Source organism: Streptomyces sp. NPDC052910, assembly GCF_055585605.1.
The window spans coordinates 54,551-165,723 of record NZ_JBVJJR010000002.1 but is presented as its reverse complement, the minus strand read 5'-3'; the positions used below and the strand labels follow the sequence as shown (position 1 = coordinate 165,723).

The window sequence follows — 111,173 nt, the reverse complement described above, 5'->3', positions numbered from 1 at the left end:
GGCCAGGGCCGCGACCTCGGTGAGGCCGAAGGTCAGACACAGACCGTAGCCGGCGCCGAGGACCGCCGCCGCGACGAGGGACAGGACCGCGTGCCCGGTGGCGGCGGCGGGCACGGAGAGGCCCAGGCCGGCGGCGATCACCGTCAGACCGGCCACGGCGGTGGCCGACCGGTGCCGGGCGCCCAGGTGGCGGGCCAACGGCTGGACCAGGAGCCCGGCCGCGGGGACGACCGCCGTGGCCACCCCGGCGTACACGGTGTGCCAGCCCGGCACCCCGTCCACCAGGCCGGGCAGGGTGATGAAACCGACCGTCGGAGCGGCGAACACCCAGGGCGCGAGCGGCAGGACGACGCGCCGGAAGCGCCGCCGGGCCGGAGCGGCGACCGGGACCGACGGGCCGGCGGCACGCACCCGCCGGGTCTCCGGCGCCCGCCGAGCCAGCAGCCACGCGACCGAGCCGAGCAGCAGGTGCGGCACGTACGCCGTCACCATCGGGTGCGGCGCCCACTGTGCGATCAGCGCGGAGGCCAGGCCACCGGAGGCGAACCCCGCCGAGACGAAGAGCCCCGGCCGGCGGGCCGCGACGCCCGGGCCCGCCTCGGTGGCGAACGGCGGCGCCGACAGCTCCTTCACCCACGCGCTGCCCGCGGCCAGCAGGGCGCCCGCGCCGATGCCCGTGAGCAGCCGCCCGGGCAGCAGCCACCAGGTGGCGGACGCCCCCGCCATCAGCACCCCGGTCGAGAGCAGGTTGACGGCCAGCGCGGTCAGCGCCACCGGCCGGCGGCCCAGCCGGTCGGCCAGCGGGCCGCCCGCCAGCAGCCCGGGCACCAGCCCGAGGACGTAGACGGCGACCAGACCGGTGACGGCGGACTCGGTGAGGCCGAGCTGCGAGCGGTAGGCGCCGAGCAGGGAGGAGAACTGGTTGGCGCTCCAGCCGGAGGCCGTCATCATCCAGGCCGCCCGCAGGCCGTGGCGGGGACGGGACGGCGCGGCGGCCGGGGCGCGGAGGGTCGCGGTGGTGCTCATGGCGGCAGTTGTACGGGCCGTGGGGCGGCCCGTGCCGTACGCGTTCACGATTCGTGAACGCCGGGCCGGGCGCGGTGGCCGGCCGCGTACGCTGGCGGGCATGGATCTCCGTCTGCTGTCGTCCTTCCTGGCCGTGGCGGAGGAAGCGCACTTCGGGCGGGCCGCAGCGCGCCTCTTCCTGTCCCCGCCCGCCGTCACCCAGCACGTCCGGCGGCTGGAGGCCGACCTGGGCACCCGGCTGCTGCACCGCTCCCCGGTCTCCCTCACCCCGGCCGGCGAACGGCTCGCCGCGCACGCCCGGACCCTGCTCGCGCTGGCCGACGCCGCGCTGCGGGACGTGGCGGAGGCCGCCGGACGGCGCCCGTCGGCACGTCCGCTGCGGGTGGGCATCATGGGGCACGGCTCCGCCGAGCTCACCCCGGCCGCGATCAACGCCTACCGGCGGGCCCGCCCGGCGGTCCCCGTCGAGACCCTCCAGCTCGACTACACCGAGCACGTCAGCGCGCTGGTCGGCGGCCGGGTGGACGTGGCGTTCGTCCGCCCGGCCCCGGACGACGAACGGATCGGCAGCGACGTGCTGACCACCGAGCAGCGGATCGTGGCCGTGCCGGAGAACTCCCCGCTGGCCGACGCCCGGGACACCGGCGTGGGCCTGGCCGACGTCGCCGGCCTGCCCTTCCCCCGGCTGCCGGACCACACGCCGCGGGTCTTCGCCGACTACCTCTACTTCGGCGGCGAGGCCCCGCGCCGGGGCGGGATGACGGCGCTGACCCCGCACGACGTGGTCACCGGAGTGGTCACCGGCCGGGCGGCCGGCAGCGGACTGCGTTCCTTCGCCCGGTACTACGCCTGGCCGGGGGCGGTCTACGTACCGGTGCTCGACGCGCCCTGGGAGAGCAGCCACCTCGCCGTCCGCGCCGGCGACCCCGACCCCGAGGTCGCGATCTTCCGCGCCCTGGCCCTGGCCCTCGCCCGCGACCCCGGACCCCTGCTCTCCGACGCCGCCGGCTCCTGACCGGGGGCGCGGTCACAGCACCCGGTACTCCTCGTCCCGGACGTCCGTGACGAGCATGTGCCCGGGCGCGTGGGTGATCGCGAAGGGCGGCGCGGAGGCGGCCAGGGCGGCCTGCGGGGTGACGCCGCAGGCCCAGAAGACAGGGACGTCGCCCTCGTGGAAGGTGCACGGGTCGCCGAAGTCCGGGCGGGCCGGGTCCGCTATCCCGAGCTCCGCCGGGTCGCCCGCGTGCACCGGCGCGCCGTGCACGGCGGGCATCAGCGCCGTCAGCCGGCGCGCCGTGTCGACCAGGCCGGCGGGGATCGGCCGCATGGACACCACGAGCGGCCCGTGGAGCCGACCGGCTGGCCGGCACCGGCGGTTCGTCACGTACATGGCCACGTTGCGGCCCTGCTCGACATGGCGCAGCGGTACGCCCGCCGCGCGCAGGGCGCCCTCGAAGGTGAAGCTGCACCCGATGAGGAACGCGACGAGGTCGTCCCGCCAGACGTCGGTGACGTCGGTGGGTTCGGCCACCGGCCGGCCGTCCCGCCAGACCCGATACCTCGGCAGATCGGTCCGCAGGTCGGCGTCCGGGGCGAGCGGGGTGGTGGCGCGGCCCGGCTCGGTGACGTCCAGGACCGGGCAGGAGCGTGGATTGCGCTGGGCGAAGAGGAGCATGTCGTACGCCCAGTCGGCCGGGACGGCGATCAGGTTGGCCTGGGTGTGGCCGTCCGCCCAGCCCGCGGTGGGCTCGACGCGACCGGAACGGAACGCGGCCCTGGCCGCGGCGGGGGTGGTGGCGTGCGGGGGCGTGCGCATGGGCACCTCGCCGGTGTGAGGAGGCGGTGTGGTGTCCGACGATAGGGATTGTTGAACAACTGGGCAAGGGGCGGCCGGAACAAGGGAGTTGGGGTTCCGGGCCGGCTGCCGTCCGATCGGTCGCGGCGTCCGCCGAGGGGTCGGGGCGGCGGTCCGTCGGTCACGCCGGCGTGGCGGGCGGGGGTGCCGTGGGGTGTCAGGGGTGCCAGGGGCGTCGGGAGGCGAGGAAAGGGGCGGTGATTTACGGCCGTTGTGCACGGGGGCGGGCGCGTGCCCCCGGTCTGTGCCGGTGGCCTTCGCCCGGCCGGGTGACGGCCGTGACCTCCGGGAAGGGTGGGCGGCGGTGCGGTGCGGAGGCGGATGCGCCGGACGGCGGGGCCGCCGGAGGGAACGCCTGGGGGTGACGCGATCCCGTGCGTCCCACGGGAGCCGGTGAGCCTCGTACCTTGTAGGCGGACGGGAGCGGTCCGATACTCGGTCCACGTTTGGCATGGACGCGACGACCGCCCGAAGAGGGCGTTCCACCGTCGCGGCCGGCCTCTCGCCTGCCTCCGGGCCCGCCGTCACGGCGGGCACACCCCCCTCACAGGAGGTCGAGTTGACCACACGACGGACACGCGCGCGTCGCGCCGCCCTCGCCGCGACCGCGGCGGCGGTCATGACGGCGACCGCCCTCGGCACCCAGGGCGCGGGCGCGACACCCGCGCCGGACCCCACGCCGCTGACGGACACCCAAGCGGGCGCGCTCGCCCAGCGGATCGCCCATGACCTCGGCGACCGCACCGCCGGTGCCTACTACGACGCCACGGCCGGGAAACTGGTCGTCAACGTCGTCGACGCCAAGACCGCCGCCGCGGTACGGGCGGCCGGCGCCGAACCACGCACGGTCGCCCGCTCGGGCGAACGGCTCGCCGCGGCCACGAAGACGCTGGACGCCCAGGCCCGTATCCCCGGCACCGCCTGGTCGGTCGACCCGCGCGGCAACCAGGTCGTCGTCAAGGCCGACAGCACCGTGCGCGGCGAACGGCTGACGCGACTGGAGAAGACCGTGGCCTCCCTCGGCGACGCCGCGACCCTCCGCCGGGTCCCCGGCGTCTTCCGGCCGACCCTCGCCGGCGGCGACGCCATCTACGCCGCGCGGGCCCGCTGCTCCCTGGGCTTCAACGTCACCAAGGACGGGCAGCCGCACTTCCTCACCGCCGGGCACTGCGGCAACATCTCGTCCACCTGGTCCGACCGGCAGGGCGGCGCCGCCATCGGCAGGACGGTGACGTCCGTCTTCCCCGGCCGCGACTACGCCCTCGTCAAGTACACCGCGAACATCGCCCACCCCAGCGCCGTCGACCTCTACAACGGCCGGCAGCAGACCATCACCGCCGCCGCCGAGGCCGCCGTGGGCCAGCGGGTGCAGCGCAGCGGCAGCACCACGCGGGTGCACGGCGGCCAGGTCACCGGCCTGAACGCCACCGTGAACTATGCGGAGGGCCAGGTCAACGGCCTGATCGACACCACCGTCTGCGCCGAGCCCGGCGACAGCGGCGGAGCCCTGTTCGCCGGCTCCGCGGCCCTCGGCATCACCTCCGGCGGCAGTGGCAACTGCTCGTCCGGCGGCGAGACCTTCTTCCAGCCCGTCACCTACGCCCTGCGGGCGGTCGGGGCCCAACTGCCCTGACGCGCCGCGTGGGAACGGCCCCCGGGCGCGCCTTCCGGCGCCCGGGGGCCGTTCGCTCCGGTGGCAGATGGGTTCCGTGTCAGATGGTGGCGGTGTCAGATGGTGGCGGTGTCGATGACGAACCGGAAGCGGACGTCACCGGCCAGCACCCGCTCGTACGCCTCGTTGACCCGGGCGGCCTCGATCACCTCGATCTCGGCGGCGATGCCGTGCTCGGCGCAGAAGTCCAGCATCTCCTGCGTCTCGGGGATGCCGCCGATCATCGAGCCGGCGAGCGACTTGCGGTGCGTGATCAGGGCGAACGGCGAGACGGCCAGCGGCTTCTCCGGACCGCCGAGCTGCACCATGGTGCCGCCCGGCCGCAGCAGGCCCAGGTAGGCGTCCAGGTCCAGCTCGGCCGAGACGGTGTTGACGATCAGGTCGAGGGTGCCGGCCAGCTCCTCGAAGGTGGCCGGGTCGGAGGTGGCCCGGTAGTGGTCGGCACCGAGCCGCAGGCCGTCCTCCCGCTTGCGCAGCGACTGGCTGAGGACGGTCACCTCGGCGCCCATCGCATGCGCGATCTTCACGCCGAGGTGGCCCAGACCGCCCAGGCCGACGATCGCGACCTTCTTCCCCGGGCCCGCCTTCCAGTGGGCGAGCGGGGAGTACAGCGTCACGCCCGCGCACAGCAGCGGGGCGGCGGTGTCCAGCGGGATGGCGTCGGGGATGCGCAGGACGTACTCCTCGTCCACCACGACGTGGGTCGAGTAGCCGCCCTGCGTCTGCTCGCCGTCCCGGCCGGTGGCGCCGTAGGTGCCGATCATGCCGGTCTCGCCCGTGCAGTACTGCTGGAGGCCGGCCCGGCAGTTGTCGCAGGTGCGGCAGGAGTCCACGAAGCAGCCGACGCCGACCCGGTCGCCGACGGCGTACCGGGTGACCTCGGAGCCGACCGCGGCGACGACGCCGGCGATCTCGTGGCCGGGGACGATCGGGTAGACGCGGTCACCCCAGTCGCCCTGGACGGTGTGGATGTCGGAGTGGCAGATACCCGCGTACTTGATGTCGATGAGGATGTCGTGCGCCCCCAGGGCGCGGCGGGTGACGGTGGTCTTCCGGAGCGGGGCCTTCGCGGCCGGTGCGGCGTACGCGGCGACAGTCATGCTGGTCATGCCATCGATCATGCGCGGGTGCCCGACGGCCAGCCAGGCCCCCGCCCAACGTAGGCTCACGGTGCCTACCACTGACAGGGCCACCCTGCGCCGGGCAGCCAGGGCCACTACGCCGTGTAAAGCTCCGGCCCCTGGTTAAGGTGGTGACGTGCCGACCAAAGTGACAGAGCTCAGCGAATTCCTCCGCTCCCGCCGGGCCCGGCTGCGGCCGGAGGACGTCGGGCTGAAGCCCTTCGGCGGGCGGCGGCGGGTCCCGGGGCTGCGGCGCGAGGAGCTCGCCCAGGTCGCCGGGGTGAGCGTCGCCTACTACACACGGCTCGAACAGGGCCGGGGGCGGAACGTCTCCACGTCGGTGCTGGACGCCATCGCCGACGCGCTCCGACTGGACGCGGCCGAACGGCACCACCTGCACAAGCTGGCCCGCCCCGACAACCGGCCGCGACGCCCCGCCGACCGGCCGCAGCGCGTCCGGCCCGCCGTGCAGCACCTGCTGGACTCCATGGAGAACGTGCCCGCGCACGTGCTCGGCCGGCGGCTGGACATCCTCGCCTGGAACCGGATGAACACCGCGCTGCTGGGCGACTTCGGCGCCCTGCCCCCGCAGCGGCGCAACATGGCCTGGATGGTCTTCCTCGACCCGGCGACCCGGGAGCTCTACGAGGACTGGGACGGCAAGGCGGCCGACATCGTCGCCCTGCTGCGCACCCACGCCGGTTGCTACCCCGACGACCCGGCCCTGGCCTCGCTGATCGGCGAGCTGTCCATGAAGAGCCCGGAGTTCCGGGGGCTGTGGGCCGCGCACGACGTCCGCGACAAGTGCTTCGGGATCAAGGAACTGCGGCACCCGGTCGTCGGACCGCTGACCCTGGCCTGCGAGACGCTGGTGCTCCCCGTGGACCAGGACCAGCGCCTGGTGACGTACCACGCCGAGCCGGGGTCGGCGTCCGCCGAGTCGTTGCGGCTGCTGGCGAGCTGGAGCCTGGAAGCGGCCGGCGGCACGGCCGCGCCCGCCGGGCGCGACGCCGTGGCCGGCGAGCGCTGACCGGTCAGCCGGCCCACTTGCCGGAGGTGAAGACGAGGGCCAGCACGGTCGCGAGGGGAGCCGCCACCGTCAGGTAGGCGGCGCGGATCCACGGCCGGCGCACGCTCGCCACCGCCAGCGCGGTCCAGAGCGGCCACCACAGCAACGTGGCCCGGGGGACCGACATGTACCAGTACGAGGTGCCGAGCGCCCACAGGCTCAGCCCGACGTACACCGCCTCCGGCCATTGCCGCCGCCGCACCAGCAGGGCCAGCAGCAGTACCCCCACCACCATGGCGAGCAGCTCGGCCTGGAACATCGCGGCGTAGCTCGTGGGATGGGAGCGCGAGAAGGCGGCGTCCCAGGTGTGCAGCCAGGACTCCCACGGGGTGTGGAACTGCCGGTACCAGCCGCGCTCCTGCGCGTGCTTCCAGGCCATCCAGTCACCGGTGCGCGCCTGGAGGTACCAGCCGTACGCCAGGGCGGGCAGGGCGGGGAGCGCCAGCCAGCCGGCCTGGCGCCGGCGCCGGTGTTCCCGCCCGGCGAGCAGGAACCGGACGACGAGCGCCGCCGCCAGGAAGAGGCCGCTGACGCGGACGGTCGTGGCCAGGGCGCCCAGCACGGCGGCGAGCGCCCAGCGGTGCCGTTCGGCGGCCAGCCAGGCCGGCAGGGCGAACGCCAGGAACAGGGCCTCCGTGTAGCCGGCCGCCAGGAACACCGCGCACGGTGACACCAGCAGGAACAGTGCGGCGCTCGGCCCCGCCCGTTCCCCGGTCTCCGCCGGGAGACGCAGCCGCGCGATCCGGCCGAGGGCCACGGAGGCCACCGCACCGGCGACGAGGGAGATCAGCAGCCCGGCCAGCGGCCAACTGGGCACCACGGTGTGCACGGCCCGCAGCACCAGGGGCAGACCGGGGAAGAACGCCTCCCGGTTGTCCGGGTGGGCGGAGCCGGGGCCGCCGTCCGCGGCGAAGTAGCCGTCCTCGGCGATGTGCCGGAAGAAGTCCCAGTCCCAGCGCGCCCACAGCGACAGGAACGAGGGCGCTTCCCGGGCCTCGGGGTCGGAGGCGAACATCCAGGCGGAGCAGTAGCCCGTGATCAGCACGGCGACCCGGGTCAGGGCGTAGAGGCCGAGCACGGTCCGGTCCGCGGCGTCGAGCCGGTCGAGCCACGGGAGCCGGAGGGCGGCGGCCGGGCGGGCGGGACGACGGCCCGGACCGCGCTCCCCGGGGGGCCGGTCCGACGCCGTCTCCGTTGGGCACGGTCTCCCCGACGGTGCCTTGGCTATCGGTATCCGGGCCATGCTGGGGCGCCTCCTGGCGTGCGGGTTCGAGCGACGGGACGCCACAGCACATCACAGACGCCTCACCCCTCCCAATCCGCGCCCCCGGTCCCCTCACTCCGGTCACTCCGGACCGCCCTCCCGCAGCACCCCCAGCCCGTCCAGCAGCCGGCCGAGACCGAACTCGAAGCGGCTGTCCATGTCCGGCCCGGTCAGCTCCCCGGCCAGCGCGACAAGGTGCGGATACCGCTCGGCGGGCAACCCGGCCAACCGCTCCCGCGCCTCCGCCACGGCCTCGGCGGGTGTCGCCCCGCGCTCCTCGGCGGCCGACATGGGCACGGCCTCGTGCAGGACGAAGCCCTGCACCCAGATCATGACCGTGTAGGCGCCGAGGGCCGTGTCCGCGGGTCCGAAGCCGAGCCGGCGCAGCATCCCGAACGTCTCCTCCAGCGGTCCGAGGGCCCGTGCTCCCGGCGCGAAGCGCCCGGCGAGCACCCGCACGGCGGACGCGTGCGCCAGCAGGTGCGCCCGCAGTCGCCGGGCGGCGGTCGCGGCGCAGTCACGCCAGTCCCCGGCCTCGGCGGCGTGGCCGGGCGGGAGCGGGACGTACCCCTCCCACAGCGCGTCCGCGGCGAGGTCGAGCAACTCCTCCTTGTTCCGGACGTGCCAGTAGAGGGAGGCCGCCTGGACGCCCACCTCGGCGGCCACCTTGCGCATGGTCAGCCCCCTGGGGCCTTCCGCCTCCAGCAGCCGCAGCGCGGCATCCGCCAGGTCCTCCCTGGTCAGAGAGGTGTTTCCGGTCGTCCGGCGCCCTGCCATCGTCCTCGTCCTCCCACGGGTCCCGCTCGACGGCTTGCAATCTAACACCGTTAGCCTGACACTAACGCCGTTAGGGATCGTCTAACGTTGTTAGGGGAGTGGTGTGGGTACGGGACCCCAGGGCCGCGCACGGCTCGTGCTGCCGACCCTCTGTGTCGGCCTCTTCATGGCCATGCTCGACAACCTCGTCGTGACCACGGCGCTGCCCGCCATCGGCACGGAACTGCGGACCGGAACGGCCGGACTCCAGTGGGTGGTGGAGGGCTACGCCCTGGTGTACGCGGCCCTGCTGCTCGGCGGCGGCGCGCTGGGCGACCGGTGGGGGAGGCGGCCGGTCTACCTCACCGGCCTCGCCCTCTTCACCGGCGGCTCCGCGCTCTCCGCCGTCGCCGGCGGCCTGCCGGCCCTCGTCGCCGGACGGGCGGTCCAAGGGCTGGGGGCGGCCCTGCTGACCCCGGGCTCGCTCGCCATCCTGCGGCACGTCTTCACCGGCGACGCCGAACGTTCCCGCGCCATAGGCGTCTGGAGCGGGGTCTCCGGCTCGGGGCTGGCCCTCGGTCCCGTCGTCGGCGGGCCCCTGGTCGACCACTTCGGGTGGGCGAGCGTCTTCTGGGTCAACGTCCCGGTCGGGATCCTCGGCCTGGTGCTCGCCTTCCTGGTGCTCCCGGACGTTCCCCGGACCGCCGCCCGTGCCGACCCGGCCGGCCAGATCACCGTCGCGCTCGGGCTCGGCACCCTGGTGTACGCGCTGATCGAGGGGCCCGTCCGCGGGTGGGGTGACACCCGGGTGGCCGGCGCCGGGGCCGTGGCGCTGCTCGCCCTGACCGCCTTCGTCGCCGTCGAACGGCGGACCGCGGCCCCCATGGCGGACCTGCGCCTGCTGACGGACCGGAGTGCCGGCCCGGCCGCCTGGGCGGGGTTCGCCGTCAGCTTCGGCTTCTTCGGCCTGGGGACGTTCCTCACCCTCCACCTCCAGTACGTCCTGGGCCTCTCGCCCACCCAGGCGGGCCGGGCCATGGCACCCTGCACCCTGGCGACCGCCGTGGCCTCGGTCGCCGCCGGGCGGTGGTGCGCCCGATGCGGCCCCCGGCCGCCGCTCGTCACCGGACTCCTGCTCGTCGCCTCGGCCCTCGCCGCGTTCGCCGGCTACGGACCCGAGGCCCGCGTCGCGGACTTCGGGTGGCTCCTGGGCGTCCTCGGCGTCGGCCTCGGCCTTGTGTTCACCCCCGTCTCCGTCGCCGTGCTGGGCGCGGTCCCGCCCGAACGGGCGGGCATGGCCTCGGCCACCGCGAGCATGACCCGCGAGGTGGGCGGAGTGGCCGGAGTGGCCGTCCTGGGCGCGGTGCTGACGACGCGGTTCGAGGCCGTCCTGCGCGACCGGCTGCCGCCGGGAAGCGGGGCCGACGCCGGGCGGTCGGCGCACGCGGTCATGTCCGGCGGAGGGTGGGCGTCCGGGCGGGCCGAAGCGAGCGGACGGGTCGTCAGGCACGCCTTCGTGGCAGGGCTGCACCTCGCCGCGCTCGTTTCCGCGGGTGTGCTCGCCGTGGCGGCGGTGGCCGTTCTGGTGGTGATGCGGCGGCCCCGGGGTGACATCGCGGGCCGAGCGGCCGGGGCGCTGGTGCGCCGGTCCTGACGGCCCGCTAGTGTTCCCCGAACGGAAGCCGGAACCACACGCGTTCACCCCTTCTCGGGGCCGCGGGAGAGAACGAGTGGGTCCGGACGCGGCGGAGGGAACCCCCAGCGGGGGAATTTCCTCTCCCCAACCGGAATCGTGCAGAGGTGGACACAACCCGAATGCGGGGACAGTTGATGACAGAGAGAGTCGCACAGCGGCGGTCGTCGGGCGTGCGGAAGACGGCCGGGAAGGCGGCGGTGGTACTGGCGGCCGGAGTCGTGATCGCGGGCACCGCGTGGCCGGCCGCGGCAGCCCCGGCGGCGCGGACCGCGCCGGCCAAACCCGACTGCGGCGGTTTCCGCGCGTCCGCCGCGCCGGCGGCGCCCGCCGCCGACCGGGCCCAGGCGCCCGAAGTGCCCCCGACCCTGGCGGGCAAGGGCGCGCTCTCCTACTCCGTCGCCTCCGCCCAGGCGCCCATCGGCCTCTGGTCCAAGGCCGGTCTGACCCTGCGCACCCCCGTCGCCAAGGGCACGGCCCGCCTCGACGTCGGCAGCCGCGGGTTCAGCACCGACTCGGTGGCGATCCAGCGCTACGAGCCCGCCAAGCACGCCTGGGTGGACCTCGACACCCGCCCCGGCGGCGGAAGCTGGCCGCACCGCGGCACCTTCACCTTCCCGGTCTCCGCGCCCAAGGCGAGCGCGCGGCACCCGTACGCCGTCGCCCTGCGGTTCCAGGACCTCGACCGGCCCGGCACCCTCACCGTCAACGCGTCCGTCGCCGACGGCCGGGGCCACACCTACCGCGCGCCGGTCCGCACGGTGACCGCCACCCGGCCGCAGGTCTCCGTCACCAACTGGGCGAGCGGCACCACGAAGCTGACGCGCGGCGGCGCGGCGCACCCGTTCACCATCACCGTGCGCAACACCACCAACCGCGCCTACCCGGCGCTGAACGTCAACTACTACGCCTACGGCGCCGGCAAGCGCCACGCCCTGACCCCCAAGGACCTGGTGCTCCAGCAGTACCGGCCGGGCCACGGCTGGGAGAAGGTCGCCCTGACGGCCGGCGGCTGCGACCCGGGCATGGGCGCCACGCTGCGCCCGAACCGGACCGCCCTCGCCCCCGGTGCCACGGCCGTCTACCGGCTGCGGCTGGCCGTCGCCGGCTCCGCGCCCCGGGACGTGGTCTCGGCGGACAGCGGTTTCTCGGTGAGCAACGGCGACCAGGCGTTCTCGTCCAAGCGGCTGCCCTTCGCCATCCGCGCCGGCAAGTAGCGCGGGGCGCGACCGCCTGAAGGACGGCCGAGAGCGACGGCCGAGGAGCCGCCCGGGACCACCCGGGCGGCTCCGTCGGTTTCCGGCGGGTGAAAGGTAGCGTTCGGGGCGTCACGTCCGAAATGTCCGAAACTCGGGAACCGGTCATGCTCAAGGGATTCAAGAACTTCGTCATGCGCGGCGACATCGTCGTCGTCGCCGTGGGTCTGATCATCGCGCTGGCGCTGAGCACCCTCATCAAGGCGTTCACCGACTTCGTGATCAACCCGCTCATCACCAGCCTGCAGGGCGACCACGCGCTGGGCCTCGGCTGGCAGCTCGGCCGGGCCGGGAACCGGTCCACCTACCTCGACCTCGGCTCCTTCATCTCCGCCGCCGTGTACTTCCTCATCTTCATGGCCGTCGTCTACTTCGTCATCGTGGTGCCGTACCGGCACGTCCAGGCCCGGCGCGGTGTCGTCGTCTTCGACGAACCGGGGCCCCTGCGGACCTGCCCGGCCTGCCTCTCCGAGGACCTCCCGGCCGCCGCCGCCCGGTGCCGCCACTGCTGTGCCGACCTCCCCGCCGCGGGCGGACGGGCGCCCGCCTGACCCGGGCCGGGAGGACGTCCTCACGGTGCGGGCGGGCCCCGGCGCGGGGGACCGCCGGAAGCGGAATCCCGCGAATGGCCCTCCGTCCCGGGGGTGGATTCCCCTGGGGCGGAGGGGAATGCGGGAGCCGTCATTCGCGCGTTCCGGAAGCGTTCCCGACCGTGTTCCGGGCGCGTTCGGAAGCGTTCCGACGCGTTCCGGATCCGGGAATTCCGTGGGGAAGTCCGTCATTTCGCACCGGGGATTCCCCGGACCGGGCACCGTACGCCGTCCGGCCCGAAGACCCAGCTCGGAGCCGCGCGGGCGGACCGGGCACCCTGCCCGGCCGGGGAGCGGAATTCCCGGGAAACCGCCGGTCGCCCGTACGGACGCTTAACCGTCGCGACCGGCGGGAACAATCAGTCCGGCCTCGATTCGTGCGAATCGCGAGAACCGCCGAACCGCACCGAGCAACGGGATGAATCCGTATGGACACGAACGCCGCACCGGACGCCCCGGGGCCGCCCCCGGAGGACGCGGCCGACCTGGGGCGGTGGGCGCTGGCCCAGTTCCCCATCGGGATCGCCGTCTACGACCGGGACAACCGGCTGGTGACCGCCAACGACGAGATGATCCGGCTGAGCGGCCTGAACCGCGACCGGCTCACCGGCCGCCGCCTCGACGAACTGCTCCCCGTGCCGCCCTTCGAGGAGTTCGCCCGCCTCGGCGACGAGGTCCTGCGCACCGGCCGGGCGGTCCGCGCCGACAACTACTTCGTCTCCCCGGGCGACGGCCGCGAACGCGCCTGGGCCAGCTTCTTCACCCCGATCAAGGACGCCGACGGCCGCACCCTCGGGCTCTCCCTCGCCGCCCTGGACGTCACCGCCGAATACCGCGCCCGGCAGCGGCTCGCGCTCGTCAACGACGCCGGCGCCCGCATCGGCACCACCCTGGACATGGACCGCACCGCCGCGGAGCTCGCCGAGTCCACCGTCGGCCGGTTCGCCGACTTCGTCGCCGTCGACCTGCTCCCGGACGGGACCGGCGCCGGCGCGGAGGCCGGACGGCCCGGCACCGGCGAGCCCGTCGAGCTGCGCCGCACCGCGCGGCGCTGGGCGGTTCCCGAAGACCCGTCCGCCCTCGCCGCCGAGCACACCGGGTGCTACCGGTGCCCGCCGCACTCACCGCCCGCCCTCGCCCTCGCCACCGGCAAGCCCGCCCGCCTCCGGGGCGACGAACCGGCCGTCCGCTCCTGGGCCGGGAGCAGCCCCGCGCTGCCGCCCGCCGTCCGGGCCCGCGGCGTCGGCTCCCTCCTCGTCGTGCCGCTGGCCGCGCACGACACCGTCTCCGGGCTGGCCCTGTTCGTCCGGCACCCGGACACCGAGCCGTTCGACGACCACGACCTGCTGCTCGCCGAGGAGATCACCGCCCGCGCCGCCGTGTGCGTGGAGAACGCCCGGCGGTACGCCCGCGAACGCGCCGTCGCCCTGACCCTCCAGCGCAGCCTGCTGCCCGCACGCCTGCCGGGCCACACGGCCGTGGAGGTCACCTCCCGCTATCTGCCCGCCACCGCGCAGGCGGGCATCGGCGGCGACTGGTACGACGTGATCCCGCTGTCCGGCGCCCGGGTCGCGCTCGTCGTCGGCGACGTCGTCGGGCACGGGCTCCAGGCGTCCGCCACCATGGGCCGGCTGCGCGCGGCCGTCCGCACGCTGGCCGACATCGACCTGCCCCCCGACGAACTCCTCACCCACCTCGACGACCTCGTCATCCAGCTCGCCCAGGACCGGGCGGCCGAGGCACGGGACGGCGGCACCGGCGACGAGGCGGGGGAGACGGACGCGTCCTGCCTCTACGCGGTGTACGACCCGGTGACCCGTCGCCTCGTCGCCGCGAGCGCCGACCACCCGCCGCCCGTGCTGGTGACCCCCGACGGCACCGCCCGCTTCCTGGAGCTGCCCCGGGGGCCGGCCCTCGGCGTCGGCGGGCTGCCGTTCGAGTCGCTGGAACTGGAGGTGCCGGAGGGCAGCCTGCTCGCGCTCTACACCGACGGACTCGTCGAGGGGCACGGCCCGGGCCCCGGTTCCGGCCCGGGCTCCGGTTCCGGTTCCGGCGAGGAGGGCGGCCGGCTGCTGCGGCAGACCCTGGCCCGGCCCGCCGCCGGGCTGGAGCGCGCCTGCGACGACGTCCTCGCCGCTCTGCTCCCGGAGCGTCCCGCCGACGACGTGGCCCTCCTGCTGGCCCGTACCAGGGCGCTGGACGCCGACCGGGTGGGCACCTGGGAGCTGCCGGACCACCCGGCGTCGGTGGCGGACGCCCGCAAGCGGGTCGCCGCCCAACTGGCCGCGTGGGGGCTGGAAGAGCTCGTCTTCACCACGGAACTCGTGGTCAGCGAGCTGGTCACCAACGCCATCCGGCACGCCGCGCCGCCCATCCGGCTCCGGCTGATCCGGGACGGCGCGTTGATCTGCGAGGTGTCCGACGGCAGCAGCACGTCGCCGCGGATGCGCCGGGCCCGGGCCTTCGACGAGGGCGGCCGAGGGCTGCTGCTGGTCGCCCAGCTCTGCCGGCGGTGGGGGACCCGCTTCACGTCCGCCGGCAAGACCATCTGGGCGGAACAGCCGCTGTCGGCGGCGGCCTGACGGGCCGCCCCGGGCGTACGGCGCCGGACGGGCGCGCGCACCCCGCGGGGCCCACGGCGGCTGATGCCCGGAGGTCGTCCGGCGGATGCCGTCCTCGCCCTCTCGCCGGTCCCGGCCACCCGGTCAGTGCCGGACGACCCGGTAACTGAGCGCGGGGTACGGGAAGTTTCCCCAGTGCAGGCTGCCGAGCCCGTCGTACAGGTCGCTCGGGTGCCCGGGCCGCCCGGTGCGGCAGTCGCGGTCGAAGTAGACCTGGATGTCGGCGACGGTGAGGTTGACCGCCGACAGCGCCGGTTCGGCGAGGTTGTGGCACGTCGTATCCGTGATGTCGACCGGGGCCTGTCTGCCGGTCAGGTCCTTGCCGGAGGCGAAGTACGCCACCGGGGCGTTCGGGAGGTCGACGGCCGCGGCCGGCTGGGCGAGGCCCGCGCCCAGCAGCAGCGCGGCGCCGGAGAGGGCGGCGGCGCCACCGGTCAGCAGCTTCTTCCGGTTCTTCCGGGACAAGGGCATGGGTGCACTCCGTTTCGGGGTCGCGGGCACGTTCACGGCGCCGCCGCGGACCTTCCGCCCGCGGCCGGGCGCCCCTTGGGCATTGCATCTTCAAATGGTTCGCTTCGGGGCGTCAACAGTCATCTGACTGAAGTCCGTTCGCCGCGCGGCAGCCAGCCAGAATGGACCCGCGCGGCCGGCACAGCCGAAGCCGCGCGCGTCCCGCCGACCCGCGGCGGGCGAGGAGGGAGAGCACGTGCCGACGTACGAGACCAGCAGGCAGCGCCCCACGGGCCCCGGCCGGCGCACGGTGGTGGCCGCCGCCCTGTCGGCCGCCGTCGCCGTACCGGCGGCACGGGCCGCCGCGGCGGCCCCCGGCCGGCCCGCGGCGGGCCCAGTGCCGCTCCGGCTGCCGGCGCCCACCGGCCCGTACGCGATCGGCACGGCCGCGCTGCACCTGACCGACGCCGCCCGGCCCGACCCGTGGCGGGGCGACCGGCGGCGCGAGCTGATGGTGACGTTCTGGTACCCGGCCGTCCCCGGGACGGGCGGCGCGGAGCCGGCGCCGCACATGGAGCCCGCGGCGGCGGTCCACTTCGGCGGGGCGGACGGCATGGCCGCCCTCAACTACCAGGTGCCACCGGGGAGTACGGACTGGCGTGAGACGCGGAGCCACGCCCGCCCCGGTGCCCAGGTGCTGCCGGGCGGGCCCCGCCCGGTCGTGCTCTGGTCGTCCGGCACCGGCGACCCGCGGACCTGGGGCACCGGCCTCGTCGAGGAACTGGCCTCGCGGGGCTACGTCGTCGTCACGATCGACCACACCTACGAGGCGTCCGAGGTGCGGTTCCCGGACGGGTCGCTCGAAGTGTCCGTCCTGCCCGCGTACATGAAGGACCACCCGGACCTCGTCTACCTCACCCGTCATTCGATGGAGGCCCGGGTGCGCGACGTGGGGTTCGTCCTCGGCCGGCTGCACGCCCTCCGGCACGGCCGGACGGCGGCGGGCCGGCTGCCGCGCGGGCTGGCGGAGGCACTGGACCTGTCGCGGACCGGCATGGCCGGGCACTCGGCGGGCGGCTTCACGGCGGCCCAGGCGATGTGCGGCGACACGCGGCTCGTCGCGGGGGTGAACCTGGACGGGCAGATGCACTTCCCGAAGACGGCCGACGGGAAGGGGGTCGAGCTGAGCGAGGTGGCGGAGAAGGGGCTCGACCGGCCGTTCCTGCTGGTCGGTTCGGCCGCGGACGCGGACGAGAACCGGCCCTCGTGGGACGCGCTCGTCGGGAACAGCCGGGGCCGCGTCCACCGGCTGATCGTCCGCGACACCGCCCACGGGGCGTTCAACGACGCCGCCGCGCTGCTGCCGCGGCTGGCCGAGCGGGGCACGGTCCCCCGGGAGACGGTGACGACGGTGCTCGGGGCGCTGCCGGGTGACCGGTCGGTCGCGATCACCCGGGCGCTCGTCACGTCCTTCCTCGACCGGCGGCTGCGGGACCGGGACACGCGGCCCGGTGACGTGCCGCCGGCCGGATTCCCGGAGGTGGAGCGGGTCCGGTGAGCGCGACGGGCTCCCGGCCGGACCGGCCGGGAGCCCGTCGCCTCCGTCAGTGCCGGGCGGCGGACGGGGTGTTGGCCTCGGTCACGTTGACCGCGGCCCAGGCGCGGTCGACGGCCTGGTACTCGGCGCTGCCGGCGCCGTGGATGTCCGCGGCGGCCTGGAGGGTGGCCTTGCGGGCGTCGTGGAAGTCGGTCGTCGAGACCATGTACCGGGTCAGCGCCCGGTAGAAGATCTGCTCCGCCTTGTCCCGGCCGATGCCGGTCACCGACCGGCCGTCGTAGGTGGGGGAGTCGTAGGAGAACTTCCCGATCGTCTTCTTGCCGCTGCCCTCGGCGAGCAGGTAGAAGGCGTGCGAGGAGACACCCGAACCGGCGTGCACCTCACGGTCGTAGGAGCCGGCGTCCCAGTAGTCGACCGTGCCCTCCAGCTTGTCCAGCGAGGGCTTGTCGAGGCGGCGCAGGAACTGCTGGTCCAGGCCGAGCTTCTCGCCGAGGAGGTAGTTCGGCGGGTTGCCGGCGTTGTTGGTGCGGAACTCCATGCCGGTGCCGAAGATGTCCGCGAACGACTCGTTGAGCGAACCGGCCTCGCCGAACTGGTTGCCGGAGGAGTCCACCCGGGTCGGCTCGAAACCGGCCGTGGCCGAGATGACGCCGTGGGTGAGCTCGTGCCCGGTGACGTCGAGCGCCACCAGCGGCTGCTTGAACGTTTCGCCGTCTCCGTCGCCGTAGAGCATGCACCAGCAGTCGGGGGACCAGAAGGCGTTGCCCACCTGGTTGCCGAAGTGGACGAGGGCCCGCGGGCCGGCGCCGTCGTTCTTGATGCCGTTCCGGCCGAAGGTGCCCTTGTAGTAGTCGAAGGTGCTGGCCACGCCGAACTGGGCGTCCACGGCGGCGCTGGTGGGGTCGGAGGCGGTGCCGTTGCCCCAGCGGTTGGTGCTGTTGGTGAACGCCTTGCCCCGGGTGAAGACGTCGAGCTCCTGGCCGCCCGCGCTCCGGGTCTCGGCGCTGCCGCGGCTGAGGTCCTTGAGCGTGAACGAGCTGCGCGCGGTCTGGGTGGTGACGAGCGGGACGGTGCCGTCGAAGATCGAGGCGCCGGAGCCGTTCGCCTGCGCGGGGTAGGTGGACGCGGCGTCGGAGCCGGCCGCCCGCGGCGTGGCCGCCGCGCCGAGGCGCGGAGCGGCCGTGCGGCCCTTGGCGCGCAAGGTGTCCTTGAGCTTGGGGGAGATGAACGCGTCGGTGAGCGGGGTGGTGGCGAGGACCTTCCCCGAGACGGCGTCCACGGTCACCGCGCGCAGGGCGCCCTTCTCGGCCGCGCGGCCGCCGGTGACGGTCACCCGGTAGGCGAGGACGGACGTGCCGCCGGTGGCATCCACCACCAGCTCGGTGCGGCCCGCCGTGCCCTTGACCGCCTCGGCGGCCTTGACGGCGGCCTGACGCTCGGTCAGCTTCGGCTTGACGGACCGGACGGCGACCCGGTGCCGCGCGGCACGGGTGACGCCCGTGTAGCCGCCCTTGGCGTCGAGGTGGACGACGAGGTCGCCGCCGACCACCGGAACGCCCTGGTAGGCGCGTCCAAACCGGACGTGGCGCTTGCCCTCCGGGTCGACCAGGGAGTCCTTGACGGTCAGCGTCTCCTGCGGGCCGACGCCGGTGTCCTTGGCGTGGGCGACGGCGGCGGAGCGGGCCGCCCGGACCACGTCGGCGCCTGCCACCTGGGAGGCGGCGGAGCCGGGTCTCGCCGTGGCCACCGTGGCGCTCCGTGCCGCGCTCGTCGCCGGGGCCGGGGCGGCCACGGCGCCACCGGCCATGGCCGCGGAGGCGGCCACCGCGACGGCGACGGTCAGTATTCGGCCGGGGGAAGTGGGGGATGTACGCACTGTTCAGCGCCCTTTGCGTCATGACGGCCCGGCGTGCCGGGTCGCTGGCGGGGGGCGGTGCTGTCACTCGTGCACCGCGGGAACCTGTGGTCCCGCGCAGACTGTGCAGCGCTTGGCATGCACATGGAAAGACTGTTTACACGGTGTTCACAACAGTTGATCAACTCTTGACACGAAATCAACAGAGCGTGAACGGTGGGCGACGGGCCGTCCGTCCGACCGGCAAGACAGGCCAAAAGCGGGTCAGGTTGCACGAGTTCGGGAACCGCTCAGCATGTGGGACGCGCGGTGACGCGGCGCACGTCCGCCGTCACACGCCGCCGCGCGGCCATGTGCCGCCGGGAAGGAGGACGCCCGTCGCGCGCAGCCTGCGGGCGATCGGCTCGGCGGCCAGGTACACCCACGCGCGGACGGCCGCGCCGCGCTCGGTGCGCACCTCGCGCGCCACCCGGTCGTAGAGGTTGCCGGGATCTCCCGGGCGGTAGCCCTCCAGCGCGTCGAGGGCGGCGAGCACGGGCGCGTGACCGGCCGGGTCGAGCGTCATCAGCTCGCCGCGGACCTCACCGGCGGGCGCGGCCACCGCGAACGGGTAGCCGGGGCCCTCATACAGCACCGCTCCCGCCAGTCGGGCCGGGACCTCTTCGGCGGTACGCCCGCGCAGGAACGCGTCGTAATTGCCGCCGCCGCGACGCAGCGTCCCGTAGACGAACACCGGCAGCGGCGTCTCGTCGCCCGCCATCCCCGCCTCCCCCGTCCTCGCGTCGCGCGCGTCAGCCTGTAAGCCCATGGGGCTGGGGGGTCATGGGCCCATGGGGTCCTCCGGCCGCGACGCCGGAGACGCGACGCCGGAGACGCGACGCCTTCCCCTCCGGCCGCGCGCGTCAGCCTATCCGGCGTCGTCCCGCGACCGCCGGGCACGGGCGAGCAGTCCGGCCAGCGCCCCGGCGGCCGCCCCCGCGGTCAGCCCCCACACCGCCCCCCACCCCAGCAGCAACGGCAGCCGGGGCCGGAGCCGGACCTCCCCGCCGAAGGCGTCGAGGTCGCCCACGCCGAACAGCGACAAGCCGTAGCGCGCCGAGATCCGGGTGAGCAGGCCGGCGGCCACCAGGGCCACGGCCAGGGCCGGTGCCAGCCGGACGGCCTGCTGCCACCACGGCGCGGGGAAGCGGCGGGCCGTCAGGAACGCGGCGGCCGCCAGCGCGACCGCCGCCACCAGCGACAGGACCCACGCCCGGTCGTCGTACCGTCCCAGTGAGGCCAGGTCCACCGTCGCCGTGCCGCCGCCCGGCTCCCGCAGGACCGCGGCGAGCGCGTACGGGACCGGCAGACCGATGGCGTCGGGCACGTTCCCCTGCCAGGCGCCGCCGAGGCCCACGCCCAGGGCGAGCCAGCAGAGGTTGGGCAGCCCCAGCAGCAGGACGGCCGCCGTCTCCGCCGGATGACCCCGCGTACACAACGTCACCAGCCCCACCACCAGCCCCAGCAGGACGTATCCCAGCAGCAGCCCCACCACCGCCCGTGCCGGCGGGCGCGCCGCGTCCTGGAAGCGGCGCAGCGGGGAAGGCAGCGGGGTGCGGCGCGCGGTGAGGACAATGATCACGTACAACACCAGCAACCACAGCAGCCCCCGGCCCAGCGTGGCCGCCACATCCGCGCGGAACCCCACCTCGGGCCGGACGTCCAGCGCCTCGCCGATCTCGTCCAGCAGCCCGTCCCCCAACCCGATCCGGAAGGTGTGCCGCGCGGTCAGCGCCGGAACCAGCAGCGCCACCGGCCAGAGGACCGCCACCCGGACGGCACGGCCCGTCAGCTCCCGGCCGTCCGGCGCCGGCCCGCGCCGCAGCGGCCGCAGCACCCCGGCCGCCAGCGCGAGCGCCCCGGCCAGGGACACCGACAGCGGCACCACCGCCAGGGTGGCACCCGTACGGCCGAAGAACCCCGCGCCGCCCGTCAGTTCCACCGGCCCGCCCACGGCCGCCACCACCGTCGCCGCCAGAACCGCCGGGAACGCCCCGGATGGCAAACCGCCCGACCCCGCCGCCCACAGCCCCAGGGCGGCGGTGACGACCATGGCGGCCACGGCGGCGGCCACCGCGCCGAACGCCTCCGACCACGCCCGGACGGCCTCTCCGTACCCGGACCTCGACACCTGACCCACGCGCGCTCCTGCCTCGGTCGGACGGCGGCTGACCTCCCCGTATGGCTCGAACCGTATGCCCCGGAACCGATTGCCACCCCTCTGCCGGGGCACCCGGGGGAAGCGGACGTCCCGTTTGCGGTGAGCGAGGTCCCGGTACACACAATGAAGACCCTGGGGTGGCGCGAAGATGAACGACGGCACTGACAGCAGTTGCCTCGACCACGGGAGGCAGGCCCTGTACGAACCGCCCTCCCCCGGCTCACGGCGGACAGCGCTCGCGACCGCCGTGCCCCGGCACGCCCCGCCGCCCGCCATGCCACGGCGCCGCCACTTCGCGCGTACGGTCGTGGCGCCCGCCCTGCTGCTCACGGCGGCCGTCGTCTACAACGACTGGCTGCTGGAGTTCCCGTTGCCCACCGGGCTCGATCCGCGGCACTCCTACGTCAGCGAGCTCTACGCCGCCGACCAGCGCTTCCACCTCCTGTTCGGGCTGGCGGAGCTCCTCGCCGCCGCCCTGGTGGTGGCCGGCGCGCTGCTGGCCAGGGACCGCCGGTCGGGGCCGGTCGCCGAGGCCGGCTGGTGGTGCCTGGTCGCCTTCGGCATCTGCTCGGTGGCCGACGTGATCGTCCCCATGCGCTGCGCCCCTTCGGTGGAGACCGGCTGCGAGGCCGTCAACCCCTGGCACACCGCCACCAGCGCCCTGGTGCACGCGGCCCTCTTCGGCTCGATGTTCCTCTTCACCGTCGCCGCGGCCCAGGCTCGGTGGCCCGTGCTGTCCCGCTGGACCCCATGGATGCCGGCCGCCGCTCTCGCCTCGGCTGTCGCCACCGTAGGCCCTCTTTTCGGCCATCCCGGCTGGCACGGCGTTCCCCAGCGGGCCCACCTGGTGCTCGTCGGCGTGTGGTTCGTCCTGCTCGCGGCGGAACTGCGCGGGCCGGTGGGGGAGCGGGGCGGAGCGCCGGCCCTGGGGCCCTGAAGCGGAAGGACGCGTTCCGGCCGGTGCGCGAGCGCGGCCGTCCGTCCGGCTCTGGCCCGGCGGGCGGCCGACGGCGTACCGTGCGGCGGGAGGGAGACGGGCACCCCCGTGGTCCGCCTCCTCCCGTACCCGACCGGTACGACGCCGGCCCGCTCACCAGCATGGAGCGGAACGGATCCGCGGTATTGGACGAATGCGCACTCCCGGTGCGTCCGTCGTCCACGAGACCTGGGGGGATGGAGCTGAGCACGAGGCGGTTCGAGCAACCGTGGGGCAGGATTCTGGTGGCCTCGGGGCGGCCTCACCCCGCCCTGTGGGAGACGGTGGTCGAATACCGGGCCTTCGTCATCGACCCCACCCGGGAACTGGCGTGGCTGGAGACGCCCATGGCCCTGCCCGCGCTCTACCTGAGCATGGGGGAGCCCGGCCGGCGGTACGACCCGCCGGGGTACCCGACCGCCGTCTACGCGGCCCGGACCAGCGCCCTCCGGTTCGTCCCGCCCGGCCCGTGGCGGGGCGTCCAGGTGACGCTGACGCTCGACGGGGCCAACCGGCTCCTCGGGCCGCGCCTGTGGGAGTTCGCCGGGGTGCTGCCGGACGCCCGGGACGTGCTCGGCCGGCGCCTGGGCGACGTGCCCGAGCGGCTCGGCGAGGCGCCCACCTGGGAGGCGCGGTTCGCCCTGCTCGACGAGGTGTTCCTGAGCCTCGACGCGACGTACGCGGGCCGGGTGCCGCCCCCGCTGGCCTGGGCCTGGGAGCGGCTGCTGCACGACGGCACCGGCACCCGCATCGCCGACCTCGCGCGGGAGACCGGCTGGAGCCGGCGCCGGCTCCAGCAGGCGTTCCAGCGCCATGTGGGCGTCACGCCCCGGGACGTGGCCTGTATGACACGCTTCCGCCGCACCCTGGAGGCCCTGGTCCGGGCGCCGGCCGACCTGCCGCACGCGGTCCTCGCCGCGCGCTGCGGCTACTACGACCAGTCGCACCTCATCCGGGAGTTCAAGGCCGTCACCGGCCTGACCCCCGGCGCGCTCCGTGACGTGCAGGTCATCGTGCACCCGGCGGTCGGCGGTGCCGTGCACCGGCACGCCTCGATCGTCGTCGGCGGGCCCGGAGCGCCGGGGAGCCCCGCGGGCTCCGCCGCCGGGGCCCCGGACGCTCCCGGGACCCCGGCGGCGGAGCCCGCCGGCCGCCCGTCGCACTAGGCATCGGCGGCCCGGCCCGTCAAGGGACGCCCGGCCGCCGCCCCGCCACCGGCCGGGCGGCGCGCGGGCGGCCCCGGGCGCCCGCGGTCACGCCGTTCGATGAGCGAGAGCAGCGGGCCCGTCATGGCCGTGGTCACCAGGGCCATCACGACCAGCAGGGAGTACAGCGGCCCGTCGAGCAGGCCGAGTTCCCGCCCCACGCCCAGGATGACGAGCTCGGTCAGCCCGCGCGTGTTCATCAGAGCGGCCAGGGTGGCCGACGGGCCGCCGGCCAGACCCTGGGAACGGGCCCCGGCGTAGGTGCCGCAGAACTTGCCCCCTACCGCGACGGCCAGGATGACCACGAACTCGACGAGCCCTTGCGCCCCCACGCCCCGCAGGTCGACCTTCAGGCCGGCCACCACGAAGTAGACGGGCAGCAGCAAGGCGGTCACCTGCCCGGTGCGGCCCGCCAGTTCGGCCCGTACGCGGTCGCTCCCCTCTCTGGGCAGCGCGGCCCCGAACAGGAACGCCCCGAAGATGTAGTGCATGCCCATGGCCTCGGTCGCCGCCGCCGACAGGAGGGCGCCGGTCACCGCCACGCCGAACGCGCGGGAGGTGAGCGCGCCGTCCGGCCCGGCCGGCCCGAGCGCCCGGCGCAGCACCGGTCTCAGCAGCACCAGGGCGGCGGCGAACGGCGGGAGCAGGGCCGCCCGCCAGTGTCCGTGCCCGCCCGGCCCGCCGACGGCCGCCTGCACGGCCGCCAGCGCCGACCAGGCGGCGACGTCCACCACGGCCGCCGTCGCCAGGGCCAGCCCTCCCGTCTCCGTCCGCGCCAGCCCCCGGTCGGTGAGGATCCGCGCCAGAACCGGGAACGCCGTCACCGACACCGCGAGCCCCACGAACACCACGAACGCGGTGCGCTGGTCGGTGGGGTGGCCGCGCAGCAGACAGAAGGCGAGCCCGATGCCCAGGGCGAACGGGACCAGCGTCGAGCCCAGCGCGGCACCGGCGGTGACGCGGGTACGCCCGCGCAGGGCCCGGTGCTCCAGCTCCAGTCCGACCGTGAACATGAACAGCGCGACACCGATGTCGGCGAGCGCCGAGAGGAACGGCCGTACATCCGTGGGGAACAGCCGTCCGGCCGGGCCGTCGCCCAGCAGGCTCGGCCCGAGCAGCACCCCGGCGAGAATCTCGCCGACGACGGGCGGCTGCCCCACCCGGGCCGCGGCGGCGCCCAGGGCGCGGGCCAGGACGAAGACCAAAGCGAGATCGAGGAATAACCATTGGATGTTTCCGCTCGTCATGCACGTTCCCCCGTAGTCATTCCGTGCGATGCGCGACTCGCGGATCAGGCTACCGGCGCCCGGCGGCGCGGAGAATGCCTGCCGCAGGACGCCGGGGAAATACCGGGGTCGAGGTCCGGGGGTAATTGGGGGTGGCGTCAGGGTTTTGGCGAGGCTGCCGCTGGAGGGGGGGCGGTCGAAGAGAGAGGACGGTCGTCGCGGGGGAGGGGGGCGGTCGTGCCGGGCCCGGGAAAGCGAAATGGCGGCGGGAGGGCGAACGGCGATAGGGGCGGATGCGGGCGGCCCCGAAAAAGCCGTACGGGAAAGCGGAATTCGGCGGGCAATACCCGTACGGGGGATCCCGGAGACCGTCGGCCCGGCGTTCGGACGGGCCGCCCGGCCTGGGAGGTCCGGTCTGTCGGGAAAAAAGGGAGGACATGCGTCCACCTTGTTCTCCGGCCGGTAACGGAGGGCCGGGCGGCTTCCCCGTCCGCCGCGCCGGGGCGAAGGCCGGTGCCTAGGCTGGACAGGAGCGGACGGAAAAGTTCCGGGAGGTTTCCCCCGCCCCCGTCCGGACAGGCGTACCGACCCAAGCGATCACTCGACAGGGGAGGCGTGATGACCAAGAACCCCCAGCAGAGTGCCCTGCGACGCAGCGGCAAGGGCGCCACCAGCCAGGATTCCGCCCCGGCCAAGGCGGGCCTGGACCGCAAGGTGGGCCCCGGCGGCCCGGAGCGGGCCCACGGCACCGACAAGGGCGCCAAGGGCGGCGGCCGCGGCGGCGGCGTCCCGCCCGGGCAGCGGCCCGACCACCCCTGACGGTCGCCGGCACCGGAAAACCGCTCCGGTACCGGAGATCCGATCCGGCGCCGGAGCCCCCCACCGGAGGAAGGAACGTCACAGCGATGCAGCGGCAGAGCGACAAGCACAGCCCCAAGAAGGACGATCAGCTCAAGAAGGAACTGCGGGCCCAGACCCGCACGGGCCGCCCGACCCGCTCGGAGGAGTGGCGCGAGCCCGAGGCCGTCACCCGCGACGAGGAGACCCCCGAACGTCCCGGCAGCGGCACCTGACCCCACTCGCCGACCGTGTACGCGGCCGGGCCCGGGCGACCGCCCGGGCCCGGCCGCCGCGTCGTTCCGGCGCACCGGACCGAAAGAAACCCGAGCGCCCGGCCTCCGTTTCCGTGCGTGAGCGCTTCCGGCCGGGGCGTACGCGCCGGCCGGCCGAACGGCGCGGCCAGCCCGCCGTCAAGATGTCCTTGCGCGGAATCACGCCACGTCCGGTGCCGTGACAGCGGCGCCCGCCTCCGCGCGTTCCGCTCAGCCCACGCCGCTCGGCCGGAACTGCACGCTGATGCGGGGCCCGGCCGCCCGGGCCGTCTTCGGTATCGCGTGGTCCCAGGTGCGCTGGCAACTGCCGCCCATCACGAGCAAATCCCCGTGGCCCAGCGGCCGCCGGACGCGGGCCGGGCCGCCGCCGCGCGGCCGGAGGAGCAGCGGCCGCGGCTCGCCGAGGGACAGGATCGCCACCATCGTGTCCTCGGCGGCACCGCGTCCGCGGCGGTCGCCGTGCCAGGCGACGCTGTCCCGCCCGTCGCGGTAGAGGCACAGACCGAGGGTCCGGAACCGCTCGGCCGGCCCGGCCCTCCCGTAGTGCGCGTCCAGGGCGTCCCGGGCCGCCGCCAGCGCGGGGTGCGGCGGCTCGTCGTCCTCGCCGTAGTACGCCAGCAGCCGCGGGACCGCCACCTCGGTGTCGTGGATGCGCATCCGCTCGGCGCGCCACGGCACGCCCGTCAGCAGCGCCTCGAACAGCAGGTCGGAGCCGCACACCCAGCCGGGAAGCACATCGATCCAGGCCCCGGACCCCAGCTCCGTCCGGCGGGCATCGGCGAGCGGGCGCGCGAGCCGGATCTCGTCCGCCACGTCGAAGAGGGAGCCCTGCAGGGGTACGGCCATCCTTCCACCGTACGTCGCGTAACGGACATGTCCGTTTATCGATCCTTTGAGAGGTGTGTGCCCCACCGGCCACGAACATGTGCCCGCTCCTCAAGTGGCTTGAATGCGCCGCCTGATAGGCAATTTCTTTACCTATACTTCACTCGCCCATGATCATTCCGACGTCACCCCCGACGGTGACGGGTTGGCGAGGATGTGCAATGCCGAAGCTCTCACTCCGGATACGTGGCAAGGCCCTCGGGTTCACCGCCGCCCTGGCGGTCGGCGCCGCGACGCTGGCCGGGCCCGCGACCGCCGCGCCCGCCCCGGAGGCCACAGGGCCGCACCAGCGGACGCAGCAGGGCCTGGACGCGCTGAACGCGGCCGGGATGCCCGGTGTCGTCGCCGGGACCCTGGGGTCCGACGGCGAATGGTTCGGCTCCGCCGGTTACGCCGACACCTCCACCCAGCGCAAACGCACCGCCCAGGACCACATCCGCGCCGGCAGCATCACCAAGACCTTCGTCACCACCGTCATCCTGCAACTGGAGGCCGAGGGCAAGCTGCGCCTCGACGACTCCGTGGAGCGCTGGCTCCCGGGGCTGCTGCAGGGCAACGGCTACGACGGCAGCAAGATCACCATCCGGCAGCTCCTCAACCACACCAGCGGCGTCCACGACATGGTGGAGACCCCTGAGTGGCGGGAGTACATGAACGGCCCCGGCTTCCTCAAGCACCGTTTCGAGTACCGCTCGCCCGAGCAGATCGTCGCCATGGGCCTCAAGTACCCGCCCTACTGGGCGCCGGGCGGCGGCTGGCACTACTCCAACACCGGCTTCGTCATCGCCGGCATGATCATCGAAAAGGCCACCGGAAACCCCTGGGCCCGCGAGGCCGAACGACGCATCGTCAAGCCCCTGGGCCTGCGCGAGACGACCTTCCCCGGCACCGACCCGAAGCTGCCCGCCCCGCACGCCGTCGGCTACTCCAAGCTCTACGCCGAGAACCCCGGCCCCGAGATTTACGACGCCACCGAGTACAACCCGGCCTGGTCCGGCGCCACCGGCGAGGTCATCAGCACCACCGGCGACCTCAACCGCTTCTACAGCGCCCTGCTGCGCGGCAGGCTCTTCCCCAAGAAGCAGCTCGACGCCATGCTCACCACCGTCAAGACCGGGCAGCCCTTCGAGTACGGGCTCGGCATGATCGTCCGGTCGCTGTCCTGCGGCGTGAAGGTCTACGGCCACGACGGCATCGTCTGGGGTTCGCTCACCAGCACCGCCGTCACCCGCGACGGCAAGCACGCGCTGACCTTCCAGATGAACGGCGACTGGCTGGAGGACGGCAAGCCGTACGACGACATGTTCCCGGCCGAGTTCTGCGCCAAGAGCTGAGCTCCGCACCGCATGACAGGGGCGGGGGGCGTCGGAGACCGCCACGCGTGCGAACCGGCACTCCGCCCCTCCCGGGCCGCGCCGTCCGGCCCTCGTCCCGCCCCGGCGCGGTGCCTCACACCGTCCGGCCCAGTCGCGCCAGCAGCCGTGTCCAGTCGTCCGCGCCGGGCGGCACCGGGACCGGCGCCGCGAACAAGCCGGTCGGCGACAGATCCTCCCCGTACCCGCCGAACGCCCGTTCCGCCGCCTTGACCAGCGGCTCCGGCGGGCGCTCCGCCGCGCCGACGGCGCGGGACAGATCCCAGGCGTGCACCACCGCGTCGGCCGTCATCTCCGCGCAGTAGCCCTCCGCGCTCGTCTCGCCGTAGGACAGCCGTACCGTGCGCCCGAGGGCGCCCCGCGCCGCGAACGCCGCCACGGCGGCCTCCGCCGCCGCGTCCCAGACGGCCGGCGGATCGTCGCCGAGCACGTCCCCGTCCAGCTCGTCACCGACGTCCTCCACCGACGCGCCGTCCAGCATGCGTGGCACCCACAGTTGTTCGGCCGTGAGGTGGTTCACCAGATCGCGCACCGTCCACTGCGAGCACGGCGTCGGCGCGTCCCACTGGCGCGGCCCCACCGCGTGCACCCGCTCGCCGAACCGTTCCAGCGCCTCCCGGTGCCGGGCCCGCAGCGCGCTCCTCGCGTCGTTCGTCATGCCTCCATGCTCGGCGCGCCCGCCGCTCCGCGCGAGCCCGCCCGGGTCGGCCGAACGGACCAGCCACCGCTCGCGCCCGGTGCCGGGCGGTGCGAGGGTGCTGCGGGGGTGCCCGGAGCGCGGACCGCGCGGTGCGGAGGTGACGGACGGTGGAGCTCCCCCTGGTCGTGGGTGTCGACGGGTCCACGGGCAGCCTGCGGGCCCTGGACTGGGCCGTGGACGAGGCGGCCCGGCACGACGCGCGGCTGCGGGTGCTGTACGCCTCGCTGTGGGAGCGCTACGAAGGACGCCTTCCGCCCCCGGACGGGCCCTCGCCCGAGGCCCGCGCCGAGGAGGCGGTGGCGCCCGCCGCCGCCCGGCACGCCCGGGAGCGCGACCCGTCCGTACGCGTCCACGCCGAAACCGTTCCCGAGGAGGCCGTGAACGCCCTGGTGGAGGCCGGCCGGCAGGCCGCGGCGGTGATCACCGGCCCGTCCGGCCGGGGCACCCTCACCGGGCTGCTGCTCGGTTCGGTCAGCCTCTCGGTGGCGGCCCGCGCCCCCTGCCCGGTGATCGTGGTACGCGGTTCCGAGGACGGCATGCGCGGTGCCCGCGGGCGGGTCCTGGTCGGCGTGGGAGACAGCGAGGAGGCGCCCGCCGCCGTCGGTTTCGCCTTCCGGGAGGCCGCAGCCCGCAACTGCGAGGTGTATGCCGTCCACTCCTGGCGGCACCCGGCACGGCAGTCCGTGGCCCATTACCCGCTGCCCAGCGACGAGCCCCTCGACCACGAGGAGCGGGCCGGCCGCGAGCTGCACGAGGCACTGCGCGCGGCCGGGGCCGCGTACCCGGACGTCACCGTGCGCGCCGTCACCGTGGAGGGAGCCGCCCACCAAACCCTCGTCGCCGCCTCGAACGAGGCCGACCTGCTGGTGGTGGGCGCCGTCCGCCGGCACCACGGGCGCGGCCTCCAGCTCGGGCGGGTCAGCCACACCGTCCTGCACCGGGCGGACTGTCCGGTGGCCGTGGTGCCGGCGGGGGAGGAGTCGGCCGACGGCTCCTGACGCCCGCGGGGCGGGGGCGCGTCAGGGCGCGGACGAGGCAGCGGGACCGGCCCTCAGGCCGGCGTCCGCCAGTCCAGCCGGAGGATCGCCAGGTCGTCGGCGTGCCGCTCGGCGTTGAGCTCCCGGACGGTCGCCACGAGCCGGTCGAGCTGACGGTCCGGCGGCTCCTGCGACGGGACCCGGTTGACCAGGTCGACGAGACCCTCCGCGCCCAGCCGGTGCGAGCCGGGCCCGGCGTGCCCCTCGATCAGCCCGTCGGTGTACAGCGTCAGCGCCCCGGACCGCGGCAGCGTGAGCCGGGTGGCCGGCCAGTGGCAAAGGCCCGGCGCGAGGCCCAGGGCCACCCCGTGCTCCGCCACCACCGGCCGGGTCGTCCCCTCCGCGGTGAGCAGCGGTTCGTGGTGCCCGGCCAGGTGCAGGACGGCGGTGGAGTCCCGCAGGTCCAGGGTGAGCAGGGAGCAGGTGGCGAACATCTCGTGCCGGGTGCGCTCGGCCACCAGCATCCGCTCCAGCAGGTCCAGCAGCCGCTCGCCCCGGTGCCCGGCCAGGGTGAGCGCCCGCCAGGTGATGCGCAGGGCGACGCCGAGCGCGGCCTCGTCCGGGCCGTGCCCGCTGACGTCGCCTATCAGCGCGTGGACGACATGGTCGTCGGTCTGGACGACGTCGAGGAAGTCACCGGCCAGCAGGGCGCTCTCACGTCCCGGCAGGTAGCGCGTCGTGGCCGTCACGGCGGGCGACTCCAGCAGCGGCGTCGGCAGCAGGCCGCGCTCCAGACGGGTGTTCTCCTGCGCACGCAACTGGGTGGCCTGGAGCTCCGCCTTGGCCCGCTCGGCCTGCTTGCGGTGCACCGCGTAGTGCACGGCGCGTTGCAGCAGCTCCGGCTCGACCTGCCCCTTGACCAGGTAGTCCTGGGCGCCCGCGGTGACCGCCCGCACCCCGGCGTGCGATTCGGCGAGTCCGGTGAGCACGATCACCGCCACATGCGGGTCCGCCTGCTGTACCGCGCTGACCGCCGCCGTCCCGGAGGCGTCCGGCAGGTGCAGGTCCAGCAGCACGCAGTCGGCGCCGTCCGCGCGCAGCTCCGCACGGGCCTCGGCCAGTGTCTTGCGCCACACCAGCGTGTGGTCGAGCCCGGTGTCGGCCAGCAGCTCCTCCACCAGGAGGGCGTCCCCCGCGTCGTCCTCGACGAGCAGGACGCGGTAGTGCGGCGGTACGGCGGTCTCCGGACCCGGGAAGACGCCGCCGGTCAGATGCTCCGGGGCGTCGGAGGTCTGGGCGGTCATGAGGCGGACCGCCCGGTTCCGGCGGCGGCGGCGTCGTCCGTGGCGCTCCCCGCGGACTTCTTCGGGGCGTTCTCCACGGTGTCTCGCACGGTGTTCTCAGTGTTCGCGGTGTTCTCGTCGTTCTTGCCGTTGTCCTTCGCGGCCCCGCCGGACGCCGCCGTGCCGTCCGGCCCGGCGCCTTCGGTGCCCTCCACGCCGTCCGCCCCCGCTCCGGCCGGCCCGGTGGCCGGCAGCGTGAAGACGATGCGGGCACCGCCCTCGTGCTCCGGGTCGACGGCGATCGTGCCGCCGTGGAACTCGACGATCTTGCGGCACATCGCCAGGCCGATACCGGTCCCCGGGTACGCCTCACGGGTGTGCAGCCGCTGGAAGAGGGCGAACACCTTCTCCGTGTACTCCGGGCCGATCCCGATGCCGTTGTCGGTGACGGCGAACCGCCAGACGTCGCCGTCCCGGTCGGCCGCCACATGGATGGCCGGACGGCGGTCCGGGGAACGGAACTTGACCGCGTTCGAGATCAGATTCTGCCAGAGCATCCCCAACTGCGTCCGGTCGCCCACCACCGTGGGCAGCGGATCGTGGGTGACGTCCGCCCCCGACTCCTCGACCGGCACGCTCAGCGCGTCCAGCGTGGACTCCAGGACGGCCCCCAGGTCCACCGTGTCGTGGTCCTTGTGCACCCGGCCGACGCGCGAGAAGGCCAGCAGGTCGTTGATGAGCACCTGCATCCGGTTGGCCCCGTCCACCGCGAAGGCGATGTACTGGTGCGCCCGCTCGTCCAGGCCGTCCCCGTACCGGCGTTGCAGCAACTGGCAGAAGCTCGCCACCTTCCGCAGCGGCTCCTGGAGGTCGTGTGAGGCCACGTAGGCGAACTGTTCCAGCTCGGCGTTGGACCGGCGCAGGTCGGCGGCCTGCTCGTCGAGCAGTGTGCGGGCCTTCTCGCTGAACTCCAACTGGCCGACCATGCGCCGGCGCATCGCCTCCACGTCACCGCTCAGCCGGCGCAGGTCGGCGGGGCCGGTCGCCGCGATGGAGTGCCCGAAGTGGCCCTGGGCCACCAGCCGGGCGTCCGCGCTCAGCCGCTCCAGCGGGCCGGTGACGCCCCGCCGCAGCCCCTCGAAGACGAGGATCGCCACCAGGACGATCACCACCGCGATGGCCGCGAAGACCCCGTTGCGGAGCCGGCGGGTGTCGGCGAGGTCGGCGCTGGTCCCGGCCCGGTCCTCGGCCAGATGCCGCTGCTGGTCCCGGAGCGCCGCGCGGACGGCGTCGAAGTCGCCCTTCCCGGCGCCCACCCGCTCGACGATGCGCGCCGCCTCGGGGCCCGGGGCCGCCGCGACCGGCCGCGCGACCCGCGCCTGCCAGGTCTCGGCCCGTTCCCGCACCCGGTCCAGGTCCGCACGGGACGCCGGCTCGTCGCCGACCAGCCCGCGCAACCGTGCGACGGCCTTGCTCTCGTCCGCCAGCCCGTGCGTGTAGGGCTCCAGGAACTCCCGCCGGCCGGTGAGGCCGTACCCCCGCACGCCCGTCTCCTGGTTCACCAGCGCGTTCTCCAACCGGACCGCCTCGACCAGTGCCGGTGACCGCACGTCCACCAGCCGGTCACTGATCGACGCGGTCCGGGCGAGCGCCCAGGCTCCCAGGGCGCCGAGCACCGTGAGGACCACCAGCGTCGTGGTGACGCCGACGCGCAGCCACTGGCGCGTCGTCCAGCCCTGCCGGCCGGACGCGTTCCGTCTCCCGCCGGCCCGTCCCGTCCCGGTGGGGTCCCCGGACGGGGATCTCCTGGAACCGCCCTGTCGAGGAGCAGTCTCGACCACCACGTTGTCCGCCTTCCGTTTTTCCGTCCCCCAAGGTCCCCCCGGGCTGCTTCCCCGGCACCTCGGCAGGCACACCGTACCGGTGCCGTGACAACCGTAGTTGTCGGGAGGGTGGGGGAACACCTAGGGTGGGCGCCATGCCCGGCACCCATTTCTCCCCGCGCCTCGCCGAGGGCGAGATCTCCGCGATGGTGGAGGGAGCGCTCGCCGGCCTGGCCCACCGCCTGGCCCACCGGTCGTTCCGCCTGCTGCCCGCCGCCGGCGGGCCCGCGGACCCGGACGGTGCCCGGGCGGAGGCCCTGGCCTACCTCCACATGCTGATCCACATGCAACGGGCGGTGCAGCGCCTCACGGACGCCGCGGCCGAGGAGGCCGCGCGGACCGGGGCCGGCTACCCCCAGATCGGGCGGGCCTGCGAGATGAGCCGCCAGGGGGCCCGCAACCGCTGGCCCGGCATCGTGCACGGCACCACCCACCATCCCCCGAAGCACACCGAGCGGAGCCGATGATGATGGCCGCCCCCGCGCGCCCCTACGACGTCCTTCTGGTAGAGGACGATCCGGCGGACGCGATGCTCATCAAGGAGGCGCTCCTGGAACACGGAGCCGCCCGCAATCTCACCCAGGTCCAGGACGGCATCGCCGCGCTGGACCACCTGCGCGACCCCGCCCTGCCACGGCCGGACCTGATCGTGCTGGACCTCAACATGCCGCGGATGAACGGGCGGGAGCTGTTGGCGGTCCTCAAGGGGGACGACGAGCTGCGCACCATCCCGGTCGTCGTGCTGACCACGTCCGCCGCCCCGGACGACGTGACCGACGCCTACCGGCGGTACGCGAACGCGTATGTCACGAAGCCCGTCAACCTCGACGACTTCACCCGCGCCGTGCGCAGCATCGACGCCTTCTACCTGGACACGGCCACCAAACTGCCGCGGGGGTAGGCGAGTCCGGGCGGTGGCACCCTCCGGGCTTCCGGAGCGGTTGCCACCGCTCCGTCGTTTCCGGGGCCGGGCGGGGCCGTGAGGCGGTTCACACGGCGTGGGACGCCGGCCGGACCGTCCGCGCGAATCCCGCACAAATATCGTTTTTTCCAGGAACCGCGGCGGTGCCCACGTCATCTCTACAGAGTGGCGGGGGGGTTGTTCGACTTGCTTGGCTTTCTCGGACCGGCAGCGGAGCCGGGCCCGCCGCGGACTCGCTGTCTTTGGAGGTTTTCACGTGCACGTCGGGAAGGGCCGTCGCCCCGTCCTGCTGATATCCGCCCTCATGGGGTCGCTGGTGCTGTCCGCCTGTTCCGGGGGGTCCGACGGGGGGTCCTCGGACGACGCGGGCCCCGCGGCCAAGGTGACCGTGAGCCCGGCGGCCGGCACCAAGGAGGTCAAGCTCGGCTCGCCGATCTCGGTCAAGGCCGACGGCGGCAAGCTGACCTCGGTGGAGGTGAAGGACGACAAGGGGGAGAAGGTCGACGGGAAACTGTCCGGTGACGGTGTCACCTGGCAGTCGGCCGGCAAGGTCAAGCCGAAGACCACCTACACGGTGCAGACCGCGGCCGAGTCGGCCAAGGGCCGGAAGTCCACCGCGACCGCGACCTTCAGCACCCAGCAGGCGCCGAAGGTCAACAAGCTGACGAACACGCCGCAGAACGGGCAGACCGTCGGCACGGGCATGCCCGTCTCGATCCTCTTCGACCACAAGGTGGACAAGGACAAGCGGGCCGAGATAGAGAAGAACTTCAAGGTCACGTCCACCCCGCAGGTGGAGGGCGCCTGGGGCTGGGTGACCGACTACTCCGGCCAGGACCGGCTGGACTGGCGGCCCAAGACGTACTGGCCCAGCGGCACCAAGGTCTCGGTCAAGGGCTCGCTCGCCGGTGTGGACAGCGGCGAGGGCGGCTGGTTCGCCCGGGACTACGAGTACGGGTTCACCATAGGGGCCGACCACAAGGCCGTCATCGACGTCCCCGGTCACACGCTGACCATGTACGAGAACGGCAAGCCGGTCGGCAGCGTCAAGGGTTCCGCCGGCTCCCCGGAGGCGCCGACCCGTGGCGGCATCCACACCGTCCGCAGCAAGAACGCGGACGAGACCATGGACTCGTCCACCATCGGCTACGGCAACCAGTGGATGCTGGACGCCAAGTGGGTCACCCACATGACCGCCTCCGGCACCTTCCTGCACTCCGCGCCCTGGAACAACCAGATCGGCGTGGTCAACAACAGCCACGGCTGCTTCGGCATGACCACCGAGGACGCCAAGCGGGTCTACGACTTCCTGCCCATCGGCTCCACCGTGGAGGTCAAGGGCACCTCCAGCACCGTCAAGACCGACGTCGGCAACGGCCTCGAGGTCTGGCAGGAGAGCTGGGAGCAGTGGCAGAAGCGCAGCGCGCTGAAGAACTGACGCGGCGACGCGAGCGGATACGCGCCTGACGGGGCGGCCGGGAGGGACACCTCCGGGCCGCCCCGTCGGGCGTCCGGGCGCCGGCGCGGGCGGCCGGTGGTGCCGGCCCGTCCCCTCACGGGACTTGCCCGAGGACCCCGCCGTCCCGCAGGGCCCGGACGGCGCGGGGGGACAGCGGACGGAGCGCCTCGCGCAAGGTGTAGCCGTCGCGGTAGCGGTCGATGGCGTCGGCGACCCGCAGGGAGACGTAGGAACAGGCGCCGGTGCGCAGGTTGACGGCCAGCGCCCGGTCGGCGCGGGCGCTCCGCCGGCCGACGACGACGTCCGGGTCGAGGCCGCGTACGGAGTCCGGGTGCGGCCCCGGGGGCGGCAGATAGGCGCCCGCGACCCGGCCGGGCGCGAGCCGGCCGGCCCGCGCCAGCGGGCGGCCGAGCGCCGCGGCGAGGGCGGCCAGTCGCTCGGGGGACGGGGGCGCCGGGGCGAGCACGGGCCGCCGCAGGGCCAGTTCGGGGCCCGCGTCCGCGAGCGTCACCGGGCGGGAGGCCCAGGACGGGTCGGTCCAGCCGGCCGGCCAGTCGAAGCGGCGGAGCCCGATCACCCGGTCCACCACGTCCTCCAGCCTGACGAGTGCTTCCTCGGCCGCCTCGGGCGGGATCCCGGGCGCCCCCAGCCAGAGTTCGGCGACGACGGTGGTGCCCCGGTCGCGTGCCGCGCCGACGGCGGAGGCGAGCCGGTCCCAGGACAGCTCCGTGCCGCCCCGGCCCACCGCCCGGTCGGCGGCGCCGCAGACGCCGAGGACGGCGAGCCGGGGGTGCCGGCCGGGGTGATCGGGGTGGCTGGGGCGATCGGGGCGGCCGGCCCGCGGTGGGCCCGCGCCGGCCGGGCCGGGCGCGGCCGGCGGCTCCGGCTCGCCGTCGTATGCCGGCACCACGCCGCCCACCAGCTCCCGCAGCCCCACCCGGCCCGCCCAGGGGCCGGCCGGGACCGGGTCGGCCGGGCGCTCTCGCCAGCGCAGGCCGTCGTCCGGGGCCGGACCGAACGGGTCCGCGAGCTCCCACGCCATCCCCCGGGGCGCGGGGACCAGACCGACGCCGGCGAACGGCGGCAGGTGGCCCAGCGCCGGGCCGCGGTCGGTCGCCCAACGGCCCGTCAGTTCGAGGCGCCGTACCCGGGGGCGCAGGGCGCGGGCGAGCGCCACGGCCGCCGGCACCTGCTGCTCCCGCTCGACGACCAGCCGCACGGCCGCCCCTCGCGGCACGTCCGCGCAGGCCCCCGCCAGGGCTCCGTCGTACGGCGCCGGAGCCGCGGCGGCGCGCAGGACGTCGGTGGCGGACTCCAGGCTCCCGTCGGCCGGTTCGAGGTCGTCCAGGCGCAGCCGTACGCCGTGCCCCGGCTCGTGGAGCGCGCCCAGCACCGCGCCCAGCCCGCGCAGCCGGTGCAGCCTGGGCCGGGACGCGTCGCCCAGGGCCCGGGTGCCGGCCGTCGCCATGAGCCGGTCGCCGGGGGAGCGCGACCGGGTGCGCAACGCACCGCGCGTGGCCTGGCGGACCAGCTCCGCGACGAAACGTCGGCCGACGTCGACGACCGTGGCGTCGTCGGGTACGGCGGCGAGCCGCAGGGTGGGGTCGGCGCCGGGCGGGACGATGATGATCATGCTGCTCCCGCCGTCGGGCGTCCGCCACCGCTGCCTCGTCGGGTCTTGTCGTCGTACGCGTGGCGCACCGCCATGACCGCCCCCGTGATCCCCCGCGTCGCGTGTCCGCTCCCCGGGCCGACGGCAGCGGGCGGCGGGCCGCCGCGTGCCGTGAACTCTCGTGCCCGAGAACTGAATTGACGCGACTTACACCAGACACCTCCACCATATCAGTGTGAAGTGGGACCTGTCCGGTCTTCGTCGCGACGGCCTGCGTCCCGGCCCTCCAAGGGTGCTCCCCCGGGAACGCGAAAAGTAGGCCCGAAGAGCCGGTAGCCCGGATTCCGGTGCTGCTACTGTCCCCAGCGTTGATCATGGACACCACCAAGGGGGAACCCACCATGCGTCGTCGCGCCGCCCTCATCACGGCAGCCTGCGTAGCCGCCGGCACCACGCTGCTCGCCACTCCCGCCCACGCCTCCGGGAGCGACCGCGTCAAGTGCACCAGCATGAGCAACGGTCAGCTCTGCATCTCGCTGAACACCAGCCCCTCCCGGATCGAGATCATCTACACCAAGAAGGCCGGTTCCACCATCAAGGCCCACCTCGGCTTCCGCTCCAACGGCACCGAGTGGGGCGAGCTGAAGACCATCAGCAAGGGCGAGCGCGCCAACAGCACCTGGAACATGAGCTACCCCTGCGACCGCAGCTACGTCGGCCTGATCAAGGTCGACGGCCAGGGCACCTTCGAGACCCCGTCGGCCACGTGCTGACGATGGTCGCCTGAGGGGCGCGTGGGACGGCCGGCGACGGCCCGGCCCACGCGCCTTCGCGTATACGCGGCGTCGTGCCGGCGAGGTGCCGCCCCTCCGCTGCTCCGCTGGTCCGTCGCTCCGCACAGAGCGCGGCGAGGCGCGGCAGCCGGCGCGCCGTCTCGCGGTCGTCGCCGAAGTCCCAAGCGGAGCCCGGCTCCGGGCGCCGGACGGGCTCCGAGTGCCGGACGGCATGGGGGCGAGCATGCCACCGGGCACTGACATCGCACCGGTGCCGGGCCTTCCGGGCACGGGAGCGGCATCCCGGCGCCGCCGGCAGTGTGCGACGCCGCCGCCGGGGGCGCACCGGCGCTTCCCCCCCCGGCCGCCGGAGTCCCCGTCGCCCTCCTCACGTCACTCGGCCGTCGCGCCGGAAGCGGCGGCGCCTCCGCCCCCCACCCCCGTACCCGCCGGAACGTCCGCGGTCCGAGCGGCGCCGTCGCCGTGGGGGAGGAGCGCCGGTGTCACCAGCAGGACCAGACCGGCCGCCGTGTTGGCGGCGCGGGGGCCGGCAAGGCCGGCCAACAGGCCCCAGAGCGCGGTCACGGCCGCGGTGCCGGCCTTCGCGGTGACCGACCAGGACTCAGTCGCCCAGCGGCAGCAGGTACTCGACGGCCCGCCGGTCCGTCGGGGTGAAGCCGACGGCGGTCAGGGCCGCGCCGAGGGTGTCGTCGTCGGGTGCCGCGTACGCCTCGGCCGCGCGGACGGAGGGGTGGGCCTCGCGCACCCGGCGTACGACGGCCGAGACCAGGGCCGTCAGCTCGTCGGCGGTGTGCTCTTCCTCCCGGTCGTGGACGAGGACGGCGGTGTCGTCCTCGAGCTCGACGTCGAACACCGCGTCCTCCAGGCCGAGCCGGAGGACCGCGCCCTCGCCCGCCGGCCGCTCCTCCACCGGACCGGCTCCGGTGTCCGCGGCGCGGGCGGCGGAGAGGTCCAGGTGCCACCAGCGGTAGACGTCGCCGTCCTCGGCGGCACCGAGCTCCGCCGGGACGGACGGCGGCATCTCGTCGGACTCGGCCACCCACCGAAGAGTGGTGCCGCCCGCCGCGCGGGCCAGGCCGGCCGCCTCGCGCAGCATGGGGACGAGCGCCTCGAAGGCACCCTCGGGCACGGCGGCGAAGCGGAGGGCCGGGTCGTCGGCCCCCAGGTCGAGCACGACGACGGAACCGATGACCGCGCCGTCCTCGCGGGCCAGGACGACCGCGGTGGTGCGCTCGTCCTCCCAGTGACCACTGTCGTCGGTACGGTCGCGACAAACCTCAAGAGAAACAGACATACCCTGATCATCTCCTATTTCGCGTACCGGCGCCGAAGCGGCGGCCCGCGCCCGGTTCCCGGCCACCCGTTACGATCACGGTCTTCGTCGGCACGGGGGCAGGGGGACAGGCCATGGACGGCACGTACCGCATCCGCAACGTCCACAGCGGGCTGTTGCTGCGCGTGGCCGGAGGCAGGACGGGCGGCGGGGCCCCCGTGCTGCAGGGGGCGGGCGACGGCACGCCCGCCGAGCTCTGGCGGGTGTCGCCGGTGCACGAGGGCGGCGGCCTGCACCATGTGGTGAACGCCGGCAGCGGCAAACGGCTGGACGTGGCCAACGCGTCGGTCGAGAACGGTGCCGGCGTCCAGCAGTGGAAGGCCAACGGCTACGGTGCCCAGGAGTGGCTGATCGAGGAGCTGGTCGAGGAACCGGGCACGGTCGTCCTCGTCGCCCATGTCAGCGGCCTTCTGCTGGAGGTCGCCGACGCGTCCGTCCTCGAAGGGGCGCGCGTCCGGCAGTGGGAGGACCGCGACAGCCCCGCCCAGTGGTGGCGCCTGGAGCCCGCCGGCTGAGATCCGGGCCGGGGCGTGGCGCCCCGGCCGGCGGGCGGGGCGCCCTCCCTCATTCCTCGGGCTCGGCCGCCACGATGTCCAGCAGCCCGGGGAACCTCCGTTCGATGTCGTCCCGGCGCAGTCGGGCCATCCTGCTGTTGCCCCGGTTCACCTGCCATACCAGGCCCGCCTCGCGCAGCGCGCGGAAGTGGTGGGTGACGGTCGCCTTGGAGACCGGCAGCGCGAACGAACTGCAGGTCCGCGCCGTCCCCTCGGGCGCGCGCGCCAGCTCGCGCACCACCCGGCGGCGCAACGGGTCGGCCAGCGCGGCGAGCACCGCACCGAGCTCGATCTCCTCGACGGACGGGTGACCTTCGTCGTCGGGCACCGTGCGTCTCCTTCCTGGTCGGGGCGGATAGGTATGGCTTGCATCGTACCCAAGGGGTTGGCTAGCGTGGTGCAGGTACGAGATTCGTCGTACCTTCCGTCGTGTCACCCGAGGAGAGAAACCCGTGACCCAGCCGTTCGCCCTCGTCGGTCTCGCCCGCCCCAAGCCCGAACGAGCCGCCGAGCTCAAGGAGTTGCTGCTGTCCTTCGTCGCCCCCGCCCGGCGGGAGCCGGGGTGCCTGGAGTACCACTTCCACGAGGACCGCGACGAGCCGGGCGTCTTCGTCTTCTACGAGGCGTGGCGCTCCCGGGCCGACCTCGACGCGCACCTGGCCCTGCCGCACATACGGGACTTCCAGGAGCGGCGCATGGAGTACCTGGAATCCGACCTGGAGGTCCGCTTCCTCGCCATGCACAGCCCCTACCGGCCCGACGGCGCCGTCTGACCGCTTCCGTCCGTACGGCCGGACAGTCGGAGACCGTCGCCCCCTTTGTCCCGCATGCCGCGCCTGATGCCGTAACCGACAAGGTGAGTGCAATAGTTGCATGGCTCCGCATGCGCACGACCTTGAAATGAACGGCAGTTGAGGCGTCGGGTGGTCATGTTCATGGTAGACAGCGATGCCGGGGCGACCCTATATTGATCAGCGCCGCCACGAGACCTCGAGCCAACGGGACGTGCCGGTGATTTCACGAGTCGGGGGATGTGTCGTGTCGTGCGTACGCCGTGCCGGCGTCGCGTTTTTTCCTCCGGCTGTCGCGCCCCTGGGTTTCCGACCCATGTCAATGCACGCAAGGGTATTTCATGTTCAAGATCGCTTCTCGTGTCGCCGCCGTTTCCGCCGCGACCGTCGTGCTCGGCCTGATCCCGCTCGCCGGCACCTCCTACGCCGCGGGCTGCTACGGGACCGCCTGTGACAACAAGGGCCCGAAGAGCACCGACTGCGAGGACGGCGCCGTCGGTCACGGCACCGTGAACAACAACGGCCGTGTGGCCGAACTGCGTTGGTCCGACAAGTGTCGCGCCGCCTGGGTCCGGACGACGCAGAAGGCCACCCCGTCCTACTACGACTCCTACGCCACGATCGAGAAGTACGACACGCACGGCAAGCTGGTCCGCTCGCTCAGCGTCGACACCCCGGGCAAGTACGGCGAGTCGGACTGGTCGAACATGCTCGGCGGCAACGACTACTCCTACCGTGCCTGCGTCGGTTTCAAAAAGGACAGCGGCGCCCCTTACGGCGTGCAGTGCACCAACAAGTGGGGATAATGCGCCTGATTGCCGCTCTGAACGGCGGTTGACATCGGGCGGATGGAGAGCGGCCGCGTGGCGTATGGTCGCGGCCGGCCGTTCTCCATTCCCTTGTGAAAAACCCGGCGAAAGAGGTTCGCCGGGCTGTTCGCCGTGCCCTGCTCCGGCGGTCGAATTCCCCCTTGCGCAAGGGCTTTATGCCGGTCTTAGATGAGCGCGATCATTCGGTGGACGCGGCTTCGCGGCCCGTCCGCCGCCGCACCGACGCCAGGGGGAGGCGCGGATACGGTGCATCGCGCATCATTACTCCCTTCCGTCGCGTGTCACCTGCGAAGAAAGACGGAAGAGTTGAGATCCTTCAGACCGGCTCGGGCCGGGATCGCGGGGCTTGCGGCCGCCGCGGTCCTCGCCGGGCTGATACAGAGCAGTGCGGCGCTCGCCGCACCGGACGCCCCGTCGGCCGACGCCAAGCCGACCGGCGCGCCGACGGGTTCGGGGGCGGTCGCCGACCCCGACGAGCACCTCGGGAAGAACTGGCAGACCTCGAAGGACCAGGCCGTCACCGCCGCCGCGGACTCGGCCGGCCTGCGCATCCTCGCCGCCGAGTCGGGCCGGGCCTACGCGTGGCGGACGGCCGCCGTCCTCAACGAGCCGGGTGTACCGGCCGATACGTGGATCGGCAACCAGTGCGTCATGGACGACTCCCATGTCGCCGCCGTGTACGCCCCCCGCGCGTTCACCAACAAGCCCGACCTGATGCAGGGCGGAGCGTTCACGGCGATCGTGAACACCACGACGGGCGCGGTGACGAAGCTGCCGTTCACGGCCACGCTCGCCTACTTCGACCCCACCTGTAACACCACCACCCACACCGCCGCCTTCACCCAGTACCGCGACATGAACGACGCGTCGCGGACGAAGACGCGTGTGATCACCGTGGACACGTCCGGCAAGACGGTCATGAAGACGGGCGAGGTCCGCGGGCAGGTGTCGTCGGCCGCCCCGGTGAAGGACGGCGTCGTCGCCGGCCTCGGCAGCGACCTCGTCCGGATCGACGGCCGGGGGAAGGCGAGCCGGCTCGCCAAGGGCGACAGCATCCCCTTCGACATCCGCCCCCTGGCCGACGGCGGGGTCGGCTTCATGGACCGCAAGGGCACCAAGACCGCGCAGGTGAAGGTGTACGGGGGCCACGGCGCACCGCGCACGGTGGCCACCGGGCCCCTCGGCGACCTCGACCTGGTGCAGGGCGCGCAGGGCCGTGCCTTCCTCACCGGGCGTCCCAAGGACGCGAAGGTGGAGGGGAGCGGGATCACCAGGATCGACGCGCCGGCCGACACCGACGTCTCCTCGCTCGGCCGCCTCGCCGTGGACCCGGTGCTCACCCCGGGCGTCCGCGCCGGACTGACCCGTATCAAGGGCGGCGGGAAGAGCTTCGACAAGGCGGACGAGCCTGAGGCGGGCGTGCGGGCCCGGACCGGCAAGGCTCCCGGGGTGGCGGACGCCGCCACCACGCTGACCGTCACCTCGACCGCCACGCCCACGGGGGACAAGGTCGAGCAGCGGGTGGCGTCGGCGCAGCCGCGGCTCAAGGAGGGCCTGTCGCCCGCGCTGACCGGCGGCACCGAGCCCCGTACGCTGGGCCGGCCGACCGGATCGCTGAAGGCGCCCGTCCCCGCGCCCGTCTCGCACGACCCGACGGACACCGACCGCTGGTGTTCGATCTCCCGCAACGACATGAGCGTCCAGGCGTTGCAGCCGACGCCGAACCAGGTCGAGTGGGCGGCGGACATGGCCGTCCGCGGCGAGCTGCGCGGCAAGTGGATCCGCCAGGGCGGTTACCGTGACCAGGCAGGGCTGGGGACGATCGACCCGCAGGGGCTGTTCCCCCTCCCGTCGCTGAACGGCGGCGGCCGGATCCCGGCCAACGTCCTCCTCGGCATCCTGGCCCAGGAGTCCAACATGTGGCAGGCCGAATCCGGCGCCATCCCCGGTCAGATGGGCAACCCGCTGGCCGCCGTGGACGGTTACTACGGCCACAGCGCCAAGGACACCCTGCTCGGCTACTGGCGCATCAACTGGGACAAGTCCGACTGTGGCTACGGCGTGGGCCAGGTCACGGACGGCATGCGCATGAAGGGGCACGAGAAGACGGACAAGGCCACGGGCCAGAAGACCGAGACGAGTCTCGACCCGAAGCTCCAGAAGATCATCGCGATCGACTACGCGACCAACATCGCCGCCTCGATGAAGATCCTCGCCGACAAGTGGAACGAGGTCCACACCGACGGGCAGAAGATCACCGTCAACAACGACGACCCGTCCCGCGTGGAGAACTGGTTCACCGCCGTCTGGAACTACAACCTCGGCTTCAACCCCAAGTCGGAGGCGGGCAAGAACGGTGGCCGCTGGGGCCTGGGCTGGTACAACAACCCGGCGAACCCCATGTACAAGGAAGGTGCCTGGGACCACCCCTTCATGGACACCTCCCTCAACGCGAAGAACATCGCCGACGCGGCGCACCCGCAGAACTGGCCGTACGAGGAGAAGGTGATGGGCTGGGCCGCCTGGTCCATCGACACCGGCTTCTCCTACGACTCGGACGGGAAGCAGGGCTGGAAGGGCGAGTCCGGCTACGCCACCGCCGGCTTCCAGCCGGCGTGGTGGCTCAGCATCCCGAGCCGTTCCCGCGTCAGCCCCCCGCTGGACACGTTCTGCAACAAGAACAACAACTGCAACCCCGGCAACCCGGTCGACTGCCCGGACGAGGCGTGCTACCGGCAGTTCTGGTGGACCCAGGCGAACGCCACCTGGAAGCCCGACTGCAAGGACTCGTGCGGCAACGAGAAGATCAAGTACGCCACCCTGCGCGACGAGCCCGGCCGCGGGTACCGGCTGAAGAACGGTGACCCGGTGTGCGGCGGAGCCCCGAGCGGCTCCGACGTCGTCGCCTCCATCCCGGCCGGCACGGAGACGTGGTCGGGCTGCGGCAAGGCACAGTCGACGGGCAGCTTCCAGTTCACCTTCCATCCGGACTGGGACAAGCACTACGAGGCCAAGGCCGATCTGCATTCGATCGGCGGAGGCCACGGCGGTCACTTCTGGTACACCCACACCCGTGACGACGACCACCTCGGCGGCGACGGCAACCGGATGACCATCGAGGGCGAGTGGACGGCGGGCAAGACGTACGACATCGCCGCCGTCTACGCGTACGTCCCCGACACCGGGGCCCAGACCGAGCGGGCCACGTACGTCATCAACGGCGCCGTCGGCGGCCCGTACGAGCGGGTAGTGGACCAGAACGCCAACAACGGCAAGTGGGTGCCGCTGGGCGCCTACAAGTTCACCTCCACGCCCAAGGTGAAGCTGACGAACTACGCGAAGGGCGGCAGCGCCGACGAGGACATCGCCTGGAACTCCGTGGCCTTCAAGCCGATCAAGGGCAAGTTCGTCCGCCGCTCCCTGACCGCCGCCGCGGTCTTCGACCCGAACCAGGAGCTCAACTCCAACTGGCCGGTGACCTCGCTCGACACGCCGGTGCGGTCGATGAAGTCGCTGTACGACTGGGGTCTCGGGCTCGCCGAGCGGGGCCCGCTGTGGGACAACAACGGCAACGGGGTCGAGGCCTTCGGACTGACCTACGAGGCGCGGTGCAAGGAAGCGAAGGCCGTGGGCGAGTGCACGGGTCAGAAGACCTATGACGCGGCCGAGCAGTGGGCGAAGGACATCAAGGCGGGCGGCTGGAAGCCGAACGCCGACGGCTCCGTCCCCGCGATGTCGATCCCGGTGTGGATGGCCATGGCGAACCCCCAGCGTCCCGACGCGTCCAAGTCCGCTTCCGAGATGTTCAAGGACCCGAACAGCTACAAGATCAAGTCCGATGTCAGCGTGACCTTCGTGGTCGGCGAGGACGGGAAGATCGTCGACGGCAGCGTGGGGTCGGACTACCGGAACCGCGTCGGCAACGCCCACCTGCCCTACTTCGTCACGAAGATCATGAAGGCGATCGAGGCGGACTACGGCATCCTCGCCCCGGACATCGACTACACCACGCAGGACGCGCTGGAGTACGGCAACGTCCAGACCTCGCACCCCTACGCGGACGGGGACACCCCGGGACAGGCCTACTTCCCGCACTTCCGCGCCGCGCGTCTCGACGACGCCAAGCAGTGCGTGGACTTCCGCGCGGTCGGCGGCGGTGTGCACGGCTACCGCGCGATGATCGGCCACAAGTCGATCAACGACAACGTCAAGAAGTGGGTCGACGAGATCAACGACAACACGGAGACCAACCACGCGGTGCGGCGGTTCGCCGGGGACGTCTACTCGATGTTCTTCAAGAACAGCGGCTCGTGGAACAACAACATGTGGGGCTCCATGATCGGCAACGCACCGCCGATCTGGCAGGACGTCGCGGCCGCCTTCTGCGCGGACGGGTCCGTCAAGCCGACCCACTACCTGAAGAACGACGACGCCAACCCGTCCAACGGCATCGTCTACCAGTCCTACATGCCCGACCTCTACCTGTACGTCGACGACCGCATGACGGACAACCTCGGTCGTCCGTCCAACCAGCGGATCAACATCGGCGACTGGAAGAACTTCTCCAACTTCCCCGCCACCGCACCCAATGGCAACGCCTTCGCCTGGTGCGGTGTGGGGACGCGGGGCAGCGGGGGCAACCCGTGGGGCGTGGACGCTCCGGTCCCGGTCGTCGGTGACGGGCCCGGCAACCGGCCGGACAAGGTGGTCCACTGCGACGAGCCGGAGCAGCAGTTCAAGGTCAACCTCACCCGGTGACCCGGACCGCGGCACGGTGATGTGACATCACACCGAGGGGAGGGAGCCGGACCTCAGGGTCCGGTCTCCCTCCCCTCTTCGCGCGTCATGTGGCGCGTGTCAAGGGAGAATGACCTCATGGGTGTCCTGTACGTGGCCTTCTACGGCGCTTTGCTCTACGTGGTGTTCGCGGCCCTGCTGTGCAAAAAAATCGCGCGCAGGACGACGACGAGGACGGGCTGGTCCATGGCCGTGCTGCTGATCGTCCTTCCCGTCGCCCTGCTGGTCATCGGGGGAGTGATCGACGCGGGACGGGCCGGGACCTGACCGCCGTCGTCGGGCACGGCCCGATGGCCCTGTTCCCGGTGGGGAACAGGGCCATCGATGTGCCGCCGGCGGTCCGGGGTCAGGACGTCGTGGAGCCGAATCCCGCGATCAGTGCCTCCACGGCGAAGGCGAACCGCTCCGCGTCGTCCGTCCCCGCCCCCGTCCGGGCCGCCTCACCGGTCAGCGGATACCGGCCGGGGTCGAGCGCGGCGAGGTCTCCGGCCGAGCCGGGGCCCCCGGCCGAGGCGAGGGCGCACTCGGCGGTGGTGTGGCCGACGACCAGCAGCGTCAGCGAGTTGAGCGCGTGAAGGGCCCGCCCCAGAGAGAAGCCGGCGGAGGTGAGGACGCGGAGTCCGCGTTCCACGGCGTCCAGGGTCGCCGGGGTAACGGCGGGCCGCGCCGCCACGAGCGGCAGGACGCCCGGGTGCCGCAGCAACGTCGTGCGCAGGGCCTCGGCGTACGCCCGCAGCCAGGGCCGCCAGTCGTCGGCGGTGTCCTCGACGGGGGCGGCGCCGGCGAAGACCCGCTCCACCAGGCCGTCCAGGAGCGCGTCCTTGTGGGGTACGTGGTGGTAGAGCGTCATGGCCTCCACGCCGAGCGCCGCGCCCAGCTTGCGCATCGTCAGGGACTTGAGGCCCTCGCGGTCCACCAGCTCCACCGCGGCGTCCAGGATCCGCCCGCGGGTCAGCCCCGCCCGTTCCCCCCGCGCCCTCTTGGCCTCGGCCGGCATGCGCCCTCCCGCTCCCTTGACTTTCTTACATCGTAAGTCCATTCTTGCGGCAACGCGAAACTTACGATGTAAGAAGAAGTCGAGACGGGGAAACCCGGACGTCAGGAGTGGACATGAACACGGCCCCGCGCCCCGGCAAGCGGCTCGTCGCGGACTTCCTCCGGGCGGTCGGCGAGCGCCGACTGGACGACCTGCCCCGGTATCTGGCCCATGACGTCGTGGATCACAACAAGATCATCTTCGGGGAGCCGGACGAGCCGGGTGCGGCCTTCGAGGGAATCCGCAGACAGCTCGCCGCCTTCGGCGAGTTCGCCGTCAGGACGGACGGGCTCGTCGCCGAGGCCGGCACGGTCGTCGCCCGGATCACCGTCAGCGGCCGGCACACCGGCGAGCACCCCCGCATGCCCCGCCCTACCGGCCGGGCCTTCGAGGTGGAGCAGATCTGGGTGTTCACGGTCGCGGACGGCCGGATCACGGAGATCCGCGCCGTCAGCGACCGGCTGGGCATGTTCCTCCAGCTCAACTGGGACTGGCCGGACGCCGGCTGACCCGGCGTCAGCGGGCGGGTGTCTCCCGCGCGCGGTCCACGTCCGGGCTCCGGTACCACCGCTCGGGGATGCTCGCCAGCCGCGACCCGTGGACCCGCGGCCCCAGCCCGTAGAACCGCTGGAAGCTCATGATCAGCGGCCGCCACGCGTCGGGATCCACATGGTCGTCCGTCCCCGGCAGCCGGATGTCGTCGTGGATGAACACCCGCCGCACCCGCACCTCGAACGCCACGATCGAGCCGCGCTGCCGCTCGTCGTCCTCGCCGACCGGGTGCACCGCCTCCAGCACCGCCTCCATGGCGACCGGACACTCCGCCACCCTCGGCGGGGCCACCGTCTCGGACGGCACCGGAGTGAGGCCCGCCCGGCCGAACTTGTCCGGCTCGTACCGGTAACCGCGCTCCGCCTTGCGCTCCGGCACCGGGTTCCGGCCCGTGGTCAGCGCGAGCCGGTCGACGTGGGCGGCCAGCGCGTCGGACGGCAGGTTGAGGACGCACTCCCGGGTCCGCGTCAGGTTCCGGCTCGTCTGCGCCCGGGCGGACAGCCCCAGCACGGCACGCCAGCCGAGCCAGAAGACCGACGACATGGGGGCGAGGTTGGGCGTGCCGTCCTCGTTCTCGGTGGAGAGCAGCACCACGGGGGTTCCGAAGTACAGGATGTTCGGTTCGACGCGCGTGTGCGTGGAGTTGATCGTGGTCACGGAGCCAGCCTGGTCCGGGCGGGCGGCGGTGTCCGGCGGAGATCGGACATCGTGTTCGGGGCGCACGCGGGGCGCGACCGCACGGACGGCGGTGACGGCGCGCCTTCCCGCGCGATCACATCGCGCGGTGCCGGACGGTCCCACCCCGTACCGGTACCGGGAGACACCTCCCGGCACGCCGGCGGACATGGCAGGGTGGCCCCCGGCACCGGGAGGAATCCATGAACCACGAAGAGCTCACCCGCCGTTTCGCCGAGCTGACCACCGCCCACGTCGCCGACGCCTGCGTCCGCGCCGGGGTCCCGGTGCGCGCCGCGCCCCCGGGCGTCCGCCCCCTCACCGCCGGCAGCCGCGTGGCCGGCCGGGCGTGCCCGGCGCGGCACGTCGGCAGCGTGGACGTCTTCCTGGAGGCGTACGCCACGGCCGCCCCCGGCGACGTGCTCGTCGTCGACAACGACGGGCGGCCGGACGAGGCGTGCGTCGGCGACCTGGCCGTCCTCGAGGCCTGGCAGGCGGGACTGAGCGGCGTCGTGATCTGGGGGCTGCACCGCGACACGGCGGACCTCCTGGCCATCGGCCTCCCGCTGTTCAGCCTGGGCGCCACCCCGCCGGGGCCCCGCCGCCTCGACCCCCGGCCGCCGGAAGCCCTGCGCTCCGCCGTGGTGGGGGAGTGGACCGTGGACCGGACGGACCTGGTCCTGGGCGACGACGACGGCGTGCTCTTCGTCCCCGCCGCCCGGGCCGGCGAACTCCTCGCCCTCGCCGCGGCGATCCGCGACACCGAACGGGAGCAGGCGGAACGGATGCGCTCCGGCGTCTCCCTGCGCGAGCAGGTCCACTTCGACGCCTACCTCACCCGCCGCCGGGACGATCCCGGCCTCACCTTCCGCGAACACCTGCGCACGGTGGGCGGGGCCATCGAGGAGTGACCGCCGCGCCGGCCCCGGCGCGGTCGAGGTGGCGGAGGCAGGGCGGCCGGGCCGGTGACACGGCCGGAGCGCCGCCCTGCCCGGCCCGCTACTCCCCGTCCTCGCCGGGGAGTTCGTCCACCGTCGGGTACGACGGCTGGGCCCCCGGCTTCGTCACCGCCGCCGCGCCGACCCGGACGGCGAACCGGACCGCGTCCGCCAGCGGCGCGCCGCCGGCCAGTCGGGCGGCGAGGGCTCCGGTGAAGGCGTCTCCGGCGCCCGTGGTGTCCACCGGGTCGACGGGGACGCCGGGGACGGTCACCGGATCGGTGTCGTCCGCGGCCAGGGCCAAAGCCCCGGCGCCGCCCAGGGTGACGACGACGGAACGGGCGCCGCGTTCGCGCAGCGCCCGCGCCCAGGCGGCCGGGTCGTCGGCGTCCGCCATGCCGGAGAGGTGGCGGGCCTCGTGCTCGTTGACCACCAGCGGGTCGGCCGCCGTCAGCAGCGCGCGGTCGAGCTCGGGCGGCACCGGGGACGGGTTGAGCACCACCCGGGTGCCGGTCTCCACCGCGAGGGCGGCGGCGGCCCGGACGGTCTCCGCGGGGATCTCCCACTGGAGCGAGACGACCGACGCCGCGGCGACGAGCGGCCGGGCCGCCGCCACGTCGTCCGGCGCGAGCAGGGAGTTGGCGCCGGGCGAGACGATGATGGTGTTGTCGCCGTCCGGCCCGACGACGATCATCGCCGTCCCCGTCCTGGCCCCCGGGACGACGCGGACGGGGGAGGTGTCGGCGCCGGCCGCCCGCTGGGCGTCCAGCAGCAGTCGCCCGTACGTGTCGTCGCCGACCCCGGCCAGCAGGGCGGTCCGGGCGCCGAGCCGGGCCGCCGCCGCGGCCTGGTTGGCGCCCTTGCCGCCGGCCGACTCCACCAGGTCCGTGCCGAGCACGGTCTCGCCGGGGCCGGGGCGCCGGTCCACCCGGACCGTCAGGTCGGCGTTGGCCGACCCGATCACCAGGACGTCGTACGTCCGGCCGCCGTCGTCGCTGTCGTTCCTCATCACGTCTCCGCTGTCCGTTCCTTCGTGTGCTCAGGCGCCCCGCGCGTCCATGGTCGCCTGACCCTCCCGTTGCCCCCTTCCCGGCTACGGCGGGATCAGACGGGTTCGAGCGGGATCAGACGGGACCGAGCGGGACCGAGCGGGATCAGGCCGGGCAGCCGCTCGGCCCCCTGCCCGCCCCGCACCCGAGGGCGGTCACCCACATGGCCCTACTCGGGTGCGTGCACGTGCGGCGCGCTCGACGGTGGGAGAACCACTGTCCGCTCCATTGGAGGGATCATGACCCAGGACCCCATCTCGAACGCCATCGACGCGGCCGCGAGCGTCCCCAAGGAAGCGATCCAGGGGCTGAAGGGCAACCCGGACACAGCGGGACTCGCGGACGACCTGGTCAGTATCTCCAAGTACACCAGCGCCCCGCAGTACTCCTCGCACAACTGGGGGTCCGCGGGCTGGAACAAGGCCACCGACGCCATACACCAGGAAGAGGACTGAGGGGGCCGAGCAGCCGGGGCAGGGCACCGTCGGACGGGCCCTGCCCTCCCCCTCCGGACGGGAGACCGCCCTCGTCTAGTCCAGCGCCGGCTCCGGGAGCGTCGCCGCCGCCAGGTACCGGGCCGCGTCGATCGCGTCGGACTCCTCAGTGAAGCGGCCGAAGCTCAGGCGGATACTGCCCCTGATGTGCTCCGGCGGGAGCCCGATCGCGCGGAGGACGTGCGAGGGCTCCTGCGCGGAGCTGTTGCAGGCCGAGCCCGTCGAGACGGCGAGGCCGGCGAGGCGCGGCAGGAGCTCCTGTGCGTCGACGCCCTCCAGGGACAGGTTGAGCGCGTGCGGCAGGAAGCCCGGGCCGGTGCCGCTGTTGAGCCGGAAGGGCGCCCCCGCGCCGGCCGCGAGCTCGGCCAGGAAGGTGTCGCGCAGCCGCTCCAGGCGGCGCGCCTCCTCCTCCCGCACCTCCTCGACGAGGGTGACCGCCACGCCGAGGCCGATGATGGCGGCCGTGTTGAGCGTGCCCGCCCGCAGGCCGCGTTCCTGGCCGCCGCCGTGCAGGAGCGGCGTCAAGGGCGCCGTGTCGCTGAGCCGGTTGCAGACGTAGAGGGCGCCGACGCCCTTGGGGCCGTAGATCTTGTGGCCGGAAAACGTCAGCAGGTCGACGCCGAGTTCCCGTACGTCCACGGCGAGCGAGCCGACTCCCTGGGTGGCGTCGCAGTGCAGCGGGACGCCCGCCTGACGCGTCACCCGGCCGATCTCCGCGATCGGCTGGATGGTGGCGATCTCGTTGTTCGCGAGCATCACGGAGACCAGGACCGTGTCGTCGCGCAGACTGCCGGCCACCTGTTCCGCCGTGACCCGCCCCTGCGCGTCGACCGGCAGGACGGTCACCGAATAGCCCGTGTCACGAAGGTACGCGCAGGTGTCGAGCACCGATTTGTGTTCGGTCGCCGTGGTGACGATATGGCCGCCGGGACATCGTCCGGCCATTCCCTTGATCGCGATATTGTTCGCCTCCGTGGCCCCGGAGGTGAAGTAGATCTCGCTGCGCGCCCCTCCGATGAACCGGGCGACCGCGCTCCGGGCCCGTTCGACCTCGCGGAAGGCGCGGACTCCCGCGGCGTGCGGGCTGGCGGGGTTGGCGAAGAACTGCGTGTAGGCGTTCCGCATGGCTTCCATGACCGCGGGGTCCATGGGCGTGGTGGCCTGGTGGTCGAGGTAGATGGTGTGCATGGAGAAAGTTCCCTTGGCTCGCCGGGGTTACGTGCCGGACTCAGAAATCACGCGCGGACAGGACCATGTCGACCACGTTGGCGCACGACGGGTCGGCGAAGACGAGAACGATCTCGTCGGTGGGCGCCGCGTGGCTCCGCAGGTAGATCTCGGCGCCCTTGGTGACCTTCTCCTTGTCCGCGAACGAGTTGATGTCGATGACGTACGCGCGGGAGCAGTCGGAGAACTGGCGCAGCCGGGCGAAGTACCGGGCGAAGTACTCGTTGACTATCAACGGGCAGCGCGGGACCACGTATCCGTCCTTGACCACCCCGGCGAGGACCTTCTCGTACTGGCGTGACCGGTAGTGGACGTCATCGCCGTCCCGGACGAACCTCGGGTCCGCGGACGGGTCCTTGAGCCACTTCTTCATCGACCGGACGGCACGGTTGCGCAGGGTCCGTTCACGGGTGACGGTGAAGGTGATCCCGGCGGTGGCGGCGGCAGCGGTGAGCGGGGTGAGGTCGAACTCCTCCGGCGCCGCCGCGGCCGAGGGCACGGAGCACACGTCGGTGCCGCAGGCCATTCCGAGATCATTGTGAATGACGTCGTAGAGCACCTTGTTGCCGCGGTGGCGGTAACGGGCCGCGGCGCCCAACGAGTGGGCCAGGGCGAAGGAGTTGCGGGAGAATTCCCCGATGCCTCCGGCGGACTCGAAGTAACCTCCGGCGATGAGCGTCGCGGAACGCTGCTTACGGCTGATGTGGTCGAGGACCGGACCGATGCGGTCGTCGTCGACGACCTGCGCGGTCCGTTCGGGCAGGTGGGTGGCCGGCATGGTGTGGCCCTTCTCTATGAGTCGTTCGCCGATTCGTCGGCGAACGGGGTGTGAGGGGACGGCGCGTCGGTCGCGTGAGGCGTCGGCGCGCCGGTGACGAGGGTGTCGACGGCGCCGCCGACGTGACTGCCCGCGGGGAGGCGGCCCGCTTCCGCGGCGCTCCCCGGCTCCGGTACGGGGACGGGCGGTCCGGCCCGGTTCCCCCAGTTCGCGGCGACGGCCGCCACCACCACGCACAGCACCGCCGCCCACTGGGGGACGGAGAGCGCCTCGCCCAGCACGACGAGGCCCACCAGCACCGCGATCACCGGCTCCAGCGTGCTGAGCACGGCGAACACCCGGGGCGGCATCCGGCGCAGCGCGACGAACTCCAACGAGAACGGCACCGCCGTGGACAGCACGGCGACCGCGAACGCCACCGTCAGGACCCAGGGTTCGAGCAGCACGCCCACCGGCGGCAGCCCGAGCACGAAGGAGCCGGGCAGGGCGACGACGGACGCCACCGCCATGCCCGCCGCCAGCCCGGCACCGCCCGACGTGGCCCGGCTGACCGCCGAGCCCAGCAGGATGTAGCCGGTCAGCGCCAGGCTGGTGAGGAGGGCCGCGAGCACGCCCACGGGGTCGGACCCCGCGTGGCCGCCGCCCAGGATGACCAGTCCGGTCCCGGCGAGCAGGACCCAGAGCACGTCGACTGTCTTGCGCGAACCGAGGAGGGCGAGGAGGAGCGGTCCGGCGTACTCCAGCGTGACCACGACTCCGAGCGAGAGCCGCGAGGTCGCCTCGTAGAAGGAGAGCTGCATCACCGCGAGCACCGCCCCGTACGGCAGCAGCAACCGCCAGTGGGCGCGCAGCAGTCGCGGTGTCGGGCGGAAGAAGAGGCAGAGCAGCGCGGCCGCGATCAGCAGGCGCAGCAGGGTGGCACCGGCCGGTCCGGTGCGCTCGAAGAGCTGCTTGGCGAAGGCCGAGCCGAACTGGAGGCTCACCATTCCGGCCAGCAGCATGAACGGCGCGGGAACGAGCCCCGACAAGCCGGCCGGACTGGCCCTCGCCGCACGGAGGGCCTCGACCCCGGGTAAGAACTTCCTGGCTGTGGTGGCCTCGGTCATGAACTGTGCGCTCCGACTGTGGTGGAGGACGGGACCGGTCGCGCCCCCGAGCGGCCGAGGGGCGAGGGGCCAAGAGACGTTCCGAGGCCGGACCTTGCTTGCTGACGCTGCACTGCTCGGCCTCCGATGCCCACCCGGGATGCGGTCGGCCGTCGGCAGCAGCCTCAGCCGGTCCATTGGTCTTATGGATCATCGTGAACACTAGTTCCCTTGTCGCGAAGTAGCCATCACAACCAGCCGACATGTCGGCAATCGATCGTTTGGCGACGACGGTGCGGGTGTGTCCCGACGGTCCCGGGCCGCGCATGCTTTCGGTCAGTTGTCCGACCCCGGAGAGGCTCCGCCTACCGCCGCGTCCCGGAGCGACCGCCGCTTCGGCGCGGGGCTCCCGCACGGTCGCGCCGGCGGTCCGTGCGCTTTGTCCGACCTGCGCAAGGGCGAGTTCGCGCGGCGGCGCCGCACCGTCCTGAGCGGAGAACCCGGCCGTCGGGAGACGAGGTGTCCGGGGCGGGCACCGGGAACACCGGCCCGCTGGCGTGAATGCGGCGACCGTCTTCACCGGGTTCGCACGCGGGTTGACAGGAAGATTGGCCAATCCTAGAGTCGCAAATCTGTGAATGCTAAATGAAGTGGTTTTTCGCTGTTTGCGGTCCGGTCGGCATGCGGCCGCGGCCGGAAAGCCGTTCACAGGAGAGCGCTTTTCGTCGAGGCGAAGGGGAACGGCGGATGAAGAAAGTGCTCCTCACGACCGCCCCGAAGGAGGCTCTGGTCGAGATCGACGGGGTCGGGGGAAACTGGTACGACCGCACCGACACCTATATGGCCTGGACCTGCGCGGTGGACCTGGAGGACCGGCTTTCCGTCACCTGCCCGCCGACCGGGCTCCGTTTCATCAAGCACAATGTGCCGGACGTCGAGATCCTCGAGTACCCGACCTGGGACGAGTACCTCGCCGCCCTGCGGTCCGAGACCTGGGACATGGTCGGCATCAGTTTCTACACCTGGTCGACGCCGGTCGCCATCGAGATGGCCAAGATCGCGCGCGAGGCCGGTGTGCGGGAGATATGGGCCGGCAACTACGGAGTCCTTTCCCCCGGAATCGACCCGTACTTCACCAGGAAGATCAAGGGCGCGGGCGAGGCGCCGATCCACCAGTACGTCTACGACGCGCCGCTGCCCCGGGTGCGGCACCCGGCCATGCTCGGCGAGAGCGGCTTCCGCGGGATGAAATCCCCGGTCGGCTATCTGTATTCGAAACGCGGCTGCAATATCGGCTGTACCTTCTGTTCGACCCCGATATTCAACCCCAAAGAAGAAGCCATCTTCATGGAGGACACGTACGCGGCGCTGGACGCGTACCGGGAGGCGAACGTCGCTCACGTCATCATCTACGACGAGAGTTTCTTCCTCACCAACAAACTGGCCGAGCAGGTCGTGGACGCGCTGGCCGAGCGCGAACTCCCCTGGATCTGCCTGACCCGGGCCGACCTGATCCGCGGGCGCATACCCGAGCTGACCGACCGCTACATGGACGGTGCGATCGTCGGCATCGAGTCCTACCGGGACAAGAACGTCGCCGACGTGAAGAAACGCGATGACGTCTACAACGTGCGGCAGACGGTCCGCGAACTGATCGACAACGGCCGCCGGGCGCTCGGCACGTTCATGGTCGGGTTCGCCGAGGACAGCATCGACGACATGAAGTACGACATCGAGCAACTGAGCGACGAGGGGCTGTTCGCCTGTCAGTTGACGCTGCTGACCCCGTTCCACGGCACCCGCCTCTACCGGCAGATGGAACACCTCATCGACGAGCCGGACCTCAGCAAGCACGACCTGTACAACCTGGTGTGGAAGCACCCGAAGATGAACCGCAGCGAGGCCCGTGACCTGCTCGCCTGGGCACAGCGCCGGGTCAACGACCCCGAGCGCATCGCCGCCACGCTCAAGAAGGAGATGAAGGCGAAGGTCCGCAAGGAGCTCGCGCGCCGCCGGGACACGGCACCGCTGAGCCCGTCGGGAACCGCCTCATGAAAAGCCTCGACATCCTCTGCGTCCAGCTTGGATTCCACGAGGCGTACCCCGACGCGTCCACCCTGGCGACGACCTACAACGACGGCATCTACTACGTCGCGTCGTTCGTCCAGGAGGAGTTCCCGGACGCGCGGGTGGAGATGTGTCAGATGTTCTGGGGGGAGAAGCCGGAGGACTTCCCCCTCGGCAGCTACGACTACATCATGATCTCCGCGCTGGCCACCCACTTCTGGTCCAACATCGAGACGCTCGAACTGATCCGGCGCGCCAAACGCCTCGACTGCGTGGTCATCATGGGCGGACCGCACGCCGCGTTCGCGCCCTACGAGGCCCTCCGCTACGCGGACTACGCCGTGATCGCCGAAGGCGAGATCCCCGCCGTCCAGCTCATCAGGACACTGGAGGCCGGCGACCCCGTCACCGACGTCGACAACCTGGCCTACATCGGCCCCGGCGGCGAGCTCACCCTGAACAAGGTCGCCCGCTACGGGAGTCTCGACACCGCGATCAACCCGAAGTTCCTGAAGAACGCGCCGAAGCTGCACTGGGCCACGGTCTCGATGTCGCGCGGCTGCCCGTTCGCCTGTTCCTTCTGCTACGCGATCCGCCTGCTCGGCCGGCGTTTCCGCACCAAGACGGCGCAGGACGTACGGAGCGAGCTGGACGCCATCCACCGGCAGACCGGATGCAACCGCTTCTACGTCACGGATCTCAATTTCACGACGCGCAAGGACTACTGCCGCGAGATCGCCGAGACGTTCCGGGACCGCGACTACAAGTTCATCGCCATGAGCCGGGTCAACCACGCCGACGACATGGACCTGGTCCTCGACCTCAAACGGTCCGGCTTCGAGGAATACTGCCTGGGCGTGGAATCCGAGGACGCCGGTGTCCTCCAGGCGTTCAACAAGCGGGTCGACCCCTCCGAACAGACCCGGCGCCTGCTGCGCTTCGCCGAGAACGACATCGCCATCCACTCCGCGATCATCTTCGGACTCGACGTCCAGGACCGGAAGGCGATCGAGGCCACCGCGTACTGGTGCGCCGAAGCCCGCATCATGCATCCGGTGTTCGTGTGCCTCGCCGAATACCCTTTCCAGAACATGCTGTTCGGAGCGCGCCAGGACATCGAGGACCACCGGATCATCATGGAGGTCCCGACCTACCAGCACTACTCGTTCGTCGGCATCTTCCCGCGCCATATGCGCCCCAGCGACCTGCAGCGCGGCATCCTCGACAGCTACGACATCTTCTTCAAGCGGGCGTTCGAGATCGAGACGCGGCCCCAGCGGCGGGCCCGCCTCAAGGCGTACGCGCGCAGCGTCGACCGCGGCCGTGCCGGGATGCGACAGCACATCCACTTCCTGGAGGGGTTGGAGAAGCCGTACTACACCGCCTCCGGGACCCTGCGGGAGGACGCGCTGAAGGCCGACTTCGACGCGCGCCACGGGGAGCTCCGGGAGTGGCTCGCGCGCTCCTCCAAGGGCTCCGACGTGGAATTCGTGAAGAGATACGCCCGATGACGGGGGACTTCCGCGCGGAGACCGTCATCGACGCGTTGCTCGACAGCGCCGCACGGACCCCCGACCGGCCCGCCTTCCGGGTGATCGAGAGGTCCGACGAAGAGTTCACCCTCACCTACGCGGACGTCTGCCGCCTCGTCGGCCGGACCGCGGCCGGGCTCCGGGCACACGGAATCCGGGAGGGTGACCGCGTCGTCGTCGTGCTGCCCACCTCACGGGACTTCCTCTCCGTCTACCTGGGCTGTCTGTACGCCGGCGTCGTACCGGTCGTCGCGGCGGAGCCGGCCGGCGGCCACGCCCATGACGCGATGCCTGTGCGCGACCTCGCCGAACAGGCGCGGGCCGGCAGGATCATCGCCGCCCCCGGCGCGGCGGACGCGCTGGCGTCCTTCGTGCCGGTCCCGGTCATCACGCCCGACACCCTGTACGGAGTACCCGCCGCGCTCGACGCGCCACGGGCCGCTCCCGCCTCGCTCGCCCACCTCCAGGCGACCTCCGGATCGACCGGAACCCCCAAACTCGCCGTGATCCGGCACGGCAACATCGTCGCCAACGTCCGGGCCATCGCCGAGGCGATCCGCGCGCGCCCCACCGACTCCCTGGTGAGCTGGCTTCCCCTGTTCCACGACATGGGCCTCATCGGCATCTCCTACGCGCTCCACGCCCGCATTCCGATGGTGCTGGCGGATCCGCTCACCTTCCTGCGGAATCCCCTGTCGTGGCTGCGCTGGATCAGCCGCCACCGGGGCACCCTTTCGCCCGCGCCCAGCTCCGCGTTCCACATCTGCGCCCGAGTCGCCCGGCGGCGGCCTCCCGACGATCTCGACCTGTCCTCCTGGCGGGTCGCCCTCTGCGGTGCGGAGCCGGTGCACGAGGCCACACTCCGCGAATTCCAGGCGGCCTTCGGCCCGTTCGGCCTGTCCGAGACGACGCTGAGGCCCGTCTACGGGCTCGCGGAGGCGACCCTCGCGGCCACCATCTCGGACGTCGGCCGCCCCTACTCGGTCGACCACGTGGACGCGCGGGCCGTCGCGGCCGGGGAACGCGCCGAGCCCCGCCCGGCCGACGATCCGCGCAGCGTGAGCATGATGTGCGTGGGCCCGGCGGTCCCCGGCCACCGGTTGCGGGTGGTCGGTCCGGACGGAACGCCGCTGCCGGATCGCGCCATCGGCGAGATCGAGGTGGCCGGCCCCAGCCTGATCGACGGCTACCTCGCGGAACGGGACGCCTCCGCCACCGCGATCGGCACCGCCCCCCGAACCGGCACCGTCACTGGCACAGCCACCGAAGCCGCCACCGGCTCCCGAACCGGCCCGGCCGACGAGGGGCTCAAACGACCGGACGGTTATCTCCGCACCGGCGATCTCGGCTATCGGCTCGACGGGGAACTGTACGTCACCGGCCGCCGCAAGGAGATCGTGATCATCTCCGGTCGCAACTACATTCCCGACCAGATCGAGAGATTCGTCGAAACCGTCGTGGACAGCCCGCGCGTCCCCGCGGCCGTGGCGGTCGGCGTCCCCGATCCGACGCTGCACACCGAGCAGTTGCACCTCCTTCTCGACGAGCGCATCGGTGAGGGCCGCGACCGCCGGCACATCGCAGACCAGGTGCGTGCCGCACTGGCCGAGGCCTTCGGAATCGGCGGCGTCACCGTCCACTGGATACGGCGGGCGCAGCTCCCCCGGACGACCAGCGGCAAGATCCGGCGCCATCTCTGCCGGCAGATCATCGAGGACCGCTCGGCCCGCCCTCCCGCGGACACGGCCGACAGCGGCACCACCCGTTCCGACGTACCGACGAGCCGACGGGCATGACCTTCGGAGGAGTGCACCCCATGCAGGACGAGAAGCAGGACCAGGAGCTTTTCGAGAAGATCGTCGCGCACATCGCGGAGTTCGTCGAGACCGACGTATCCCACCTGACCCCGCAGTCGAACATCGCCACCTCCATCGAAGGCATGAGTTCGCTGAAGATGGTCGAGCTGCTGCTCTTCCTGGAGGACTGCTTCGGCGTCGACTTCGACGAGTCCGTCATCGACCGGCTGCAGACCATGCGGGACCTCGAACAGTACATACGGCAGGCGATGGAATCGGCGGGGCAGCAAGTCTGAGACGGCCGCCGAAGTGCCGCGACACCGCGTGGCGGTCACCGGGATGGGGGTGATCTGCCCGCTCGGCGCGACGGTCGACGAGATGTGGCGGGGGCTCGTCACCGGACGCTCGGGAATCGGTCCACTGACACGCTTCGACCCCGGCCGGTTCCACCGTGCCCACGCGGGAGAGGTCGACGACTCCGCCGTCACGTTCGCCCCCGGCCCGTTCGCGTTCGAGATCGCCCGCATGAGTGCCTTCGTGCGGTACGCGCTGTTCGCCGCCGACCGGGCGCTCGAGGACAGCGGCCTCGCCGAGGCCGCGGCCGACGAGGCGAGGGCGGGAGCCGCACCGCACCGCCGCCACCCGCCGGGCGGCGGGGTCTACGTCGGTGTGGCCATGGGAGGGCTGCCCAGCATCGAAGCGGGCGTGCTGCGGCAGGAACGGCAGGGAGTACGGAAGACCAGCCCCTTCCTGATCCCCTCCCTCATTCCCAACATGGCGGCGAGCGTGATCGCCCTGCGCCACGGCATCGAGGAGGAACAGGTCACGATCGCCGGTGCCTGCGCGAGCGGCTGCCAGGCGGTCGGCCAGGCGATGCGCGCGATCCGGTCCGGTGCTCGCACCTGGGCGATCGCCGGCGGGACGGAGGCGGTCATCACTCCGATCACGTACTCCGGCTTCCAGGCGATGAGGGTGCTCAGCCGTCACGACGACCCGGCGACCGCATCCCGCCCGTTCGACCGGTCCCGGGACGGGATCGTCGTCGGCGAGGCGGCCGCCGTCTTCGTCCTGGAGAACCGCGCGCATGCCGAAGCACGCGGCGCGGTGATCCACGGCGAACTGACCGGCTTCGCCTCCGACAGCGGTGGCGACGGTCTCACGGACATCTCGACGCGTCACGTCGTACGCTGCATGACCGGGGCGGTCGCCGACGCCGCGGTCGCGCCGGACGCGATCGACTGCGTGTTCGCCCAGGCATCCGGCATGGTGCAGGGCGATGCCGCCGAACTCGACGCGCTGCGCGCACTCACCGAGGACACGGGTGGGAGGCCGGTCGTCACATCGCTCAAGGGACACACGGGCTACACGTTCGCCGCGAACGGCCCGCTGAACCTCGCCGCTGCCCTCATGGCCCTTCGCCACCAGGCCGTTCCCCCCACGTTGAACCTCAAGGAGACCGACCCCGAGTTCGCCAAGGTCGACATCGCCCGAGAGACGCGGGAGACGCGGGTACGACACTGTCTGGTCAACGCGTTCGGGTTCGGCGGGATCAACGCCGGCATCGTCGTCTCCCCGGCATGACCCTGCCGGCACGCAGAAAGGAGCACTGTGTCCACGCACTTCGAGAAGCTCGTCCGTTGCTGTATGAACTGCAAGATCTCCCGGTTCCTGGACAAGACCATCGAGATCGAGGAGGCCGGGCTCGCGCGGGTCGGCATCCCCTTCCACAGCGACCTCACCCAGAACGCGGACTTCCTGCACGCCGCCCTGATGTTCGAGGTCGGTGACACGGCCGGGTTCGTGGCGGCCAACTCGATGGAGGAGACCTTCAGCGTCCTGACGATCGACTACCACATCAACCTGATCCGACCGGTCCGGAAAGAGGGAATCCACGCGGTCGGCACGGTGGTGACCGCGGGAAAGACGATCTACGTCGCGCGCAGCGACATCTACAGCGACAGTGGCAAGCTGGTGGCGGCGGGGCAGGGGACGTACACGGTGTCGAAGATCCCGCTCACCGACCTCGAGGGCTACGACGACTGATCGGCGACCGGAGGGCGCGGGGAGAGGCGCTCCCACTGCTGGAGCCGCCCCGCGCGCCGACGCGGGCTTCCGGCTCCGTATCGGCCAAACGGACAAGGACCGACGAGTGATTGACGTAACCGATCATGAAGGCATAGCCATCCTGACCCTGAACCATGGGCCGGTGAACGCACTCGACCGGGAACTGCTCACGCAGCTCCCCGACACCCTGGCGGCCGTCGGCGACGCCCGCGCGGTCGTACTGACCGGGAGCGGACGGTCGTTCTCGGCGGGGGTGGACCTCAAACGGGTGGCCGACGGCGGGCCGGGCTACGTCGAAGCCTTCCTCCCCGCCCTGCACCGTGCCACGCTCGCCCTCTTCGACCATCCGAGGCCGACGCTGGCAGCGGTCAACGGGCACGCCCTGGCCGGCGGATGCGTGCTCGCCGCCGCCTGTGACATGCGGCTGATGTCCGGCGGTTCCATCGGGCTCACCGAACTCGCCGCCGGAGTGCCCTTCCCCACGGTCTGCCTGGAGGTCGTCCGTCATGCCGTCGGCCCGGCACTCGACGCCATGGTGCTGGGGGCCGGCCGGCTGACGCCCGACAAGGCCCTCTCGATCGGCCTGGTGCACGAGCTCGTCGAGCCGGAACACCTGCTCACCGCCGCGCTGCTGCGGGCCGAGGAGCTGTGCCGCGCCCCGTCGGACGTCTACGCCCTGTCCAAGCGGCAGCTCCACCGGCCCACCCACCAGCGGGCCCGCGCCGCCCAGCCGTTGGACCACGGCGAGATACTGCGGATCTGGGGCTCCGAGCGCACCGGCCGGATCCTGCGCGGGTACCTGGCATCCCTGCGCCTGGGCCGGCAGCGGGACGCCTGAGGAGCGCCGGGCCACGGCACGCCCGGTACCGTCCGGTCGGGGAGTTTCCCCTGATGAGAAGGGCTTCTCCCATGAGAGGGGAGTGACCCAGGCCACGGTGATCTTATGTTCGGGGATCGCGTTCTCTGCCCGACTTGTCAGCTTCCCAGGGAGACGATCTCCGTTACGCTCCGCGTCGTCGACCACTTTGGGTGACCGAGGAGGCCGACTTTCCTGTCCCAGAGAGGCCACGGATCCCCCACGAAGGGGCCCGGACCGGAAGTTGGAGAAACGCATGCGACGACGCATGGCCGCAATCGCCGTGAGCGCGCTGCTGGCGGGCGGCACGGCCGCCATGACTCTGCCCGCCCAGACCGCCGCCGCGGCGGGACACGTCACCTGCCACCCGGCGCAACTGCGCCAGCAGATAGCCCAGTTGAAGAACAAGGCGGCCGTGCAGAAGCGCCAAGGCCGGCGCGAGGCGGCCCGCCGGACCCTGGCGCAGGCGGACGCCCTGCAGCGGAAGCTCCACATGTGCGTCAAGGCGGACGAGGACGCGTCCAAGCGCTTCCCGCGCTGAATGGCACCCCTCCCGCGGTGACGGATCGCGTCGCCCCGGAAGGGCATTCAGGGGCGGCCGTCACGCGTGTACGCGCGCGACGGCCGCCCCGTGCGCCCCGGGCCGGCCGTCTCCCCCCCAGCACCGCCACCTGCCGGAGCGCACTCCGCCGCTCCGCGCCGTGCGAGCGTGCCCCGCACGCCGGGCGCGGCGCCGCCCGGCGCACGCGGGAACCCACCCCCATGCTCCGGTCGCCCGGAAGCGCCGATCCCACCGACGTCTGACGGGAGACCCGGCGGGTAGTGCGGACCTGTCCGGTATCCGCGCGCCCGCAGCACACGACGGGGGGTCTCATGAACGGCACGACGGGCTCCGCACCGCCCGGCTCGCCCCCCGACCCGTCCCCCGACCCGTCCCCCGGTCCGTCCCCCGGACCGGAGGAGACGACCAGCGGGACGACGCCGGGACTCGACGGCCTCATGCGGATCGCCATGGGTTTCATGGCCTCCAAGGTCCTGCTCGTCGCCGCCCGCCTCGACCTCTTCACCGTCTTGTCCGAAGGGCCTCTGGACGCCGAAGCGTTGGGCGACCGGCTCGGTCTCCACCCGCGGGCCTCCCGCGACTTCTTCGACGCCCTCGTCGCACTCGGACTCCTGGACCGGTCCGCCGGCGCCTATGCCAACACCCCCGCCGCGGTACGCCACCTGGTGCGCGGCGGCCCGGCCTGCGTCGCGGGGTTCCTGGAGATGACCGACAGCGCGGTGTACGGCCTGTGGGGCCGCCTGGAGACGGCGCTGCGCACGGGCGCCCCGCAGAACGGGATCACCGACGGCGAGGACGGCATCTACGCCGCGCTCTACCGGGACCCGGACCGCCTCGCCCTCTTCCAGCGGGCCATGACCGGCCTCTCCACCGGCTCCGCCCACGCCCTCGCCGAGGCGGTCGACTGGTCCCGGCACCACACCGTCGCCGACGTCGGCTGCGCCGAGGGAGCCGTGCTGACCCATCTGCTCCGGCGCCACCCCCACCTGCGGGGGACCGGCTTCGACCTGCCGGCCGTGGAGGCGGGGTTCCGGCGCCGGGCGGAGGAGGCCGGTCTCACGGACCGGCTGGCCTTCACCGCGGGCGACTTCTTCACGGACCCCTTGCCCCGGGCGGATGTCGTCGTCCTCGGCCACGTCCTGAGCGGATTCGCCCCCGCCCGGGCCGGGACGCTGCTGCGCAAGGCGTACGAGGCGCTCCCGGACGGCGGACTGGTCGTCGTCCACGAGACGCTGCTCGACGACGACCGCCGGGAGAACGTCCAAGGGCTCCTCATGAGCCTCACCATGCTTCTGGAGACGCCCGGCGGAGGCGTGTTCACCGGCGCCACGTGCCGGCGCCGGCTGTCCGAGGCCGGCTTCCGGGACATCCGGGTACGGCACCTGTCCGGCCCCGAGTCGATGGTGGTGGGCGTCAGGTGAGCGCGGGCACGGCCGGGTGGCGGCCCGCCGGAGCGGCCGGCGGACGGACGAGCGGGACGGAACCGCGTCGCGTACCGGTGCGGCGGGCCTCCCGCCGGGGAAGAGAGGAAACATGATCTCCGCATCCGCAGTGGCCGTCGCCCTCCTGGCGCTGGTGCCCGCCGTCGGCACCGGCTCCGGATCCGACGCCGTCACCGTCGCCGGTACCTTCCGTACGCGCGCGGGCGGTACCGCCGTCACCTACGCGCCCGACGCCGTGCCCGGGGGCGCCCGGGTCCGGGTGGCGGAGCGCCCCGCGCAGGGCGGGGGCACCCGGTTCGAACTGCGGCTCGGGGGGCTGCCGGCCGGCCGGACGTTCGGGGCGCACGTGCACCGTCAGCGCTGCGGGCCGAAGCCCGAGGACGCGGGCCCGCACTACCAGAACGTGCAGGACCCGGTGCAGCCCTCGGTCGACCCCGCCTACGCCCACCCCCGGAACGAGGTGTGGCTCGACGTCACCACCGACGCCCGCGGCGCCGCCCGCGCCGTGGCGACCGTGGCCTGGCGCGTCCGCCCGGGGGAGGCCCGTTCGCTGGTCCTCCACGAACACGCCACCGACACCCGTGCCGGCCACGCGGGAACGGCGGGGGCACGGCTCGCCTGCGTCACGGTGCCCTTCGGGACGGCACGCTGACCCCGGTCGGCCGCCCGGGCCGGGCCCGAGACCCGGCGGAAGAGCGGGACCCGGCGCAAGGGCGAGATCCCGCGGAAGAGCGGACGGTCACGGTCCGGAGCCCGCCCGGCCGGACGGCTGGGACGCCGGACGGGCTCCGGACCGCGCGTCACGCGGCGTGCCGGCGGTGGCGACCGCCGCGCTCGCCGGAGGCGCCGGACGAGACCGGCGCCTCGGAGGGGAGATCCGGTACGACGCTGAGATGGCGTTTCGCCGACGCCCGTTCGGACGTACTCGCGTCGGGCGTACCCGTGCCGGGTGCACGCACCTCACCCAGCAGGCGGTCCTCGTACCCCGCGAGAGCGAAGATGAGTCCGAGGAGCAGGGGAGGGATGAGCAGGGCGGTGAAAACCACGGGGGACTCCTTCCCGGAAGGCCGTCCCTGCCCGTGTTGCCGCCCTCGCCGCCCGGAAACCCCACACCCCCCGGACCCCACGGCCCGGTCCGCCATACGGACGGAACACCCCTCACCCGCGCGGGCGCTGCGGGCGGACCGCGATGATGTCGGACGGCGTACCGGCGAGCCCGTGCCCGTCGGCGCCGACCCGGCCCCTACCGCGCCGCGGGCCGTCCGACGGTGCCTCGGCGCGGGCGGGACGGCTAGCGCGGGGTGGTGTCGTCGGCCGTGAACGGGCCGCCGTGGCCCGGCACGATCAGGTCCGCCGCGGCCAGCACCCGCAGCCGGGAGGCGCGCAGCACCTCGCGGTCCGGGGCCACCGGGTCGTCCGCCGGTCCGCCCGCGTGCCACCACAGGTCGCCGGCGAAGGCCACCACGCCCGCTTCCGTGCCCGCCAGCAGGGTGATGTCCTCCGCGCTGTGGCCGGGGGTGCGGATCAGCCGCAGCGACGGGGTGAGTTCGTATCCCTCCGCGTCCCGGTTCGTCCAGTGGTTGCCCAGGTACTCCACCTTGTGGTCGTGCACCCGGGCCCGCCGGAAGAGGCCCACGTTCATGGTGTTGTCCGGGTGGTGGTGGCTGAGCACCACGTCGGTGATGTCGTCGGGGCCGAGTCCCAGCTCCGCGAGCGGGACGAGGATGTCGTCGTGGCTCGCCACCATGCCCGGGTCGAAGATCACGTGCCGTCCCGCGTCGGATACGTAGGAGACCGTGGCGGCGACCCCGGGGCCGGTGGAGCCCACATAGCCGGTGGTCAGGACCTTGTACGCGGCACTGCGGCCGAGCGGTGCGTCTGTCATGTCCTTGATCCTGTCGATCTTGAGGGCGGCGCACGAGTGGCATGGATGCCACTCATCGCAGGATTCGTGCCACGTGTGCCACACTGGCGCCCGTGCCGCCCTTCCGTACCGTCGCCGCGTACGTCCCTCCCGGCGTCGGCATGCTCGCCGTCGGCGTCGTCACCGAGGTGTTCGGCCCCCACGGAGCGGCGCTGCCCGGTTTCGACGTCGCCCTGTGCACGGACCGGCCGGGCCCGGTGCCCACGGACTGCGGAGTACCCCTCTCGATCGAGCACGGACTGACCCGGCTCGCCACCGCCGACCTGGTCATCGCCCTGCCCGGGGCCGCGTTCCGCACCCCGCCCGCCCCCGCCGTACTCGACGCGCTGCGGGCCGCGCACGGACGCGGGGCGCTGGTCACGGCCCACTGCGTCGGCACGTTCGCGCTCGCCGCCGCCGGACTGCTCGACGGCCACCGGGCCACCACACACTGGCGGTTCGCCGAACTCCTCGCCGGCCGCCACCCGGAGGTCACCGTGGAACCCGACGCGCTCTACATCGACGAGGGCAGCATCGTCACGGGCGCCGGAGCCGCCGCGGGCTTCGACCTGTGCCTCCACCTGCTGCGGCGGGAACACGGCGCCGCGCTGGCCAACGCCGTCGCCCGGGACATGGTGCTGCCCTCCCACCGCGACGGGGGACAGGCCCAGTACCTCGCCTCGCCGGTCCCGGAGGACGGCAAGGACGAACGGCTCGCCGAAGTCCTCGGCTGGGCCCGCGAACACCTGCACCAGCCACTGCCCGTCGCCGCGCTGGCCCAGCGCGCGCTGATGAGCAAACGCTCCTTCGCCCGCCGCTTCACCGCCGCGACCGGCACCACCCCGCACGCCTGGCTGCGCGGCCTGCGGCTGAGCAGAGCCGAGGAACTCCTGGAGACCACGGACCTTCCCGTCGAGGAGATCGCCCGCCGGGTCGGTTACGGCAGCGCGGCCGTGCTGCGCGAACAGTTCGTGCGGCGCCGGGGAGTCCCGCCCCGCTCGTACCGGCGCGCCTTCACCAGCACGCCGTAACGGGCCGGGCCCCGCACCGCGGCCGACGCGGACCGCTGCCAGGCCACGGGAAGGAGGCGAGCCGGTGACCGACGCCCCGTTCCCGACTCCCGTCCTCGCCGACAGGGCCCCACCGCGCCGACGGCACCGGCCGAGACGATCGCGGCGGGCCACCGGAGGCGCGGCGGGCGCGCGGACGGAGAGCGCGGCGCGGTCGTTCCGGCAGCCGAGGGGGCGGAGACGCGGGACAAGAGGGCGCGGCACGGGCAGCAGGTGGTCAGTGCGCCGTGAGCCCGCCGTCGACCACGAGCTCCGAGCCTGTGACGAACGAGGAGTCGTCACAGGCGAGGAAGAGGATGGCCGACGCGACCTCGTCGGCGCGGCCGGCCCGGCGCATCGGGGTGCGCCGGATGTCAGGCTGCTCGTCGCCCTGCTCGTCGAGCACGTCCTGGATCATCGGGGTGGCGATCACGCCGGGGTGCACCGAGTTGACGCGGACTCCTCGTCGCGCGTACTCGACCGCGGCCGTCTTGCTCAGCAGCCGCACCGCGCCCTTGGACGCCTGATAGGCCGCGGCCGCGCCGCTCCCCACCAGCCCGAGCACCGACGACGTGTTGACCACCGACGCATTGCCGCTCGCGCGCAGCAGCGGCATCGCCGCCTTCATGCCGAGCCAGGTGCCCTTCTGGTTCACGTCGATGACGCGGTCCCACACCTCCTCCCTGGTGTCCTCGACACCCGGCCAGTCCACGATGCCGGCCAGGTTCACCAGCACGTCCAGCGTCGTGAACCGGTCGCGTACGACACCGATCACCTCGTCCCACTCCTGTGCCGAGGAGACGTCGAGGCGGGCGGGAACGACCTCCTCGCCGCCGGCCTCCAGCCGGCCGGCCAGGCCCCGGAGCGGACCTTCGGCGACATCGGTGATCACCAACCGGGCGCCCTCCCGGGCGAAGAGTTCGGCGGTCGCCGTGCCGATGCCGCCGGTCGCCCCGGTGATCAGGGCGGTTTTGCCCTCAAGCCGGCGTCCCGGTCGTCGTTCCGTCATGGCAACGGTCCTTTCCATGGGGGGGCGGCCACCGGGCCGGTGCCCGTGCGGCGCGGTGGTGCTCCGCCGAGTCTGCGCGGACCGGCGGGGTGCGGCCAGGACGTGTGCTGCCTGGGTGCACCATACCCGGGCAGCACACCGGGCCGCCGCCTAGCCTGAGGGCATGGACGACAACCGACTGGGGGAATTCCTGCGCGCGCGCCGCGCCGGGCTGCTGCCGGGGGACGTCGGCATGGTGAGCCACGGCGTCCGCAGGGTCACCGGACTGCGCCGCGAAGAGGTGGCCGTCCTGGCCGGGATGAACGCCGACTACTACACGCGCCTGGAGCAGGGACGCGAACGCCACCCCTCACCGCAGGTACTCGCCGCCCTCGGCCGTGCGCTGCGCCTGGACACGGACGCCCAGGCCCACTTGTACCGACTGGCCGGGGCCGCGCCCACCGACCCTCCCACCCACCGCGGCACCGAGCGGATCAGCCCCGCACTGCGTCAGTTGCTGGACGGCCATACCCGCACTCCTGCGTTCGTGATGAACCGCAACCTCGATCTCCTGGCCGTCAACTACCTGGCCGACGCGCTCTACTCCCCCTTCGCCCCGGCCGACAACCTGGCCCGGATGACCTTCCTCGACCCGGCGGGCCGGTCCTTCCACACGGACTGGCAGAGAGCGGCCGAGGCCGCCGTCGCCCACCTGCGCCAGGCGGCCGGCTTCGACCCCGACGACCCCCGGCTACGTGGACTCCTGAGCACGCTCACCGAGCACAGCGCCGAGTTCAGGCGCCTGTGGGGCGCGCACGCCGTGCGCGGCAAGACCCAGGACATCAAGCACTTCCGTCATCCGGACGTCGGCCCCCTCGCGCTGACCTACCAGTCCTTCGACGTCCGTGCGGCGCCGGGGCTGCAACTCGTCATCTACCACGCCGCACCGGGCAGCCCCGGCGCTCACGCCCTCGACCTCCTCGGCTCCCTGCACGCCACCCGGCGGCGGGCCGGGTGACCAGTACCGCTCGGCGGTCCGCCGCGGACACGGTCGCCGTCTCCGCCGGCGTGTCCGTCGACGGCCGGGCGGTCCCGTTTTCGTCCCTCGCCCACCTGCCGGCGCGCGAGGCCCGCGCCCGGTGGGTCGTACCGCTGTACCGTGACGTGACGTCAGCTTGCCAAGTCCTCAAGTCCCGAGGGGGCGTGCCATGCCTGTACGGATCGGAACGTGGTGGCGGGGCGCGGCCACGGCAGTCGCTCTGCTTGTCCTGCCCATGGGCGCGGTCACCGGCTGTACCTCGGACCGCGCGGCGGACGCTGCGCCGACGACCGCGCCCGAGACCGCGGGCGTGCCGACGGTCACACCGAGCCCGGCCGGTCCTAAGCCCGCCGCGCCCAGTACCGCGAAGGTGCCGACGGTCACACCGAGCCCGGCCGGTCCGAAGCCCACCGCTTCGGGTTCACCCGGCGCACCCGGTGCGTCCCCGGCGGCCGGAAGGCTGCGCTTCGCCCCGGACTTCTGCAAGGAAAACCTCATCGACGGTGATGTGCACCGAGTGCTCCAGGTGCATGGTGGTGAGGTCCATCCGAACGGTCTCCGCGTGGTCGGGGCACGCGGGACGAAGCTCACGTGCGGGCCCGACGTCGACAACGGCGGCTACTTCGAGACGGACTTGCCTCTGGGGCCCTACTACGTCGCCGCGCACGTCACCGTCAGGCTGCTGGCAGGCAACACGACGACGCGGCGGATGGAGCTGAAGTCCGCCGACTGGGAAACGCTGGTGAGAGTCCTGCGTAGCTGCCAGAAATCGGAGGCGCCCGCGCCGTACCTGTGCAGCCCGTTCTTCTACGTCACCATCGACGACGAGAAGGGCGGCGTCATCACCGACTTCACCGCCATCTTCCAATCCTGAGCCGTGCCCCGCAGCAGAGGGACGGGGCGCGGGAGCCGAGTGTCACGGATGCGCCTTGGGGCGCCACGTCCCCTCGTCGGATTCCGGGGCCTCGGCGCGCTCCCCGGCGCCCGCCTCGGCCGCTTCGACGAGTTCCCGGTGGCTCGCGTTGCTGTAACGCGGGGCTTGCCAGCGTGCGTTGTCGAACTCCTCGTGTCCGCTCCAGCCGGCGGCGGCCTGGCACAGGTGCCTCCAGCCGAAGTACATCTCCCGCGCGACCTGCTGCTCGGGTACGGGGTACTCGTGCCGGAGTTCGACATCGCGCCAGGCGATCACATAGTCCTGGAGCTCCAGGCCGTTCATGGCGACGAGGTGGGCGAAGCCGAGGGCGGCCGCGTGTTCGTCGGTGCCTGCCGGATGGCGGTCGGCCACCTCCTGCAACCGTCGTTTGAGGAACTCCTTGAGCGCGACCACGTCCGCTTCGGTCAAGTCGTCGCTGTAGACGAGCGCTTCGCGGGGCGCGGTTCCGGCGTCCTGCGTCATGGTGATCCCCTCCCTGGCCATGGGCGTCGACGCCCCGGCGCGATCCCGCCGCGGCACGAGCCGTCTGTCCCCCGCATCCTGCCACTGTCGGCCAGGACGTACGGGCCGAACCTTGGCCAAAGCCCCTGTCCCCCGAAGGGGAACGTTTGTGCCATGCGCACTCGGCTTCGCCGGGTACGGCCGGGGGAGGGGCGGCCGGCCCCGCCGGGTGGAGAGCGGTGTGCCCGGCATGATCTCGCCGGTCTCGGGGAGGACAATAGCCAGCGCCGATACATCACCAATCAACCGGCAAAGGTCTGAAATGAGCAAGAAGAGTATGCGTGCGGTCACCCAGGACGCCCTCGGCGGACCGGACGTCCTCCGGGTGAGCGAGGTCGAGAGGCCGGAGCCCGGGGTCGGGGAGATCCTGGTCCGGGTCCGTGCGGCCGGTGTCAATCCCATCGACCTCAAGACCCGCGCGTCCGGCATGTTCCTCGGTGAGCCCCCGTTCGTCCTCGGCTGGGACGTGTCCGGGGTGGTGGAGGCGGTCGGTCTCGGCGTGCGCCTTTTCGAGGTCGGTGACGAGGTGTACGGCATGCCGTCGTTCCCGGCGCAGGCGGGCGCCTACGCCGCATACGTGGCCGCCCCGGCCCGGCACTTCGCCCACAAGCCCGCACGGCTCGGCCACGCCGAGGCCGCCGCCCTGCCGCTGGCCGCTCTGACCGCCCGGCAGGCCCTGGTGGACGTGGGCCGTGTCGGCCCGGGCCGGCGGGTCCTGATCCACGCCGCGGCCGGCGGCGTCGGCCACCTCGCCGTCCAGATCGCGAAGGCCCACGGCGCCCACGTCATCGGCACCGCCCGCGCCGCGCGGCACGACGCGCTCCGCGAGCTGGGAGCGGACGAACTGGTCGACTACACGCGGACGGACGTCAACGCCACCGTCCGGGACGTCGACTTCGTCCTCGACACCCTCGGCGGCCGGAACACGTCCGCCACTCTGGCCACCCTGAACCACGGCGGCACGCTCGTCTCACTGCCCGGGCCCGAGGAGAACGCGGTGGTGCCCGAAGCCGCCGCGCGCGGCATCAGGGCGGGATTCATGCTCGTGGAACCGGACCGCGCCGGGCTCCTGGCGATCACCGAGCTGGTCGAGGCCGGTTCCCTGCGCCCAGTCGTCGAAAAGGAGCTTCCGCTGGAAGAGGCCGCCGACGCACACCGCCTGGCCGAGCGCGGCGGCAACCTCGGGAAGATCGTCCTCACCGTCGCCTGACCCCGCCGTCGCCTGAATCCCGCCGTCACCTGAAATCCCGCCGCCGGAGGGACCCCGCCCCGCCGGAGGGACCCCGCCCCGCCGGAGGGACCCCGCCCCGTCGGAGGGACCCCGCCGCGTACACCCGCTGCCGGGGCGGCGGGCGGGACCGGCCGTCAGGACGCCGACAGCGAGCCCGCCACCTCGCCCAGTGCCTCCAGGACCGGGCGGATCAGCGGATGCCGCTCCGCGCCCCGGCGGACCGCCGCGAAGACGCGGCGGGTCGGGGTGACGCCCTCGACCGGGCGGACGACGACGTCCTTGAGGTTCATGCCCGACAGCGCGGAGCGCGGGACGAGAGCCACGCCGGCACCCGCGCCGGCGAGGGCGGCGACGGCCCGGAAATCGTCGGAGGAGTGCGCCAACCGGGGCTGGAATCCGGCCAGTTCGCAGGCGAGGACGGTCATGTCATGGCACGGGTTGCCGGGGTAGGGGGCGATCCAGTCGCTGTCGGCGAGCTCGTCGAGGCGGACGTGCGGCTCGCCGGCCAGCGGGTGGGAGGTGTGCAGTACCGCGTCGAACGGCTCGGCGTAGAGCGGGACGCGGACCAGCCGCAGGTCGTCCTCGCGCGGCGCGCCCCGGTACTCGACGGCCAGGGCGACGTCCGCCACCCCGTCCATGACCAGCGGCAGGCTCTCGTCGCCCTCGGCGTCGCGGACCCGGAGCCGGATGCCCGGGTGGCGTCCGGCGAGGAGGGCGATCACCGGCGCCAGCACCTCCGCGATGCCGGTGGCGAAGGCGGCGACGGTGAGCTCGCCCGCCGTGCCGTCGGCGTAGGCGGCCAGCTCGGCCTCGGCCCGTTCGAGCTGGGCGACCACCCGGTGGGCGTGGCCGAGCAGGATCTCACCCGCGGGGGTGAGCCGCACCCCCCGGCCGCTGCGGGTCAGCAGTACGTGCCCGGTCTCCTGCTCCAGGGCGGCCAACTGCTGGGAGACGGCGGACGGGGTGAGGTACAGCGCCGCGGCCGCGGCGGTCACCGTACGGTGGTCCGCCACGGCCCGCAGGACGCGCAGTCGCCGGGGGTCGATCACCCGGCCATTTTGCCAGGTCCGGCCGCACCTCCGGCTCCGCGATCAGCCCTTGAGCGCCGCGCGCGCGTCGACGAACGCGGTGACGGCCCGCTCGACGTCCTCCGTCGAGTGCGCGGCCGACAACTGGACGCGGATCCGGGCCGCCCCCATCGGGACCACCGGGTACGAGAAGCCGATGACGTACACGCCGCGCTCCAGCAGCAGCTCGGCCATCCGGCCCGCCTCGGCCGCGTCGCCGATCATGACCGGGGCGATCGGGTGGTCGCCGGGCAGGATCTCGAAGCCCTCCTCGGTCATCCGCCGGCGGAACAGGGCCGTGTTGGCGTTGAGCCGGTCGCGCAGGTCGCCGGCGGACTCCAGCAGGTCGAGGACCTTGAGGGAGGCGGCGGCGATGACCGGGGCGAGGGAGTTCGAGAAGAGGTAGGGGCGCGAGCGCTGCCGCAGCAGGGCCACGATCTCGGCTCGGGCCGCGACGTAGCCGCCGGACGCGCCGCCGAGGGCCTTGCCGAGGGTGCCGGTGATGATGTCCACCCGGTCCATGACGCCGTGCAGCTCGGGCGTGCCGCGACCGCCGGGGCCGACGAAGCCGACGGCGTGCGAGTCGTCCACCATGACCATCGCGTCGTAGCGGTCGGCCAGGTCGCAGATCTCGCGGAGCGGGGCGACGTAGCCGTCCATGGAGAACACGCCGTCGGTGACGATCAGGCGGCGGCGGGCGTCCTGGGTGTCCTGGAGCTGCTTCTCCAGGTCGGCCAGGTCGCGGTTGGCGTAGCGGTGGCGGCGGGCCTTGCAGAGGCGGATGCCGTCGATGATGCTGGCGTGGTTGAGGGCGTCGGAGATGACGGCGTCCTCGGGGCCGAGCAGGGTCTCGAAGACACCGCCGTTGGCGTCGAAGCAGGAGGAGTAGAGGATCGTGTCCTCCTGGCCGAGGAACGCCGACAGCCGCGCCTCCAGCTCCTTGTGGACGTCCTGCGTGCCGCAGATGAAGCGGACCGACGCCATGCCGTAGCCCCAGCGGTCCAGGGCGTCCTTGGCGGCGGTGACGACCTCGGGGTGGTCGGCGAGGCCGAGGTAGTTGTTGGCGCAGAAGTTGAGGACGTCACCCGGGGTGCCGCCGCCGGTGACGCTGACGGAGGCGCTCTGCGGCGTGCCGATCACACGTTCCGGCTTGAAGAGACCGGCTTCGCGGATCTCGTCGAGCGTGGCGCGGAGGTCGTCGCGGACGGAGTCGAACATCGGGGAAAAGCTCCTAGGGAGAGACGGGCGGCCGGAGAGCGCCGGTCGGTCAGGCGGTCCAGTCGGTCAGGCGGTCCAGTCGAGGATGATCTTGCCACTGCGCGCGGTGGAGGCCTCGTCGAAGGCCGCGTCGAAGTCCCGGTACCCGTACCGGCCCGTGATCACCGGGCTGAGGTCCAGGCCGGCCTCCAGCAGCACGGTCATCGCGTACCAGGTCTCGAACATCTCCCGGCCGTAGATGCCCTTGATGGTGATCATGGACGTGACGAGCTTCGCCCAGTCGACGGGGAACTCCTGCGCCGGCAGACCCAGCATGGCGATCCGGCCGCCGTGCGTCATGTTGGCGATCATGTCCTGGAGGGCCGCCGGCCGGCCGGACATCTCCAGACCGACGTCGAAGCCCTCGCGCAGGCCCAGCGTGCGCTGCGCGTCCGCGATCGAGGACTCGGCGACGTTGCAGGCGAGGGTGGCGCCGACCTTGCGGGCCAGGTCCAGGCGCGGCTCGCTGACGTCGGTGATCACCACGTTGCGGGCGCCGGCGTGCTTCGCCACGGCCGCGGCCATGATGCCGATCGGACCCGCGCCGGTGATCAGGACGTCCTCGCCGACCAGCGGGAAGGACAGCGCGGTGTGCACGGCGTTGCCGAACGGGTCGAAGATCGCGGCGACGTCCAGGTCGACCTCGGTCCGGTGCACCCAGACGTTGGAGGCCGGCAGCGCGACGTACTCGGCGAAGGCACCGTCCCGGCCGACTCCCAGACCGACCGTGCTGCGGCACAGGTGACGACGGCCGGCCAGACAGTTGCGGCACTTGCCGCAGACCAGGTGGCCCTCACCGCTCACCCGGTCGCCGACCGCGATGTCCCGGACGTCCGCACCGACCTCGGCGACCTCGCCGACGAACTCGTGCCCCAGCACCAGCGGCGTCGTGACGGCGCCCTGGGCCCACCCGTCCCAGGAACGGATGTGCAGGTCCGTCCCGCAGATGCCCGTCCGCAGCACCCGGATCAGCACGTCCCCGGCGCTGATCTCCGGCTCGGGGACGTCCATGAGCCACAGCCCCGGCTCGGCCTTGTGCTTGACGAGTGCCTTCATGGGCGGTGGCTCCTAGGGGGGTCGGCATCAGGGCGGCGGCGGCCGTGATGGTGCTGCTTCGCTGGTTCTTCGCGCGCACCAATGTGCCGAGTGATGCCCCCGGCGTCCATCGAGGTTTTCTTAAGCGGGTCGACAGAAGAACTTCACACGGCTCCGGCGGCGTACGCCGGACGCACCGCGGCGGCGTAGGCCGGACGCACCGGTGAAGGCGCGCGCGCTCCTCCCGCCGGACGCACGGCTCGGCGAGAGGAGCGCTGTTCCGGCTGCGTCAGGACCTCAGCTCACCGTCGCACGTGCTCCAGGCGGACCAGCCGGAACCGGGGGAGGTCTGTGAGCGGTGCCACACGCCTCCGGTGCGGTCGACGCCGAACAGCTCCACGCGCGGTGAGGGAAGTGCCCTCCGCTGTCCGACGCGGTCCGGGAGGGCCCACCGCCGTCCCGACAGGCCGCCCCCCCCGCCCGCCCCGTCGCCGGAAGCCGCCGCTCACCTCGTGGTCGCCCGGACGTCACCCGCGGACGCTTCGCTGTGCCGCGACGCCACCACCGTCCCATGCCGCTCGCCCTCCCCGTCCGTTCAGGAGATCCCGTGCCGTTCCCCAGGCCCGCCCGCGCCGCGACCGCCCTCGCCGCCGCCCTGCTGACCGCCGCCGCCCTGGCGCACCCGGCGGACGCCGTCGGCACGGATGCCGCCGGACCGGCCGTGCCCGACCTGAAGGTGCTCACCTACAACACCTTCCTCATGAGCACGAACCTCTACCCGAACTGGGGACAGCGACACCGGGCCGAGGCGATCCCGGCCGCCGGCTTCTTCCAGGGACAGGACGTCGTCGTTCTTCAGGAGGCGTTCGACAACGACGCCTCGGACGCGCTCAAGTCCCGCGCCGCCGCCGGTTATCCGTACCAGACGCCCGTCGTCGGCCGCTCGAAGGACGGCTGGGACGCCACCGGCGGGGCCTATTCCGCCCTCACCCCCGAGGACGGCGGGGTGACCGTGCTCAGCAGGTGGCCGATCGTCCGCAAGGAGCAGGTGGTCTTCAAGGACGCGTGCGGCTCCGACCGGTGGTCCAACAAGGGCTTCGCGTACGTCGTCCTGAACGTCTCCGGCACCCGGGTGCATGTCGTCGGCACCCACACGCAGTCCACGGACGGCGGCTGCGCGGCGGGTGAGGCGGCGGCCGACCGGGCCCGGCAGTTCCGGCAGATCGACGCCTTCCTGGACGCCAAGCGCATCCCGGCGGGCGAGCAGGTCATCGTCGCGGGCGACCTCAACGTCGACTCCCGGAGCGGTGAGTTCACCTCCCTGCTCGCCGACGCGGACCTCGACCCGGCGGAGGCCCGCACCGGCCACCCGTACTCCTTCGACACCCGCGAGAACTCCGTCGCCGCCTACCGGTACCCGAACGACGCCCGCGAGGACCTGGACCACGTCCTGCACCGCAAAGGCCACGCCCGGCCCGCCGGCTGGACGAACACGGTGGTCAAGGAGCGGTCCGCGCCCTGGACGGTGTCCGGTTGGGGCAAGGAGTACACCTACACCGACCTGTCCGACCACTATCCGGTCGTCGCCGGCGGCCGCTGAACGCCGGCGACCGGACGGAAACGTACTGTTGACGGGGAAGCGGCGGCTCTGTGAGGGTTGCGGATCACGTGCGGGCGGCGCGAACGGCCCCGGTGATCCCGGCCCGGCGCAGGAGGTGCCATGAACAGTGCCATGAACCGGCGGAACGGCCCCCGGCGGCCGTACGACGTCGTCCTCTTCGGCGCGACCGGCTTCGTCGGCGAACTGACCGCCGCCCACCTCCTGGCCCACGCGCCACAAGGCTGCCGCCTGGCCCTCGCCGGGCGGAGCCGGGCGAAACTGGAGCGGCTGCGGGAGCGCCTGGCCGACGGGCCGGGTCCCGAGCCCGCCCTGCTCACCGCCACCGCCGACGACCCGGCCGCCCTGCGTGACCTCGCGGAGTCCGCCCACGTCGTCGCCACCACCGTCGGCCCGTACCTCCACCACGGGGAACCGCTGGTCGCCGCGTGCGCCGCGGCGGGCACGGACTACCTGGACCTCACCGGCGAGACGGAGTTCGTCGACTCCATGTACGTGCGGTACGACGCCCAAGCGCGCGAGACCGGCGCGCGGATCGTGCACAGTTGCGGCTTCGACTCCGTCCCGTACGACCTCGGCGTCTACTACACCGTCCGGCGACTTCCGGAGGGCGTGCCGCTGCGCGTCGACGGCTTCGTCCAGGCCAGGGGCGCCTTCTCCGGCGGCACCCTGGCCTCCGTCCTGACCATCGCGGGACGCGGCCGGCAGGCGCTGGCCGCCGCGCGGGAACGGCGGCGGCACGAGCCGCGGCCCGCGGCCGGCCGCCGGGCGGAAGCGCCGCTGGGGGCACCGCGGTTCAGCCGGGAGACGGGCACCTGGGCGCTGCCGATGCCCACCGTCGACCCCCAGGTCGTACGGCGCTCGGCCGCCGCGCTGGAGCGGTACGGGCCCGACTTCCGCTACCGGCACTACGCGGCGCTGCCCACACTGCCGGCGGCGCTCGCCGCCCCGGCCGGAGTCGCCGCCCTCTTCGCCGCCGCCCAAGTACCGCCCCTGCGCGACTGGTTGACGAAACTCCACCCCGCCGGCCGGGGGCCGGACGCGGAGCGCCGGGCCCGGAGCTGGTTCCGCGTCCGGTTCGTCGGCGAGGGCGGCGGACGGCGGGTGTTCACCGAGGTCGCGGGCGGCGACCCGGGGTACGGGGAGACCGCCGTGATGTTCGCCGAGGCGGCACTCTCCCTCGCGCACGACGAACTCCCGCCCACCGCCGGGCAGGTGACGACCGCCGTGGCGATGGGGGACGCCCTGACGGAGCGGCTCACGGCGGCGGGGATCAGGTTCCGCGTCGCGGCGGCCGACTGAACGCGGCCGCGGGGCGGGCACGGCCGGCGGCCGCGCCGGAGTACCGGGCACCGGCCGCGTCCGGCGTACGGAATCCGGCCCGGGACGTCGTCGCCCGCCGACACGCGCCGTCCGCCGGTCACCCGGCGGCGCCGTGGCCGGCACCTGCCCACGCCGCCGCACCGCGCCGTGACCGCGTCCCCTCACAGCGCCGTGACCGCGTCCCCTCACCCCACACCGACGGACCCGGAGGAAGGCAGTATGCGTACGCGTTCGACCCTGGTGGCGACCGGCCTGCTGGCCGCGCTGATGACCGGAGGGACCGGCACGGCCGTGGCCGAACCCCGCGCGCCCCTCGGCACGGCGGCCCTGACCACCTGCGGGCGGCAGGCCCGCGTGGAGGTGTTCCGCGAGGGCGGCGTCCCGATGGCGGACTGGCGGGAGAACCTGGAGTTCGACGGCCGGGGCTCCCTCTGGGTCTCGAACCTGAGCAGGAACCGGGTCGAGGCGTACGCCCCCGACGGCACGTCGCGCGGCGGCTTCCGGCTGGCCGGACCCGGCGGCATCCGGCGCGGGCCGGACGGCATGATGTACGTCAACTTCGGGGTCAGCCCGCTGACCCCGCGCGGGGGAGTGGTGCGCTTCGATCCGTCGGCCGCCGAGCCGAGACCGGAGCGGGTCGTGGACGGGATCTCCGGTATCAACGGCCTCGCCGTCGACCCCGCAGGCAACCTCTACCTCAGCCGTGAACTGGCCACCGGCGTCCTCAAGATACGCCCGGACGGCACCCGCGACGAGGCGTGGACCAAGGCCGCGTCCGTCTTCGGCTCCAACGGCCTGGACATCGTCGATGACCAGCTCTACGTCAGCGTCCTCACGGACCCCACGTCCCGGATCGTACGCATCCCCCTCCACGACCCCGGCCGGCACACCACGGTCGCTCGCCTCAGCCCCAATCCCCTGCGCGCCAAGTTCCTGGACGACCTGACGCACTTCCGCGGCGACCTGGTGGTGGCCGGGTTCCGCAGCGGCGAGCTGGTCCGCGTCGACCCGGCGACCGGCGCGTCCTGCGTCCTGGCGACGGGGCTGCGCATGCCCACCAGCGTCCGTACCGCCCGGAACTTCGGCGGTCTCGACCCCGAGCACCACCTCTTCGTCGCCGAGGCGTCCGGCCGCATCGTCAAGGTGACCGTGGGGGACTGACGCGGAGGGGGCCGGGCCGCCGGCCCGGAGGCCGGGCGGCCCTCGGCGTCAGGCCCCTGCCACCAGTTCCTCCAGCCGGCCGACGACCTCCGCCGGGGCCGGCATCGTGCGGATCTCCTCGCGGACCTCCGCCGCGGCGGCCCGCAGCCCCTCGTCCGCCAGCACCGACTCCAGCAGCTCCGGCCCGATCTCCTCCGTCCGGACGGCCCGGCCGGCCCCGCGGTCGGCGACGAGCCGGGCGACGACCGGCCGGCCGAGCCCCTTGAGGACCGGCATGATCTGCGGCAGCCCGTGCGCCAGCGCGCCGAGCGCGGTGCCCGGGCCCCCGTGGTGGACGACCGCGGAACAGCGGGCCAGGAGCGCGCTGTACGGCACCCAGTCGAAGGCGCGCACATTGTCCGGGAGCGGACCGAACGGTTCCAGGTCGACGTGCGGGAGGACCACCACGAACTCGGCGTCCGTCTTGGGCGCCGTGGCCAGGATCCGCTCCATGACCAGCGCCGCCTCCCCGGGCACGGGTCCGCTGCCCAGCGAGACGGCGATCCGCGGCCTCTCGGGCACCCGGTTGAGGAGGTCGAACAGCGGCTTCGGCAGCGGCCCGCCGCCGTTGAACGGCACGTACCGCATCGGCCAGGCGCCGGGCTCGGTGGGCACGACGCTCGGCGGGGTGATGTCGATGACCGCACGGGCCTCGGGGAGGTCCACCCCGTGCCGCTCGAACAGGTCGGCGTGCAGCTCGCGCATCAGCTCGGCGGACGGGTTGAGGAAGCCGAAGCCGTGCTGCACCGCGGGCACCCCCAGCTTCGCCGCCGCCACCATCCCGGGCGTCAGCAGCGGGGAGTGCACCACCACGTCCGGCCGCCACTCCTCGGCCGTCCGGATCACGGCGGCCACCATCTCCGGCTGGAGCCGCAGCGCCGCCGCGACCGCGCCGCCCACCACCTCCAGGTAGCCGGCGCCGTCCGCCTCCTGGAGCAGCTTGCCGGCCACCTCGGGGTGGCGCTGGGCCAGCATGCCCACCATCCGGTCCAGGGACAGGCCCGGCGCGACGTCCACGGTGCGCGCGCCGGCCTCGCCCAGGGCCAGCCCCGGGCCGCAGGAGGCGACCAGGACCTCGTGGCCGGCCGTCTGGAGCGCCCAGGACAGCGCGACCAGGGGATAGGTGTGACCGGTGCCCGGGGTGGTCGTGATCAGTACGCGCATGGGCGTGGGTTCTCCGTTCGGGAGCGGGAAGCGGTGGGGTCGTGTGTGGGGAGGCGTTCAGCGCAGTGCCGCCACCGGGTGCTCCGGGCGCAGCCCGATCGCCATCGCCCGGGCCGGGCCGCCCTGGAGCGGGGGCAGGCGCCGCAGGATCCGCAGCACCCGGGGGGTCGTGGACTTCCCCTGGCCGTTGATCCACGGCTCCAGGAAGCCGGTCTGCAGGGCCCGTTGGATGCGCTGGGTGACCACCGTCGGCGGCATGCGGCGGCGCTGCACCCGCCGCAGGTGCGCGACCTCCAGCGTCCCGTCGCGCAGCGGTTCCGCCAGGACGTTGGCGGCGGCCACGGCGTCCTGGACGGCGAGGTTGATGCCGACGCCCATGATGGGCGACATGGTGTGCGCGGCGTCCCCGATGCACAGCAGCCCCGGCCGCCACCACTGCCGCAGCCGGTCGATCTGTACGTCGAGCACCTTGACGTCGTCCCAGGTGCGTACCTCGTGCACCCGGTCCGCCAGGAACGGCTTGAGCGCGGCCAGCGACTCCCGGAAGGCCTCGAGGCCCTCGGCGCGCAGTTGTTCGTAGCCGCCCTTGCGGACGGCGAGGGCGGCCTGCCAGTGACCCTGCCGTTCGATGCGGACGAGCAGCCGGCCGTCGGCGGAGAGCCGTCCGACCATGCCGCCGGGGTCGTCGTCCCGCTTGGACAGCCGGAACCACAGGATGTCCATGCCCGAGCCGAACGCCCGGTGCCGCAGCCCGGCCGCCGCGCGGACCGCCGAGCGCCGGCCGTCGGCGGCGACGGTGAGGTCCGCGTGGAGTTCCCGCTCCCGCCCCTGGGGGTCGCGGTAGCGGACGCCGGTGACCCGGTCGCCGGACCGCAGGATTCCGGTGACCTCGCTCTCGCGCAGCAACCGGAAGTTGGGGAACCGGTCGGCCTCCTCCACGAGGAAGTCGAGGAAGTCCCACTGCGGCAGGAAGGTGATGTAGGGGAACTCGCCCGGCAGCCTGCGGAAGTCGGCCAGCGTGAAGGGCCCGTCGTCGGTGACGACCTGGAGGCGGTGGATGCGGTGGTGGGGGAGCTTCCGGAAGCGGTCTCCCAGGCCGAGTTCGCCCATGAGGCGGTGGGTGGAGGCGTGCACCGTGTCGCCCCGGAAGTCACGCAGGAAGTCGGCGTGTTTCTCCAGGACCACGGTCTCCACGCCGGCCCTGGCGAGCAGCATGCCGAGCATCATTCCGGCGGGTCCCGCACCGGCGATGGCACACGTCGTACGACTCATCCCCTGCCCTTCCTCGGTCGGTCGTGTCGTGCGGTAGGTCGTGTCGTGCGATGCGGTGCGGCCGTACCGTCCGGTTCGGTCGTGCTCGGTCGTGTCCGGTCGTGTCATGCCGTCGTGCCCCGGTTCACCAGGTGACGGGCAGCGCCTCCGGCGCCCGCGCGATCAGTCCGGGCTTCCACGGCACCTCCTCCGGCGGCACGGCCAGCCGGAGGGTGGGGAACCGGGCGGTGATCCCCTCCAGGGCCACCTTGAGCTCGGCCCGGGCGAGGCTCGCGCCGAGGCAGTAGTGCTGCCCGTGGCCGAACCCCAGGTGCGGGTTGTTCTCCCGGTCGAAGCGGATCGTCTCGGGGTCCTCGAAGACCCGCTCGTCGCGGTCCCCGGCCGCCCGTTGGAAGATGACGGTGTCGCCCTTGCGGATCGGCACCCCGCCGATCTCCACGTCCTCGGCGGCCCGGCGCGGGAAACTGCCCACCGACCGCAGCGGGATGACGCGCAGCATCTCCTCGATCGCGGGGTCGAGCAGCGAACGGTCCGCGCAGAGCCGCTCGTAGAGCTCGCGCTGCGCGAGCAGCAGGAAGGAGACGTTGGAGATCATGCTGAGGGACGTCTCGTGACCGGCCATGAGGATGCCGATGCCGGTCCGCACGGCCTCGACCTCCGACAGCCGGCCGGCGTCCAGCGCCTCGATGAGCACGGATATCAGGTCGTCGGAGCGGCTGTCCCGGCGCTGTTTGATCAGCCGGCGGAGGAAGGCCTCCAGGCCGTCGCGGGCCTCGTCGATCTCCTCCTTGGAGTGCGCGGAGGTGGCCACGAAGACGTCCGAATACCTGCGGAACCGCGCCCGGTCCTCGTACGGGACGCCGAAGAGCTCGACGATCATCCGGACGGGGAGCGGGACCGCCAGCCGCTGCACGAGGTCACCGGGCGGGCCCGCCGCCTCCATGGCGTCCAGCTCGCTGGTGACGAGGTCGCGCATGCGGTCCGCGAGTTGCGAGACGATGCGCGGGCGGAACGCGTGCGCGACGACCTTGCGGATCCGGCCGTGGTTCGGGGGGTCCATGCTGAGCAGGTTGCCCGGACGCAGCGGCAGCGGCGTCACCCGCGCGGTGTCGGGGGCCGTCGCCGCGAACGAGCTGAAGCGGGTGTCGGCGAGGAACTGCTTGATCTCGTGGTAGCCGGTGACGAGCCAGGCGTCACCGCCGTAGGGCATCCGCACCCGGGAGACCGGCTCGTTGCGGCACAGTTCCCCATAGCGGGGGTGCAGGTCGAGTCGGACCACCGGGCCGAAAGGGTAGGCCTGTGGCCCGGACGTGTCTGTGGCAGACATGGATGCCACCTTCTGCGAGTCGTTCGGCGCACGGAGGATCCGTCGCACGGTGATGGAGAGCCGGGCGGCCCCCGCCGGGCCGCTGGGGCCCGCGAGGTGCGGCGTCGTCCTGTGGAGGTCCCGGCGACCGGTGCCGGAGAACGGAAGACGACGGGGCGGAGCTGAGAGCGAAGAGGGCCGAGGGCGACGGGACAGGACCGAACGGGACGGGACGTCGGAACTCTTCGTGGGCGGAGCCGATCGTGACGACGGTGGCGCCGAGGCGTCCGTCGGCCCGGTCCGGCGAGGGGAATCCTCCCACAACGGCCGCTGGGGGAAGGTGTGTTCGACGTCCTGGTGCGGGGCGGCCGGCCGGCGGAAGGGGGCGCCCCCGTGCGTCCCGTTCCGGGTGCGCCGTCGCGGACGGGCCGCCCTGCGGTATCCCGGGACACGCCGAGCGCCCGCGGGGACGGACGGCGGTGAGGCCGTCCGTCCCCGCGGGCGCTCGGGGCGTGGGATGTGGGGGAGGGCGCCGGGCGGTGCCCTCGGCGGTGAGGGAGGGGACGGAGGTGATGAGGTTTCGCAGCGGACGCGGCCGGAGCGGTGACGGAGAGGCGACAGGGGGCAACGGGACGCCCGGGGGATACCGGCCGGACGGCCGGCGCCCGGTCAGGCCCTCGGCCGGGGCCCTCCGGCGGGCTCGGCCCGGCCCGCCTCGCCGGCCTGGGCCTCCCGTTCCACCCGCTCGGCGAAGCGGACCCACACGTCGGCGCACTCCCGGGCCAGCCGGGTGACGCCGTCCGCGCAGTGCGGCGGAATGGTGGCGGCGAGCTTCTCCCACACCGTGGCGTCCAGGTCGTGCACGGCGAAACCGCGCAGCAGGAAGCGGCCGGACCGGGAGAGCCGCAACGCCGGATCCTTGCGGAGCCGGTCCAGCCGTTCCCGCGCGTCGCGCAGGGACGGCGCGTCGGCGATCCGCGTCTCCGGGCGCGATTCCGTCCGCGGCTCCCGGGCCCGCTCGACGGCGGTACCCGAGCCCCGCGGCACCGGGTCCATGCCGAGCAGCAGGCGCTTCTTCACATCGTGCGCCGTGCCGAGCGAGATCCCTGCGAGCCGGGCGATCTCGCGCAGACTCGCCTCCGGGCGCTGCCGGATGGCCTCGACCGCCCGCAGCCGGCCACTGGCGACGCTCGCGACGTCCGCCCTGCGCCGCTTGCCGTCCAGCCCGATCCGCGTGTTCAAGTGGGCAACATCGACGCTTGAACGGCGGACCCGGGCGACGGTCCGGGGTGACAGGGCGGTGACGGACGCGACGTACCGGTCCGAGAGCGCGGGGCTCTCCCGCAGGATCCGGGCGGCGGCGGCGAGCCGGTCGTCGTGGGTGAGCGGCTTGCCGTGGGAGATGTTCAGGCTCACCGCGGTGGCGAACACGTTCCGTTCCGGCATGTCCAACAGGTAGGCGCTGATGGTCCGGTCGCCCCGGGCGCGGGCGGCGGCGAGCCGGTGCATCCCGTCGATCACCCGCCCGGTCGGGCGGTGGACCACGATCGGCGGAAGGTCCTCGTCCAGCGCGACGAGCGAGTCGACGTACGCCCGGTCCAGGCCGTCGGTACGCGGCGAATCGGCGGACAATAAGGAGTCCACCGGCACATCGGAGCGCGTCGTCGCGCTCAGGACCGGTGTCAGGAAAGGCATGGAGCCGCCATCGTCACTCATCAGATCCCCCGCGTTCCCCCGCATGACTGATGGTGCTGCGCCCTTACGCTAACCACGCGCTTCGGATCCAGGCAAGAGGTTGACGGAGGGTATGACCGGCCGTCGGGCGGAAGTTCCAATTCCCTGGAGCGAGCGGCGAGTTGGAAGAGGAACCGGCAGACGTGGGTCCGGTCGCCGGCCGCGGTTTCCCGCCGGTGAACGCGTGGGGACGAAGGTACGCTTCCGTCGCGCCGCGGGGCCGAAACGGAAGCGCGCCACCATCCCGGGGCCCCTCCCGTCCTCCGCGAGCGGACCGCGCCGGGAAGCGCCCGCGGACCGCAATCCTCCTGTTGAGACGCCTCGTTCAGGGCGTGCGCACACATGGACGGGGCCGCCCGCGCCGCGTACGGTCAGGGCGTCGATTCCGAGCCAGGCGCGGTACGGGGCGGTTCGGTGCCCGTTCGGCGATCGGCGTTCCCGAGGCCCCGGCCCGGCGCGCCCTGCCGCGCGCCCTGCCGTGCGGCGCACCGGGCGGACGGCCCCGCCGGGCCCCGGGTCACCACCTCCGCCGACCGGTACGTCCGGTCCCATCCGCCGCCGTCCGGCGCCAACCGGTCCCTCGAACCTGTGGAACCCACCTGTTCAGCGAACGAAAGGTCACCACCGTGCGGGAGTACTACGACGTCGTGATCATGGGTGGCGGGCCGGCCGGCTCCACCCTCGGTGCCCTGCTCGCCCAGCGCAGCGACCTGCGGACGGCCATCTTCGACAAGGAGGTGTTCCCCCGCGAGCACATCGGCGAGTCGTTCGCCCACCCCGTGGTCCCGGCGCTCCAGGAGAGCGGGGCCCTCGGCAAGGTCCTCGCCAGTCCGTGCTGGGTGAAGAAGTTCGGCGGCGTCTACGCCTGGGACCCGGACCGGCCGAGCGTCGCCCTCTTCGACCGGGCGCTGTTCGAGAAGGACGGCGTGCTGCGCTGGACGATGCACGTCAACCGGGCCGAGTTCGACCACATTCTGCTCGATCACGCCGCCGACGTGGGGGTGGACGTCTTCCAGGGCACCGCCGTCACCGCCTACGAACCCGACGTGAACGGCGGGGTGGTCCGCCTCGCCGACGGAACCTCGGTCCGCGCCGGCTACTTCGTCGACGCCTCGGGCCGCCAGAGCAGCGTCTCCGCCGCCCGCAACAAACGCGGCTGGCTCTCGAACTTCAAGAACATCGCCATCTGGCAGCACTTCACCGGTGGCCGGCACACCCAGAACCTGCCCGCCGACTGGAACGTCTTCACCGCCGACAACTTCTCGCCCATCGGCTGCTTCGCCTTCCGCGACGGCTGGTGCTGGTACATCCCCGTACCGAAGATCATCGACGGCCGGCGCGTCCTCACCCACTCCGTCGGCATCGTCACCAACCCGGCCGTCCTCAAGGAGCCCGGGCGCGACTACACCGACCAGGCGACGTTCCTCGCCGCCGTGCGCGAGGTCCCGTACCTCAAGGACCTCGTCACCGACGTGGTGCCGGTCGCGGACCACATGATCACCGCCACCAACTACTCGCGCGTGGCAGAGGAGTTCGGCGACTACGACGAGCGGCACCTGCTCGTGGGCGACGCGGCCTTCTTCGTCGACCCCCTCTTCTCCTCGGGCGTCGCCGTCGCCCTCACCCAGGCGCAGGCCGCCGCGCTGCTGCTGGTGAAGACCACCGACGGCAGCCTGGAGGAGGCCGACCGGCGGCAGCTCTGGCGGGACTACAACGACAAGTGGCACGGCACCGCCGAGACGTTCGCCCTGATGATCGACCAGTGGTACCACGCCATCGCCAAGAACAACCCGGGCAGCGTCTACTGGAACACCCGCGGCACCGGCGCCGACCTCGGCATCCGCGAGCAGACCTTCGACGCCCTGCTCAACACGGCGTTCCAGCCCGCCCTGCTGGACGTCATGACGCACAACAGCCGCCGGGTCGAGGACCTGGACGCGGCCGGCCCCTACCTGTCCGCCACCGCCCTGGCCGAGCCGGCCGGCCTCACCCCCGACGCCGTCCTCACGCTGGCCCCCACCACCGCCGTCCGCGACGGCGTCACCATGGTGGTGCCCGGCTTCAAGGCCACCAACCCGCCCGCCAACGTCCGGCTCCCGCCCGCCGTCCTGGACGGCATGGCCGACTACTGGCGCAACCCCCTGACCCACCACGCCGCGGTGCCGGCGCCGCTGCGCGACACCGTGCCGTGCCGGCGGATCCACTCCACCGAGGACCCGCACGGCCCGTCCATCGACGCCGACGCCCGCCGGGACGGCGTGGACGAACTGTGGGACCTGCTGAGCGCCGGCCCGGTGAAGTACGGCGAGATCGCCGGGCGCCTCACGCCCGCGCAGATCCGCCTCGTCAAGCGCATGTGCGTGGGCGGCTTCCTGCGCATCGCCCCGGCCGCCTGAGGGAGGGGCGCCCCGGCCCCTGCCTCTCCGGCGGGGCCGGGGTACACGGCCCCGCCGGCGTCCGCGTCCGACGGCGGCCCGTCCGTTCGGTGATCCGTCCGTGCGGTTCATCCGTCCACCGCGGCTCATCCGTCCACCGTGACTCACGCGCCCACTCCCGGCTCGCGCGCCCACCTCGGCTCGCCCCTCCACGCCGGATCACCCGCCCCGGACCCGCGCCGCCGTCGTCATCGGCAGCCGGTGCGGGCTCAGGACGAGGCGGGGTGCCGGGCGGACCCGGCGGCCGCCCGCCGGGCGCAGATCCCAGCCCGCGGCGACGGTCGCCAGCGCCAAGGCCGCCTCGGTGAGGGCGAAGACGTCGCCGATGCACTTGCGGGGGCCGCTGCCGAACGGCAGGAACGCCGTGCGCGGCGGCGCGGGGGCACCCGGCGCGGTGATCCAGCGGTCCGGGTCGAAACGCTCGGGGTCGGGGAACAGGTCCGGCCGCCGGTGGAGGAGGTAGGCGCTGTAGACCACGGCCGTACCGGCGGGGAGGGTGTGTCCGCCCAGGAGCGTCTCGTGGGTGGTGGTCCGGGTGAGCAGCCAGGCCGGCGGGTACAGCCGCAGCGCCTCGTTGACCACCGCCGCGGTGAGCCGCAGGTCCGGCAGGTGGGTGAGGGTGGCGGCGGGGGCGTCGCCGAGCACCGTGTCCACCTCGGCGCGCAGCCGGCGGGCCACCTCGGGGTGGCCGCCCAGCAGGTGCAGGGCCCAGGCCAGGGCGCTGCCGCTGGTCTCCGTGCCGGCGGCGAAGAAGGTGACGAGCTGGTCGGCGACCTCGTCGTCGGACGGCGCCCGGCCGTCCGGCCCGTCCCGGCCGGCGGCCAGCAGCAGGGAGAGCAGGTCGCCGTGGTCCGCGCCGGTACCGGGCGGGCCGTCGTGACGGTCGGTGATGAGCCGGCCGATCGCGCCGCGGAGCCGGGACCGTGCCCGGTCGTAACGGCGGTTGCCGGGCGTCGGCAGCCGGTCGGCCGCCGGTGGTACGAGGGCGCGCCGCGGGATGCCCGCCACGACGGTGGTGAAGTCGTCGAGCAGCGGCGCGAGCCGCGCGTCGTCCGCCTCCGCGCCGAACATCGCCGCGACGGTGATCCGGGCGCTGAGCGCGAGCATCTCGTCGGCGGCGTCGACCGTCCCGCCGTCGCGCCACGCCCCCGTCGTGACCCGTACCTGACGGGTCATCACCTCGGCGTAGGAGGCCATCCGCGCGGAGTGGAACGCCGGTTGCACCAGCTTCCGTTGGCCCCGGTGGTCGCGGTGCGGGCAACTGGCCAGACCGTTCCCGGTCACCTCCCGGATCCGTTCGTAGAGGGGGCCGCCCTTGTCGAAGGTCCGGTCGTCCCGCAGGACGTGGCGGGTGAGCTCGGGGTCGCAGACCACCACCGCCCGGACGGGACCGAGCCGGACCTGGACCAGGTCGCCGCGGGCGGGCAGCGCGTCGAGGAAGGCGAGGGGGTCGCGAAGGAGGGGCAGGGCGTGGCCGAGGAGCGGCAACGCCCCCGGGGCGACACCGTAAGTGCAGCGAGCGGTCACGAGCGCTCCGAGGTTCGTACCGACGGGGGGCGGCGGCCCGGCGCGCGGACACGGCGACCAGGGCCGCCCTCGGGCACGGGTCGAACCCCGCGTTCCGGGCCGCCGAGGTACCCCGTGCCCCCGACACGTCGCCACAATCCCCGGCAATCGGGGAGCACAGGGGTGAAAGACGGGCGAACTCCGGCGAAGGGCTCCCCTGCGCGCGCCTCGGTGCGGAGGGCGACCGGCGCTCTTCCGGAAAGGCGGCGCGTGATCGTCCCCACGCGCCGCACAGCTCGCGGCGGTCGGCTTACCGCTCCCAGTGCCCCGGTCGGTCCAGGCCTTCCGGCAGCCTGGTCCGGGCGTCGCCCCGGGCCGCGTTCACCTGGAGCTGGGTCAGGAAGAAGGCTCCGGTCAGGTCCGCTCCGGCCAGGTTCGCGTCGCGCAGGTCGGCGCCGATGAGGTCGGCCTCGCGGAGGTCCGCGTCCGAGAGGTCGGCGGCGATCAGGTACGCGCCGCGGAGGTCGGCCGCCCGGAGGTCCGCGCCGCGGAGGCGCGCGCCCATCAGGTCGGCGCCCCGGCGGTTCTTCCCCTTCCCGCCCTTCCCCGCCCTGGCTCCCTTGCCCCCCTTGCCGGCCCTTCCGCCGGCTCCCTGGGTGCCCGCGTCCCCGCCGCGCACCAGCTCGCTCGCGCGCAGCAGCAGGACGTTCACCTCCTGCCGGAGCGCGGGCACGTCAAGCCCGAGGAGCACCTCGGCCTCCGACCGGGTCAGCGCCTCGATCCTGCCGAGTACCCGGCGGACGTCACGGTGGACCGGACGGGCCTTCGGCAGCGCCAGCACCTCCGCCAGATACCGCAGCAACTCGTGCAACTGCCGCATCACCGGAAACACGTCGAACATCGCCTTGGCCGTCTCCGGCGCCTCCCGCCAGCTCGTCCCCCCGAAGGTGACCTGCGAGACCTTCTGCCCGGCGCCGAAGCAGTCGTACACCGTGCACCCCGAGAAACCTTTCTCCCGGAGCGTGGTGTGCGTGCCGCAGCGGAAGTCCTCCCGCAGGTTGGGGCAGGGCTTCCCGGCGTCCTTGCCGATCGCGAAGTCGGCCGAGACCGCGAACGGCAGGGCCACGCAGCACAGCGCGAAGCAGTTGCCGCAGTCGGCCCGCAGGCCGAGGGAGTCGGTGTCGGGGACGTCGCGTATGTCGGCCACGGTGCGCGGAGTTCCTTCGAGGGCGGGGCCGCGGCGGGGCCGGGGCGCGGAGCGGGCGGGTCCCGGCCGGTCCTGCGGGGGCGGCGCGGGGGTGATCACACCAGTTTAGGGCGTGCCCGGGGCGGGCCGCCGGGGCGGCGCCGGAGCGGCTTCGAACACGGAGCCCACCGCGTTCGCACCGGTGATCGAGCAGTCCGCGCCGTCGTGGACTTGGCGGCTTCCGGCCCTGTGCGCGAGCCATGCGGGCCGTGAGGCTGGAACGAGTGCCGCCGGCCGCCCGCCGGTGGCCGGCGCGTGTTCGGGACATGCCCGCCGGTGGCGAGCGCGCGCCGAGAGCCGAGAAGGAAGGAGTCCCGTATGCCTCCGATCCCGGTCAAGCCCGGCATCTACAAGTTCCATGCCCACATCATCGGCCCGTCCGCCCTGATGACGGCCACCGAGCACGCCGTCCGGCACGGTGCCCCGGTCATCGCCGACCGGCTGAACCCGCTCCCGATCGAGCAGGAGTGGAGCGTCGAGCCCGTCGAGCCGGTCCCGGGCGCGCCGTACGTGATCCGCCTCGCCCACCACCAGGAGGCGGGCCTCGTGATCGCCGAGGAGAAGCTCTTCGTCAACGGGGTCCAGCGCGGCGAACTGGCGACCTTCACGTTCGAGCCGGTGCTCGGCGGCGTCAAGATCCTCTCCGACAAGGGCCTCGCCCTGCGGGCCGGGCACCGCGGCGCGCAACTCGTTCTCGTTCCGCCGAAGCCCGAGTTCCAGGAGACGTGGACCCTGGAGTACGTCAGCCCGCCCAACGAGGACTAGCGGACCGGAGGACCGGCCGAGAGGCTCGCGGGGCGGCCCGGCACGCGCGGCCGGGGCGCCCCGCGACCGTCGCCGCCCTGGCACCGCCGCCTCCGGCCACCGCTCACCGCCGCCGCTTCGCGCCGAGGAACCGCTTCAGCCGCTGCAACGGCCACGCGTTGACGACGTCGTCCTTCGTCAGCCGGCCGCGCCGGGCCGTGCCCACCCCGAAGCGCAGATAGGGCAGGTGGGTGACCGCGTGGGCGTCCGTGCTGACGGCGAACTTCACGCCGTGGCGGCGCGCCCGCAGGATGTCCTCGTCACACAGGTCCAGCCGCTCCGGGTGGGAGTTGATCTCCAGCGCGGTGCCGGTGCGGGCGCAGGCGGCGAAGACCGCGTCGAAGTCGGCGTCGATGCCGGGCCGCTTGCCGATCCGGCGGGCGGTGGGGTGGCCGATGACCGACACGTACGGGTTCTCGCAGGCCCGCACCAGCCGCCGGGTCAGCTCCTCGCGGGTCTGGTGGAAGTGCGAGTGCACCGAGGCCACGCACAGGTCGAAACCGGCGAGGAAGTCGTCCGGCCAGTCCAGGTCGCCGTCCGGCCCGATGTTCAGCTCCGTGCCGTGCAGGAGCCGCATCTTCCGGTGCCTGCCGTCCAGCGCCCGCACCCGCTCCCGCTGGGCCAGGATCTTCTCGTCCGTCATCCGCTGCATGTACAGGTTCGGAGCGTGGTCGGTGACGGCGTAGTACGCGTATCCGCGCTCGGCCGCCGCGGCCACCATCTCCTCCAGCGGGGACACGCCGTCCGTGAGGTCGGTGTGCGTGTGCAGGTCCCCGCGGATGTCGTCCTCCGTGATCAGGTCCGGGAGGTCGTCCCGCAGCGCGGCGGCGATCTCCCCGCGGTCCTCGCGGAGCTCCGGCGGGATCCAGGGCAGCCCGAGCCGCGCGTAGACCTCCTCCTCCGTCCGCGAGGCGACCTTGCGGCCGCTCCCCGTGCGGAAGAGGCCGTATTCGGAGAGCTTGAGCTCCTTGCGCACGGCGATCTCGCGGATACGGATGTTGTGCGCCCTGGAGCCGGTGAAATAGAGCAGCCCGGCACCCCACGCGTCCGGCGGCAGGACCCGCAGGTCGACCTGGAGGCCGGTCCGGGTCCGCACGGACGTCTTCTTCCGGCCGCCGGCGATGACCTCCGCGGTGTCCGGCAGGGCGCGGAAGGCCGCCATGAACGGCTCGGGGTCGTCGGCCGCCACCAGGATGTCGATGTCGCCGATGGTCTCCCGCATCCGCCGCAGCGACCCCGCGTAGGCGCAGTCCGCGCAGCCGGGCACGGCCGAAAGCTCCGCGACGATCTTCTCCGCCGTGTCCAGGGCGGCCGAGAGCAGGATCCGGCCGCCCGCCCGCTGCATCAGCTCGATGCCGTGCAGGATGTTCCGCTCGGTCTTCTCCCCGAATCCCTTGAGGTCGCGCAGTCGTTCCGCGCGGACGGCGTCGAGCAGTTCCGGTACCGAGGAGACGCGGAGCTCCTCGTAGAGAGCGAGGGCCTTCTTCGGCCCCAGGGTGGGGATGGCGAGCAGCTCCCGCACTCCGGCCGGGACGGACGCGCGGGTCTCCTCGAAGGCCGCGACCCGGCCCGTCCGCAGGAACTCCTCGATCTTCTCGGCGATCGACTTCCCGACGTTGGGGATCTCGCGCAGCGCCTTGGCGTCCAAGGAGGACACGTCGTCCGGATGTCCGCCGACGGCGCGGGCCGCCTTCTCGTAGGCGCGCGCCTTGAACGCGTCGCCCCCGGTGATGGCGACGAGGTCGGCGTACTCCTGGAGCAGCGCCTCGACCACCGCGTTGGGCCGGGCCATGGGTTCAGCGTGCCACCGGGCCGCCGCCCGCACATCTCGGCGACGGCCGGCTCCGGCCCGTTGTCGGACCCCGGTGCGACACTGCGAACGTGAGATGGGCAGTGGTGGGAGCGGGGGACGTGAAGGGCGGGGCCGTACGGCTGCGCCCGGTCGGCGACGACGGGCGGCCGACGGGCCCGGCCGTCGTCGAGCCGAGCCTGGCCGCGGCCGTCCGGGCCCGGCCGGACGCGTCGCGGTGGATCTGGCCGTCGACGGGGGAGGCGTACGGGCGCGCGGCGGCGGCCGGCGTGCACGTCGAGCGCTGCCACGACGTGGAGGCCGCGGAGGCGCTGCTCGTCGGGCACGCGGAGGGGCAGTCCGGTCAGCCCCGGTCGCTCGCCGCCGCCTGGGCGCGGCTCAAAGGGCTGCCCGTCCCCGCCGACCCGCCCGCCCGCGCGCCCGACGGACAGCCGTCGCTGTTCGACCCCGGCCCGGTCCCGCTGCCGCCCGGCACCGATCCACTGGACGCTCTGCTCGACGTGTACGCCGACCAGCAGGCCCGGGTGAAGGACACGGAACACCCCGGACGGATGCGGCTGCTGCTCGCCGCCGAGTCCGCGGGCACGCTCGTCGCCGCCGAGATGTCCCGCGCGGGAGTGCCCTGGCGCGCCGACGTCCACCGGGCGCTGCTGACGGCGCTGCTGGGGGAGCGGTATCCGGGCGGGCAGGAGACCCGGCGGCTGGCCGAGCTCGCGGACGAGGTGTCGCGCGCGTTCGGAGGCGTCCGCGTCCGGCCCGACCTGCCCGCCGACATCGTCCGCGCGTTCGCTCGCGAGGGCGTCGCCCTCTCCTCCACCCGCGCCTGGGAGCTGCGCCGCGTCGACCACCCGGCCGTCGCGCCGCTGCTGGAGTACAAGAAGCTGTACCGGCTGCACACGGCGCACGGCTGGCAGTGGCTCCAGACCTGGGTCCGCGACGGCCGGTTCCGCCCCGAGTACGTGCCGTCCGGCACGGTCACCGGCCGGTGGACGACGAACGGCGGCGGCGCCCTGCAGATCCCCAAGGTGATCCGGCGGGCCGTGGTGGCCGACCCCGGCTGGCGGCTGGTGGTCGCCGACGCCGACCAGATCGAGCCCCGGGTGCTGTCCGCCGTCTCCCGCGACCCCGGTCTCATGGAGGTCGCGGGATCCGGCCGCGACCTCTACGCGGACCTGGCCGAGCGGGCGTTCGCCGGCGACCGGGACCGGGCCAAGCTCGCGGTGCTGGGCGCCATCTACGGGCAGACGGCGGGGGACGGTCTCAAGCACCTGGCCGACCTGCGCCGGCGCTTCCCCCGGGCGGTGGCGCACGTGGACGACGCGGCCCGGGCGGGGGAGGAGGGGCGGCTGGTACGGACGTGGCTGGGGCGGACGTGTCCGCCCGCCTCGACCGCCGTGCCTGACGAGGCGGGGCTGCCGCAGGACGAGCCGGCCGGTTCCCCCGGCGCGGCGCGCGCCCGCGGCCGGTTCACCCGCAACTTCGTCGTCCAGGGCAGCGCGGCCGACTGGGCGCTGATCGTGCTCGCCCTGGTCCGGCAGGCCCTCGCCGGGCTCCGCGCCGAGCTGGTCTTCTTCCAGCACGACGAGCTGATCGTGCACTGCCCCGAGGAGGAAGCCGAGGCGGTGACGGAGGCGATCCGGTGGGCCGGGGACGAGGCCGGGCGCCTCGCGTTCGGCGAGACGCCGGCCCGCTTCCCGTTCACGGTCGCCGTCGTCGAGTGCTACGCGGACGCCAAGGACTGACGGGCGGGGGCCCGGACCGCGACCGGCGTCTCCGGGCCCGGCGTCCGTGATCCGGCGTCGAGGATCGGCGTCCCCGGTCCGCGCCCGTGGCGAGGGTCGCGCGGACCGGGCGCCTTCACCCGGCCGAGGGGGCCCCTCGCCCGTCCCGGTTCACCGTCCCCGGCGACGGTATTCGCGGAGGAGCACGGCCAGGGCGCCGGGCAGCGGCGGGCGGACCGGCCGGCGCAGTACGGACGGCCCCGCGGCCAGGGCGGCGTCGGCGGTCAGTATCTCCAGGGCGATCACCGCCCGGGTGAAGGCCCGGTGCCCGGGCGGCGTGAAGGCCACCAGCCGCCGGGCCGCGAGCAGGTCCCGGCGGGCCAGCAAGAGCTGGTCGCGCAGCAGGCCGCGGACGCCGGGCGCCTCCCGCCCCCGTTCGAGCGCGGCACGGGTGACGCCGTACCGCTCCAGGGCCTCCTCGGACAGGCCGAGGCGGCCGTCCCGCAGGTCCTCGGCCAGGTCGTTCACGAAGTCGAGGCGCTGGCTGCCGTCGATGTACGCGCGGCAGACCTCGCGGGAGGCGTCCGCGTCGGCCTCCGGGGCCAGCAGCAGCCCGGCGATCGTCATGAACGCCGGGAGCGCGTAGACGTCGACGTACTTCTGGTACTCGCCCTCGGTGGCGAAGCCGGTGGTGTCCCGCTCCAGGGGCGCCCCGGTGAGGAAGTCCTCCACGTGGCCGCGCAGCCGGGGATGCGCGGCGACGGTGTGCAGCAGGGGCCCGACGACCGGGTGCCCGTCCTCGCCCCCGGCCAGTCCGGCCCGGACCCGGGCCTCCCAGGCGGGCCAGGCGGCGGCCGCGCCGGGACCCCGGTCGAGCAGGTTGTCGGTGTGGTGCATGAACGCCGTGGCGGCGATGGCGTGCGGGACGAGCGCGGGCGGCAGCAGCAGTCGCACCGCCAGGTAGGCGTGCCGGCGGTAGCCGGCGACCACGGCGCGCTGCCGGGTGTAGTCGGCGCGCAGCCGGGGGTCGCCGATGCCGGCGGCGGTCAGTGCCCGCTCCCACGAGCGGCCGCTGGGGGTCCACGCCTGCATGCCGGTCCGTCTCCCTGTCCGTGGTGATCGACCCGATCGTGACGATCGACCCGTCCGTGGTGATCGATCTCTCCGTGGTGACCGATCTCTCCGTGATGATCGACGGGCCGAGCCTACCGGCCCGGCCCAGGCAGTCTCACCGGTAGGAGGCGACCAGGCGGGCCAGGTGCCGGCCCGCCGTGTGCAGCGGTTCCTCGCTGCGTGACACCTGGGCGGCCAGCTCCGCGCCCTCCAGGGTGCTGATCACCGTGTGCGCGAGGTCGTGGGCGTCGTTCTCGGCGAGTCCCGCGCCGGTCAGCTTGGCGTGCACCAGGGCGCGCCAGCGGGCGAAGGCCTCCGCCGCCGCCCGCTGGATGTCCGGGGCACGGCCCGCCGTGCCGAGGGCGGTGGCGGTGACCGGGCAGCCGTCCGCCCAGTCGGACGCGCGCAGGATCTCCGCCAGCGTGTCCGTGCAGGCCACGAGGGCGTCCCCCGGGTCCTCCGCGCTCTCCAGCGCGCCGCGCAGGAGGTCGGTGAACTCCTGGTCACCGTGGCGGATCGCCGCGACGGCCAGCTCCTGCTTGCCGCCCGGGAAGAAGTGGTACAGGGAGCCGAGCGTGGCCCCGGCCTCCTGGGAGATCTGTTTGATCCCGGTGCCGTCGTAGCCCTGGCGCTGCATCAGCCGGGAGGCCGCGCGGACGATCCGTTCCCGGGTGTCGAGGACGGCCTCCGCCCCGGCGCCGTCCCCTGTGGTCGTCTTCATCCCCGCAGCCTACCTGGATAGAGCGTTCGCCCTACTGAGTAGAGCGTTCTTTCTAGGGGCGTGCTACGGTGATCACCAATTAGAGCGTTCGTTCCAGAGGGGGCTTTCATGAGCAGGCAGTCCGTGCACGAGCAGGCCATCAGCGCGCAGTCGACGAGCACGCAGTCCATGGGCGCGCGGCCGGCCGGCAAGCGACCCGTCACCGTCATCGGCCTCGGCCCGATGGGCAAGGCGATGGTCCGCGCGTTCCTGAAGCAGGGACACCCGGTCACCGTGTGGAACCGCACCGCCTCCAAGGCCGGCGACCTGGTGGCCGAGGGTGCCGTCCTCGCCGCCTCCGTGGGGGAGGCGCTGGCAGCCGACGAGTTGGTCGTGATGAGCATGACGGACCACGACGCCGTCCACGCGGTGCTGGAGCAGGCCCCGGACGCCGTCCGCGGCCGGGTGATCGTCAACCTCAGCTCCGACACCCCCGACCGGGCCCGCGAGACGGCGGGCTGGGTCGCCCGGCACGGCGGAACACACCTCACCGGTGGAGTGCAGTGCCCGCCCTCCGGCATCGGCGACCCGCAGTCGTCCACGTTCTACAGCGGCGACGAGGCGGCGTTCGAAGCCCACAAGGACACGCTGGCCGTCCTCACCGGCACCGACTACCGCGGCGCCGACCCGGGCCTCGCGCAGTTGCACTACCAGATCCAGATGGGGATCTTCTGGACCGGACTCATCAGCTACGTCCACGCCCTGGCCGTGGCCGACGCGCACGGCATCTCCGCCGCGGAGTTCCTGCCCTACGCCCAGTCGACGGCGGCTTCCCTCCCGGACTTCTACGCCTTCTACGCCCCGCGCGTCGACGCCCGCGACCACACCGGCGACGTCGACCGGGTGGCCATGGGCGCCGCCAGTGTCGACCACATCGTCCACACCGCCCGCGCCGCCGGCGTCGACCCCGCCCTCCCGGGAGCCGTCCTGGACGCCTTCCGCCGCGCCGCCGCGGCCGGGCACGCCGACTCCAGCCTCACCAGCCTCTTCGAGGTCTTCACCAAGGGCGCCGCGTAACGGCCCGCCGCCGGCCCGGCCCTCCGGACGTCCGCCGCGACGGGCGGCCGAGGGGCGTCACGCCCTGTTGATCTATGATCACGATCGTTCCGCTCGGGACAGGGCGGGAGCGGCCGTATCGAGTGCGGGGGGGCCGGGGGGAGAGCCCCGCCGCCCACGGTGGGGAAGAGGTTGCGTTGTCTGTACAGCGGAGTGGCGCGTCCCGGGAAGTGCCCGCGGGCTGGTGGTACGCGGCGGCGGTGATCCTGGCGGCTTCGTCGGTCCTCCGGCAGGCGGGGTCCGAATCGGCGGCGGTCGCGGCGTTCGCCGTGGGGGCCGCGGCCGTGGCCGTACTCGGGATGCGCAGCCTTACGGTCGGGACGCCGTCCAAGGGAGCGGTCCTCATCGCCGTGAGCACCCTCGCGGTGAAGGCCCTCCTCCTCTGGGCGACCGACGCGCTGTAGAGCCCTCCGTCTCCCCGAGCCCCTGCCCACACCGTCCCCGCCTCTTCCCCGCACTCCTCCCCGGAGGTTCCGATGCGCCCTCCCCGCCGCCTGCCCAGGGGCGCCACCGCCGTCGCCTGCGTCCTCCTCGTCACTCCGGTGTCATCGGGCCACGCCGCGACGCCGCCCCTCGCGACGGGGACCGCCGGGGCCGGCGACGCGTCCGCCCGGCCGAAGCTGGAAGTGTTCGGCCTGGGGCCGCGAGGACACACGCCGGTCCGGGCCGGCGGCATCGCCGCCGTCCGCCTCGACGGCATGCCCGCCAACTGGGGGAGTGCCACCATCGACTCGGTCCCCGGCTCGAAGTCCCTCTTCGCGGGACCGTTCGACGTCTCCCCACGTGATCGGCGAGCCACCGGGAACGCCGACGTGTACGGACAGCACGTCACGGAGGAACCGGGACGGTACCGGCTCATCGCCCGGTACCGGGGACGGGAGATCGCCCGCACCGAGGTCATCGTGGAGAAGGCTCCCCACGCGGACTACCTGTACCGCTTCGACATCCACCCCCGCGGCGGCTCGGCCACCGGGCCGGCGGCAGGCCACCGGGTGCGCCCCGGCGCGACAGCCGTGATCTCCGTCGGCACCTTCGCGAGCGGACCCAAGGCCCTGCGGGCGCGGTCGTCCGCCTTCGACCGGCCGGTGACCTTGCGTACGGGAACCGAGGACGACCCCCTGCTGCGGTCGGACGACGGCTTCGTGACCGTGTACGCGGGCCACGTGCGGCTCAGGCCGGACCTGCCGCGGGGCACCTACCCGGTGACCGTCTCCCCGGGCGGCGACCGTTCCACCGTGACGCAGAACCTCATCGTCGACGGTCCACCCGTACCCGCGTCCTCGAACGCTCCCGGCCGTCTCACGGCCTGGGTTTGGGCCGGTCTCGCCGTCGTCGGCGCCGGCTTCGCGACCCTCGGCGCGTTCGCGGTCCGTGCCCGGCGGCGCCGGGGATCCGGCCCGGCCTGACCGGCGCCACCCCGCCCCTGCCGGACCGGTGAGGGGGACCGCGGGTGTGGCGCGGACGGGCAGCGGGGAGCCGTCCGGCGCCACCCGTCGGCGGCCGCCGTTCAGGCCACCGGGCCTCCGACGGTCAGGTGGTGCTCGACGCTCACCACACCGTCCACGCTGCCGCACAGCCGTACCAGCACCGGGACCAGACCCTCGTCCCGCACCGAACCGCTCAGCCGCACCTGACCGTTGGTCACCTCGACCCCGATGCCCGACGGCGGCTCGTGCAGCGTCCGCACCAGCACGTCCTCGATGATCTCCTGACGGATGGCACGGTCGTCGCGCAGGAAGACCCGCAGCAGATCACTACGGCTCACCAGGCCCACCAGCCGGCCCCCGGCGTCCACCACCGGCAGCCGCTTGACGTGCCGTTCCTCCATCGTCCGGGCGGCCAGGACGACACTCCACTCCGGCCGGGCACACACCGCCGGGCTGGTCATCAGCCCTTCGGCCGTCGTCGCCTCGTGCTTGGCGCGCACCGCCGCCGGCAGCGACGGATCCACCCGCCGGGCCGCCTTCGCCAGCAGGTCCGCCTCCGAGACGACCCCCACCGGGCGGCCCTCCTCGTCCACCACCGGAACCGCCGTGATGTCGTGCTCGTGCAGCACATGCACGATCTCCGTGAACAGAGTGCCGCGCTGCACGCTGACCACGGAATGCGTCATCAGATCGCCGACGGTCCTGTGCTGCAACATGTCCCAGCCCCTTCCGGTACGCACCCGGCGGCCGGGCGCGCGGCCACGTTGACCACCGGGAATGCCCCCAGCCTCGCACACGCGCCGGAACGCCGGAGCGGCACCTCCCGCCGTCACACCGGAGGGTGAGCGCGCGGCCGGGCGGTGACCCTCCGGTGTGACGGCGGCGCCCCGGCCTCCCCTCGGGGAGAAGCGCCGCCGACGGGCCGGCTCCGGCTCGTGGGGGAGGCGGGGGACCGCCGGTCCCGCTGCCGGCCCCCGTACGCGAGGACGTTCTCCGCCTCGACCCGCCGCGCCGGCGCCGCGCCCCCCTGCTCGTCGCCGTACGCCGCGAACACTGTCCGCGCCCGGTCCGCGGCGGCCGCGCCCCGGCCGAGGCCGGCCCCCAGCCAGGCGACCGTCAGCTCGGTCGCGGTCCGCTCGTCCCGCAGAGGGGGACCGCGTTCCGCGCGGACGGCCACGGCTCACCGGACGCGCGCCGGCCCCTCCTCGTACGCCTCCCGGGCCGCACGGTCGTGATCGTCGCCCCCCGGCTCGCCCACGCGGAGTCGGACGACCAGCTCGCCGTCTGCCGGTGGGTGGACGCGAGCTCGGCGCGCGGCGGCTTCCGCGCCGCGTCGTCACCGGACGCCGCCAGGGCGGCGGCGCACTCGCGCTCCGCCTCGGCCCTCAGCTCACGGTCCCGGGGGGACGGGCCGTCCTCCGCCCGGCGCGCGGCGAGTCACGCGCGGGCGCGCACCACCCGGACGCACGCCTCCGGCCGGCCCGGACCGCGCCACAGCGCCCCGGCCCGTTCGTAGGCCCGCTCGGCCTCGTCCTCCCGGCCCGCGCGGTCCGGGCAGTCGGCGGCCAGAGGGCGGCGTGGCCCCGCCGGCCATCCCGGCCCTGGTCCGCCCAGTGCGCGCCTCCGGCGCGTGCGCCGCCGACGGCTTGGGCCGGCCGGTGGCGGTCAAGGCCTCGGAGAAGAGGACGTGTGCCTGGGCGACCGGGGCGTTCGCTTCAGCGGTACTCGGCGAACCGGGGGCGCAGTCCCGCACCGACGAGCAGTGCCGCCCCGCCGAGTACGCCCGCCGGTACCGCGGGCCAGCCTGCCAACCGGTCCCGGGCGGACGCCGTACGGTCCGTGAGGACGGCCAAGTGCCGCGCCGACAGCGCGTCGAGGGAGCCGGTGAAGTCCCAGAAGTCGAACGGGATCCGGCCGCGGCCGAGTTCGGTGAGGGTCAGCACGGCCGCGTCCGTACGCCCGGTGGCGTGCTCCTCCCGCATCCGGAGGTCATCGGCGCGGAACCGGGCGTACCGTTCGCGCACGGCCCGGTGGGCGGCGCGCCCCGGAGCGTAGGAATAGCCCTCCGGGGCGAGCAGGGTGTCGAGACGTGCCGTCAGGTCCCCGAACCTGCTCACGGCGGCGGAGCCCGGGCGGGTGTCGTAGACGAACCAGCGGCCCTCGGTGGCCGCCGCCTCCGCGGCGACCGCCCGGGCCTCCGCCAGTCGGGCCCACGGGCGCAGGCCGTCCCGCGCGGCGTCCCGGACGCCGTCCGCCGCCGACAGGAACGCCACGGTGCCCAACGCCGTGACGACGGCGGCGGCGACCGTCGCCGCGCACAGCGCCGGGTTGAGCACCCGCCCGTACCGGCGGGCCAGCCGCCACTGGCACCATCCGAGGACGGCCAGGGCTGCGGTGCCCGTCCCGGCCGTGGTCCAGGCGGCGGTGACGGCCGCGTCGTGGGCACGGTCCGCCAACCGATCGGCCCGCCGCGCGTAACCGGAGGCCAGGGCGTCCGCGGCGGGCAGCAGCTCACGGTGCATCACCTCGCCCGCGTCGACGGACAGGGTGACGGCACCGGCGGGCGGACGGCCGGCGGGCCGGTCCGGCGCCGCCTCGTCGACGGCGGCCGACCGGGCGGCGAGCTCGTCGTACCGGCCCAGGCCGTCCAGCAGCGTCCGCACCCGCGCGCCCTGGGCCGGGTCTCCGCCGAGCCGCCCCAGCAGGTCGCTGACCTCGGCACGCCGCTGCCGCGCGGTGAGCAGGGCCAGGAGGCGGTTGCCGACCTGGAAGTCGTCCGCCGACCGGCCCGCGGGCAGGACGGCGGGCCGGTCGGCGGAGTGCCCCGGCACCAGGGAGTCGGCACGCTGCGCGTCGAGGTCGGCCAGGGCGAAACGCAGCCCGGACGCCGTCGCCGCCCGCTCGGTGACGGTCTGCCGCAGCCGCTCGGTGTCGGACCGGACCACGACGGCTCCGGCCACGGACGCGGCGCACAACGCCGCCAGGGCCGCCAGCATCAGCACCGCCTGCGCCCCGAGCCGGCGCACCGGCGCGACCGGACCGCGCCGCCGCCGTTTCCCGGCCGTGGTCCCCCGGCCACCGGCGGCCCGGGGCTCCGGTGGGGGCCCTTCCGGCACCGGCCCGGCGGCGGGCGCCGCGGCCGGCACCGGAGCGGCCGGGGCCGGGGTGACCTGCTGGATCGTCATACGACGACGCTAGGGACGGGCCGGAACGGGAGAGTGACGGATGAGGGAACGGGCGCCGGCCGGGCGGTTGCGGCGCGACGAGCGGCGCCGCGCCCACCGGGTCCCTCACGTACCCGGCGCGGAACGAACCGGTGCGGAACGAACGATCCGAGTGCGAAAGGGACAAGGCGTGGAAACGGACGAGAACGGACAGAAGGGGTGCGTCAGCGGCGGCCGGCGCGTGCCGCGGGCGCCTCGGCGCGGATCAGCGACCTGACCATCCGGCAGGTCGTGTTCGACGGCGGGCGGACGCCGATCCGGTCGGCGACCCGGCGTATCCTGCGGTTGGTCGCCTGCTCCGGCCGGTACGCGCCGCTGTGGAGCAGCGCGATGGCGAGGCGCATGGCCTTCAGCCGGCGGTTGTGCGACTCGTACCACTCACGCGGATGCCCGGCGGGCAACCGCTTCCTCGGCAGCGTCTCGAGGGTGCACGGGGCGGTGGGCGGTGCTGCTGCTGCGGCCATCGGCGTCCTCCTGTCGAAGGGGTCGGGCGACCTCTTCACCACCCCTTCATTCTACTGCCGGGCACTGACAATCGCCCCAGCTCAGGCGGGATTTGACGGGGAGGGACGGTACCCTGTGCGGCATGGAGATCTGGATCAACCCCGCCTGTTCGAAGTGCCGCTCGGCCGTCAATCTGCTCGACGAGGAAGGCGCCGAGTACACCGTCCGCCGCTACCTGGACGACGTCCCCGACGCGGACGAGATCCGGGCCGTGCTCGAGCGGCTCGGCCTGGAGCCCTGGGACATCACGCGCACCGGCGAGGCCGAGGCCAAGGAGCTCGGCGTGGCCGACTGGCCGCGGGACGCCGCCGCGCGGGACCGCTGGATCGACGCCCTCGCCGGGCACCCCAAGCTGATCCAGCGTCCGATCATCACGGCGGACGACGGCACCGCCGTCGTGGGCCGCACCGAGGACGCGGTACGGGAGGCGCTCTCCCGGTCGGTCGGCTGACCACCGGGTTCGGCCGCTCCGCTCCGCTGCCCTCGCTGTCCGGAACCCGCCGGTTCCCGGATCGCGGGGAGGGGCTTCAATAGGGGCCTTTCCCCTACAGGACCCATGAAGCACGAGGAGCAGAGATGCCACTGCGCAAGGCGACGATCCAGGAACACGTGGGACGGGCGGTGACCGAGGCCAACCCCTACGACCGCCCGGTGGTGACGGTCTACGGCGTCAGCGGCCCCAGCCCGCTCGCCATGGCCTTCTTTTCCAGTATCTGGATCCTCTTCGTGGACACCTACTTCGTCACCTTCACGCAGCAGGGTCTGCTCTTCCACCGCGCCGGCAAGTTCAGCAGCCGGCCCAAGGAGCTCGTGCTGGCCCTGTCGCACGACCAGGCCCGTCCGATGGTCAGCGATGTGCGCATGGGGACCCTGTGGAGCTCGTTCCGCTTCTGGATGCCGGGCCGGGACAAGCCGACGCGCATCAACGTCAACCGCGCCTGGCGGAACGAGCTCGACCACCTGCTGCGGACGCTCGCCGGCCGCCCGGCCGGGTACTGATCCCGGTCACCGGGGCGTCAGCGACGGCCGTGCGTTGAGGACGGCGGGCTCGGCGCCGCTCGCCCGCCGGTAGGCGTCCGTGATGCGGGCGTAGTGCTCCGCGCTCCGCCCGGCGTCGTCCGGGACGCCCCTGACCGCCTGGTTCATGGCCCGGTTGGCGTGGACGACGGCGGCCGTCGCCTCCCGCCGCGCGTCCGCGTACCGGGTCAGCGCGGCCGGCACGTCGTCGGTCCGCGCCAGCTCCAGTGCCAGGACTCGGGCGTCCACGACGGCCTGGGAGGCGCCGTTGGCCCCTACCGGGTACATCGGGTGCGCCGCGTCGCCGAGCAGGGTGACCCGGCCGTGACCCCAGGACGGCAGCGGATCCCGGTCCACCATCGGGTACTCCAGGATCCGCCCGGCACCCGTCAGCAGGGCCGGTACGTCCAGGAAGCCGAGCGACCAGTGGGCGTAGCGGGGGAGCAGGTCCGCGAGCCGGCCCGGACGGTTCCAGGCCGCCTCGCCGTCCAGCGGGCCGGGAGGGGCCTCGCGCACCTGGCAGACCCAGTTGACGCGGTCGCGGCCGATCGGGTAGGCGATGAACTCGGCGTCCCCGTCCCGGACCAGGACCGCCGACCGCCCGGTGAGGAAGGGCGCGCCCGTCGTCACCCCGCGCCACATCCGGACCCCCGACCACAACAGGGGCCCGCCGTCCGGGAACAGCAGACCGCGGACGGCCGAGTGCAGCCCGTCCGCCCCGACCAGCGCGGCGGCCTCCACGGTCCGGTGCTCCCCGGTGGCCCGGTCGAGGAGCCGGGCCCGGACGCCGGACGCGGTGTTGGTGAAGCCGTCGAGCCGCGTCCCGGTGCGGACGGCGTCCGGACCCAGGCGGGCGCGGACGGCGGCGAGCAGCAGCAGTTGGAGCTCCCCGCGGTGGATCGAGTACTGCGGCCAGCGGTAGCCCTGGGCGACGCCGCGCGGCTCGGAGTACAGCACGGTGCCGTCGCGGTCGCAGTACACGTTCTCGGCGGTCGGCACGCCGACGGCGGCCAGTCGGTCACCGAGCCCCAGCTCGGTGAGCTCGCGGACGGCGTGCGGCAGGAGGTTGACGCCCACGCCGAGCGGGCGGATCTCCCGGACGCTCTCCACGACGGTGACGTCGATCCCCGCGGCGTGCAGGCTCAGGGCGGCGGTCAGGCCCCCGATGCCGGCTCCGGCGACGAGCACGCTCACCGGCGGGCCTCCGACTCCGGCCGGTCGATGATCCGCAGCCAGGTCCCGTCCGGCTCGCGCCGGACGACCTGCACCCTGCCGCCCGTGCCGTCGGACGACCGGGTCGAGGTGAGGGCGAGGTCGGCCCCGTAACGGACCGTCGGCAACGGCGGCTCGGGCTCGAACGGCAGCTCGGCATGGGCCAACAGCCGCTCGCAGGCGGCGCGGATCGCCTCCCGCCCGACCGTCGCGCTGCCGGGCGGGAACGCGAGCACGGCGTCCGGCGCGTAGAGCGCCGCCATTCCCTCGGCGTCGCGGGCGTTGGCCCGTTCCACGAACAGCCGGGTCAAGTCCTCGGGGGTGGTGGCACGTGCACGGGTCTCGGTCATGGCGCCGCTCCTTCTTCGTCGGTGGTCCGCCCGGGCTCGGTGGGATGGGCGTCTCCGGTGCCTCCCGGCTTTCCGGCGCCCCTCCGGCCTGGTGGGACCAGCCTCCTCCGCGGTCACCCAGAAGTCCAAGACATGAAAAGTCTGACTGCTAGCATCGCCGGTTATGGAACTCCGGCAGCTCGAGTACTTCGTGACGGTCGTGGAGGAACGCAACTTCACCCGGGCCGCCGAGCGGGTGCGGGTCGCCCAGCCCGGGGTCAGCGCGCAGATCCGCAAGCTGGAACGCGAGCTCGGGCAGGAGCTGCTGGACCGCTCGGGCCGGTCCGTGGCGCTCACCGAGGTCGGCGCGGCCTTCCTGCCGCACGCCCGCGCCGCGCTCGCCGCCGTCGAGCGGGCCCGGCTCGTCGTCGACGAGATGGCCGGACTGCTGCGCGGCCGCGTCGCCGTCGGCACGGTGACCTCGCACAACGCCGATCTGCCCGGCCTGCTCGCGGGCTTCCACCAGGAGCATCCGGCGGTCGAGATCACCCTGGCCGAGGACACGACGGACCAACTGGTCGACGGCCTCCGCGGCGGGCGCTTCGACGCGGTCATCATCAGCGTGGGGCAGGACGGCCCGGCCGGCGTGTCCCTGCACGTGCTCGAGGACCAGGCGATCGTCGCCGCGGTCGCCCCCGGCCACGAACTCGCCGTGCACCCCGTCGTCTCCCTCGACACCCTGCGCGACCGGCCGCTGATCAGCCTGCCGCGCGGCACCGGGCTGCGCGCCCGGCTCGACGAGGCGTGCGCCGAGGCCGGCTTCCGGCCGCGCATCGCCCTGGAGGCCGGCGATCCGGGCACCCTCGCCCAACTCGCCGCGCACGGACTCGGGGCGGCCATCCTGCCCGCCGAGTTCGCCGCCTCCCGCGCACCGGAGCTGGTGCCGGTGGCCATCGACCCACCCGCGCTGCGCGGCCGGCTCGCCTTCGCCTGGCGGACGGACGGCCCCACCAGCCCGGCGGGCCGGGCCCTGATCGCCCGGGCACGGCGGGTGCTGGCGGGGCCTGGGGGAAGAGGCCCCGCGCCCTCCCCCAGAGCGGGCACCCCCATCTCGCCATATCCCGGGGCTGTGTCCCAGGCCCCCTGAAACCGCGCCGCGCGCCGTTGTCCTCAATCGCCGGACGGGGGCTGAACAGTTCGTCCGGCGATTCCCCTCAGGGCCCCACCCGCTCCGGCCATATCTCGACCACCCGCCGCGCCGCCTCCCCAAGGCCACTGCCGTCCAGCACGGCGACGGTCTCCGCTATCCCCTCGTCCGGCCACTCCAGCACCAAGGTCACGGGACCGCCATCCGGCACCGTGGACAGCAGGAGCCGCACCGGCCGGTGGAACACCCCGCCCGGCTCCCCGCCGTATTCCCGCAGGCTGACGGCCCGTTCGTCGCCCAGGGCCCGCCACGGCTCGCCGTCCCGCGCGGTCACCCGGCGGCCGTCCGCCAGCCGCAGCCCCACCCGCAGCGCGCCCGCGCCGGGCCGGCCGTACCAGGCGTCCCCGTACACCTCGTCGGTCCGCCGCTGTCGCCAGAAGACGTCCAGGCACAGGGTGACCTCCTCCGGCCACACCTCCCAGCCCGTGAACATCACCCGTACCCGCGGTCCTTCGGCCACCCGCGCCACCCGGGGGAGCACCGTCGGCAGGTACCGGTCGGCGGGCGGCCCGTCGTCCCCGTACCGTGACCCCGGCGGCCCCAGGTCGGCGAACGGCGGCCATTCCGGCTCCGGTTCGCCGGGCGTCACCGGACCGTCGAAGAAACCCATGGCTGTCCTCCCCGCACCCGTCCTCACGGGTACTCACACGAACGATCGTGACAGAGGGGTCTGACAATGCCGCTCGGGCGCCTTCCGGTTGCCCGCGGACGGCCTTCCTACCGGAACGCGACGTCCGCCACGTGCTCGCGCGTCGTCCGGTCCAGGAGCACCACCGAGGCCGCCTCCGGCACGGGGCTCCCGCCGGGTTCGCCGGCGCCCGGCGCCGTGAGCGCGTCCGACAGCCGCCGCAGTCCGCGCCGGTGCCGGTCGAAGACCCGCGGCCGGGCCCACCGGCCGCGCGCCTCCTGCCCGGCCAGGGCGTCGGCCGCCCCGACGTCCAGGAGGACGAGGTGCAGTTCACGGCCCCGGCGTCCGGCCTCCCGGGCGAGCAGCCGCCGCAGCCACGCCCGGCTGCCGCAGTCGTGCACCAGGAGCGGGCCCCCCGCCCGGACCGCGGCCCACAGCCGGCGGGCGTAGACCAGGCGCGCCCACGGCCGGTACACCGCGTACGGCAGGAACGCCGGCATCACCGCCGCGCAGTCCTCGTGGGCGTCCCTCGGGTCGACGACCGACGCGGCCCGCGACCACCGGCGGATGAGTGTGCTCTTGCCGCTGCCCGGCAGCCCCGAGACGACCAGCACGGCGTCGGCGGGATAGACCAGCAGCGCCGGGGCCCGCTCCCGTCCCCGCAGGTCCACCAGGCCCCTCGGACGCGGCGCCGGCTCCCCGGGCGGCACCTCCCGCACGGCGGTCGCGGCCGGCCTGCGTATGTCGTCCACTGCTCCCACGGTCCTTTCGGTCACGAGCCCTGACGTCCGGCGTACGTACCGCCGGAGCCTCGCACAAGACGCCGGGGGAGCGCGGACGGTTGCGGACCGCTCCCGCGCGGCCGCGCACCGCGGTCCGCGCGTGACCCGCGCGCCGGACGGGTCGTTGGGCGACCGTGACCGACGACATGCCCCGGGGCGGCCCCGGCGCCGCGTGGTGGGACCGGCTGTACGAGACGGACCGCCCGGAGTACCTCGACCGCGCCGACGCGGGGGACCGGCGCCGCCGGGTGCTCCGGGGACTGGCCCGGCTGGAACGGCTGACCCTGGCCCACCGGTCGTTCGGCGGGCTGGTCCTGGAGGGGCTGCGGGGCGTACCGCGGCCCCGCCTCCTCGAACTCGGCGCGGGGGACGGCCGGCTCGCCCGGTGGGTCCTCGACCGGCATCCGGCCCTGCGGGCCACCGTCAGCGACATCGCGCCGGACCTCGTCGAGGCGCTGCGGGCCGGGCCGCTCGGCCGCCACGCGCGGGCCACCGTCGAACGGCTCGACGCCACCGCGATCGACGCACCCGACGACGCCTACGACCTCGCCGTGTTCTGCCAGTCCCTCCACCACCTGCCGCCCCGGGGCGCGGCGGCCCTGCTGCACGAGGGCACGCGCGTCGCGCGACGACTGCTGATCATCGACGTGTGGCGCCACCCGGTCTGCCTGGCGGCCGTCCCGCTGAGCCTCCTCTGCGGCGGCCCCGCCACGGCCCACGACGGCCTCGTCAGCCTGCGCAAGGCGTACAGTCCGGCCGCGCTGCGCCACTTGGCGGGAGCCTGCGGCGCGCCCGTCGCGCTGCGCACGCGGTTCCTGCCGCCCGCCTACCTGGCGGCCGTCGCCACGAGACGCGCCTGAGACCGACGCCTGTCACTGTCGCCCCGGGGCGCTCGCGTCGCGCGCCGCGTCCTCCGCGTGGCGGAAGACCTTGTCGAGCAGCCCATGGAGCTGTTCGCGCTCCCGGCCGGTCAGCGGGGTGAGGAGCTCGTCCTGGACGGCGAGCGCGTCATCGGTCAGGCGGGCGAGTTCCGTCGCCCCGGCGGGAGTCAGGGCGACGGAGAACCGGCGGCGGTCGCCGGGGTCGCGGGTCCGTTCGACGTGCCCGAAGGCGGTGAGGTCGTCCAGCACCTTGGTCATGTCGCTGGGGTCGACCGCCAGGCGTCCGGCGAGCTCCCGCTGCGCCTGCGGGCCGAAATCGGCGAGGGCCGCCAGCACGGCCATGTGCCACATCCGCAGGTCGCGGCCGGCCAGCCGGGCCGCGATCCGGCCGCGGGCGTCCTTGCCGACCCGGGAGAGCAGATAGGTCGTCAGGCCGGTGAGGGTGGGGGGTGTCTCGGTCACCGGATTATTGTAGGTTGACACCCATCATTGGTCGTCACCCACCATTGCCGTCACGCACGAGAGAGGTGTCATGGACGCACTGCACCCCCGGCTGCTCGCCGGCCGGTTCGCCGAGACCTTCCGCTTCTACGCCGCGGTCCTGCCCGAACTCGCGGACGCCCGCCTGGTCCGGGGCACGGAGGACGGGCCCTACGCCCACTGGGACGTGGCCGGCCAAGGCGTGCTGTCCCTGCTCGACCGGCGGGCCATGGCCGACGTCACCGACATTCCCGCGGACGCCGCCGCACCCTCCGGCCGGGTGATGCTCGTCGGCCGCGTCCCGGACGTCGACGCCGGGTACGCGCTCTGTCTGCGGCACGGCGCCACGGGGGCCGCGGCCCCCGCCGACCGGCCCGAGTGGGGTCCGACCCTGCGGACGGCCCACGTCCGCGACCCCGAGGGCAACCTGATCGAGTTGCAGTCCTACGAGAGCTGACGCCGGAGACGCCGACCGTCAGGCGCCGGAGTTCCGGATCTCCACACAGGTCTTGCCGACCGAGCGCAGCTTGTCCCCGACGTGCTCCCAGCCCTCGGCGCAGATCCTGGTGTGCTCCCGCACGCCCCGGCCCCACGCCACGGTGTACCGCAGGCGCTCGTGCCAGTGCTGCAGCGCGCTGGTGTTGTCGACGCCACCGCCGTACAGCCGGTAGTGGCCGAAGAACTCCGCACCGGGCGGCGGCGTGACCGTGGCCCGCGCCACGTACAGACCGGCGCCCTCCACGGCCAGACAGGTCTGCCCCGCGCAGCTCCCGCCACCCGCCGAGGCCGGCGGTGCCACGGCGGCGCAGAGCGCCAGGGCGCCCACGGCGGCCACGGCCGTGCGCCCGGCCCACCGCGTTCTCGCCACGACCCGCTTCACCGTTCCCGCAACGACCCGCTTCATCCGTCCCGTTCCTCCCGTCGGTGCGCCGCCTCGCCGGCGCGGCGCCGCGCGGTGGTGCGACGGCGCCCGCCCACGCTCGCCGTTCCGGGCGGGCCGGCGCAATCGAACTCCGCGAGGTTCACCCGCACGACGTGCACCCGCACGACGTGCGGTCAGGGTGACGGGACCCGGGAGAGCAGGCACCGCGTGGTGGTGCCGCCCGGGCCCGTGTGGGTACGGACAAGATCGCTCAGGGTGTGGACCAGCAGCAGCCCCCGGCCGCCCGGCCGGTCCGGCGGAGGTGGTCGGCGGCCGGCCAGCGGATCCCTGACGTACCCGCGGTCCTGCACCTCCCACACCACATAACCGCCCTCGCTCCAGATCCGTACCGTCCCCGTCCCGCCGCCGTGCACCACGCTGTTGGTGGTCAGCTCGGCGACGGCCAGCGCCAGGTCGTCCCGGCGCTCCGCGGCCAGTCCCAGCGCCGCGGCCCGCTCCACCACGACGTGCCGTGCCTCGGGCAGCAGCTCGTCGTCGAAGTCGAAGGAGAGGACGTCCCCGCCGGCCGGCGGCGGCAGCGGCTGGTTGTAGGCGGCGATGATGTGGTCCGGCGCGTAGGAGCCGCTGGGGCCGTTGCGACCGCCGTCGATGATCACCGGGTGGGTCGCGTAGGCGTCGGCCACCGCCCGCGGATCCAGCCGTGAGGTGTCGTACGGGCAGACGATGGTGACCCTGCGGCCCGCGAACGCGTGGTTGATGAGGGCCTCGTGCTGCACGCACGCCGGGTACTCCGCGGCCGAGCGGCCCGCCCACACCGGCTCGCCGACGATGCGGACGTGCCGGTCGGGATGGGCGTCGGCGAAGGCCCGCAGCACCCGCGGGATGATCCGCCCGGGATTGCGGCCCGCTTCCTCCATGTCGACGAACCGGATGCCGGCCCCGTCCGCCCCCAGCGCGTCCCGCAGCAGCTCCAGCCGGGCGCGGGGAACGGCGATCGCCACCGGGTCGCCGTCCGCCAGCCCCTCGCGGACGAACGCCGTGAGCGCGGCGACGTACTCTCCCCCGTCCCGGTAGAACAACGCCGGGTGGACGAACGGCCCGACCACGGCCGTCGTATCGTTCACAGGGTCACCTCGATCACTGCAGGGTCGGGACCGTACGTTCGTCGCGGGTCCGCTCACCGTCCCCGCGCGGCGCGCGGAGGCACACGGTGGGCCCGGAACGCCCCGTCCCGCCGGGAGCCCCGCCACCGTACTAGGAAGAGGTACCCACACGGCGCCTTCCCGTCCCCCGGTGGAGCTCACGCCTGTCCCCCTCGCTCGTACCACCCCACACTCCGTACTCCTGACGGGTCTCCAGGGCCCATCGCAGACATTCCTCCCGTACCGGGCAGCGCGCGCAGACGGATTTGGCCCCTTCCGCCTGTGCCAGCGCCGGAGCTCCCGTGCCGATGGGAAAGAACAGGTCGGGGTCCTCTTCCGTACAGGCGGCGTACTGTCGCCAGTCCACGTCGGTACCTCCGTTCCGAGCGTTCCGGGATCGTCTCTCCCTCCACGCCTCGCCCGGAAGTCCGGAAGTAACCCTGGAAGAAAACCTTCGGACATGCTCGCGCGCGCACGACGGCGCCCCTCGGCGGCCGGAAGGCCGGGAGGGGCGAGTCGTGCGCGGTGGAACCT

106 protein-coding genes (1 of these 106 cut by a window edge) are annotated in these 111,173 nt (G+C 73.6%); 55 read left to right on the top strand and 51 right to left on the bottom strand.

From position 1 onward, the window contains the following. On the bottom strand, positions 1-1,026 hold the 5' portion of the coding sequence (locus ACZ6X9_RS06525; RefSeq protein WP_469776820.1) for an MFS transporter. Its footprint begins 183 nt before the window's first position; 1,026 of the gene's 1,209 nt are visible here — the first part of the coding sequence; the start codon lies at positions 1,024-1,026; its stop codon lies off the left edge, out of view. 100 nt (positions 1,027-1,126) lie between these two features. Between ACZ6X9_RS06525 and ACZ6X9_RS06520 the strand changes: the two genes are divergently transcribed. Then, on the top strand, positions 1,127-2,041 hold the full coding sequence (locus ACZ6X9_RS06520; protein WP_469776819.1) for a LysR family transcriptional regulator: 915 nt from the start codon (positions 1,127-1,129) through the stop codon (positions 2,039-2,041). A 12-nt stretch (positions 2,042-2,053) separates the two neighbouring features. On the opposite strand, the gene ACZ6X9_RS06515 is transcribed toward ACZ6X9_RS06520, so the two are convergent. Then, the gene (locus ACZ6X9_RS06515) at positions 2,054-2,842 is read right to left on the bottom strand and encodes a putative hydro-lyase (protein ID WP_469776818.1); all 789 of its coding nucleotides are present in this window, start codon (positions 2,840-2,842) and stop codon (positions 2,054-2,056) included. A gap of 598 nt (positions 2,843-3,440) precedes the next feature. On the opposite strand from ACZ6X9_RS06515, the gene ACZ6X9_RS06510 reads away from it, so the two are divergent. Then, positions 3,441-4,514 (top strand): S1 family peptidase, encoded by a 1,074-nt coding sequence (locus tag ACZ6X9_RS06510; protein ID WP_469776817.1) that lies wholly within the window; start codon positions 3,441-3,443, stop codon positions 4,512-4,514. A 95-nt stretch (positions 4,515-4,609) separates the two neighbouring features. Here the strand turns inward: ACZ6X9_RS06510 and ACZ6X9_RS06505 are convergent, their stop codons facing one another. Beyond that, positions 4,610-5,662 (bottom strand): NAD(P)-dependent alcohol dehydrogenase, encoded by a 1,053-nt coding sequence (locus tag ACZ6X9_RS06505; RefSeq protein ID WP_469776816.1) that lies wholly within the window; start codon positions 5,660-5,662, stop codon positions 4,610-4,612. Between the two features lie 148 nt (positions 5,663-5,810). On the opposite strand from ACZ6X9_RS06505, the gene ACZ6X9_RS06500 reads away from it, so the two are divergent. Further along, positions 5,811-6,704 (top strand): helix-turn-helix domain-containing protein, encoded by an 894-nt coding sequence (locus tag ACZ6X9_RS06500; protein ID WP_469776815.1) that lies wholly within the window; start codon positions 5,811-5,813, stop codon positions 6,702-6,704. A gap of 4 nt (positions 6,705-6,708) precedes the next feature. On the opposite strand, the gene ACZ6X9_RS06495 is transcribed toward ACZ6X9_RS06500, so the two are convergent. Continuing rightward, complete coding sequence (locus ACZ6X9_RS06495) at positions 6,709-7,986, bottom strand: mannosyltransferase family protein (protein WP_469776814.1); 1,278 nt, start codon at positions 7,984-7,986, stop codon at positions 6,709-6,711. A 102-nt stretch (positions 7,987-8,088) separates the two neighbouring features. Next, complete coding sequence (locus ACZ6X9_RS06490; protein WP_469776813.1) at positions 8,089-8,784, bottom strand: TetR/AcrR family transcriptional regulator C-terminal domain-containing protein; 696 nt, start codon at positions 8,782-8,784, stop codon at positions 8,089-8,091. A gap of 103 nt (positions 8,785-8,887) precedes the next feature. Here ACZ6X9_RS06490 and ACZ6X9_RS06485 point away from each other — a divergent pair, with 103 nt between their 5' ends. The 4 genes from ACZ6X9_RS06485 to ACZ6X9_RS06470 all read left to right on the top strand — a co-directional run bounded on the left by ACZ6X9_RS06485 (position 8,888) and on the right by ACZ6X9_RS06470 (position 14,884). Beyond that, positions 8,888-10,417: an MFS transporter gene (locus tag ACZ6X9_RS06485; RefSeq protein ID WP_469776812.1), complete on the top strand. Its 1,530-nt coding sequence runs from the start codon at positions 8,888-8,890 to the stop codon at positions 10,415-10,417. Between the two features lie 176 nt (positions 10,418-10,593). Beyond that, positions 10,594-11,673 carry a hypothetical protein gene (locus ACZ6X9_RS06480; RefSeq protein ID WP_469776811.1) on the top strand — a complete coding sequence of 360 codons (1,080 nt, stop codon included), beginning with the start codon at positions 10,594-10,596 and terminating at the stop codon, positions 11,671-11,673. Positions 11,674-11,819: 146 nt separating this feature from the next. Beyond that, positions 11,820-12,263 (top strand): large conductance mechanosensitive channel protein MscL, encoded by a 444-nt coding sequence (locus tag ACZ6X9_RS06475; protein WP_469776810.1) that lies wholly within the window; start codon positions 11,820-11,822, stop codon positions 12,261-12,263. A gap of 467 nt (positions 12,264-12,730) precedes the next feature. After that, entirely contained in the window at positions 12,731-14,884 is a 2,154-nt protein-coding gene (locus ACZ6X9_RS06470; protein WP_469776809.1) for a SpoIIE family protein phosphatase, read from the top strand. Positions 14,885-15,007: 123 nt separating this feature from the next. Here the strand turns inward: ACZ6X9_RS06470 and ACZ6X9_RS06465 are convergent, their stop codons facing one another. Beyond that, entirely contained in the window at positions 15,008-15,394 is a 387-nt protein-coding gene (locus ACZ6X9_RS06465) for a hypothetical protein (RefSeq protein ID WP_469776808.1), read from the bottom strand. A 235-nt stretch (positions 15,395-15,629) separates the two neighbouring features. On the opposite strand from ACZ6X9_RS06465, the gene ACZ6X9_RS06460 reads away from it, so the two are divergent. Further along, positions 15,630-16,931, top strand: coding sequence for an alpha/beta hydrolase family protein (locus ACZ6X9_RS06460; RefSeq protein WP_469776807.1), 1,302 nt, complete (start codon positions 15,630-15,632; stop codon positions 16,929-16,931). Positions 16,932-16,977: 46 nt separating this feature from the next. Here ACZ6X9_RS06460 and ACZ6X9_RS06455 read toward each other — a convergent pair whose 3' ends face one another. The 3 genes from ACZ6X9_RS06455 to ACZ6X9_RS06445 all read right to left on the bottom strand — a co-directional run bounded on the left by ACZ6X9_RS06455 (position 16,978) and on the right by ACZ6X9_RS06445 (position 20,965). After that, complete coding sequence (locus tag ACZ6X9_RS06455) at positions 16,978-18,738, bottom strand: M4 family metallopeptidase (RefSeq protein WP_469777623.1); 1,761 nt, start codon at positions 18,736-18,738, stop codon at positions 16,978-16,980. 379 nt (positions 18,739-19,117) lie between these two features. Beyond that, entirely contained in the window at positions 19,118-19,546 is a 429-nt protein-coding gene (locus ACZ6X9_RS06450) for a gamma-glutamylcyclotransferase family protein (protein ID WP_469776806.1), read from the bottom strand. A 147-nt stretch (positions 19,547-19,693) separates the two neighbouring features. Further along, positions 19,694-20,965 carry a streptophobe family protein gene (locus ACZ6X9_RS06445; RefSeq protein WP_469776805.1) on the bottom strand — a complete coding sequence of 424 codons (1,272 nt, stop codon included), beginning with the start codon at positions 20,963-20,965 and terminating at the stop codon, positions 19,694-19,696. Positions 20,966-21,134: 169 nt separating this feature from the next. Between ACZ6X9_RS06445 and ACZ6X9_RS06440 the strand changes: the two genes are divergently transcribed. Together ACZ6X9_RS06440 and ACZ6X9_RS06435 are read left to right on the top strand one after the other, a co-directional pair. Then, positions 21,135-21,923 carry a DUF998 domain-containing protein gene (locus tag ACZ6X9_RS06440; RefSeq protein WP_469776804.1) on the top strand — a complete coding sequence of 263 codons (789 nt, stop codon included), beginning with the start codon at positions 21,135-21,137 and terminating at the stop codon, positions 21,921-21,923. A 236-nt stretch (positions 21,924-22,159) separates the two neighbouring features. After that, positions 22,160-23,128: a helix-turn-helix domain-containing protein gene (locus tag ACZ6X9_RS06435; protein ID WP_469776803.1), complete on the top strand. Its 969-nt coding sequence runs from the start codon at positions 22,160-22,162 to the stop codon at positions 23,126-23,128. Here the strand turns inward: ACZ6X9_RS06435 and ACZ6X9_RS06430 are convergent. Then, positions 23,125-24,414: a cation:proton antiporter gene (locus tag ACZ6X9_RS06430; RefSeq protein ID WP_469776802.1), complete on the bottom strand. Its 1,290-nt coding sequence runs from the start codon at positions 24,412-24,414 to the stop codon at positions 23,125-23,127. The genes ACZ6X9_RS06435 and ACZ6X9_RS06430 overlap by 4 nt on opposite strands. 597 nt (positions 24,415-25,011) lie before the next feature. Between ACZ6X9_RS06430 and ACZ6X9_RS06425 the strand changes: the two genes are divergently transcribed. Next, on the top strand, positions 25,012-25,212 hold the full coding sequence (locus tag ACZ6X9_RS06425) for a hypothetical protein (RefSeq protein ID WP_469776801.1): 201 nt from the start codon (positions 25,012-25,014) through the stop codon (positions 25,210-25,212). Positions 25,213-25,298: 86 nt separating this feature from the next. Continuing rightward, positions 25,299-25,466: a hypothetical protein gene (locus ACZ6X9_RS06420; protein WP_469776800.1), complete on the top strand. Its 168-nt coding sequence runs from the start codon at positions 25,299-25,301 to the stop codon at positions 25,464-25,466. A gap of 249 nt (positions 25,467-25,715) precedes the next feature. Here ACZ6X9_RS06420 and ACZ6X9_RS06415 read toward each other — a convergent pair whose 3' ends face one another. Continuing rightward, positions 25,716-26,351, bottom strand: a complete 636-nt coding sequence (locus tag ACZ6X9_RS06415) for an alpha-ketoglutarate-dependent dioxygenase AlkB (RefSeq protein ID WP_469776799.1) — start codon at positions 26,349-26,351, stop codon at positions 25,716-25,718. Between the two features lie 200 nt (positions 26,352-26,551). Here ACZ6X9_RS06415 and ACZ6X9_RS06410 point away from each other — a divergent pair, with 200 nt between their 5' ends. Further along, positions 26,552-27,724 carry a serine hydrolase domain-containing protein gene (locus ACZ6X9_RS06410; protein ID WP_469776798.1) on the top strand — a complete coding sequence of 391 codons (1,173 nt, stop codon included), beginning with the start codon at positions 26,552-26,554 and terminating at the stop codon, positions 27,722-27,724. Positions 27,725-27,839: 115 nt separating this feature from the next. Here the strand turns inward: ACZ6X9_RS06410 and ACZ6X9_RS06405 are convergent, their stop codons facing one another. Then, a complete protein-coding gene (locus ACZ6X9_RS06405; protein ID WP_469776797.1) occupies positions 27,840-28,421 on the bottom strand; it encodes a TIGR03086 family metal-binding protein in 582 nt (193 codons plus the stop codon). Positions 28,422-28,570: 149 nt separating this feature from the next. On the opposite strand from ACZ6X9_RS06405, the gene ACZ6X9_RS06400 reads away from it, so the two are divergent. Then, positions 28,571-29,461 (top strand): universal stress protein, encoded by an 891-nt coding sequence (locus ACZ6X9_RS06400; protein WP_469776796.1) that lies wholly within the window; start codon positions 28,571-28,573, stop codon positions 29,459-29,461. Between the two features lie 53 nt (positions 29,462-29,514). Here the strand turns inward: ACZ6X9_RS06400 and ACZ6X9_RS06395 are convergent, their stop codons facing one another. Together ACZ6X9_RS06395 and ACZ6X9_RS06390 are read right to left on the bottom strand one after the other, a co-directional pair. Further along, entirely contained in the window at positions 29,515-30,744 is a 1,230-nt protein-coding gene (locus tag ACZ6X9_RS06395) for a PP2C family protein-serine/threonine phosphatase (RefSeq protein WP_469776795.1), read from the bottom strand. Beyond that, on the bottom strand, positions 30,741-32,438 hold the full coding sequence (locus ACZ6X9_RS06390) for a sensor histidine kinase (protein ID WP_469777622.1): 1,698 nt from the start codon (positions 32,436-32,438) through the stop codon (positions 30,741-30,743). The genes ACZ6X9_RS06395 and ACZ6X9_RS06390 overlap by 4 nt, the downstream gene beginning before the upstream one ends. Before the next feature lie 263 nt (positions 32,439-32,701). Here ACZ6X9_RS06390 and ACZ6X9_RS06385 point away from each other — a divergent pair, with 263 nt between their 5' ends. From ACZ6X9_RS06385 to ACZ6X9_RS06375, 3 genes are all read left to right on the top strand, one after another. Further along, positions 32,702-33,073, top strand: coding sequence for a hypothetical protein (locus ACZ6X9_RS06385; protein ID WP_469776794.1), 372 nt, complete (start codon positions 32,702-32,704; stop codon positions 33,071-33,073). Then, positions 33,073-33,507, top strand: coding sequence for a response regulator (locus ACZ6X9_RS06380; protein ID WP_469777621.1), 435 nt, complete (start codon positions 33,073-33,075; stop codon positions 33,505-33,507). The genes ACZ6X9_RS06385 and ACZ6X9_RS06380 overlap by 1 nt, the downstream gene beginning before the upstream one ends. 277 nt (positions 33,508-33,784) lie before the next feature. After that, positions 33,785-34,966, top strand: a complete 1,182-nt coding sequence (locus ACZ6X9_RS06375) for a L,D-transpeptidase (protein WP_469776793.1) — start codon at positions 33,785-33,787, stop codon at positions 34,964-34,966. 115 nt (positions 34,967-35,081) lie between these two features. Here the strand turns inward: ACZ6X9_RS06375 and ACZ6X9_RS06370 are convergent, their stop codons facing one another. After that, positions 35,082-36,620 (bottom strand): hypothetical protein, encoded by a 1,539-nt coding sequence (locus ACZ6X9_RS06370; RefSeq protein ID WP_469776792.1) that lies wholly within the window; start codon positions 36,618-36,620, stop codon positions 35,082-35,084. 353 nt (positions 36,621-36,973) lie between these two features. On the opposite strand from ACZ6X9_RS06370, the gene ACZ6X9_RS06365 reads away from it, so the two are divergent. Then, complete coding sequence (locus tag ACZ6X9_RS06365; protein WP_469776791.1) at positions 36,974-37,372, top strand: hypothetical protein; 399 nt, start codon at positions 36,974-36,976, stop codon at positions 37,370-37,372. Positions 37,373-37,765: 393 nt separating this feature from the next. Here the strand turns inward: ACZ6X9_RS06365 and ACZ6X9_RS06360 are convergent, their stop codons facing one another. After that, positions 37,766-37,957, bottom strand: coding sequence for a hypothetical protein (locus tag ACZ6X9_RS06360; RefSeq protein ID WP_469776790.1), 192 nt, complete (start codon positions 37,955-37,957; stop codon positions 37,766-37,768). Positions 37,958-37,994: 37 nt separating this feature from the next. Then, positions 37,995-38,687, bottom strand: coding sequence for a hypothetical protein (locus ACZ6X9_RS06355; protein WP_469776789.1), 693 nt, complete (start codon positions 38,685-38,687; stop codon positions 37,995-37,997). Positions 38,688-38,800: 113 nt separating this feature from the next. Here ACZ6X9_RS06355 and ACZ6X9_RS06350 point away from each other — a divergent pair, with 113 nt between their 5' ends. Then, a complete protein-coding gene (locus ACZ6X9_RS06350; RefSeq protein WP_469776788.1) occupies positions 38,801-39,241 on the top strand; it encodes an RICIN domain-containing protein in 441 nt (146 codons plus the stop codon). Between the two features lie 49 nt (positions 39,242-39,290). Here ACZ6X9_RS06350 and ACZ6X9_RS06345 read toward each other — a convergent pair whose 3' ends face one another. Further along, positions 39,291-39,608 (bottom strand): ArsR/SmtB family transcription factor, encoded by a 318-nt coding sequence (locus tag ACZ6X9_RS06345; protein ID WP_469776787.1) that lies wholly within the window; start codon positions 39,606-39,608, stop codon positions 39,291-39,293. Between the two features lie 124 nt (positions 39,609-39,732). On the opposite strand from ACZ6X9_RS06345, the gene ACZ6X9_RS06340 reads away from it, so the two are divergent. The 4 genes from ACZ6X9_RS06340 to ACZ6X9_RS06325 all read left to right on the top strand — a co-directional run bounded on the left by ACZ6X9_RS06340 (position 39,733) and on the right by ACZ6X9_RS06325 (position 45,965). Continuing rightward, positions 39,733-40,053, top strand: a complete 321-nt coding sequence (locus ACZ6X9_RS06340) for a putative quinol monooxygenase (RefSeq protein ID WP_469776786.1) — start codon at positions 39,733-39,735, stop codon at positions 40,051-40,053. Positions 40,054-40,412: 359 nt separating this feature from the next. Beyond that, positions 40,413-40,877: a DUF2690 domain-containing protein gene (locus tag ACZ6X9_RS06335; protein ID WP_469776785.1), complete on the top strand. Its 465-nt coding sequence runs from the start codon at positions 40,413-40,415 to the stop codon at positions 40,875-40,877. Between the two features lie 330 nt (positions 40,878-41,207). Beyond that, positions 41,208-45,659: a hypothetical protein gene (locus ACZ6X9_RS06330; RefSeq protein ID WP_469776784.1), complete on the top strand. Its 4,452-nt coding sequence runs from the start codon at positions 41,208-41,210 to the stop codon at positions 45,657-45,659. Positions 45,660-45,776: 117 nt separating this feature from the next. Then, positions 45,777-45,965 carry a hypothetical protein gene (locus ACZ6X9_RS06325; protein WP_469776783.1) on the top strand — a complete coding sequence of 63 codons (189 nt, stop codon included), beginning with the start codon at positions 45,777-45,779 and terminating at the stop codon, positions 45,963-45,965. A 79-nt stretch (positions 45,966-46,044) separates the two neighbouring features. Here the strand turns inward: ACZ6X9_RS06325 and ACZ6X9_RS06320 are convergent, their stop codons facing one another. Next, positions 46,045-46,695, bottom strand: coding sequence for a TetR/AcrR family transcriptional regulator C-terminal domain-containing protein (locus ACZ6X9_RS06320; protein ID WP_469776782.1), 651 nt, complete (start codon positions 46,693-46,695; stop codon positions 46,045-46,047). Between the two features lie 113 nt (positions 46,696-46,808). Here ACZ6X9_RS06320 and ACZ6X9_RS06315 point away from each other — a divergent pair, with 113 nt between their 5' ends. Further along, positions 46,809-47,243 (top strand): ester cyclase, encoded by a 435-nt coding sequence (locus ACZ6X9_RS06315; RefSeq protein WP_469776781.1) that lies wholly within the window; start codon positions 46,809-46,811, stop codon positions 47,241-47,243. A 7-nt stretch (positions 47,244-47,250) separates the two neighbouring features. Here the strand turns inward: ACZ6X9_RS06315 and ACZ6X9_RS06310 are convergent, their stop codons facing one another. Then, positions 47,251-47,943 (bottom strand): flavin reductase family protein, encoded by a 693-nt coding sequence (locus ACZ6X9_RS06310; protein ID WP_469776780.1) that lies wholly within the window; start codon positions 47,941-47,943, stop codon positions 47,251-47,253. 221 nt (positions 47,944-48,164) lie between these two features. Here ACZ6X9_RS06310 and ACZ6X9_RS06305 point away from each other — a divergent pair, with 221 nt between their 5' ends. Beyond that, on the top strand, positions 48,165-48,872 hold the full coding sequence (locus ACZ6X9_RS06305; protein ID WP_469776779.1) for an RraA family protein: 708 nt from the start codon (positions 48,165-48,167) through the stop codon (positions 48,870-48,872). A gap of 88 nt (positions 48,873-48,960) precedes the next feature. Here the strand turns inward: ACZ6X9_RS06305 and ACZ6X9_RS06300 are convergent, their stop codons facing one another. Then, a complete protein-coding gene (locus ACZ6X9_RS06300) occupies positions 48,961-49,908 on the bottom strand; it encodes a ribokinase (protein ID WP_469776778.1) in 948 nt (315 codons plus the stop codon). 279 nt (positions 49,909-50,187) lie between these two features. On the opposite strand from ACZ6X9_RS06300, the gene ACZ6X9_RS06295 reads away from it, so the two are divergent. Next, positions 50,188-50,403, top strand: coding sequence for a hypothetical protein (locus ACZ6X9_RS06295; RefSeq protein WP_469776777.1), 216 nt, complete (start codon positions 50,188-50,190; stop codon positions 50,401-50,403). A gap of 75 nt (positions 50,404-50,478) precedes the next feature. On the opposite strand, the gene ACZ6X9_RS06290 is transcribed toward ACZ6X9_RS06295, so the two are convergent. Genes ACZ6X9_RS06290 through ACZ6X9_RS06280 form a run of 3 tightly spaced genes read right to left on the bottom strand, consistent with a single transcriptional unit; the run spans position 50,479 to position 53,475 of the window. Continuing rightward, positions 50,479-51,630, bottom strand: a complete 1,152-nt coding sequence (locus tag ACZ6X9_RS06290; RefSeq protein WP_469776776.1) for a cysteine desulfurase family protein — start codon at positions 51,628-51,630, stop codon at positions 50,479-50,481. Positions 51,631-51,670: 40 nt separating this feature from the next. Further along, entirely contained in the window at positions 51,671-52,447 is a 777-nt protein-coding gene (locus ACZ6X9_RS06285; protein WP_469776775.1) for a hypothetical protein, read from the bottom strand. 14 nt (positions 52,448-52,461) lie between these two features. Then, entirely contained in the window at positions 52,462-53,475 is a 1,014-nt protein-coding gene (locus ACZ6X9_RS06280) for an EamA family transporter (protein ID WP_469776774.1), read from the bottom strand. A gap of 804 nt (positions 53,476-54,279) precedes the next feature. Between ACZ6X9_RS06280 and ACZ6X9_RS06275 the strand changes: the two genes are divergently transcribed. From ACZ6X9_RS06275 to ACZ6X9_RS06230, 10 genes are all read left to right on the top strand, one after another. Further along, positions 54,280-55,587: a B12-binding domain-containing radical SAM protein gene (locus ACZ6X9_RS06275; RefSeq protein ID WP_469776773.1), complete on the top strand. Its 1,308-nt coding sequence runs from the start codon at positions 54,280-54,282 to the stop codon at positions 55,585-55,587. Further along, positions 55,584-57,110 carry a B12-binding domain-containing radical SAM protein gene (locus ACZ6X9_RS06270; RefSeq protein ID WP_469776772.1) on the top strand — a complete coding sequence of 509 codons (1,527 nt, stop codon included), beginning with the start codon at positions 55,584-55,586 and terminating at the stop codon, positions 57,108-57,110. The genes ACZ6X9_RS06275 and ACZ6X9_RS06270 overlap by 4 nt, the downstream gene beginning before the upstream one ends. Beyond that, positions 57,107-58,927: an AMP-binding protein gene (locus ACZ6X9_RS06265; protein WP_469776771.1), complete on the top strand. Its 1,821-nt coding sequence runs from the start codon at positions 57,107-57,109 to the stop codon at positions 58,925-58,927. The genes ACZ6X9_RS06270 and ACZ6X9_RS06265 overlap by 4 nt, the downstream gene beginning before the upstream one ends. 20 nt (positions 58,928-58,947) lie before the next feature. Continuing rightward, entirely contained in the window at positions 58,948-59,223 is a 276-nt protein-coding gene (locus ACZ6X9_RS06260; RefSeq protein ID WP_469776770.1) for an acyl carrier protein, read from the top strand. A 13-nt stretch (positions 59,224-59,236) separates the two neighbouring features. Then, positions 59,237-60,508 (top strand): beta-ketoacyl-[acyl-carrier-protein] synthase family protein, encoded by a 1,272-nt coding sequence (locus tag ACZ6X9_RS06255; protein WP_469776769.1) that lies wholly within the window; start codon positions 59,237-59,239, stop codon positions 60,506-60,508. A gap of 27 nt (positions 60,509-60,535) precedes the next feature. Next, positions 60,536-60,970 carry a PaaI family thioesterase gene (locus ACZ6X9_RS06250; protein WP_469776768.1) on the top strand — a complete coding sequence of 145 codons (435 nt, stop codon included), beginning with the start codon at positions 60,536-60,538 and terminating at the stop codon, positions 60,968-60,970. Further along, the gene (locus ACZ6X9_RS06245; protein WP_469776767.1) at positions 60,888-61,829 is read left to right on the top strand and encodes an enoyl-CoA hydratase/isomerase family protein; all 942 of its coding nucleotides are present in this window, start codon (positions 60,888-60,890) and stop codon (positions 61,827-61,829) included. Before ACZ6X9_RS06250 ends, ACZ6X9_RS06245 begins: the two co-directional genes overlap by 83 nt. A gap of 274 nt (positions 61,830-62,103) precedes the next feature. After that, entirely contained in the window at positions 62,104-62,388 is a 285-nt protein-coding gene (locus tag ACZ6X9_RS06240; RefSeq protein ID WP_469776766.1) for a hypothetical protein, read from the top strand. 332 nt (positions 62,389-62,720) lie between these two features. Beyond that, positions 62,721-63,830, top strand: coding sequence for a methyltransferase (locus tag ACZ6X9_RS06235; protein WP_469776765.1), 1,110 nt, complete (start codon positions 62,721-62,723; stop codon positions 63,828-63,830). Between the two features lie 112 nt (positions 63,831-63,942). Continuing rightward, positions 63,943-64,503, top strand: a complete 561-nt coding sequence (locus ACZ6X9_RS06230; protein ID WP_469776764.1) for a superoxide dismutase family protein — start codon at positions 63,943-63,945, stop codon at positions 64,501-64,503. Between the two features lie 148 nt (positions 64,504-64,651). Here the strand turns inward: ACZ6X9_RS06230 and ACZ6X9_RS06225 are convergent, their stop codons facing one another. Together ACZ6X9_RS06225 and ACZ6X9_RS06220 are read right to left on the bottom strand one after the other, a co-directional pair. Then, positions 64,652-64,897 carry a hypothetical protein gene (locus tag ACZ6X9_RS06225; protein WP_469776763.1) on the bottom strand — a complete coding sequence of 82 codons (246 nt, stop codon included), beginning with the start codon at positions 64,895-64,897 and terminating at the stop codon, positions 64,652-64,654. Positions 64,898-65,142: 245 nt separating this feature from the next. Beyond that, positions 65,143-65,736 (bottom strand): MBL fold metallo-hydrolase, encoded by a 594-nt coding sequence (locus ACZ6X9_RS06220; RefSeq protein ID WP_469776762.1) that lies wholly within the window; start codon positions 65,734-65,736, stop codon positions 65,143-65,145. A 140-nt stretch (positions 65,737-65,876) separates the two neighbouring features. Here ACZ6X9_RS06220 and ACZ6X9_RS06215 point away from each other — a divergent pair, with 140 nt between their 5' ends. Further along, on the top strand, positions 65,877-66,785 hold the full coding sequence (locus tag ACZ6X9_RS06215) for a GlxA family transcriptional regulator (RefSeq protein ID WP_469777620.1): 909 nt from the start codon (positions 65,877-65,879) through the stop codon (positions 66,783-66,785). A gap of 256 nt (positions 66,786-67,041) precedes the next feature. Here ACZ6X9_RS06215 and ACZ6X9_RS06210 read toward each other — a convergent pair whose 3' ends face one another. Next, positions 67,042-67,812 (bottom strand): SDR family NAD(P)-dependent oxidoreductase, encoded by a 771-nt coding sequence (locus ACZ6X9_RS06210; protein WP_469776761.1) that lies wholly within the window; start codon positions 67,810-67,812, stop codon positions 67,042-67,044. 163 nt (positions 67,813-67,975) lie between these two features. Between ACZ6X9_RS06210 and ACZ6X9_RS06205 the strand changes: the two genes are divergently transcribed. Then, positions 67,976-68,809 (top strand): helix-turn-helix transcriptional regulator, encoded by an 834-nt coding sequence (locus tag ACZ6X9_RS06205; protein ID WP_469776760.1) that lies wholly within the window; start codon positions 67,976-67,978, stop codon positions 68,807-68,809. 583 nt (positions 68,810-69,392) lie between these two features. Continuing rightward, positions 69,393-69,704, top strand: coding sequence for a hypothetical protein (locus ACZ6X9_RS06200; RefSeq protein ID WP_469776759.1), 312 nt, complete (start codon positions 69,393-69,395; stop codon positions 69,702-69,704). Between the two features lie 42 nt (positions 69,705-69,746). Here ACZ6X9_RS06200 and ACZ6X9_RS06195 read toward each other — a convergent pair whose 3' ends face one another. After that, positions 69,747-70,226, bottom strand: coding sequence for a hypothetical protein (locus tag ACZ6X9_RS06195; RefSeq protein ID WP_469776758.1), 480 nt, complete (start codon positions 70,224-70,226; stop codon positions 69,747-69,749). Positions 70,227-70,527: 301 nt separating this feature from the next. Here ACZ6X9_RS06195 and ACZ6X9_RS06190 point away from each other — a divergent pair, with 301 nt between their 5' ends. Beyond that, positions 70,528-71,475 carry an NADP-dependent oxidoreductase gene (locus tag ACZ6X9_RS06190; protein WP_469776757.1) on the top strand — a complete coding sequence of 316 codons (948 nt, stop codon included), beginning with the start codon at positions 70,528-70,530 and terminating at the stop codon, positions 71,473-71,475. Between the two features lie 155 nt (positions 71,476-71,630). Here the strand turns inward: ACZ6X9_RS06190 and ACZ6X9_RS06185 are convergent, their stop codons facing one another. From ACZ6X9_RS06185 to tdh, 3 genes are all read right to left on the bottom strand, one after another. After that, positions 71,631-72,545, bottom strand: a complete 915-nt coding sequence (locus ACZ6X9_RS06185; protein WP_469776756.1) for a LysR family transcriptional regulator — start codon at positions 72,543-72,545, stop codon at positions 71,631-71,633. Positions 72,546-72,587: 42 nt separating this feature from the next. Further along, positions 72,588-73,781: a glycine C-acetyltransferase gene (locus tag ACZ6X9_RS06180; RefSeq protein WP_469776755.1), complete on the bottom strand. Its 1,194-nt coding sequence runs from the start codon at positions 73,779-73,781 to the stop codon at positions 72,588-72,590. A gap of 66 nt (positions 73,782-73,847) precedes the next feature. After that, positions 73,848-74,876 carry an L-threonine 3-dehydrogenase gene (tdh, locus tag ACZ6X9_RS06175; protein ID WP_469776754.1) on the bottom strand — a complete coding sequence of 343 codons (1,029 nt, stop codon included), beginning with the start codon at positions 74,874-74,876 and terminating at the stop codon, positions 73,848-73,850. A 550-nt stretch (positions 74,877-75,426) separates the two neighbouring features. Between tdh and sph the strand changes: the two genes are divergently transcribed. The 3 genes from sph (at position 75,427) to ACZ6X9_RS06160 (ending at position 78,957) form a co-directional block, all read left to right on the top strand. Continuing rightward, positions 75,427-76,455, top strand: a complete 1,029-nt coding sequence (gene sph / locus ACZ6X9_RS06170; protein WP_469776753.1) for a sphingomyelin phosphodiesterase — start codon at positions 75,427-75,429, stop codon at positions 76,453-76,455. A gap of 132 nt (positions 76,456-76,587) precedes the next feature. Continuing rightward, a complete protein-coding gene (locus tag ACZ6X9_RS06165; protein WP_469777619.1) occupies positions 76,588-77,775 on the top strand; it encodes a saccharopine dehydrogenase family protein in 1,188 nt (395 codons plus the stop codon). Between the two features lie 240 nt (positions 77,776-78,015). After that, entirely contained in the window at positions 78,016-78,957 is a 942-nt protein-coding gene (locus ACZ6X9_RS06160; RefSeq protein ID WP_469776752.1) for an SMP-30/gluconolactonase/LRE family protein, read from the top strand. Positions 78,958-79,005: 48 nt separating this feature from the next. Here the strand turns inward: ACZ6X9_RS06160 and ACZ6X9_RS06155 are convergent, their stop codons facing one another. The 4 genes from ACZ6X9_RS06155 to ACZ6X9_RS06140 all read right to left on the bottom strand — a co-directional run bounded on the left by ACZ6X9_RS06155 (position 79,006) and on the right by ACZ6X9_RS06140 (position 84,433). After that, a complete protein-coding gene (locus ACZ6X9_RS06155) occupies positions 79,006-80,160 on the bottom strand; it encodes a nucleotide disphospho-sugar-binding domain-containing protein (RefSeq protein WP_469776751.1) in 1,155 nt (384 codons plus the stop codon). A gap of 57 nt (positions 80,161-80,217) precedes the next feature. Beyond that, positions 80,218-81,432 (bottom strand): FAD-dependent oxidoreductase, encoded by a 1,215-nt coding sequence (locus ACZ6X9_RS06150; RefSeq protein WP_469776750.1) that lies wholly within the window; start codon positions 81,430-81,432, stop codon positions 80,218-80,220. Between the two features lie 124 nt (positions 81,433-81,556). Next, positions 81,557-82,759, bottom strand: coding sequence for a cytochrome P450 (locus ACZ6X9_RS06145; protein WP_469776749.1), 1,203 nt, complete (start codon positions 82,757-82,759; stop codon positions 81,557-81,559). 648 nt (positions 82,760-83,407) lie between these two features. Then, complete coding sequence (locus ACZ6X9_RS06140) at positions 83,408-84,433, bottom strand: ParB/RepB/Spo0J family partition protein (protein ID WP_469776748.1); 1,026 nt, start codon at positions 84,431-84,433, stop codon at positions 83,408-83,410. Between the two features lie 665 nt (positions 84,434-85,098). Between ACZ6X9_RS06140 and ACZ6X9_RS06135 the strand changes: the two genes are divergently transcribed. Further along, positions 85,099-86,868, top strand: a complete 1,770-nt coding sequence (locus ACZ6X9_RS06135) for an NAD(P)/FAD-dependent oxidoreductase (protein ID WP_469776747.1) — start codon at positions 85,099-85,101, stop codon at positions 86,866-86,868. A 198-nt stretch (positions 86,869-87,066) separates the two neighbouring features. On the opposite strand, the gene ACZ6X9_RS06130 is transcribed toward ACZ6X9_RS06135, so the two are convergent. Beyond that, positions 87,067-88,434, bottom strand: coding sequence for a cytochrome P450 (locus ACZ6X9_RS06130; protein ID WP_469776746.1), 1,368 nt, complete (start codon positions 88,432-88,434; stop codon positions 87,067-87,069). Positions 88,435-88,723: 289 nt separating this feature from the next. Beyond that, a complete protein-coding gene (locus ACZ6X9_RS06125; protein ID WP_469776745.1) occupies positions 88,724-89,620 on the bottom strand; it encodes a pentapeptide repeat-containing protein in 897 nt (298 codons plus the stop codon). Between the two features lie 357 nt (positions 89,621-89,977). On the opposite strand from ACZ6X9_RS06125, the gene ACZ6X9_RS06120 reads away from it, so the two are divergent. Then, positions 89,978-90,424, top strand: coding sequence for a hypothetical protein (locus ACZ6X9_RS06120; protein WP_469776744.1), 447 nt, complete (start codon positions 89,978-89,980; stop codon positions 90,422-90,424). A 103-nt stretch (positions 90,425-90,527) separates the two neighbouring features. Here the strand turns inward: ACZ6X9_RS06120 and polX are convergent, their stop codons facing one another. Then, the gene (polX, locus tag ACZ6X9_RS06115; protein ID WP_469776743.1) at positions 90,528-92,255 is read right to left on the bottom strand and encodes a DNA polymerase/3'-5' exonuclease PolX; all 1,728 of its coding nucleotides are present in this window, start codon (positions 92,253-92,255) and stop codon (positions 90,528-90,530) included. Positions 92,256-92,344: 89 nt separating this feature from the next. Here polX and ACZ6X9_RS06110 point away from each other — a divergent pair, with 89 nt between their 5' ends. Next, on the top strand, positions 92,345-94,015 hold the full coding sequence (locus ACZ6X9_RS06110; protein WP_469776742.1) for a bifunctional 3'-5' exonuclease/DNA polymerase: 1,671 nt from the start codon (positions 92,345-92,347) through the stop codon (positions 94,013-94,015). A 150-nt stretch (positions 94,016-94,165) separates the two neighbouring features. On the opposite strand, the gene ACZ6X9_RS06105 is transcribed toward ACZ6X9_RS06110, so the two are convergent. Beyond that, positions 94,166-95,086: a squalene/phytoene synthase family protein gene (locus ACZ6X9_RS06105; RefSeq protein ID WP_469776741.1), complete on the bottom strand. Its 921-nt coding sequence runs from the start codon at positions 95,084-95,086 to the stop codon at positions 94,166-94,168. A gap of 23 nt (positions 95,087-95,109) precedes the next feature. On the opposite strand from ACZ6X9_RS06105, the gene ACZ6X9_RS06100 reads away from it, so the two are divergent. Continuing rightward, positions 95,110-95,232, top strand: a complete 123-nt coding sequence (locus tag ACZ6X9_RS06100; RefSeq protein WP_469776740.1) for a hypothetical protein — start codon at positions 95,110-95,112, stop codon at positions 95,230-95,232. Here ACZ6X9_RS06100 and ACZ6X9_RS06095 read toward each other — a convergent pair. Then, a complete protein-coding gene (locus ACZ6X9_RS06095) occupies positions 95,223-95,828 on the bottom strand; it encodes a TetR/AcrR family transcriptional regulator (RefSeq protein ID WP_469776739.1) in 606 nt (201 codons plus the stop codon). The two genes, ACZ6X9_RS06100 and ACZ6X9_RS06095, sit on opposite strands and share 10 nt — an antisense overlap. Positions 95,829-95,996: 168 nt before the next feature. Here ACZ6X9_RS06095 and ACZ6X9_RS06090 point away from each other — a divergent pair, with 168 nt between their 5' ends. From ACZ6X9_RS06090 to ACZ6X9_RS06080, 3 genes are all read left to right on the top strand, one after another. Further along, positions 95,997-96,884, top strand: a complete 888-nt coding sequence (locus ACZ6X9_RS06090; RefSeq protein ID WP_469777618.1) for an NAD(P)-dependent oxidoreductase — start codon at positions 95,997-95,999, stop codon at positions 96,882-96,884. 176 nt (positions 96,885-97,060) lie between these two features. Further along, positions 97,061-97,327 (top strand): hypothetical protein, encoded by a 267-nt coding sequence (locus tag ACZ6X9_RS06085; protein ID WP_469776738.1) that lies wholly within the window; start codon positions 97,061-97,063, stop codon positions 97,325-97,327. Between the two features lie 72 nt (positions 97,328-97,399). Beyond that, entirely contained in the window at positions 97,400-98,329 is a 930-nt protein-coding gene (locus ACZ6X9_RS06080; RefSeq protein ID WP_469776737.1) for a hypothetical protein, read from the top strand. A gap of 101 nt (positions 98,330-98,430) precedes the next feature. Here the strand turns inward: ACZ6X9_RS06080 and ACZ6X9_RS06075 are convergent, their stop codons facing one another. From ACZ6X9_RS06075 to ACZ6X9_RS06065, 3 genes are all read right to left on the bottom strand, one after another. Beyond that, positions 98,431-99,063 (bottom strand): CBS domain-containing protein, encoded by a 633-nt coding sequence (locus tag ACZ6X9_RS06075; protein WP_469777617.1) that lies wholly within the window; start codon positions 99,061-99,063, stop codon positions 98,431-98,433. Positions 99,064-100,065: 1,002 nt separating this feature from the next. After that, positions 100,066-101,535, bottom strand: coding sequence for a hypothetical protein (locus tag ACZ6X9_RS06070; RefSeq protein WP_469776736.1), 1,470 nt, complete (start codon positions 101,533-101,535; stop codon positions 100,066-100,068). A 203-nt stretch (positions 101,536-101,738) separates the two neighbouring features. After that, on the bottom strand, positions 101,739-102,038 hold the full coding sequence (locus ACZ6X9_RS06065) for a hypothetical protein (protein WP_469776735.1): 300 nt from the start codon (positions 102,036-102,038) through the stop codon (positions 101,739-101,741). Between the two features lie 122 nt (positions 102,039-102,160). Between ACZ6X9_RS06065 and ACZ6X9_RS06060 the strand changes: the two genes are divergently transcribed. Both ACZ6X9_RS06060 and ACZ6X9_RS06055 read left to right on the top strand, forming a co-directional pair. Then, positions 102,161-102,529: an arsenate reductase family protein gene (locus ACZ6X9_RS06060; protein ID WP_469776734.1), complete on the top strand. Its 369-nt coding sequence runs from the start codon at positions 102,161-102,163 to the stop codon at positions 102,527-102,529. 125 nt (positions 102,530-102,654) lie between these two features. Further along, a complete protein-coding gene (locus tag ACZ6X9_RS06055; RefSeq protein WP_469776733.1) occupies positions 102,655-103,077 on the top strand; it encodes a hypothetical protein in 423 nt (140 codons plus the stop codon). A gap of 6 nt (positions 103,078-103,083) precedes the next feature. On the opposite strand, the gene ACZ6X9_RS06050 is transcribed toward ACZ6X9_RS06055, so the two are convergent. Together ACZ6X9_RS06050 and ACZ6X9_RS06045 are read right to left on the bottom strand one after the other, a co-directional pair. Next, positions 103,084-104,289, bottom strand: coding sequence for a flavin-dependent oxidoreductase (locus tag ACZ6X9_RS06050; protein ID WP_469776732.1), 1,206 nt, complete (start codon positions 104,287-104,289; stop codon positions 103,084-103,086). Further along, a complete protein-coding gene (locus ACZ6X9_RS06045) occupies positions 104,286-104,657 on the bottom strand; it encodes a YybH family protein (protein WP_469776731.1) in 372 nt (123 codons plus the stop codon). Before ACZ6X9_RS06045 ends, ACZ6X9_RS06050 begins: the two co-directional genes overlap by 4 nt. 163 nt (positions 104,658-104,820) lie before the next feature. On the opposite strand from ACZ6X9_RS06045, the gene ACZ6X9_RS06040 reads away from it, so the two are divergent. Beyond that, positions 104,821-105,783 carry a LysR family transcriptional regulator gene (locus ACZ6X9_RS06040; RefSeq protein ID WP_469776730.1) on the top strand — a complete coding sequence of 321 codons (963 nt, stop codon included), beginning with the start codon at positions 104,821-104,823 and terminating at the stop codon, positions 105,781-105,783. Positions 105,784-105,850: 67 nt separating this feature from the next. On the opposite strand, the gene ACZ6X9_RS06035 is transcribed toward ACZ6X9_RS06040, so the two are convergent. Continuing rightward, a complete protein-coding gene (locus tag ACZ6X9_RS06035; RefSeq protein ID WP_469776729.1) occupies positions 105,851-106,453 on the bottom strand; it encodes a hypothetical protein in 603 nt (200 codons plus the stop codon). Between the two features lie 107 nt (positions 106,454-106,560). Beyond that, on the bottom strand, positions 106,561-107,223 hold the full coding sequence (locus tag ACZ6X9_RS06030) for an AAA family ATPase (RefSeq protein WP_469776728.1): 663 nt from the start codon (positions 107,221-107,223) through the stop codon (positions 106,561-106,563). A gap of 164 nt (positions 107,224-107,387) precedes the next feature. Between ACZ6X9_RS06030 and ACZ6X9_RS06025 the strand changes: the two genes are divergently transcribed. Then, positions 107,388-108,113: a class I SAM-dependent methyltransferase gene (locus ACZ6X9_RS06025; protein WP_469776727.1), complete on the top strand. Its 726-nt coding sequence runs from the start codon at positions 107,388-107,390 to the stop codon at positions 108,111-108,113. Positions 108,114-108,125: 12 nt separating this feature from the next. On the opposite strand, the gene ACZ6X9_RS06020 is transcribed toward ACZ6X9_RS06025, so the two are convergent. After that, complete coding sequence (locus tag ACZ6X9_RS06020) at positions 108,126-108,596, bottom strand: MarR family winged helix-turn-helix transcriptional regulator (RefSeq protein WP_469776726.1); 471 nt, start codon at positions 108,594-108,596, stop codon at positions 108,126-108,128. A 70-nt stretch (positions 108,597-108,666) separates the two neighbouring features. Here ACZ6X9_RS06020 and ACZ6X9_RS06015 point away from each other — a divergent pair, with 70 nt between their 5' ends. Then, on the top strand, positions 108,667-109,071 hold the full coding sequence (locus ACZ6X9_RS06015; RefSeq protein ID WP_469776725.1) for a VOC family protein: 405 nt from the start codon (positions 108,667-108,669) through the stop codon (positions 109,069-109,071). Between the two features lie 18 nt (positions 109,072-109,089). Here ACZ6X9_RS06015 and ACZ6X9_RS06010 read toward each other — a convergent pair whose 3' ends face one another. The 3 genes from ACZ6X9_RS06010 to ACZ6X9_RS06000 form a co-directional block, all read right to left on the bottom strand. Continuing rightward, positions 109,090-109,518, bottom strand: coding sequence for a hypothetical protein (locus ACZ6X9_RS06010; protein ID WP_469776724.1), 429 nt, complete (start codon positions 109,516-109,518; stop codon positions 109,090-109,092). A gap of 152 nt (positions 109,519-109,670) precedes the next feature. Further along, on the bottom strand, positions 109,671-110,621 hold the full coding sequence (locus ACZ6X9_RS06005; RefSeq protein ID WP_469776723.1) for an anti-sigma factor RsbA family regulatory protein: 951 nt from the start codon (positions 110,619-110,621) through the stop codon (positions 109,671-109,673). 130 nt (positions 110,622-110,751) lie between these two features. Continuing rightward, positions 110,752-111,006 carry a WhiB family transcriptional regulator gene (locus ACZ6X9_RS06000; RefSeq protein WP_469776722.1) on the bottom strand — a complete coding sequence of 85 codons (255 nt, stop codon included), beginning with the start codon at positions 111,004-111,006 and terminating at the stop codon, positions 110,752-110,754. Positions 111,007-111,173: the final 167 nt, after the last annotated feature.

Bases quoted from the DNA above. Each gene is read 5' to 3' on its own strand.
- ACZ6X9_RS06520 (WP_469776819.1), top strand. From the start codon at position 1,127: ATGGATCTCCGTCTGCTGTCGTCCTTCCTGGCCGTGGCGGAGGAAGCG.
- ACZ6X9_RS06230 (WP_469776764.1), top strand. From the start codon at position 63,943: ATGATCTCCGCATCCGCAGTGGCCGTCGCCCTCCTGGCGCTGGTGCCC.
- ACZ6X9_RS06490 (WP_469776813.1), bottom strand. From the start codon at position 8,784: ATGGCAGGGCGCCGGACGACCGGAAACACCTCTCTGACCAGGGAGGAC.
- ACZ6X9_RS06210 (WP_469776761.1), bottom strand. From the start codon at position 67,812: ATGACGGAACGACGACCGGGACGCCGGCTTGAGGGCAAAACCGCCCTG.
- ACZ6X9_RS06140 (WP_469776748.1), bottom strand. From the start codon at position 84,433: ATGCCTTTCCTGACACCGGTCCTGAGCGCGACGACGCGCTCCGATGTG.
- ACZ6X9_RS06350 (WP_469776788.1), top strand. From the start codon at position 38,801: ATGGACGGCACGTACCGCATCCGCAACGTCCACAGCGGGCTGTTGCTG.
- ACZ6X9_RS06120 (WP_469776744.1), top strand. From the start codon at position 89,978: ATGCCTCCGATCCCGGTCAAGCCCGGCATCTACAAGTTCCATGCCCAC.
- ACZ6X9_RS06515 (WP_469776818.1), bottom strand. From the start codon at position 2,842: ATGCGCACGCCCCCGCACGCCACCACCCCCGCCGCGGCCAGGGCCGCG.
- ACZ6X9_RS06215 (WP_469777620.1), top strand. From the start codon at position 65,877: ATGCTCGCCGTCGGCGTCGTCACCGAGGTGTTCGGCCCCCACGGAGCG.
- ACZ6X9_RS06220 (WP_469776762.1), bottom strand. From the start codon at position 65,736: ATGACAGACGCACCGCTCGGCCGCAGTGCCGCGTACAAGGTCCTGACC.
- ACZ6X9_RS06045 (WP_469776731.1), bottom strand. From the start codon at position 104,657: ATGACCGAGACCCGTGCACGTGCCACCACCCCCGAGGACTTGACCCGG.
- ACZ6X9_RS06315 (WP_469776781.1), top strand. From the start codon at position 46,809: ATGAACACGGCCCCGCGCCCCGGCAAGCGGCTCGTCGCGGACTTCCTC.
- ACZ6X9_RS06290 (WP_469776776.1), bottom strand. From the start codon at position 51,630: ATGCACACCATCTACCTCGACCACCAGGCCACCACGCCCATGGACCCC.
- ACZ6X9_RS06410 (WP_469776798.1), top strand. From the start codon at position 26,552: ATGCCGAAGCTCTCACTCCGGATACGTGGCAAGGCCCTCGGGTTCACC.
- ACZ6X9_RS06440 (WP_469776804.1), top strand. From the start codon at position 21,135: ATGAACGACGGCACTGACAGCAGTTGCCTCGACCACGGGAGGCAGGCC.
- ACZ6X9_RS06080 (WP_469776737.1), top strand. From the start codon at position 97,400: ATGCGCCCTCCCCGCCGCCTGCCCAGGGGCGCCACCGCCGTCGCCTGC.
- ACZ6X9_RS06325 (WP_469776783.1), top strand. From the start codon at position 45,777: ATGGGTGTCCTGTACGTGGCCTTCTACGGCGCTTTGCTCTACGTGGTG.
- ACZ6X9_RS06165 (WP_469777619.1), top strand. From the start codon at position 76,588: ATGAACCGGCGGAACGGCCCCCGGCGGCCGTACGACGTCGTCCTCTTC.
- ACZ6X9_RS06430 (WP_469776802.1), bottom strand. From the start codon at position 24,414: ATGACGAGCGGAAACATCCAATGGTTATTCCTCGATCTCGCTTTGGTC.
- ACZ6X9_RS06380 (WP_469777621.1), top strand. From the start codon at position 33,073: ATGATGGCCGCCCCCGCGCGCCCCTACGACGTCCTTCTGGTAGAGGAC.
- ACZ6X9_RS06180 (WP_469776755.1), bottom strand. From the start codon at position 73,781: ATGTTCGACTCCGTCCGCGACGACCTCCGCGCCACGCTCGACGAGATC.
- ACZ6X9_RS06235 (WP_469776765.1), top strand. From the start codon at position 62,721: ATGAACGGCACGACGGGCTCCGCACCGCCCGGCTCGCCCCCCGACCCG.
- ACZ6X9_RS06240 (WP_469776766.1), top strand. From the start codon at position 62,104: ATGCGACGACGCATGGCCGCAATCGCCGTGAGCGCGCTGCTGGCGGGC.
- ACZ6X9_RS06015 (WP_469776725.1), top strand. From the start codon at position 108,667: ATGGACGCACTGCACCCCCGGCTGCTCGCCGGCCGGTTCGCCGAGACC.
- ACZ6X9_RS06305 (WP_469776779.1), top strand. From the start codon at position 48,165: ATGAACCACGAAGAGCTCACCCGCCGTTTCGCCGAGCTGACCACCGCC.
- ACZ6X9_RS06355 (WP_469776789.1), bottom strand. From the start codon at position 38,687: ATGTCTGTTTCTCTTGAGGTTTGTCGCGACCGTACCGACGACAGTGGT.
- ACZ6X9_RS06265 (WP_469776771.1), top strand. From the start codon at position 57,107: ATGACGGGGGACTTCCGCGCGGAGACCGTCATCGACGCGTTGCTCGAC.
- ACZ6X9_RS06035 (WP_469776729.1), bottom strand. From the start codon at position 106,453: ATGGGTTTCTTCGACGGTCCGGTGACGCCCGGCGAACCGGAGCCGGAA.
- ACZ6X9_RS06425 (WP_469776801.1), top strand. From the start codon at position 25,012: ATGACCAAGAACCCCCAGCAGAGTGCCCTGCGACGCAGCGGCAAGGGC.
- ACZ6X9_RS06195 (WP_469776758.1), bottom strand. From the start codon at position 70,226: ATGACGCAGGACGCCGGAACCGCGCCCCGCGAAGCGCTCGTCTACAGC.
- ACZ6X9_RS06155 (WP_469776751.1), bottom strand. From the start codon at position 80,160: ATGCGCGTACTGATCACGACCACCCCGGGCACCGGTCACACCTATCCC.
- ACZ6X9_RS06300 (WP_469776778.1), bottom strand. From the start codon at position 49,908: ATGAGGAACGACAGCGACGACGGCGGCCGGACGTACGACGTCCTGGTG.
- ACZ6X9_RS06190 (WP_469776757.1), top strand. From the start codon at position 70,528: ATGAGCAAGAAGAGTATGCGTGCGGTCACCCAGGACGCCCTCGGCGGA.
- ACZ6X9_RS06320 (WP_469776782.1), bottom strand. From the start codon at position 46,695: ATGCCGGCCGAGGCCAAGAGGGCGCGGGGGGAACGGGCGGGGCTGACC.
- ACZ6X9_RS06480 (WP_469776811.1), top strand. From the start codon at position 10,594: ATGACAGAGAGAGTCGCACAGCGGCGGTCGTCGGGCGTGCGGAAGACG.
- ACZ6X9_RS06395 (WP_469776795.1), bottom strand. From the start codon at position 30,744: ATGACCGCCCAGACCTCCGACGCCCCGGAGCATCTGACCGGCGGCGTC.
- ACZ6X9_RS06260 (WP_469776770.1), top strand. From the start codon at position 58,948: ATGCAGGACGAGAAGCAGGACCAGGAGCTTTTCGAGAAGATCGTCGCG.
- ACZ6X9_RS06370 (WP_469776792.1), bottom strand. From the start codon at position 36,620: ATGATCATCATCGTCCCGCCCGGCGCCGACCCCACCCTGCGGCTCGCC.
- tdh (WP_469776754.1), bottom strand. From the start codon at position 74,876: ATGAAGGCACTCGTCAAGCACAAGGCCGAGCCGGGGCTGTGGCTCATG.
- ACZ6X9_RS06010 (WP_469776724.1), bottom strand. From the start codon at position 109,518: ATGAAGCGGGTCGTTGCGGGAACGGTGAAGCGGGTCGTGGCGAGAACG.
- ACZ6X9_RS06285 (WP_469776775.1), bottom strand. From the start codon at position 52,447: ATGCCGGCCACCCACCTGCCCGAACGGACCGCGCAGGTCGTCGACGAC.
- ACZ6X9_RS06295 (WP_469776777.1), top strand. From the start codon at position 50,188: ATGACCCAGGACCCCATCTCGAACGCCATCGACGCGGCCGCGAGCGTC.
- ACZ6X9_RS06160 (WP_469776752.1), top strand. From the start codon at position 78,016: ATGCGTACGCGTTCGACCCTGGTGGCGACCGGCCTGCTGGCCGCGCTG.
- ACZ6X9_RS06420 (WP_469776800.1), top strand. From the start codon at position 25,299: ATGCAGCGGCAGAGCGACAAGCACAGCCCCAAGAAGGACGATCAGCTC.
- ACZ6X9_RS06275 (WP_469776773.1), top strand. From the start codon at position 54,280: ATGAAGAAAGTGCTCCTCACGACCGCCCCGAAGGAGGCTCTGGTCGAG.
- ACZ6X9_RS06385 (WP_469776794.1), top strand. From the start codon at position 32,702: ATGCCCGGCACCCATTTCTCCCCGCGCCTCGCCGAGGGCGAGATCTCC.
- ACZ6X9_RS06270 (WP_469776772.1), top strand. From the start codon at position 55,584: ATGAAAAGCCTCGACATCCTCTGCGTCCAGCTTGGATTCCACGAGGCG.
- sph (WP_469776753.1), top strand. From the start codon at position 75,427: ATGCCGCTCGCCCTCCCCGTCCGTTCAGGAGATCCCGTGCCGTTCCCC.
- ACZ6X9_RS06060 (WP_469776734.1), top strand. From the start codon at position 102,161: ATGGAGATCTGGATCAACCCCGCCTGTTCGAAGTGCCGCTCGGCCGTC.
- ACZ6X9_RS06040 (WP_469776730.1), top strand. From the start codon at position 104,821: ATGGAACTCCGGCAGCTCGAGTACTTCGTGACGGTCGTGGAGGAACGC.
- ACZ6X9_RS06365 (WP_469776791.1), top strand. From the start codon at position 36,974: ATGGACACCACCAAGGGGGAACCCACCATGCGTCGTCGCGCCGCCCTC.
- ACZ6X9_RS06495 (WP_469776814.1), bottom strand. From the start codon at position 7,986: ATGGCCCGGATACCGATAGCCAAGGCACCGTCGGGGAGACCGTGCCCA.
- polX (WP_469776743.1), bottom strand. From the start codon at position 92,255: ATGGCCCGGCCCAACGCGGTGGTCGAGGCGCTGCTCCAGGAGTACGCC.
- ACZ6X9_RS06335 (WP_469776785.1), top strand. From the start codon at position 40,413: ATGTTCAAGATCGCTTCTCGTGTCGCCGCCGTTTCCGCCGCGACCGTC.
- ACZ6X9_RS06470 (WP_469776809.1), top strand. From the start codon at position 12,731: ATGGACACGAACGCCGCACCGGACGCCCCGGGGCCGCCCCCGGAGGAC.
- ACZ6X9_RS06145 (WP_469776749.1), bottom strand. From the start codon at position 82,759: ATGTCTGCCACAGACACGTCCGGGCCACAGGCCTACCCTTTCGGCCCG.
- ACZ6X9_RS06150 (WP_469776750.1), bottom strand. From the start codon at position 81,432: ATGAGTCGTACGACGTGTGCCATCGCCGGTGCGGGACCCGCCGGAATG.
- ACZ6X9_RS06450 (WP_469776806.1), bottom strand. From the start codon at position 19,546: ATGGCGGGCGACGAGACGCCGCTGCCGGTGTTCGTCTACGGGACGCTG.
- ACZ6X9_RS06065 (WP_469776735.1), bottom strand. From the start codon at position 102,038: ATGGCCGCAGCAGCAGCACCGCCCACCGCCCCGTGCACCCTCGAGACG.
- ACZ6X9_RS06475 (WP_469776810.1), top strand. From the start codon at position 11,820: ATGCTCAAGGGATTCAAGAACTTCGTCATGCGCGGCGACATCGTCGTC.
- ACZ6X9_RS06465 (WP_469776808.1), bottom strand. From the start codon at position 15,394: ATGCCCTTGTCCCGGAAGAACCGGAAGAAGCTGCTGACCGGTGGCGCC.
- ACZ6X9_RS06505 (WP_469776816.1), bottom strand. From the start codon at position 5,662: ATGACCAGCATGACTGTCGCCGCGTACGCCGCACCGGCCGCGAAGGCC.
- ACZ6X9_RS06405 (WP_469776797.1), bottom strand. From the start codon at position 28,421: ATGACGAACGACGCGAGGAGCGCGCTGCGGGCCCGGCACCGGGAGGCG.
- ACZ6X9_RS06205 (WP_469776760.1), top strand. From the start codon at position 67,976: ATGGACGACAACCGACTGGGGGAATTCCTGCGCGCGCGCCGCGCCGGG.
- ACZ6X9_RS06415 (WP_469776799.1), bottom strand. From the start codon at position 26,351: ATGGCCGTACCCCTGCAGGGCTCCCTCTTCGACGTGGCGGACGAGATC.
- ACZ6X9_RS06455 (WP_469777623.1), bottom strand. From the start codon at position 18,738: ATGGCCGGTGGCGCCGTGGCCGCCCCGGCCCCGGCGACGAGCGCGGCA.
- ACZ6X9_RS06095 (WP_469776739.1), bottom strand. From the start codon at position 95,828: ATGAAGACGACCACAGGGGACGGCGCCGGGGCGGAGGCCGTCCTCGAC.
- ACZ6X9_RS06435 (WP_469776803.1), top strand. From the start codon at position 22,160: ATGGAGCTGAGCACGAGGCGGTTCGAGCAACCGTGGGGCAGGATTCTG.
- ACZ6X9_RS06090 (WP_469777618.1), top strand. From the start codon at position 95,997: ATGGGCGCGCGGCCGGCCGGCAAGCGACCCGTCACCGTCATCGGCCTC.
- ACZ6X9_RS06070 (WP_469776736.1), bottom strand. From the start codon at position 101,535: ATGACGATCCAGCAGGTCACCCCGGCCCCGGCCGCTCCGGTGCCGGCC.
- ACZ6X9_RS06055 (WP_469776733.1), top strand. From the start codon at position 102,655: ATGCCACTGCGCAAGGCGACGATCCAGGAACACGTGGGACGGGCGGTG.
- ACZ6X9_RS06105 (WP_469776741.1), bottom strand. From the start codon at position 95,086: ATGCAGGCGTGGACCCCCAGCGGCCGCTCGTGGGAGCGGGCACTGACC.